Annotated in this window: 96 protein-coding genes, 1 tRNA gene and 2 pseudogenes (2 of these 99 running past the window's edge); 54 read left to right on the plus strand and 45 right to left on the minus strand. The window is 60.8% G+C overall.

Annotated elements, in window-relative coordinates:
* Positions 1 to 168 carry the 5' end (the start) of a SpvB/TcaC N-terminal domain-containing protein gene (locus JFU48_RS13735; protein ID WP_201136728.1) on the minus strand. It extends 4,365 nt beyond the left edge of the window, so the window shows 168 of its 4,533 coding nt (coding positions 1–168); the start codon lies at positions 166 to 168; the stop codon falls past the left edge of the window.
* A gap of 191 nt (positions 169 to 359) precedes the next feature.
* Positions 360 to 1,883, minus strand: a complete 1,524-nt coding sequence (locus tag JFU48_RS13740; protein WP_003227616.1) for a fumarate hydratase — start codon at positions 1,881 to 1,883, stop codon at positions 360 to 362.
* A gap of 521 nt (positions 1,884 to 2,404) precedes the next feature.
* On the opposite strand from JFU48_RS13740, the gene JFU48_RS13745 reads away from it, so the two are divergent.
* From JFU48_RS13745 to JFU48_RS13755, 3 genes are all read left to right on the plus strand, one after another.
* Entirely contained in the window at positions 2,405 to 3,511 is a 1,107-nt protein-coding gene (locus tag JFU48_RS13745) for a GGDEF domain-containing protein (RefSeq protein WP_003227615.1), read from the plus strand.
* Positions 3,504 to 4,439 carry an iron-sulfur-binding ferredoxin reductase gene (locus JFU48_RS13750; RefSeq protein ID WP_201136729.1) on the plus strand — a complete coding sequence of 312 codons (936 nt, stop codon included), beginning with the start codon at positions 3,504 to 3,506 and terminating at the stop codon, positions 4,437 to 4,439. Before JFU48_RS13745 ends, JFU48_RS13750 begins: the two co-directional genes overlap by 8 nt.
* A 199-nt stretch (positions 4,440 to 4,638) precedes the next feature.
* Positions 4,639 to 5,388: an enoyl-CoA hydratase-related protein gene (locus tag JFU48_RS13755; protein WP_201136730.1), complete on the plus strand. Its 750-nt coding sequence runs from the start codon at positions 4,639 to 4,641 to the stop codon at positions 5,386 to 5,388.
* A gap of 262 nt (positions 5,389 to 5,650) precedes the next feature.
* Here JFU48_RS13755 and pyk read toward each other — a convergent pair whose 3' ends face one another.
* Positions 5,651 to 7,102, minus strand: coding sequence for a pyruvate kinase (gene pyk / locus JFU48_RS13760; protein ID WP_003227610.1), 1,452 nt, complete (start codon positions 7,100 to 7,102; stop codon positions 5,651 to 5,653).
* A gap of 172 nt (positions 7,103 to 7,274) precedes the next feature.
* Between pyk and JFU48_RS13765 the strand changes: the two genes are divergently transcribed.
* A complete protein-coding gene (locus tag JFU48_RS13765; protein ID WP_003227608.1) occupies positions 7,275 to 7,661 on the plus strand; it encodes a tetratricopeptide repeat protein in 387 nt (128 codons plus the stop codon).
* 228 nt (positions 7,662 to 7,889) lie between these two features.
* A complete protein-coding gene (locus tag JFU48_RS13770; protein ID WP_045122830.1) occupies positions 7,890 to 8,249 on the plus strand; it encodes a PilZ domain-containing protein in 360 nt (119 codons plus the stop codon).
* Positions 8,250 to 8,396: 147 nt separating this feature from the next.
* Here the strand turns inward: JFU48_RS13770 and JFU48_RS13775 are convergent, their stop codons facing one another.
* Entirely contained in the window at positions 8,397 to 8,771 is a 375-nt protein-coding gene (locus JFU48_RS13775) for a DUF6124 family protein (protein ID WP_201136731.1), read from the minus strand.
* Positions 8,772 to 9,236: 465 nt separating this feature from the next.
* On the opposite strand from JFU48_RS13775, the gene JFU48_RS13780 reads away from it, so the two are divergent.
* Genes JFU48_RS13780 through JFU48_RS13795 form a run of 5 tightly spaced genes read left to right on the plus strand, consistent with a single transcriptional unit; the run spans position 9,237 to position 24,499 of the window.
* Positions 9,237 to 12,539, plus strand: coding sequence for a hypothetical protein (locus JFU48_RS13780; protein WP_201136732.1), 3,303 nt, complete (start codon positions 9,237 to 9,239; stop codon positions 12,537 to 12,539).
* A complete protein-coding gene (locus JFU48_RS13785; protein ID WP_201136733.1) occupies positions 12,532 to 16,137 on the plus strand; it encodes a Tc toxin subunit A in 3,606 nt (1,201 codons plus the stop codon). Before JFU48_RS13780 ends, JFU48_RS13785 begins: the two co-directional genes overlap by 8 nt.
* A 49-nt stretch (positions 16,138 to 16,186) precedes the next feature.
* Positions 16,187 to 18,067: a neuraminidase-like domain-containing protein gene (locus JFU48_RS30330; RefSeq protein WP_342216036.1), complete on the plus strand. Its 1,881-nt coding sequence runs from the start codon at positions 16,187 to 16,189 to the stop codon at positions 18,065 to 18,067.
* Positions 18,064 to 20,229, plus strand: coding sequence for a Tc toxin subunit A-related protein (locus JFU48_RS30335; protein ID WP_342216037.1), 2,166 nt, complete (start codon positions 18,064 to 18,066; stop codon positions 20,227 to 20,229). The genes JFU48_RS30330 and JFU48_RS30335 overlap by 4 nt, the downstream gene beginning before the upstream one ends.
* A complete protein-coding gene (locus JFU48_RS13795) occupies positions 20,222 to 24,499 on the plus strand; it encodes a hypothetical protein (RefSeq protein WP_242486639.1) in 4,278 nt (1,425 codons plus the stop codon). Before JFU48_RS30335 ends, JFU48_RS13795 begins: the two co-directional genes overlap by 8 nt.
* Positions 24,500 to 24,514: 15 nt before the next feature.
* Here the strand turns inward: JFU48_RS13795 and JFU48_RS13800 are convergent, their stop codons facing one another.
* From JFU48_RS13800 to JFU48_RS13825, 6 genes are read right to left on the minus strand one after another with little or no spacing between them, the layout of a single operon-like run.
* The gene (locus tag JFU48_RS13800) at positions 24,515 to 25,846 is read right to left on the minus strand and encodes a DUF58 domain-containing protein (protein ID WP_201136734.1); all 1,332 of its coding nucleotides are present in this window, start codon (positions 25,844 to 25,846) and stop codon (positions 24,515 to 24,517) included.
* The gene (locus JFU48_RS13805; RefSeq protein WP_003227594.1) at positions 25,843 to 26,844 is read right to left on the minus strand and encodes an AAA family ATPase; all 1,002 of its coding nucleotides are present in this window, start codon (positions 26,842 to 26,844) and stop codon (positions 25,843 to 25,845) included. The genes JFU48_RS13800 and JFU48_RS13805 overlap by 4 nt, the downstream gene beginning before the upstream one ends.
* Positions 26,841 to 27,968 carry a DUF4350 domain-containing protein gene (locus JFU48_RS13810; protein WP_446739775.1) on the minus strand — a complete coding sequence of 376 codons (1,128 nt, stop codon included), beginning with the start codon at positions 27,966 to 27,968 and terminating at the stop codon, positions 26,841 to 26,843. Before JFU48_RS13810 ends, JFU48_RS13805 begins: the two co-directional genes overlap by 4 nt.
* A 32-nt stretch (positions 27,969 to 28,000) precedes the next feature.
* Positions 28,001 to 29,545, minus strand: a complete 1,545-nt coding sequence (locus tag JFU48_RS13815) for a DUF4129 domain-containing protein (protein WP_201136736.1) — start codon at positions 29,543 to 29,545, stop codon at positions 28,001 to 28,003.
* Complete coding sequence (locus JFU48_RS13820) at positions 29,532 to 30,509, minus strand: stage II sporulation protein M (protein ID WP_201136737.1); 978 nt, start codon at positions 30,507 to 30,509, stop codon at positions 29,532 to 29,534. Before JFU48_RS13820 ends, JFU48_RS13815 begins: the two co-directional genes overlap by 14 nt.
* On the minus strand, positions 30,506 to 31,231 hold the full coding sequence (locus JFU48_RS13825) for an RDD family protein (protein ID WP_103486330.1): 726 nt from the start codon (positions 31,229 to 31,231) through the stop codon (positions 30,506 to 30,508). Before JFU48_RS13825 ends, JFU48_RS13820 begins: the two co-directional genes overlap by 4 nt.
* A gap of 181 nt (positions 31,232 to 31,412) precedes the next feature.
* Between JFU48_RS13825 and sbcB the strand changes: the two genes are divergently transcribed.
* Positions 31,413 to 32,843: an exodeoxyribonuclease I gene (gene sbcB / locus JFU48_RS13830; protein WP_103486329.1), complete on the plus strand. Its 1,431-nt coding sequence runs from the start codon at positions 31,413 to 31,415 to the stop codon at positions 32,841 to 32,843.
* Positions 32,844 to 32,946: 103 nt separating this feature from the next.
* Here the strand turns inward: sbcB and mvaT are convergent, their stop codons facing one another.
* Positions 32,947 to 33,324, minus strand: coding sequence for a histone-like nucleoid-structuring protein MvaT (mvaT, locus tag JFU48_RS13835; RefSeq protein ID WP_003227581.1), 378 nt, complete (start codon positions 33,322 to 33,324; stop codon positions 32,947 to 32,949).
* 135 nt (positions 33,325 to 33,459) lie between these two features.
* A complete protein-coding gene (locus JFU48_RS30190) occupies positions 33,460 to 33,594 on the minus strand; it encodes a hypothetical protein (RefSeq protein ID WP_274610448.1) in 135 nt (44 codons plus the stop codon).
* 68 nt (positions 33,595 to 33,662) lie between these two features.
* Between JFU48_RS30190 and purU the strand changes: the two genes are divergently transcribed.
* Both purU and JFU48_RS13845 read left to right on the plus strand, forming a co-directional pair.
* Complete coding sequence (gene purU, locus JFU48_RS13840) at positions 33,663 to 34,511, plus strand: formyltetrahydrofolate deformylase (protein ID WP_003227580.1); 849 nt, start codon at positions 33,663 to 33,665, stop codon at positions 34,509 to 34,511.
* A gap of 88 nt (positions 34,512 to 34,599) precedes the next feature.
* Positions 34,600 to 34,776 (plus strand): hypothetical protein, encoded by a 177-nt coding sequence (locus JFU48_RS13845; protein WP_177434683.1) that lies wholly within the window; start codon positions 34,600 to 34,602, stop codon positions 34,774 to 34,776.
* On the opposite strand, the gene JFU48_RS13850 is transcribed toward JFU48_RS13845, so the two are convergent.
* The 5 genes and pseudogenes from JFU48_RS13850 to JFU48_RS30555 form a co-directional block, all read right to left on the minus strand.
* Positions 34,760 to 35,758: a lysylphosphatidylglycerol synthase transmembrane domain-containing protein gene (locus tag JFU48_RS13850; protein ID WP_103486328.1), complete on the minus strand. Its 999-nt coding sequence runs from the start codon at positions 35,756 to 35,758 to the stop codon at positions 34,760 to 34,762. The two genes, JFU48_RS13845 and JFU48_RS13850, sit on opposite strands and share 17 nt — an antisense overlap.
* Positions 35,755 to 36,531: a DUF2334 domain-containing protein gene (locus JFU48_RS13855; protein WP_201136738.1), complete on the minus strand. Its 777-nt coding sequence runs from the start codon at positions 36,529 to 36,531 to the stop codon at positions 35,755 to 35,757. The genes JFU48_RS13850 and JFU48_RS13855 overlap by 4 nt, the downstream gene beginning before the upstream one ends.
* Entirely contained in the window at positions 36,524 to 37,615 is a 1,092-nt protein-coding gene (locus JFU48_RS13860; protein WP_201137085.1) for a glycosyltransferase family 4 protein, read from the minus strand. The genes JFU48_RS13855 and JFU48_RS13860 overlap by 8 nt, the downstream gene beginning before the upstream one ends.
* A 250-nt stretch (positions 37,616 to 37,865) precedes the next feature.
* Positions 37,866 to 38,630 (minus strand): methyl-accepting chemotaxis protein, encoded by a 765-nt coding sequence (locus JFU48_RS30550; protein ID WP_371043227.1) that lies wholly within the window; start codon positions 38,628 to 38,630, stop codon positions 37,866 to 37,868.
* A 93-nt stretch (positions 38,631 to 38,723) separates the two neighbouring features.
* A pseudogene (locus JFU48_RS30555) lies at positions 38,724 to 39,755 on the minus strand (HAMP domain-containing protein); the annotation flags it as partial.
* A gap of 186 nt (positions 39,756 to 39,941) precedes the next feature.
* Here JFU48_RS30555 and JFU48_RS13870 point away from each other — a divergent pair.
* Entirely contained in the window at positions 39,942 to 41,429 is a 1,488-nt protein-coding gene (locus JFU48_RS13870) for a helicase HerA-like domain-containing protein (RefSeq protein WP_003227567.1), read from the plus strand.
* A 127-nt stretch (positions 41,430 to 41,556) separates the two neighbouring features.
* On the opposite strand, the gene JFU48_RS13875 is transcribed toward JFU48_RS13870, so the two are convergent.
* Positions 41,557 to 42,012 (minus strand): DUF721 domain-containing protein, encoded by a 456-nt coding sequence (locus tag JFU48_RS13875; RefSeq protein WP_201136739.1) that lies wholly within the window; start codon positions 42,010 to 42,012, stop codon positions 41,557 to 41,559.
* A 307-nt stretch (positions 42,013 to 42,319) separates the two neighbouring features.
* Between JFU48_RS13875 and secA the strand changes: the two genes are divergently transcribed.
* From secA to JFU48_RS13895, 4 genes are all read left to right on the plus strand, one after another.
* Positions 42,320 to 45,055, plus strand: a complete 2,736-nt coding sequence (secA, locus tag JFU48_RS13880) for a preprotein translocase subunit SecA (RefSeq protein ID WP_201136740.1) — start codon at positions 42,320 to 42,322, stop codon at positions 45,053 to 45,055.
* A gap of 134 nt (positions 45,056 to 45,189) precedes the next feature.
* Complete coding sequence (argJ, locus tag JFU48_RS13885) at positions 45,190 to 46,407, plus strand: bifunctional glutamate N-acetyltransferase/amino-acid acetyltransferase ArgJ (protein WP_201136741.1); 1,218 nt, start codon at positions 45,190 to 45,192, stop codon at positions 46,405 to 46,407.
* Positions 46,408 to 46,693: 286 nt separating this feature from the next.
* Positions 46,694 to 47,326, plus strand: a complete 633-nt coding sequence (locus tag JFU48_RS13890) for a glutathione S-transferase family protein (protein ID WP_103520144.1) — start codon at positions 46,694 to 46,696, stop codon at positions 47,324 to 47,326.
* Positions 47,323 to 48,270: a Nudix family hydrolase gene (locus JFU48_RS13895; RefSeq protein WP_201136742.1), complete on the plus strand. Its 948-nt coding sequence runs from the start codon at positions 47,323 to 47,325 to the stop codon at positions 48,268 to 48,270. Before JFU48_RS13890 ends, JFU48_RS13895 begins: the two co-directional genes overlap by 4 nt.
* Positions 48,271 to 48,383: 113 nt before the next feature.
* Here the strand turns inward: JFU48_RS13895 and JFU48_RS13900 are convergent, their stop codons facing one another.
* The 3 genes from JFU48_RS13900 to JFU48_RS13910 are packed head-to-tail and all read right to left on the minus strand — an operon-like array spanning position 48,384 to position 51,971.
* Positions 48,384 to 48,968, minus strand: a complete 585-nt coding sequence (locus tag JFU48_RS13900) for a cob(I)yrinic acid a,c-diamide adenosyltransferase (protein WP_103485164.1) — start codon at positions 48,966 to 48,968, stop codon at positions 48,384 to 48,386.
* A gap of 3 nt (positions 48,969 to 48,971) precedes the next feature.
* Positions 48,972 to 51,008, minus strand: a complete 2,037-nt coding sequence (locus tag JFU48_RS13905; RefSeq protein ID WP_201136743.1) for a sensor histidine kinase — start codon at positions 51,006 to 51,008, stop codon at positions 48,972 to 48,974.
* A gap of 45 nt (positions 51,009 to 51,053) precedes the next feature.
* Positions 51,054 to 51,971: a putative 2-dehydropantoate 2-reductase gene (locus JFU48_RS13910; RefSeq protein ID WP_201136744.1), complete on the minus strand. Its 918-nt coding sequence runs from the start codon at positions 51,969 to 51,971 to the stop codon at positions 51,054 to 51,056.
* A gap of 140 nt (positions 51,972 to 52,111) precedes the next feature.
* On the opposite strand from JFU48_RS13910, the gene JFU48_RS13915 reads away from it, so the two are divergent.
* The 3 genes from JFU48_RS13915 (at position 52,112) to JFU48_RS13925 (ending at position 54,959) form a co-directional block, all read left to right on the plus strand.
* Positions 52,112 to 52,597: a YajQ family cyclic di-GMP-binding protein gene (locus JFU48_RS13915; RefSeq protein ID WP_003227548.1), complete on the plus strand. Its 486-nt coding sequence runs from the start codon at positions 52,112 to 52,114 to the stop codon at positions 52,595 to 52,597.
* 151 nt (positions 52,598 to 52,748) lie between these two features.
* Positions 52,749 to 53,588, plus strand: a complete 840-nt coding sequence (locus JFU48_RS13920) for a mechanosensitive ion channel family protein (RefSeq protein WP_003227546.1) — start codon at positions 52,749 to 52,751, stop codon at positions 53,586 to 53,588.
* Positions 53,589 to 53,753: 165 nt separating this feature from the next.
* Positions 53,754 to 54,959, plus strand: coding sequence for an ISL3 family transposase (locus JFU48_RS13925; RefSeq protein ID WP_201135813.1), 1,206 nt, complete (start codon positions 53,754 to 53,756; stop codon positions 54,957 to 54,959).
* A gap of 66 nt (positions 54,960 to 55,025) precedes the next feature.
* Here the strand turns inward: JFU48_RS13925 and JFU48_RS13930 are convergent, their stop codons facing one another.
* The gene (locus JFU48_RS13930) at positions 55,026 to 56,372 is read right to left on the minus strand and encodes an OprD family porin (RefSeq protein WP_201136745.1); all 1,347 of its coding nucleotides are present in this window, start codon (positions 56,370 to 56,372) and stop codon (positions 55,026 to 55,028) included.
* Positions 56,373 to 57,265: 893 nt separating this feature from the next.
* Here JFU48_RS13930 and JFU48_RS13935 point away from each other — a divergent pair.
* Together JFU48_RS13935 and JFU48_RS13940 are read left to right on the plus strand one after the other, a co-directional pair.
* Entirely contained in the window at positions 57,266 to 57,691 is a 426-nt protein-coding gene (locus JFU48_RS13935) for an HIT domain-containing protein (RefSeq protein ID WP_201136746.1), read from the plus strand.
* Positions 57,692 to 57,694: 3 nt separating this feature from the next.
* Positions 57,695 to 57,901, plus strand: coding sequence for a SlyX family protein (locus JFU48_RS13940; protein ID WP_201136747.1), 207 nt, complete (start codon positions 57,695 to 57,697; stop codon positions 57,899 to 57,901).
* Between the two features lie 72 nt (positions 57,902 to 57,973).
* Here the strand turns inward: JFU48_RS13940 and JFU48_RS30195 are convergent, their stop codons facing one another.
* A complete protein-coding gene (locus JFU48_RS30195) occupies positions 57,974 to 58,576 on the minus strand; it encodes a cold-shock protein (RefSeq protein ID WP_096795089.1) in 603 nt (200 codons plus the stop codon).
* A gap of 310 nt (positions 58,577 to 58,886) precedes the next feature.
* Here JFU48_RS30195 and JFU48_RS13950 point away from each other — a divergent pair, with 310 nt between their 5' ends.
* The 18 genes from JFU48_RS13950 to JFU48_RS14035 all read left to right on the plus strand — a co-directional run bounded on the left by JFU48_RS13950 (position 58,887) and on the right by JFU48_RS14035 (position 72,611).
* Positions 58,887 to 59,357 carry a Dps family protein gene (locus JFU48_RS13950; RefSeq protein WP_003227537.1) on the plus strand — a complete coding sequence of 157 codons (471 nt, stop codon included), beginning with the start codon at positions 58,887 to 58,889 and terminating at the stop codon, positions 59,355 to 59,357.
* A 188-nt stretch (positions 59,358 to 59,545) separates the two neighbouring features.
* Positions 59,546 to 59,881 carry a ribbon-helix-helix domain-containing protein gene (locus JFU48_RS13955; protein ID WP_103485161.1) on the plus strand — a complete coding sequence of 112 codons (336 nt, stop codon included), beginning with the start codon at positions 59,546 to 59,548 and terminating at the stop codon, positions 59,879 to 59,881.
* A 133-nt stretch (positions 59,882 to 60,014) separates the two neighbouring features.
* Complete coding sequence (locus JFU48_RS13960; RefSeq protein WP_003227532.1) at positions 60,015 to 60,236, plus strand: FmdB family zinc ribbon protein; 222 nt, start codon at positions 60,015 to 60,017, stop codon at positions 60,234 to 60,236.
* A 100-nt stretch (positions 60,237 to 60,336) separates the two neighbouring features.
* A complete protein-coding gene (gene aspS / locus JFU48_RS13965) occupies positions 60,337 to 62,112 on the plus strand; it encodes an aspartate--tRNA ligase (protein ID WP_003227530.1) in 1,776 nt (591 codons plus the stop codon).
* 127 nt (positions 62,113 to 62,239) lie between these two features.
* The gene (locus tag JFU48_RS13970; RefSeq protein ID WP_003227527.1) at positions 62,240 to 62,986 is read left to right on the plus strand and encodes a YebC/PmpR family DNA-binding transcriptional regulator; all 747 of its coding nucleotides are present in this window, start codon (positions 62,240 to 62,242) and stop codon (positions 62,984 to 62,986) included.
* A 158-nt stretch (positions 62,987 to 63,144) separates the two neighbouring features.
* On the plus strand, positions 63,145 to 63,672 hold the full coding sequence (gene ruvC / locus JFU48_RS13975) for a crossover junction endodeoxyribonuclease RuvC (RefSeq protein ID WP_003227525.1): 528 nt from the start codon (positions 63,145 to 63,147) through the stop codon (positions 63,670 to 63,672).
* Between the two features lie 114 nt (positions 63,673 to 63,786).
* On the plus strand, positions 63,787 to 64,395 hold the full coding sequence (gene ruvA, locus JFU48_RS13980) for a Holliday junction branch migration protein RuvA (protein ID WP_003227522.1): 609 nt from the start codon (positions 63,787 to 63,789) through the stop codon (positions 64,393 to 64,395).
* Positions 64,396 to 65,457 (plus strand): Holliday junction branch migration DNA helicase RuvB, encoded by a 1,062-nt coding sequence (ruvB, locus tag JFU48_RS13985; RefSeq protein ID WP_003227521.1) that lies wholly within the window; start codon positions 64,396 to 64,398, stop codon positions 65,455 to 65,457. It abuts the gene before it with no gap.
* Positions 65,458 to 65,584: 127 nt separating this feature from the next.
* Positions 65,585 to 66,052 (plus strand): tol-pal system-associated acyl-CoA thioesterase, encoded by a 468-nt coding sequence (gene ybgC, locus JFU48_RS13990; RefSeq protein ID WP_003227519.1) that lies wholly within the window; start codon positions 65,585 to 65,587, stop codon positions 66,050 to 66,052.
* Positions 66,042 to 66,737: a protein TolQ gene (gene tolQ, locus JFU48_RS13995; protein WP_003227517.1), complete on the plus strand. Its 696-nt coding sequence runs from the start codon at positions 66,042 to 66,044 to the stop codon at positions 66,735 to 66,737. Before ybgC ends, tolQ begins: the two co-directional genes overlap by 11 nt.
* Positions 66,738 to 66,760: 23 nt before the next feature.
* Positions 66,761 to 67,213: a protein TolR gene (gene tolR, locus JFU48_RS14000; RefSeq protein WP_177434691.1), complete on the plus strand. Its 453-nt coding sequence runs from the start codon at positions 66,761 to 66,763 to the stop codon at positions 67,211 to 67,213.
* Positions 67,213 to 68,277 (plus strand): cell envelope integrity protein TolA, encoded by a 1,065-nt coding sequence (gene tolA, locus JFU48_RS14005; RefSeq protein ID WP_098965272.1) that lies wholly within the window; start codon positions 67,213 to 67,215, stop codon positions 68,275 to 68,277. The genes tolR and tolA overlap by 1 nt, the downstream gene beginning before the upstream one ends.
* Before the next feature lie 17 nt (positions 68,278 to 68,294).
* Complete coding sequence (gene tolB, locus JFU48_RS14010; RefSeq protein ID WP_201137086.1) at positions 68,295 to 69,575, plus strand: Tol-Pal system beta propeller repeat protein TolB; 1,281 nt, start codon at positions 68,295 to 68,297, stop codon at positions 69,573 to 69,575.
* Between the two features lie 52 nt (positions 69,576 to 69,627).
* On the plus strand, positions 69,628 to 70,125 hold the full coding sequence (gene pal, locus JFU48_RS14015; RefSeq protein WP_003227510.1) for a peptidoglycan-associated lipoprotein Pal: 498 nt from the start codon (positions 69,628 to 69,630) through the stop codon (positions 70,123 to 70,125).
* 6 nt (positions 70,126 to 70,131) lie between these two features.
* On the plus strand, positions 70,132 to 70,965 hold the full coding sequence (gene ybgF, locus JFU48_RS14020) for a tol-pal system protein YbgF (RefSeq protein WP_003227506.1): 834 nt from the start codon (positions 70,132 to 70,134) through the stop codon (positions 70,963 to 70,965).
* A gap of 166 nt (positions 70,966 to 71,131) precedes the next feature.
* A complete protein-coding gene (gene queE / locus JFU48_RS14025) occupies positions 71,132 to 71,779 on the plus strand; it encodes a 7-carboxy-7-deazaguanine synthase QueE (protein WP_201136748.1) in 648 nt (215 codons plus the stop codon).
* 1 nt (position 71,780) lies between these two features.
* A complete protein-coding gene (queC, locus tag JFU48_RS14030; RefSeq protein ID WP_103522278.1) occupies positions 71,781 to 72,473 on the plus strand; it encodes a 7-cyano-7-deazaguanine synthase QueC in 693 nt (230 codons plus the stop codon).
* 62 nt (positions 72,474 to 72,535) lie between these two features.
* Positions 72,536 to 72,611 (plus strand) — tRNA-Lys (locus tag JFU48_RS14035).
* Between the two features lie 67 nt (positions 72,612 to 72,678).
* Here the strand turns inward: JFU48_RS14035 and JFU48_RS14040 are convergent.
* A complete protein-coding gene (locus JFU48_RS14040; protein WP_201136749.1) occupies positions 72,679 to 73,884 on the minus strand; it encodes an ISL3 family transposase in 1,206 nt (401 codons plus the stop codon).
* A gap of 315 nt (positions 73,885 to 74,199) precedes the next feature.
* Here JFU48_RS14040 and nadA point away from each other — a divergent pair, with 315 nt between their 5' ends.
* Entirely contained in the window at positions 74,200 to 75,258 is a 1,059-nt protein-coding gene (nadA, locus tag JFU48_RS14045) for a quinolinate synthase NadA (protein WP_025112797.1), read from the plus strand.
* Between the two features lie 136 nt (positions 75,259 to 75,394).
* Here nadA and JFU48_RS14050 read toward each other — a convergent pair whose 3' ends face one another.
* The 12 genes from JFU48_RS14050 to arcD (JFU48_RS14105) all read right to left on the minus strand — a co-directional run bounded on the left by JFU48_RS14050 (position 75,395) and on the right by arcD (JFU48_RS14105) (position 90,105).
* Positions 75,395 to 75,883, minus strand: a complete 489-nt coding sequence (locus JFU48_RS14050) for an RDD family protein (protein WP_201136750.1) — start codon at positions 75,881 to 75,883, stop codon at positions 75,395 to 75,397.
* Between the two features lie 97 nt (positions 75,884 to 75,980).
* Positions 75,981 to 76,193 carry a cold-shock protein gene (locus tag JFU48_RS14055; RefSeq protein ID WP_003237709.1) on the minus strand — a complete coding sequence of 71 codons (213 nt, stop codon included), beginning with the start codon at positions 76,191 to 76,193 and terminating at the stop codon, positions 75,981 to 75,983.
* A gap of 405 nt (positions 76,194 to 76,598) precedes the next feature.
* Complete coding sequence (gcvT, locus tag JFU48_RS14060) at positions 76,599 to 77,723, minus strand: glycine cleavage system aminomethyltransferase GcvT (protein ID WP_201136751.1); 1,125 nt, start codon at positions 77,721 to 77,723, stop codon at positions 76,599 to 76,601.
* Between the two features lie 51 nt (positions 77,724 to 77,774).
* The gene (locus JFU48_RS14065; RefSeq protein ID WP_201136752.1) at positions 77,775 to 79,151 is read right to left on the minus strand and encodes an L-serine ammonia-lyase; all 1,377 of its coding nucleotides are present in this window, start codon (positions 79,149 to 79,151) and stop codon (positions 77,775 to 77,777) included.
* A gap of 207 nt (positions 79,152 to 79,358) precedes the next feature.
* Entirely contained in the window at positions 79,359 to 82,211 is a 2,853-nt protein-coding gene (gene gcvP / locus JFU48_RS14070; protein ID WP_446739768.1) for an aminomethyl-transferring glycine dehydrogenase, read from the minus strand.
* Positions 82,212 to 82,222: 11 nt separating this feature from the next.
* Positions 82,223 to 82,606: a glycine cleavage system protein GcvH gene (gcvH, locus tag JFU48_RS14075; RefSeq protein WP_201136753.1), complete on the minus strand. Its 384-nt coding sequence runs from the start codon at positions 82,604 to 82,606 to the stop codon at positions 82,223 to 82,225.
* A gap of 436 nt (positions 82,607 to 83,042) precedes the next feature.
* Positions 83,043 to 84,551, minus strand: coding sequence for a sigma-54-dependent transcriptional regulator (locus JFU48_RS14080; protein ID WP_201136754.1), 1,509 nt, complete (start codon positions 84,549 to 84,551; stop codon positions 83,043 to 83,045).
* 211 nt (positions 84,552 to 84,762) lie between these two features.
* Complete coding sequence (locus JFU48_RS14085; protein ID WP_201136755.1) at positions 84,763 to 85,125, minus strand: DUF5064 family protein; 363 nt, start codon at positions 85,123 to 85,125, stop codon at positions 84,763 to 84,765.
* Positions 85,126 to 85,187: 62 nt separating this feature from the next.
* Positions 85,188 to 86,117, minus strand: coding sequence for a carbamate kinase (gene arcC / locus JFU48_RS14090; RefSeq protein WP_201136756.1), 930 nt, complete (start codon positions 86,115 to 86,117; stop codon positions 85,188 to 85,190).
* Between the two features lie 190 nt (positions 86,118 to 86,307).
* Positions 86,308 to 87,318 (minus strand): ornithine carbamoyltransferase, encoded by a 1,011-nt coding sequence (locus tag JFU48_RS14095; RefSeq protein ID WP_003227481.1) that lies wholly within the window; start codon positions 87,316 to 87,318, stop codon positions 86,308 to 86,310.
* 69 nt (positions 87,319 to 87,387) lie between these two features.
* A complete protein-coding gene (gene arcA, locus JFU48_RS14100; RefSeq protein ID WP_201136757.1) occupies positions 87,388 to 88,644 on the minus strand; it encodes an arginine deiminase in 1,257 nt (418 codons plus the stop codon).
* A 33-nt stretch (positions 88,645 to 88,677) separates the two neighbouring features.
* On the minus strand, positions 88,678 to 90,105 hold the full coding sequence (gene arcD / locus JFU48_RS14105) for an arginine-ornithine antiporter (protein ID WP_103521429.1): 1,428 nt from the start codon (positions 90,103 to 90,105) through the stop codon (positions 88,678 to 88,680).
* A 423-nt stretch (positions 90,106 to 90,528) separates the two neighbouring features.
* Between arcD (JFU48_RS14105) and arcD (JFU48_RS14110) the strand changes: the two genes are divergently transcribed.
* A complete protein-coding gene (gene arcD, locus JFU48_RS14110; protein WP_103521430.1) occupies positions 90,529 to 91,956 on the plus strand; it encodes an arginine-ornithine antiporter in 1,428 nt (475 codons plus the stop codon).
* Entirely contained in the window at positions 91,953 to 92,816 is an 864-nt protein-coding gene (locus JFU48_RS14115) for an AlkA N-terminal domain-containing protein (protein WP_201136758.1), read from the plus strand. Before arcD (JFU48_RS14110) ends, JFU48_RS14115 begins: the two co-directional genes overlap by 4 nt.
* A 111-nt stretch (positions 92,817 to 92,927) precedes the next feature.
* On the opposite strand, the gene JFU48_RS14120 is transcribed toward JFU48_RS14115, so the two are convergent.
* The 9 genes and pseudogenes from JFU48_RS14120 to gap form a co-directional block, all read right to left on the minus strand.
* Positions 92,928 to 94,274, minus strand: coding sequence for a CoA transferase (locus JFU48_RS14120; protein ID WP_201136759.1), 1,347 nt, complete (start codon positions 94,272 to 94,274; stop codon positions 92,928 to 92,930).
* A gap of 191 nt (positions 94,275 to 94,465) precedes the next feature.
* Complete coding sequence (locus JFU48_RS30560; RefSeq protein WP_400507418.1) at positions 94,466 to 95,221, minus strand: methyl-accepting chemotaxis protein; 756 nt, start codon at positions 95,219 to 95,221, stop codon at positions 94,466 to 94,468.
* Positions 95,222 to 95,323: 102 nt separating this feature from the next.
* Positions 95,324 to 96,679, minus strand: a pseudogene (locus tag JFU48_RS30565) (PDC sensor domain-containing protein); the annotation flags it as partial.
* Positions 96,680 to 96,957: 278 nt separating this feature from the next.
* A complete protein-coding gene (locus JFU48_RS14130; protein WP_201136761.1) occupies positions 96,958 to 97,389 on the minus strand; it encodes a YbaN family protein in 432 nt (143 codons plus the stop codon).
* 164 nt (positions 97,390 to 97,553) lie between these two features.
* Positions 97,554 to 98,150: a biliverdin-producing heme oxygenase gene (locus JFU48_RS14135; RefSeq protein WP_103521244.1), complete on the minus strand. Its 597-nt coding sequence runs from the start codon at positions 98,148 to 98,150 to the stop codon at positions 97,554 to 97,556.
* Between the two features lie 111 nt (positions 98,151 to 98,261).
* Positions 98,262 to 100,847, minus strand: a complete 2,586-nt coding sequence (locus JFU48_RS14140) for a TonB-dependent receptor (RefSeq protein ID WP_201136762.1) — start codon at positions 100,845 to 100,847, stop codon at positions 98,262 to 98,264.
* Between the two features lie 122 nt (positions 100,848 to 100,969).
* A complete protein-coding gene (locus JFU48_RS14145) occupies positions 100,970 to 101,935 on the minus strand; it encodes a FecR family protein (protein ID WP_103486268.1) in 966 nt (321 codons plus the stop codon).
* Between the two features lie 121 nt (positions 101,936 to 102,056).
* Positions 102,057 to 102,575 (minus strand): RNA polymerase sigma factor, encoded by a 519-nt coding sequence (locus tag JFU48_RS14150; RefSeq protein ID WP_041068631.1) that lies wholly within the window; start codon positions 102,573 to 102,575, stop codon positions 102,057 to 102,059.
* Positions 102,576 to 102,766: 191 nt separating this feature from the next.
* Complete coding sequence (gap, locus tag JFU48_RS14155) at positions 102,767 to 103,768, minus strand: type I glyceraldehyde-3-phosphate dehydrogenase (RefSeq protein ID WP_003227465.1); 1,002 nt, start codon at positions 103,766 to 103,768, stop codon at positions 102,767 to 102,769.
* 220 nt (positions 103,769 to 103,988) lie between these two features.
* Here gap and edd point away from each other — a divergent pair, with 220 nt between their 5' ends.
* The 10 genes from edd to JFU48_RS14205 form a co-directional block, all read left to right on the plus strand.
* Positions 103,989 to 105,815, plus strand: a complete 1,827-nt coding sequence (gene edd, locus JFU48_RS14160) for a phosphogluconate dehydratase (protein ID WP_201136763.1) — start codon at positions 103,989 to 103,991, stop codon at positions 105,813 to 105,815.
* Positions 105,812 to 106,771 carry a glucokinase gene (locus JFU48_RS14165; protein WP_201136764.1) on the plus strand — a complete coding sequence of 320 codons (960 nt, stop codon included), beginning with the start codon at positions 105,812 to 105,814 and terminating at the stop codon, positions 106,769 to 106,771. The genes edd and JFU48_RS14165 overlap by 4 nt, the downstream gene beginning before the upstream one ends.
* Positions 106,772 to 106,986: 215 nt before the next feature.
* Positions 106,987 to 107,718, plus strand: a complete 732-nt coding sequence (locus JFU48_RS14170) for a response regulator (RefSeq protein WP_003227460.1) — start codon at positions 106,987 to 106,989, stop codon at positions 107,716 to 107,718.
* Positions 107,708 to 109,177, plus strand: coding sequence for an ATP-binding protein (locus tag JFU48_RS14175; RefSeq protein ID WP_103521239.1), 1,470 nt, complete (start codon positions 107,708 to 107,710; stop codon positions 109,175 to 109,177). The genes JFU48_RS14170 and JFU48_RS14175 overlap by 11 nt, the downstream gene beginning before the upstream one ends.
* Positions 109,178 to 109,395: 218 nt before the next feature.
* Positions 109,396 to 110,655, plus strand: coding sequence for a D-mannose isomerase (locus tag JFU48_RS14180; RefSeq protein WP_201136765.1), 1,260 nt, complete (start codon positions 109,396 to 109,398; stop codon positions 110,653 to 110,655).
* A 118-nt stretch (positions 110,656 to 110,773) separates the two neighbouring features.
* Positions 110,774 to 112,075, plus strand: coding sequence for an ABC transporter substrate-binding protein (locus JFU48_RS14185; RefSeq protein WP_003227454.1), 1,302 nt, complete (start codon positions 110,774 to 110,776; stop codon positions 112,073 to 112,075).
* Between the two features lie 153 nt (positions 112,076 to 112,228).
* Positions 112,229 to 113,137, plus strand: a complete 909-nt coding sequence (locus JFU48_RS14190; protein ID WP_003227452.1) for a carbohydrate ABC transporter permease — start codon at positions 112,229 to 112,231, stop codon at positions 113,135 to 113,137.
* Positions 113,130 to 113,975 carry a carbohydrate ABC transporter permease gene (locus tag JFU48_RS14195; RefSeq protein WP_007969317.1) on the plus strand — a complete coding sequence of 282 codons (846 nt, stop codon included), beginning with the start codon at positions 113,130 to 113,132 and terminating at the stop codon, positions 113,973 to 113,975. The genes JFU48_RS14190 and JFU48_RS14195 overlap by 8 nt, the downstream gene beginning before the upstream one ends.
* A gap of 2 nt (positions 113,976 to 113,977) precedes the next feature.
* Positions 113,978 to 115,138, plus strand: a complete 1,161-nt coding sequence (locus JFU48_RS14200) for an ABC transporter ATP-binding protein (protein ID WP_201136766.1) — start codon at positions 113,978 to 113,980, stop codon at positions 115,136 to 115,138.
* Between the two features lie 196 nt (positions 115,139 to 115,334).
* Positions 115,335 to 115,343: the 5' end (the start) of a carbohydrate porin gene (locus tag JFU48_RS14205; RefSeq protein WP_201136767.1), read on the plus strand. Its footprint extends 1,341 nt past the window's final position; only the first 9 of its 1,350 coding nucleotides appear in the window; its start codon is at positions 115,335 to 115,337; its stop codon lies off the right edge, out of view.

Raw genomic sequence — 115,343 nt, forward strand, 5'->3', positions numbered from 1 at the left:
AGTCAGGGAGAGTTGCGGGTCCCAGCCACGTCCGACGGACAGGGGCAGCGGCAGTTCAAATGAAGCGGCGCCGGTCGCGCCGACCGCGCCCCAGCTTTTGCCGATCGTGGTGATCGATGCGCTGCTGGCGATGGACGGGGTGATGATGCTCAGCTCTTGATCGGCCATGGTCGGATCCATTGCACACGCGAGGCGCGTGGGTGGATAGACGCTAACAGCAAGCGGGGACGTCGTAACCTGTCAGATCTGACAGGTGCCAAATAGCCATTAATGTGCAGGGCGGCCGCACGGGCATGCGCGCACAAAAAAAGGCCGGCCCGTCATGCGACGGGCCGGCCTTTTTCACGGCTGCGAAGCGCTTACTGCACTTCTACCGCCAGGCTTTCGGCGATCTTCTGTTGCCAGATCGCCGGGCCGGTGATGTGCACCGACTCACCGTTGCTGTCCACCGCGACGGTGACCGGCATGTCCTTGACCTCGAACTCGTAGATCGCTTCCATACCCAGCTCGGCGAAGGCCAGCACCTTGGATTTCTTGATGGCCTGGGCCACCAGGTAAGCGGCGCCGCCCACGGCCATCAGGTACACGGCCTTGTTGTCCTTGATCGCTTCGATCGCGGTCGGGCCACGCTCGGACTTGCCGATCATGCCCAGCAGACCGGTCTGTTCGAGGATCTGCCGGGTGAACTTGTCCATCCGCGTCGCGGTAGTCGGACCTGCCGGGCCAACCACTTCGTCACCGACCGGATCAACCGGGCCGACGTAGTAGATGAAGCGACCTTTCAGATCCACCGGCAGGGTTTCACCCTTGTTCAGCATCTCGACCATGCGCTTGTGCGCCGCGTCGCGACCGGTGAGCATCTTGCCGTTGAGCAGGACGGTTTCGCCCGGCTTCCAGCTCTGCACTTCTTCCGGGGTCAGGGTGTCGAGGTTGACGCGACGGGCCGACGGGCCGGCTTCCCAGACGATTTCCGGGTAGGCGTCCAGCGATGGCGCTTCCAGCGAGGCCGGGCCGGTGCCGTCGAGCACGAAGTGCGCGTGACGGGTGGCGGCGCAGTTCGGGATCATGCACACCGGCAGGGAGGCGGCGTGGGTCGGGTAGTCCATGATCTTCACGTCGAGCACGGTGGTCAGGCCACCGAGGCCCTGGGCGCCGATGCCCAGTTGGTTGACCTTCTCGAACAGCTCCAGACGGATCTCTTCGATGCGGTTCTGCGGGCCACGGGCTTTCAGTTCGTGAATGTCGATGGACTCCATCAACACTTCCTTGGCCATCACTGCGGCTTTCTCGGCGGTGCCGCCGATACCGATGCCCAGCATGCCCGGTGGGCACCAGCCGGCGCCCATGGTCGGAACGGTTTTCAGCACCCAGTCAACGATAGAGTCGGACGGGTTGAGCATGGCCATTTTCGACTTGTTCTCGGAACCGCCGCCCTTGGCCGCCACGTCCACTTCCACGGTGTTGCCCGGGACGATGGAGTAGTGGATGACCGCCGGGGTGTTGTCCTTGGTGTTTTTGCGAGCGCCCGCCGGGTCGGCGAGGATCGAGGCACGCAGGACGTTTTCCGGCAGGTTGTAGGCGCGGCGCACGCCTTCGTTGATCATGTCGTCCAGGCTCATGGTCGCGCCATCCCAACGTACGTCCATGCCCACACGCACGAACACGGTGACGATGCCGGTGTCCTGGCAGATCGGCCGGTGGCCGGTGGCGCACATGCGCGAGTTGATCAGGATCTGCGCGATCGAATCACGGGCCGCTGGCGATTCTTCGCGCAGGTAGGCTTCGTGCATCGCCTGGATGAAGTCCACGGGGTGGTAGTAGGAAATGAATTGCAGGGCGTCGGCAACGCTCTGAATCAGGTCATCTTGCTTGATCACGGTCATGAGTCGCGCTCCTCTAAAAGACGGGAACATTCAATAAGGTGCTTGCAGCTTGGGTGTATCGGTCGGTTGCAAGCACCTTTCAAGGCACGCCGGGGCTGCTGGCGCGACGCTAAAAAGGCGCGGCAGTATACCGCGCCTCTTCGGGGCATACACGCGCCGGCAGTCATTCGTTGGTCGCATGGTTGGGCGAATATCGAACATCGGGTTTGCACTTCAATACCCACCCCCTCACCCCAGCCCTCTCCCCCAAGGGGGAGAGGGGGGAAGGGAGCCGATTTGTGGCGAATTCAAAACCTGAGTTCGGCATGATTTATCAGGTCGGCGTATCTCAAATAAACAATGCGGTCAGTTCCCTCTCCCTCGGGGAGAGGGCTAGGGTGAGGGGCTTTTGAGGCCACACTTTTGACGTCAATTTTCGAGCCCGAAAATCGGTGGTCATTTATCGACCGCCCCTCTAAAGTGGCATCCGGTCTGTAGAGTAGGACACTCGGTCAGCCTCCTATCGCACGGTGAGTCAACGATTGACCCATAACGCCATTCAACGCCTTTTGCTCAAGCGCTTTGCCCTCGCTGCCGCCACTTACGGATTGGCTTTGCTGCTGCTGTGGCTGGCGTTTTTTACCGGGCATTACCCGCAATCGTTGAACAGCGTGGCCATCGGCAGCGCGTTGGTGGTCATCTGCCAGGCCACGCTGTTTGCGCTGTTCTGGTCCGGGCGCAACCTGCGTTTTTCCGACCCGAGCATGACCGAAGCGCAAGTGTTGCTCGGGCTCGGCTGGCAGACCTGGCTGATCGCTCACCTGGATGAAGCACGCGGCGCGTTTCTGGTGTTCTACGTGCTGATCCTGCTGTTCGGTCTGTTCCATTTATCCCGGCGCGCGTTCATTCGCTGTGCGCTGCTGGTGTTCTTCAGTTTTTGTGCAATCACCCTTTGGGATGGCTATCACTTCCGTCTGCCGGATCCGGCCCTGGCGGCGTTGCAGGTGTGCATTCTGGCGATGGTCCTGGCGTGGCTGGTGATTTACGCACGCTTCGTTCAGGTTTCACGGCAACGCATGCGCCAGCGCCGGTTTGCCTTGCAGGCGCATCAGGACACCCTGCGCGGGATGATGCGCCAGCTCGAAGACCTGGTGGCCACCGACGAGCTGACCGGACTGTTCAATCGCCGGCATTTTCTGCGCCTGGCCTCACGTGAACTGGATGAGATGGAGCCGGGCGTGGTGCATGGTCTGGCGCTGATCGACCTCGATCACTTCAAGCGCATCAACGATCTGCACGGCCATGCCGCCGGCGATCAGGTGTTGCAGGCGTTCGCCGGCGTGGCGGGTGCCTGCCTGCGTGACGGCGACGTGCTGGCGCGTTACGGTGGTGAAGAATTCGTGGTGTTGCTGCCCGACTGCGATGCCGAACGCCTGACGGCCTGTTGTGAACGCCTGCGCATTGCTTTTACCGACGTTGAACTGGTGGGCCTGAACGTGCGTAACCTCAGTCTGTCGGCGGGCATGACCCTGCTGGAACTGGGCGATGATCTGGACGACGCCTTGCAGCGCGCCGATCAGGCGCTGTACCGGGCCAAGCGCGACGGGCGCAATCGCTGTGCGGCGGCGTGGGAGAACGTGGATGCCTGAACTTCGGGTCGGTGACCGGCAATGGTCGGTGGCGGCGGGCAGCAATCTGCTCGACGCCCTTAACCAGAACGGCGTCGCGGTGCCTTACAGCTGCCGCGCCGGCAGTTGCCATGCCTGCCTGGTGCAGTGCGTGAACGGCCTGCCCGCCGACAGCCGCCCGGATGCCCTGAGCGCCGAACAGCGTCAGGAGGGCTGGCGGCTGGCCTGTCAGTGTCAGGTCACGGAAGACTTGCAGGTGCACACCTTCGACCCGATCAGCGACGGGCGACCGGCGGTGGTCGAGGCGCTGGACTGGCTCAGCGACAACGTCCTGCGTTTGCGCCTGACCCCGCAACGTCCGCTGCGCTATGCCGCCGGGCAGCATCTGGTGTTGTGGATCAACCACATCGCCAGACCCTATTCGCTGGCGAGCCTGCCGCAGGAAGAGCGCTTTCTCGAATTTCACCTCGACTGTCGCCAGCCCGGCGAATTCAGCGATGCGGCGCGGCGCCTGCAGATCGGCGACCCGATCCGCCTCGGTGAACTGCGCGGCGGCGCGCTGCATTACGACCCGGACTGGCACACCCGACCGCTGTGGTTGCTGGCGGCCGGCACCGGGCTGGGGCCATTGTTCGGCGTGCTGCGCGAAGCCTTGCGTCAGGATCACCAAGGCGCCATCCGTGTCATTCACCTGGCCCATGACACGCGCGAGCACTATCTGGCCAAACCCCTGGCGGCGCTTGCCGCGCAGCGCGAAAACCTTAGCGTCGAGCTGTGGACGGCGGCCGACTCAGCCGCCGCTTTGGCGCAACTGCGCCTTGTTTCCCGGCAGACCCTGGCCTTAGTCTGCGGCTCAAGCGCCAGTGTCGACGCCTTTGCCAAACGTCTGTACCTGGCCGGACTGCCGCGCAATCAACTGCTGGCGGATGTGTTTCTGACCCGCGGTTGAGCGCTGACTTTCATAGGTTCGAAGATTTCTGTGGCAAGGCCGAACGCCTGTGGTGAGGGGATTTATCCCCGATGGCTGCGTAGCGGCCCCAGGATTTTGTGAGTGCTGGGCACTCAATCGGGGATAAATCCCCTCACCACAGAAGTTTTGCCTCACCACAAAAGAACTCTGTCAGCCTTTTAAATGTTGAGTAACGCTGATGACCGAAGCCATCCTGCTCGAACGCGAACGCGGTTTGCTCACCCTGCGCCTCAACCGCCCGGACAAGAAAAACGCCCTGACCCGCGCGATGTACAGTCGCCTCGCCGAGGCCTTGCAGCAGGCCGACAATGACCCTGAAATCAACGCCGTGCTGATCACCGGCAGCGCCGAGTGCTTCACTGCCGGCAACGACATCGCCGACTTCATCCAGCAACCGCCGAGCGACCTCGACAGCCCGGTGTTCCACTTCATGCTCGGCCTGCTCGAATGCCGCAAACCGGTGATCGCCGCGGTGGCTGGGGCAGCGGTGGGCATCGGCACCACGTTGTTGCTGCATTGCGATCTGGTTTATGTCAGCCGCGATGCACGGCTGCGTATGCCGTTCGTCAATCTGGGGCTGTGCCCGGAATTCGGCTCCAGCCTGATCCTGCCGCGGTTGCTCGGGCATGCCAAAGCGGCAGAGCTGTTGCTGCTCGGCGAGGGTTTCAGCGGTGAACAGGCGGCGCAGTGGGGCATTGCCACCGAGGCATTGGGCAGCGGCGAAGCGGCATTGAGCAAGGCGCGGGAAATGGCCTTGCGCTTCGATGAGCTGCCCGCAGAGGCGGTGCGCATCAGCAAGCAATTGCTCAAAGCGCCGGAGCGCGAGTTGATCCGTAAAGTGATCGAAGAGGAGGGCGTGTTGTTCACCCAACGCTTGCGCTCGCCGGAGGCATTGGCGGCGTTGACCGGGTTTATCAAACGCCATTGAGATTTTCGCTGACCGGCCTGGCCCCTTCGCGAGCAAGCCCGCTCCCACAATTGGAATGCATTTCCCTGTCAGAGCCCGTGTGCTTCCACAATTGGAATGCATTTCCCTGTCAGAGCCAGTGAGCTCCCACAATTGGAATGCATTCCCACTGTGGGAGCGGGCTTGCTCGCGAAGAGGCCGGGTCGGCCAATAAAACCTCAGGATCAGAATGCAAAAAGCCCCGGCATTCACATGCCGGGGCTTTGTTTTTTCAGCGAATCACTCAGACCTGTGGGTCGCCCACGTGCAGGATTTTCATGCCGTTGGTGCCGCCGGTGGTGTGGTAGCTGTCGCCCTTGGTCAGGATGACCCAGTCGCCTTTTTCTACAACGCCGCGCTTGACCAGCTCGTCGATTGCCTTCTGGCTGACTTCGTTCGGCGCCAGCGAGGCCGGGTCGAACGGCACGGTGTACACGCCACGGAACATCGCCGCGCGAGCCTGGGCTTCGCGGTGCGGGGTGAACGCGTAGATCGGCACCGAAGAACGGATGCGCGACATGATCAGCGGGGTGTAGCCGCTTTCAGTCAACGCGATGATCGCTTTCACGCCCGGGAAGTGGTTGGCGGTGTACATGGTCGCCAGGGCGATGCTTTCGTCGCAGCGCTCGAATTCCTTGCCGATACGGTGGCTGGAAGTCTTGCTGGTCGGGTGCTTTTCAGCGCCGACGCAGATGCGCGCCATCGCCTGAACGGCTTCCAGCGGGTACAGACCGGCAGCGGATTCGGCCGAGAGCATCACGGCGTCGGTGTAGTCGAGCACGGCGTTGGCCACGTCGGACACTTCGGCGCGGGTCGGCATCGGGTTCTGGATCATCGACTCCATCATCTGGGTCGCGACGATCACCGCTTTGTTGTGGCGGCGTGCGTGCAGAATGATTTTCTTCTGAATGCCCACCAGCTCGGCGTCGCCGATTTCCACACCGAGGTCACCACGGGCAACCATCACTGCGTCGGAAGCCTTGATCAGACCGTCGAGGGTTTCGTCATCGGCCACGGCTTCGGCGCGTTCGATCTTCGCCACCAGCCAGGCAGTGCCGCCGGCTTCGTCGCGCAGTTGACGGGCGTAGTTCATGTCGGCCGCGTCACGCGGGAAGGACACCGCGAGGTAGTCGACTTCCATTTCGGCGGCGAGCTTGATGTCGGCCTTGTCTTTTTCAGTCAGGGCCGGCGCGGTCAGGCCGCCACCGCGACGGTTGATGCCTTTGTGGTCGGACAGCGGGCCGCCGATGGTCACGACGCAGTGCAGTTCGGTAGCGGTGGCGGTTTCGACGCGCATGACCACGCGGCCGTCGTCGAGCAGCAGCTCGTCGCCCACGCCGCAGTCTTTCACCAGATCCGGGTAGTCGATGCCGACCACTTGCTGGTTGCCTTCGGTCAGCGGATGGCTGGTGGAGAAGGTGAACTTGTCACCGATCTTCAGCTCGATGCGCTTGTTGGCGAATTTGGCGATACGGATTTTCGGGCCTTGCAGGTCACCCAGCAGGGCGACGAAGCGGCCGTGCTTGGCGGCGAGGTCACGCACCAGCTTCGCGCGAGCCTTGTGCTCGTCGGGGGTGCCGTGGGAGAAGTTCAGACGGGCGACGTCCAGACCAGCCAGAATCAGCTGTTCGAGAACTTCCGGCGAGTTACTGGCCGGGCCAAGGGTAGCGACGATTTTGGTACGACGGACGGACATGCAAAGACTCCTGAGTTCAAGCGCCAGCGAAGGCTACTATGCTCCGAGGGTGTAGTCATTGTTCGAATGCACTACTTATCGTTTTCTTTATTGAACGTGGCAACTTTGGGACAAACGCGCCTGAAGATTTCCGACCAGGGGTCGATACAGAACTCAAGACAGGAGAACCCCCATGCGATTGTTGCCCATTGCCGCCCTTGCCCTCAGCGCCCTTGCCGCCACGGGATGTACCCGTTGGGCGATGAACCACCATCTGAACAACGCCTACAGCGCCTATGACCGGGGCAATTGCGAGCAGGTGATGCTCGAACTGTCCAAGGTCGAACGCGACAGCCGGGCGCGTCCTTATGTGTGGCCGGAAGTGTCGATGATGCGCGGCCAATGCCTGGAACGGCAAAAAATGTACATCGACGCGGCGCAGACCTACCAGTTCATCATCGCCTCGTACCCTACCAGCGAATACGCCTTCCGCGCCCGTGCGCGCCTGGAAACCCTGCAGAGCCTGGGCCATTATCCGACCCGCAGTTCGGCAGCGGTGGTACCGGCACAGCGTTTCTGAGGGTGGTTGTCATACAAAATCTGGCCTGTTGTACAAGCTGAGCTATAGTCCAGTGATCCGGTTCGGAGCCTGACTTTGAACCGGGGCAACACCTGCGACTGGTCGTTGTTGAGGCGATGGCGTATTGGCGACCATCCCACCGGAAGCGGGGAGAGCGCGGCTGCCATACAGGCGCGTTCCGAAGCAAAGGTGCGGCTCTGTGATGGAGCCTTGCATGGCGAACTGCGCATGTTTACCGACCGCCGAATCGAACGGCATCAGTTGCCGTACTTCCTCAGAGTGTTCAACAGCGTCACCGACAAACCCATCGGCTTTCTGGGCAACGTGTCTGAAGACGGGCTGATGCTCATCAGCCAGTTGCCGATGATGATCGGTGCCGAATTCCATCTGCGTCTGAAAATCCCCGCCAGCGATGGTTGCCAACAGGTGATCGACCTCAATGCGTGCTGCCTGTGGTGCCACGAAGACGCGACCCCCCTGCATTACGACGCCGGGTTCAGCCTGCAGCGCCCGCCCCCGGAATATGCGCAGCTGGTGCGGGCATTGAAGCAGTACTTCAGTTTTCAGCCTCTGCCGGCGTCTGCCTGACGTCTGCGGCGCTCTGTCTATTGCCTTCGCGGGCAAGCCCGCTCCCACAGTGTCCGGTGTTGATCACAGGAGGTGTACACACCGCCAATCCCTTTGGGAGCGGGCTTGCCCGCGAACGCGTCACCACAGACAACATCTGTCTATAGGCTAACCCAGAGCAATCGCCCGCTCACTGTCCAGCGTCTTCTCCGCCAGCAACAACCCCATCTCGCTCAACTGATAAATCGCCATCGCCAGATGCCGGGGTTTGTCTTCCAGGCTGTCCGCCAGATCCAGCAGCAGAATGCTCACCGACGAAAAGGTTTCGTAGGTCTGGATGGCGATGGCTTCGGGATTGAGGTCGGGGGCAACGCGGAACATCTGCATGCCGCGATCCACGGAATTGCGCGAGGGCGATTCAGGTTTGAGGTAGTGATCGAGGGCACGCTCGGCGGCTTCGTGGAGCTTTCGTGAATCGGGGGATTTGTAGGGCGAGGTATCGGCAGGATTTGTTTCGGGTGGATTTGGAGTTGGTTTGAACATGATTTCGTACTCGTCGTTAAGGCCATGACCTTGCTCGCGACTAAACGAGAGGGTGGCGGCTGTAAGCAGGTTAGTCGACCGGGAGTACGTAAACCGGCGCGCCCGAGGGCGCCCTGCGAACAGCCACCATCGAGTGCGGGGATAGGGAATACCCGACTTGATGACGCTTATACGCAACGTACTGAATCCCCGGACGACTAAACCCGACCACTGATTGGCAGCGGCACGGACTACGTTACGGGGCATCAGCAAAGCGCACAAGCCGGCGGATTCTGGCGGATCTGTAGGCAAAGGCGCAAGGCGTTGTAGCCTCTTGAACAGTCGGAGAAACACTACGAAATACACCACGACGAAACACTACCACTCGTCGGCACTGTCAGATTTTACAGGTGTGGCTTACGCCTCTACGGCGGTACAACGCGAAGCAAGATAAAGCCCATCAGACAGACCAGGAGTGCACCTGCCATGAGCGACGAGCCAGACGATCCCGTCATACAGTCATGGGCGGCCCCCACGTTCGCCGTTCCGCTGTCAGGAACCCTGCAAAAGCTGCCTCTAAGCGTCCGTTGCAACTTCCCGATCAATCGCAATGGCAAATGGAAGGCTCATATCTATAACCCGCAATTCAAGCGGGAACTCACCGGCACGCACAGGGGTTACTACTACGAGTTCACTGTTGATGACCTTGATCAGGGGCCGGACTGCGAAATACATACCCAGTTCGATGCGCAAGCTACGTGGTCGGAGTGGGCGTTCTCCGGGAAGTTTCGTGTTCTCAACCCCATAACCCTGAGCCCACCTCCGGCGCTAGTGGGGCCCGATCCCGTCATATCCGGGAGCGGCGCCTATCCTAACGCCGGCATTGAGCTATACCGGGTGCCTAACAATAGAACCTGGAGAGGAACTGCTTCGGAGAGCGGCAGTTGGTCGGTTCAAGTCGATAATCTTGAGGAAGGAACACACCAGTTCGGCGGCGTTCAGATTGTCAACTCACTGCGTTCTGACAATTCGGCGCTGGTTACGATTACTGTTGCCAAAAAAACAGTAATCACTTCACCAATAAAAGATGCGGTGCTGGTCAATGACCGTATGCCGATGATTTCCGGTGACGGGCATAACGGCACGGAAATACGGATCTATGAAGCTGGCAGCGGGGTGGTTTTATACGGCAGCGGCACGGTTGAAAACAATCGATTCAACGTGAAACTGAACGTAGCACTTCCATTTCGCAGAATTGTTCTGGTGGCCGAGGCAAGGACTTCCAGTCAATTTCTGCGATGGTCGAATGAGGTGCCGATCACCGTCGTAGAGTTTGGTATTCCCGTTATTCTGGCTCCTGCCACAGACGCCTATGTAACTCGTACACCCTTGTTCGAAGGTGAAGGGGCAGTTGGGGCATCCGTGATCGTTTATCGCGACGGAACCACGGAAGTCGTTGGCAGGGCATCGGTAGGCTTGGATAAAAAGTGGAGCACCTACGCTTCCCAACAACTGCCACCGGGTCGTTACACAATTGCGGCGGAGCAAACGTATCAAAATCAGGCGTCCGGGCGCAGTGACGCGCGAACATTCAAAGTCCGCCCGCCCGAACTGACGGCTGTCAACGTCACCTACCCATCCCTCACCACCGTCGAGTTCTCAGGTACCGGTTTCACCGGCGCCACGGTCGAGATCACGATCGTGAGTGGCCCGCAAGGTGCAACAGCGCCACCTGACGTGGTCGTGAGCGCAGGCACCTGGAAAACCACTTCACAGAACTGGCCCATCGGTACCTACGAGCTGACGGCTGTGCAAAAAGTCTGGGACAACGTTGGAGGCTATATCCTGTCGCAGGCGTATCGGTTCACCGCTTCCTCGAAGCTGCTGCCGCCCACTGACATTACCCATACCGTGAACGAATACAGACCGACCTTCTACGGAAAGGGCATAGCGGGGGCATCGGTCCTGGTGAAGGATAAAGCTGACGGCACGGCGCTGGCTCCGGCAGCGTTGGTCACCGCTCAGGGCTGGTCGACCACGGCCAATGCGCCCTGGACGCCAGGTTCGACGCGCACGGTGCTGTTTGTGCAGACACTGGGTAACGCCGAGTCGGAGCCGGTGGAATACACGGTCAAGATCGATCGTTACCCGGCACCGTTCGACCTGGGCTTCAGCGTTGTCGACTACATCCCGATCCTCACCGGCAAGGGCATCAACGGGGCGACGGTGGTGGTGACGGACAAGGTGACCGGTGCGCAACTGGCGCCGCCGGCAACGGTAACATCGCAGAACTGGACGACGCGGCCTGCAAGCCCCTGGGAGCCGAACACGACCAAGGTCGTGCTCGTGGTTCAGAAGAACGGCAGCCTGGAATCCGACCCGGTGGAGATGACCATCAGCGTGCCGTTAGTGGCGCCGCAGATCAGCGTCATCGAGGACGACGGGCTGTCGCCGAAAATCTCCGGCAGATGCTGGCCCGGCGCAGTACTGAGGCTGACCTACAGCGATGACACCACCGTGCATGAGCCCGATGGCGCCAGTGGCAACTGGGCCTTCAAACGCCCGGTCGGGTTTGCGCCGGACAAGGAGCATACCGTCACGGTGATCCAGACCGTCGCCGGCAATGCTTCGCCGGCGGCCTCGCAAACCTTCCGGGTCAGTCCGGAAAAACTGCTCATCACCGAACCTGCGGAAAACACCGAGGCCGGTCGCACCCTGCTCGTGCGTGGCGAACAGGGGTTCAATGGCGCCACCTTGCAATTGCGTGATGCCCAGTTCGGTTGGGCATTGGGCGCGCCGAAACAACTGACCAGTCAGGGTGCATGGTTCGTTGAACTGAGCGGGCTGGAATTTCGCACCTATCAGATCGATGCCACGCAAACCATCGGCGACCGGCCTTCAGCGCGCAGCGATGTGCGCACTTTCGACGTGGTGCTGCTGCCGCCCGTCATCGAGGTGCCGGCACCGGGTCAGGCCCTGCCGCGCACCGCCATGCTCTCGGGAACCGGCGATCCCTATGGCCAGGTGTCGGTCTGGCGTGAAGGGGTGCCGGAACCGCTGCTCGATAAAATACCGGTCAGTGCCGAGGGCCAATGGCAGGCCGAGGTGGTGCTGCCGGTCGGCACCTACACCCTCAAGGCCAGGCAATTCCTTGATAACAGGGAGTCGAAGGACAGCCCTTCGCTCACCTACCGCGTGGTGCCGGCCGCACCGTTTATCGAAAGCCCGGGACGGGACACGTTTGTCGGTCGCAGCGTGGTGGTGTCCGGGTTCGGCGATCCGGAGGACACAGTGACGGCGTCACTGACGAACAGCAAAGGCTCGGTACTGGGCAGCGCCCCAGTGCTTGAGGATCGCACCTGGACGCTGACGCTTGTGCTGAGTCAGGCGGCTGGACGGTACAACCTGCAAGCGGTCTCTTCGCGCGACGGCTACGAGTCGGACGCTTCCGTTGCGCACCCGGTATTACTTGGCACTTATCTGCCCGGGATTGATGAGCCGGCGGCAGGCGCCTGGGTTGCAGGACAGTTCGAATTGGCCGGCACCGGCCGCGCGGGAGTGGGTCAGGTGGTGAGTTGGTACGACCCCGGACAGATTCTCAGCGCCAACATCGCCGTCACCGCGCAAGGCTGGCGCAGCCAGGGTGGACAAGGCCTGCGCGCCGGTGGCCACTGGTGCCGCTTCCAGCAGACCGTCACCGACGGCGCGGATGGCTCGACCCTGTCCGACTGGGTCGAGAGCGGACGTTTTGACAAGATCGCAACCCCACCGGGAGCCGGCCATGAATGAGCCTGTGATTCGCCCTGTCGAACAATTGCTGTCGCAGGTGTTCGATGCCGAACAACGCAAGACCTACGCCGATCTTTCCATTTACCTTGAGAGCGGCGGTTCGATTTTTCCGCTGGTGGAGCGCGGCGTGCGCGGGCTGGTCCGGGACTATCAGCTGCAGCCCGAGGACGCCCAGGCGTTTCTGCGCAGAGCCAACGCCCTGGCGGTTTTCGTGCGGCGCCAGTTCATTGAACACACGTTGCGCGGTTCGGCCACCCAGCTCACGCGTCCTGACAGTGGGCTGTTGTCGATGGTGAACGGGCCGAGTTTCGAGCAACTGTTCAGCCCGGGATTCGGCGATTTGTGCCCGCCGCAGGCACTGGAATCGATCGCATCGCCGGTGGCCTATCTGATCGAGTTGCTGCGCTGGATCCGGGACTGGATCTTTGCCGAGGCTAAAGAGGGCAAGCTGGATTTGCATGATCGTCGCCAGGACCTGAAGCGTCTGCAGGTCGACTTCAGTGCGGTGCATCAGTCGATCTCGGCGCTGGACATCATCGTGCCGGTGCTGGAAACGTTCATCGAGGAAAACAAGGACAAGGACACGGATCTCGAAGACGCACTGATCACCGCCCGCTACCCCAACGGCCTGCCTTATTACCAGCATTGGGTCACGCTGGATTTCGCCGCCCGTCAGCAGGGGATGTCGGTGGGCAACTTTGCGCACATGGTGGATCTGGCCTATCCGTATTTTCTACAGCCCGAGGCCTGGGACAACGATGCCGGGCGGGCCCTGAGCCATGCCTCGCGGCTGGGGCCGTACCAGCGTGAGTTACTGACGCAAGCCCCCACCCCGGACGTGGAGAAGGAGAGAGAGGCGTATTACCTGCACAATTTTGGCGCGGGGAATTTGGATTGGCAGAACCTCAATCAAGTACCGTTTTTCGGTGAACGCACCCGCCTGAGCGCGCAAGACCTCGAAGCCTTGCTGTCGATTCGCGAGTTCGCCCCGACACGCTCGGCCCATGTCACCTACGCCGCAAGCGCGCCACTGGCGGGTGACGAGAGCCAGCTGAGCGGTTCGGTGTATCTCAATGCTGCCGAATCTCCAGCGCTGAGCATCAACTTCAACGGTGCAGCGCTTTCGCATCGTCTGACCGAGGACCCGGTCCGCATCGATCGCTACGAACGCATGAACCGCAAACTGCGTCTGGATCAATGGCTGGGCTTGCCGCCCGAACAGGTCGATGCCCTGCTGGTGGCGGCGATCAACGCAGAAAAACGCGGTAAGTCGCCACAATTCCCCTGGTGGATTTCCACCCACACGGTGCATGCCGTGGGCCTGTTCCAGTCACTGCGCGAGCGTTATGACTGCCCGGCCGAGGACTTTGCGGCGTTTATCGATGACCTGTCACTCTATGGCCGTGGCCCGGTGCTCTCGCTGTTCGACCGTACTTTCAACAGTCAGGGCAGCTACCGTCAGCCGTTGTTGCTGGACAAGGGATTGTTTACCGTGCTGCCGGGGCAAGGCGTGACCGACCTGACCGTCAGCCAGTTGTGCAGTGGCTTGAACATCGACCTGCAGACCTACGCTTATCTGGCGGTGGTCATTGCTCGGGCACATGGACTGGGTGACCAGCTCACACGTACCCCGGAGGTGATTTCGAGTTTTTACCGCCTGGTGAAATTGCCACGGCTGCTCGGTATTACGCCGGTCGAAGGGGGGCTGATGCTGACCCTGCTGGGCGGCGAGAACTGGCTCAATGGGCTGGCAGGCAAACCGCGCATCATCGAGCGCAGTGACAACGACAGTGTTCCGGACGCGCTCAACCTGATTTATGCGCTGCACTCTTGCGTGTCCTGGTGCAGGGAGCGCGACCTGCCGGTGCAATGGGTATTGCAACAGGTATCGCCGCTTCAGGCATTGGCGGTTGCCTCCGAGGCGGAGCGGAGCCTGTTCGAGCAGTTGCGCAATCTGCTGCCTTCGGCACTGTTCAGCAATGCCGGGTTGCAGGCGGCGGGGGTGCCCTTGCAGCCAGGCCTGGACTGGCTGCATTTTCTCGGTGACCTGGTCGACGCTTCCGGACTGATCGTCAATTCGTCGTTGCCCGAAGCGGACTACCTGAATTTTGCCCGGGAAAAACTCGATCAGGCCATCAAGGACGGGCTCGGTGAGGTCGACGCCGACACGCTTGCGAGTATTGGCGAGCGCATGCTGAACGTGTTGTTGCAGGCGCGGGAAGCACAAGTCTCGGTCGCCCGGGAATGCCTGACGGTGTACACCGGACTTGATGCCGAGCGGGCACTGCGGGTGCTGAGCTGGGCGCAGTCCTCGGTGTATCAGTTGTTGTCGCAGGTGCTCGAACGCGCCGAGCGCGAAGCACTGGAGGCACGTGCCTCGGAGCAGCCGGATCCGTTGCTGAGTCTGTTGGCCGATCTGCGACGGCGCAGTGCGGTGGTGAGCAAGCTGGACCTGAGCGCGCGCCTGCTCGAAGACTTTTTGCAATACGGGCACAAGGCCTGGATCGATCAGGACGACCGTCACCTGCTGTCGATGCGCACTCTGTATTACCTGAGCGTGCTGACCCGGGCGTTCGAGCTGAGCCAGCAGCCGGCGGACAAACTCCTCGACTATCTGCGCCAGGTTCATGCCTTGCCCGGCTCCATCAGCGTAGATGCGCTGCGACTGGCCCAGCAGGCGGCCGTGCAGCGCCTCGCGGCGTTCTTTGACTGGAGCGTGCAGGAAGTGCGTGAGTGCGTCAGCCGCGTGGGGGCGGACGACGCGATCCTGAAGACCCTCAGCCAACTCGACTTGCTGATGCGTATTCGCGTCCTGGCCGAACACAGCGGCATGGACGCCCTGACGATTTTCCTGCTGGGAACCCTGCCGGAAACGGTCGACAAGAGTGCTTATGCAATTGCCGCCGAGCGCGCCTTGCTGAGCATTTCGGAGACGCGCACCCCGTTGGTGTCTTTCGCTGACGAAGTGCCTGAACCCCTCGTCAGCATGACCTGCACCGTCGACAAGACCGAGGTGGTGGCCAACAAGCCGGCAGACAAAATCGTCCTGACCGTGACGCTCAAGGACGCTGCCGACAAGGCGTTGAAAGGGGTCTACGTGTATTGGCAGACCACTTTGGGCACGGTTGCGACTTCCGCTACCAATGCCGACGGCGTGCTGAAGGTCGATTACGTGCCGGGCAAGGTCATGGGGCGAGAGGTGCCGTTGTTCTGGCTGGATCTGATCGACGCCCAACAGGCGCCGCCGCTGCAGGTTCTCGACGATAGCGCGACCCTGGATTTCCCGCCTTCGATGATGGCTCAGGTGCCCGTGGACCCGGTGCCGGCAGGGCTGGAGGTCGAGCTGTATGCGAGCCTGCGCGACAACTACCAAAACCCCGGCCGCCATCGCCCGGTGCGCTGGAACGGCGAGAGCAAGGATCCTTCAGCGGTTCTGGTGTTCCGGCCAGTGCAGAGTCAGACCGATGCGCAGGGCGTTACGCGGGTCTTTGTCTCCAGCCCGACCGGCGGAGAATTCACGATTACAGCCCTGAGCGATGCCAGCAACAGGATGGTCGAGTTCGACGCCATCACGTTCCTCGCGCCAACCACCCGATGAAGCCGTTCGTTGAGGGCGCGTGGATGCCCGTCCTCAGGAGAAACCGACCATGACTCAGCGCAACCTGGCTGAACTGCTGGAAAAACGTCGTACCGCGTTGGTGGAGTACTGCATCGGTCACGTCGCCAAGAGCAAATACGCCTTCGTGAAAACGCCGCAAGACCTGTTCGAGTTGTTGCGCCTGGACCCACTCGACAACTATCCGGTGCAAAGCTCATGGGTGGCCGAGGCGACCAGTTGCGCCCAGCAATTCATCCATGCCGCCTACCGCAAGCTCGAGCCAGGCTACGCCGAGGTCGACTTCGAAAAGGAGCATCTGAAACTCTGGGAGCTGTACAGCAATTTCCCCGACTGGGCGGCGTTGTCGATGATTGCGGTGTACCCGGAAAACTACATCAATCCGTTTGTCCGGCAACGCAAGAGCGGGCTGTTCAAAACCCTCGAGAATGACCTGAACCAGACGCGCCTCAACGGCGACTCGGTGCAACGTGCCCTGCAGAATTATCTCAAGACGTTCGAGCAGACCTGCAACCTCGACGTGATCAGTGCGTGTCTGGACACCGACTCGGCCACGCGCGCGACCTACTATTTTATTGGCCGTCAGCGGGTGCAGCCGTTCCAGTATTTCTGGCGCAAGGCTGACATCGAACTGACGGCTGGCGGCACTGCGATCAATCCGGCCGCCTGGGGTGAATGGCAACCAGTGGACATTCCGGTGGCCGGCAAGGTGCTGGATCTGCGGCCGGTGTTTTGGGGCGGGCGGTTGTGCGTGGTGTGGGCGCAGTGGCGTGAGCGGGAAGAGGCGCAGGACGTGCCGTACAAGCTGGATATCAATCTGGCGTTCATGAATCAGAGCGGCGAATGGTCGGCGCCTCTGAGTCTGAAAAGCACCATTGAGGCCAATGACCTCGGCGAGGACACACGACTGATTGCGACCACGCTGGCGGATGCGCAGCACCCCAAGGGGCGTCTGGGGGTGTTGTTGATCAACGGCACCGGGGTGCTCAAGGTCCATGCGACACGCGATGTGCTGTTTCGCCCGCTGCCCGAGGACGACGGCAGCTGGCTCGATTACCTGGCGGAACACCGTTTCACCGATCAGTTGATCGTCCAGCATCCGCTGACCTCGAAGAGTCAGCCGACGGTGACGGTAAAGAGTCAGGACGACAAAGCACTGACGGCTTACTACGCCTTGCAGGTGGTGTTCAACGAGGTGGACAACCAGGATTTTCTGTGGGTCAGGGGCCTGTGCCGAGAGAAGACGCGAGCCGCCGGCAGCGACGTAGAGTTCAAGCTGACGTTCCACAGTGGCGCGGGTGAGGATCCCGACGAGGTTAAAGTCATAAAGTCCACCTCTGGCGGCTGGGCCACTGACTGGATGACGCTAAAGCGTTCGACCGGAGGCTTTGTCTCGTCATTCGATTTCACCCTGAGTAACACTGCACAAGGCACCAAGAGATTCACCGTGGAGTTCACCAGACTGCGCCGTTTCCCCGCGCCGACACTGGTAAAAAATTCGCTGGATGCGGCGCAGTTCATCGCCTTCAGACAAGAAGGCATGCTGCAACTCGCGCGTCTGAATTCCCTGTTCGGCCCGGAACTGGTCGAGCGCAGCCAGATCTCCGTGGATGCCGTGCTCGAGTGGGACAGCCAGTTTCTCGCGGAGCCGCCACCGGCCGACGGTACGATCAGCGAGCCCAACGGGGCCTTCGACGGCGCCAACGGTCTGTTCTTCTGGGAGCTGTTCTTCCATCTGCCGCATCTGGTGGCGACGCGCTTGCGGGCCGAGGATCGTTTTCTCGAAGCGCAGAACTGGCTGCATCACCTGTTCGATCCCCAGGCAAGAGCGAACACGAGCGAGCCGCAGAGACCCGACTACTGGCGCTGCCGCCCGTGGTCGCGGCGGGGAATGCCGGCTGCGAGGCCGTGAGGTTGACCGATCCGGATGCCATCGCCTACGCCAGCCCGCGGCACTATCAGATTCTGGTGTTCAGCGAGTACGTGAAAAACCTCGTCGCCTGGGGTGACTGGTATTACCGGCAACTCACCCGTGATGCGCTGGTGGCAGCCAAGCTGTGTTACGTGCAGGCCGAATTCCTCATGGGCAAGGCACCGTCTGCAACGGTCGTCACCCGTTGGGAGACGCAAAGCGTGGAAGCGTTGCTGGCAAAGAGCGCAACGCGTCCGGCACTGGAAAAGTTCGAGCAGGAGCTGGTGTTTTCTCTGGCCGATGTGCCACCGGCCGCCGATGCCCCGCCGCTGATGGGGCTGCTGGCGAACGAACCGTTCAAGTGTCCGATCAACGAGCAGTTGCTGGAGCTGTTCGACTTGCCAGTCCAGCGCCTGAACAACTTGCGTAACAACCTGACCCTGGACGGCAAACCGCTGGATGTGCCGCTGTTCAGTCCGCCGACCGATCCCGATCAATTGCTCCGTGACCTGGCCAGCGGCGGTGGTGCGCCACGCCCGATGGGCGGCCGTCTGGTGGTTGGCGCGTTTCGCTGGCGCGTCACCTATGAAGCGGCGTTGCGCGCGGTGCAGACCTTGCAGGAATACGGCAATCAGGTCTTGCGCCTGATCGAGCAACGCGACCGCGCCGAACTGGAAGAGATTCAGCAGGAATATCTGGGCGAACTGGAGGCGTACGCCCGCACGGTTCAGGAGCAGTCGCTCGAGCAGCAGCAGGCTCAGGTGACGGCGTTGAGCCAGAGTCGCAGCATGGCGCAGGAGCGCGCCGACCGGTTCCAGGCCTGGTTCGATGAGCACATTACCGACACCGAATATGAGGTCATGGAAAAACTGCAATCGGCCAAATGGCTGAATTTCGGCACGATGGCGATCAATAGTGGTGGTGCGGCGCTGGCCGTCGGGCCGTGCATATTCGGCGTCGCCTCCGGCGGCATGCGCTTCGACGCGATCGCCAATGCGCTGGTCTTCGGCCTGCAGATCAACGCCACGGGCATGCAGATAGACGCCGAAAAACAGGCACTGATCGAGAGCTATCGCCTGCGCCGCCGGGAATGGGAACTGCAGCGCGATCAGGCACGGGCGGAAGTGCGAGCCATCGATGAACAGCTCAACGCGCAGACGTTCGCGCTGGGCGCCGCCAGGGCCAGTCTCGAACAGACCCTGCGCCGCAACAGTCAAGCGCAGTCTCTGTACAACTTCCTGAAAAAACGCGCCAGCAACGCCGAGCTGTTCGGCTGGCTGCTGGGCCAGCTCAAGGCGTTGCACTATCAGGCCTACGATGCGGTGGTCAGCCTGTGCCTGAGTGCTCGCGCGGCGCTGAGCGCCGAAACCGGTGAATATGAGGTCGGCGATCCGTTGCCGCGGGTCTGGCAGGACAATCGCCATGGGCTGACGGCCGGCGAGCATCTGCGCGAGTACCTGCTGCGCATGGATCGCCAGTACCTGCAAAGCCATGAGCGGCGTCTGGAACGGGTCAAGACGGTGTCGCTGCGTCGCCTGTTCGATGATGCCAGCGATCCGCAGGCCGGGTTTGCTGACTGGGCTCAGGCGCTGGCCGACTTGATCGACAAGGGCACGCTGGAGTTCCAGCTGACGCAGTTGCTGTTCGACCGCGACCATCCGGGGGAATACTGCCGGCTGCTCAATCTGCTCGAAGTCGATATGGCGGTGCTGGTCGGGCCGTATGAGGATATCCAGGCCACCTTGTTGCAGATCGGCAGCAAGACCGCAACCAAGGCTTCGGCAGCGTCGGTGGCGTATCTGCATCAGCCCACAGGCAAAGTCGCTCCGGCCGATGTGCAGTTCAATCTGCGCAGCGGCCAGCAGATCGGCCTGTCGGTGGGCCTGGCCGACAACGGCATGACGGCGATCAGACCGGACGAAGGTCTGCTCAACCCCTTCGAGAACACCGGAGCGGTGTCGCGCTGGCAGTTGAACTTTCCGTGGCCGAAAAACCAGCCGCAGGCGTCGATGCTCAACTCGGTCACCGACATCATCGTGCGCGTGCGTTATACGGCGAAAGCCGGCGAGCCGACTTTCACTCTGGCGGTCAAGGATCTGGTCACCCGGACCATGGCTTCGCGTCAGCCACGTAACGGCAAAGGAGCAGGCAATCATGGTTGATCGGGACATGGTTGATCGGGACATCGAGGCCAATCAAAGCCTGATACTCAACGGTGACTTCAACGAAGGTTTCAGTAGCTGGACAAAGGGCGGCAACACGGCGGAGGTGGTGATCGCGGGGGAGCTTTACGACGGCACGATGATCAAGTTCCTTGCCGCCGCCAATCGGGGCACGGCTACGCAGGAGGTCACCTTGCCTGTCGAGCAAGGCTCCGGCGCCCGTTATGTGTTGAGTTTCCTGTGTGAAACGCGCCACGCCAATCCGGGCACGCTGAGCATCACCACGCTGGAGGGCGCGCCACTGGCTGAAATTCCCCTGCCGCCGGGCAACCCGGAGCGACTGGCTCGTATCGACAGCGGACAGCCTCTGGACTTCGTGCCAGTCAGTTACAACATTCCGCTCGATCTGCCGCTGCCGCGCCAGCAGAAGATTCGCGTCACCGTGATCTCGCCGGTGAACGAAAACCCTGAGGAGTATTACCGTAAGGTCTGCATCACCCGCATTCATCTGGGGATACACCTGGCACCGTTGGTGCCGCACAGATTTGTGCTGGATCGTGAGCACCTGTCAGCGAACGCGCCGCTGTATCTGTGCCTGGGCGCCGACGGCAGCTTCCAGCATCAGTTCGAATGCGTGCCCGCACCCGACAGCCCGTGGCAGTACACCCCGGTCGCCCTGATCAGCGACGACAATCCGCAAGGCGCCGTGCGCGCAACACCGGACTGGGGCGTCGCGCAGCCACTCGAATCGTTGTGGACGCTGTATTGCCCGCTGCTCGAAGGTCAGGAGCCCTTTGTGTTCACGGCCAGTCTGGTCAACCAGTACAGCGCCGAACCGTACCCGATCGAGGTTTCGCTGGGGCATCACCGCCTGGTGTTCAGCGATGTGCTGGAGGCCGCGTATTACCCGGTGCTGGAACTCGCGCAATCGGTGCGCCTCGGGGTTCGGGTGGCCTCGTTTTACACCGGCCAGTATCTGGCCGGGCGCACCGTGACCTGGACGAGCGAAGGGCAGGAGATTGTCGGGACGGCATCCACCGATGCCGAGGGCTGGGCGTACCTCGATTATCGGCCCAAAGCCGCAGGCACGTTCGCCATCGAGGCGTCGGTGGCCAGTCCCTACTATGCCGCCGGGGTTGAAACCACGAACCTGGAGGTCCAGGTCTTGGCGACCGATCCATGGGCAGACCTGCTGGCAGTGGTCGAGGACAATGCCTTGCCCTGGGCGCAGAAGACCGGTTATCCCAACCGGGGTTCGACGTATCCATTGAAGGTGCGGGTGCCGCCAGTGTTGCGCGCGACGACGCTGGCGCTGCATTGGCAAGGCACTTCTGCCGGACAGTTGGGCGTGCAGGTGCAGCCGCAGCTGGAGCAACCGGTGGCGGTCGGCGCAACGGACTTGAACTGGGTCCTGACCTGCGACGATCAGCTCGATGGTCGCTTCGAGTTGCAACTGCGCTGTTCGAAACTGCTGTTGCCCTCGGACTGGAAGCCGATGTCGCTGGCGCGCAATGTGGTGCGCATCGGCGCCGTGCAGGAAGCGAATAAATTTCCGGTGGTGGATGAGGACGAAAGCGTCCTGCTGCGGGTGCAAGTGGTGCATGTGCTTACCAGCGGTGATGGTGATCCGGTCAACCATGCGCTGGTGGACTGGGACACGCCCGAGGGCACGATCTCGACGGTGAGTGGCAGTGGCGGCTGGGCCAGCGTGCTCTATCAGCCGAGCCGAGCCGGTGAGCACGTGGTGACCGCCCGTGTGCGTGCGCATGCCGAGGCTGTCGTGACGCAGCGAGCGTTCGCAGTGAGGGCACTGGCGAGCAATCCGTGGAAGCGCGAGGTGCGGATTCTGTTCGACGACGTCGAGGTGGATCTGGTCGAGTTGGGGCTGCTGTGCTGGAAGGGCACAGCGCACACCTTGAAACTTGTGCCGAACCCCGGCAGTCCGCTCATCGATTATTCCATCACCCTGGACTGGCGGGGCGAGGATCCGCACATCGGGCTGTCGGTCAGCGACCTCGGCGTTCCCAGAATCCTGACCGACGCAGGCCTTGAGTGGACGTTCAGTTCACAGCAGGGCAGCAGTCTCAGCAGCCTGTTCGCGTTGCAGTTGTCGGTGAATTACATTTCGGTACCACGGGAATTGTTCGGACGCCTGATTGCCACTGATCTGGCGCAAGAACTGTCGGTGATGCTCGATCAGGTACCCGGCACGCCGGGCGAGTCGATGTTCTATCCGTGTCTTGGCGCGCGGCACGTTCTCAGATTCCTGCCCAACCCGTTGAGTCCGTTGGTGGGACTTGAGGCCTTTCTGGAGTGGCAGGGCACGCCACCCGCAGACCTGAATGCCGTTGTCGAGCCGGCGCTTGAGCTGGCGCAGACCCTCGCCGATGGCGGCACCGGGTGGACGCTGGATTTCGCCGCCAGTGCCGCTGCGGGGCAATTTTCACTGCAGCTGCGCCTGCCTGGATTGGCCCGGGCAACGCCAGTGAATGCAATGCAGCTGGATCACAATAAAGTGAGGATTGAAGGCTGGCGCGAAACCCCGGTCGATCCGGTGATCAATCAGGATGCCGCCTGGCAATGGGTGCAAGTGGTGTCAGCGTTTACCGGCGAGCCAGTGACAGGCGTCGCGGTGCGCTGGCACGCCGCCAATACAGATCAGGTCGTCGATACCGATGCGTTCGGCTGGTCGGGTTTTGCCCTGGCACCCACCTCCGCAGGTCAGCACCAGGTCGTGGCACAGCTGCTCAGCCGTTTCGATAATTACCAGGAGCAGCGCGAACTCAGGGTCACGGCGCTGGCGAGTGATCCCTGGCAAGGTGTCAGCGTGCGCTTCGATGGCCATCTCGAGCAGACCTGGGGCGCGCGCACCTACTTCCCGCGGCGTTCGGGCAATCACGTGCTCGAGTTGTTGATCAAGGAGGACAGTCCGCTGTTGCAGCAGGAGCTGACGCTGGGGCTGACCGGCACCGGGCCTGCGCAACTGGGGCTGACATTCGAGCCCGCACTGGGTGTCCCCCGTCAGCCATCGGCACTTGGTTTTCGCTACACGCTGCGATGCGCCGATCTCATGGATGGAGGGTTCGCCCTGCGCCTGAGCGCCGCGCGTCTGGCCAGCCTGTCACCGGCCAATGCGATGTCGCTGGGCACCGGCGAGCAAGTGCTCAAACTGCTCGCCAGCAGCATCGTTCAGCAAGTGCTGGAGTGGGGACAGACACTCGTCGAAGAGGTCCGGGTCGTCTCATCCATCACCGGTCAAGGCATCGCCGGAGTCGTGGTGACCTGGCGCAATACAGAGCTGGGAACGTTGACCAGTCTGACTGACTTTTACGGCATGGCGAGGGTGCAGTTCAAACCGCAGATTCCAGGTGCCTCCATGCTGACGGCTACGGTGGGGGATACGTTGCATTCAGAGTCGATTGCCTTGGCGTATACGCTCGAGGAACCGCGGAAAATCAGTGAGCTCATCATGCTGGAATCTGCGGTTTATCCCGGTGCGCAAGTGCTCGCCCAAGCGACGATTGTCTCGGCGATTGGAGGGCAGCCGCTCAGCGGCGTTGAGGTCATGTGGACGTTTGCGGAGGTTGCCCTTCCTTCGACAGTCACCGATGCCGCAGGCCGGGCGATCGTACGGTTCAATCTTGATACCTCCGGCATCCGGGCCTTGGCCGCGACAGTGCGGGGCGGCGAGGGCGGGTGGGACTACGCGCTGCTGGCGCTGGCTGTTGAAAACGGCCCGATCATCCAAAGGTTTTCGGCTGATCGCACAGTGGTCTATCCCCGGCAACAGTTTTCAGCGCAGGTCACGGTGGTCAGATCTGACGATGGGCGCGGTTGGGGCGGGCTCGGCGTCGTTTGGGATTTTGCCGGTGGCCGGAAGTCTTCCGTCACAGGGCCTGATGGCGGATCCACCGCCAGTAACTTCCTGGCGAATGAGCCAGGCGTCTTCCCGCTGACAAGTTCCATTGTCGATTACCCCTACTCGAGATCAATCGATATCGAGGTGGTCGGGCCGGACTCGGCGCGCATCAGCGACATGAAAAAATTAAGCGCGGGCGTTTTCCAGGTGCTTATTACCGATGGACGCCAAGTGCCATTGGCACGCAAAACAGTGTTCTGGCGTCTGGACAACTCGCAACTCGGGTCGACGATCACGGGCGAGGATGGCAGAACCTCCATCGACATTCAGTTCCAGACGGGCACCAGGGTGTACGCGGGCATTGAAATAGGGATGAGCAGTCAACTGTACGAATTAGCGCTGGATTTCTGAGGACTCATCGTTTGATCAGATAACGCCGGCACGCTTCCAGCTCAGATAGCGGTTCACCAGCCCCGTGCTCAACTCGCCGGGGCGCACATCCAGTACCTGCACGCCGTGAGCGGCCAGGCGCTCATGCAGTTCGGCCCGGGCATTGAGGTAGTCCACGGTGCCGCAGTAGGCCAGGGCTTCGGGCAGCGTCTGAACCGGGGAATTGCGCACGCGGTCGAGGGTTTCCTCGCGCAGACTGACCACCAGCACTTGATGCTGCTGGCCCAGACGTTTGACGCTGGCGAGCAGATCTTCGTCGTCCTCGTCACGCAGGTTGGTCAGCAGAATGATCAGCGCCCGGCGCTTCTGGCGGGCCAACAGATGATGGGTCGCCGTTGAATAGTCAGCAGGACGCTGACTGCTGTCGAGATCGTAGACGGCATTGAGCAGGACCTTGAGCTGACTGGAACCCTTGATCGGCGCCAGATAACGCGGTTGATCGACGGCGAACGTGCACAACCCCACCGCATCGCCCTGGCGCAGTGCCACGTGGCTGAGCAGCAGGCAAGCGTTGAGCGCATGGTCGAAATGCGCCAGCTCGTCATCCTGGCTGCGCATGCGTCGGCCGCAGTCGAGCAGGAACATGATCTGCTGGTCGCGCTCGTCTTCGTACTCGCGCGCAATCGGCGTGCGCTGGCGGGCGGTGGCTTTCCAGTCGATCTGGCGCAGGCTGTCGCCTTCGCGGAATTCACGCAGCTGATGAAATTCCTGGCCCTGGCCACGACGCTGGCGTTGACGTACGCCGAGCTGGCTCAGCCAGTTGTCCACCGCCAGCAATTGCCCGCCGTAGAGCTTTGCAAAGTCCGGGTAGACGCGGATATCACTGCTCACTTCCAGCAGGCGTTGGCCTGTCCACAAGCCGAAGGGGCTGGGCAGATTGATTTCGCAATGCCCGAAGGTGAAGTGACCGCGCTTGAGCGGACGCAAGCGGTAGCCGACCTCGCTGAATTGTCCGGGTTGCAGCTCGACCGGGAGCGGCAGGTTTTCGAAACTCAGACCCTGTGGCACGTGGTCGAACATCATCACGGCGACCGGCTCAGTGAAATCGTGACTGACCTGCAGCCGTACTTCACTCCAGCGACCCAGTGCCAGATTGCCGGGCATCTGGCGTTTGATCCGCGGCGAGGGCAAGCGTCTGAGGCGTAACGCATCGATGATCGCCAGCACCAGCAGAGCGAGGAGCAAACCCCAGTTGATCGCCGAAAGGCTGGCGGGGGTCGGGATGTCAAGCGCCTGCACGGTGCCCAGCAGCGTGCCGCCGGCCAGCAGAACAGCGAGCCAGATCAGCAGCAGGCGTGACGGTTTCACAGGCGCGGCGCCGGCACTTGGTCGAGCAATTGCTGCAGCACCTGATCGACCGGCAGACCTTCGATGTCCAGCTCCGGCGCCACCCGTACGCGATGGCGCAGCACTGCCAGCGCGCAGCCCTTGATGTCATCGGGAATCACGAACTCGCCGCCGCGCAGCAACGCCCGGGCGCGGGCGCAACGCACCAGCGCAATCGAGGCACGCGGCCCGGCACCGAGGGTCAGGCCTGGCCAGGAGCGGGTGCTGCGCGCCAGGCGCACCGCGTAATCCAGCACTTGATCGTCGATCGGCAAGTCGCTGGCGATGCGTTGCAGGGCCTGCACGTCCTTGGCCTGCAACACGGTGCGCAGCGGCTGCACGTCGAGCATGTCGGCGCGGGTCGAGCGGCTGACCTGGCGCACCATGTTCAGCTCCTGCTCGGCTTCCGGGTAATCCATACGCACCTTGAGCATGAAGCGGTCGAGTTCGGCTTCCGGCAATGGATAAGTGCCTTCCTGCTCGATCGGGTTCTGCGTGGCGAGCACCATGAACGGCTGGGCGATCGGCAGCGCCCGGCCTTCGAGGGTGACCTGGCGCTCCTGCATCGCTTCGAGCAACGCCGCCTGGGTTTTTGCCGGGGCGCGGTTGATCTCGTCGGCCAGCAGCAGGTTGGTGAACAGCGGCCCCTTGCGCAGCTTGAACTGCTCGGTGTGCAGGTCGTACACCGCGTGGCCGGTGACGTCGCTGGGCATCAGGTCCGGGGTGAACTGGATGCGCGCGAACTCGCCGCCGAAACAACGCGCCAGCGCCCGCACCAGCAAGGTCTTGCCCAGCCCCGGAACGCCCTCAAGCAGCACGTGGCCGCCGGCGATCAGCGCGGTCAGCACATCGTCGATCACGCTGTTCTGGCCGATCAGGGCCTTCTGCAATTCGCCGCGCACCGCTTGCGCCAACTGGCTGGCACGCTGGCGTTGCTGGGCGGCGTGGCTGGCGCTGCCGGGCTCGATCTGTTCACTCATAGCGTGTTCCTCAAGGTTTGCAGGTGGGCCACCTGGCGACTGAAATCAGCGCTGCTTATGCGCTGTTTCGACACCGGGCTCAGGGCCTGGCTGATGGCGCGGGTCGGCTGACGGGTCAGGCGCGACAGCACCAGCCATTGCTCGGCCACGTTCAATTGGTCGAAACCGGGATACCGGCGGCGGGCGCGGCGCAGCACGTCCTGTTGCAGGGCTTGCAACAGCGTGTGCTGACCGTTGTGGCGCAGGATGAAATCGGCACTGGCGCGCAGGTGTTCCTGCAACTGGCGACGGCCACGCTGAGCGCGTGCCTGCAAAGGCCCGTGGCGCACGCCGAGATGCCACAGGGCCAGACCGATCAGCGCCAGCAGGGCGACGATGGCTTGCGGGAAGTAACGCCAGAGCAAGCTCGGCAGCCCCTCGTGTAGCGTGTTGAAAATCAGCGTGACGTCGGTGTCGGCGCTCAGGTACCAGAGCAGCCAGGCGTTGTCGTGTTTGCTGATGGCCGGGGTCTTCCACAGCTCGGCATCGGTGACCACGGTGACCGAGCCGAGGCCGTACGCCAGTTGCATCATGTGCGTGGCCTTGGCGCTGTTGGCCCAGGCCTGGGCGAGATTCTTCGGGTCTTCCAGATGGAACGCGGTGTCGAAACCGGCGTAGGCCGGCGCGTCCTCGTCTTCCAGATAAAGTTTGGTCAGGTTCGGGTACGGATCATCGGCCAGTTCCGCCGGCGGCTCCTTGAGATCCTTGCTCAGGGACTGGTGCAACTGCACCCGATCCAGCAACAGGTCAGCGCTTTGTCTGGCCTGCTCATCCCACAAGGCTTCGGCGACGAACACCAGCCGCCCACCGGCACGGGCCCAGTTCAACACCTGATCGACCTGCCGCGGGGTCATGCGCGAACGTTCGCCGAACAACAGCAGGGTGTGCCGACGCGGATCGATGTCGGGCAGCACCGCCAGCGTTTCGGCGTGGCCGACGTTGAGGCCGCGCTCGCGCAAAAACATTTCTGCCGCCAGATAAGGATTGGCCTGCGCCTGGGGCGAGGGGCCGTGATCGATCACTTCCTGATAGGGCCGCGCCTTGAGGTACAGATAAACGCTCAACGCCGCGAGCAGGACGACCATCAGCCCGCCGAGCAGCCACGCGTTGCGCCGGTTCAAGCGCGCGCTCCCTGCTCGAACAAGGCGCGCCAGCCGTCACACAGTTCCTGTTGCAGATGTGCCGCCGGCACGCGGTGCCCGTAGGCCATGTTCTGCCAGTGCAGCGTCAGGGTGCGACTGAACGCCAGCAGTTCAGGGCGCTGCAATTGCTCGACCCGCAGCAGCACCTGATGCTCGGTGTCGGCAGGTTTCAAGGTCAGGGCAAAATCCTGGAGCAGACGGCTGAGCAAGCCGCGATAGAGCAGGCCCAACGCCGCGCGCGGCTGGGTCTGCCAGAGTTGTTCGGCGCTGGCAGCGATGTCGTCGGGCAAGGATTGCGGGGTCAGGTCCAGACCAAATGCTTGTTGCGGCGCAGGTGGCCTGACACGGGCGGGCAACTTCGTCCGGCGACTGACGAAGGTGCGCAGGAACTCGCGGTAACGCCAGATCAGCCAGCCGACGGCCGTGAGCAATGCGCCCCACAGCAGCACTTCGATCAACACCGCCAAGGCATTGAAGCGTTGACCGTCGAGCCAGCCGAGCAGGGTTTTCAGCCATTGCGGTGGCTCGCCGGGTTTGCCCTCGGCCGGGGTGGCCGGGTCGTCGCCAAAGCGGTAGCGGGTCACGCTTTCCTTGTTCTTGAACGGCGGTTGTTCGAGCAGCGCCTTGATGCTGTCGTGCGCAGCCTGACTGGTCAGCGGTTGGTGCAGCAGGCGTGGCGCCTCCGGGGCGTTGGCCGGGGCATCCGCCCACACCGGTTGCACCGCCGACAGCCACAGACAGACCGCCAGCAGCAGACCCAGAGCGCTGCTGTTCAGGCGCTGGCGCAAACGACGGAATACCAACTCGATGTCCCACGCTTCCAGTGCGGTGCGCCGGTTCAGATACAGGCTGAAACCGCAGGCGACATAAATCGGTTCCCAGACCACCAGCACCAGCGCGTAGAAGGCGTTGGTCAGGTGTTCCAGCCAACGCCAATGATGATCGGCGTCGAGGATCAGCGATTGCCAGTCCCAGTCGGTTTCAATCTGCTGTGGCAGCAGCATGTAGAACAGCACCATCAGGCCGATCCACAGCGCGGTCTCCAGATGCATGCCGATGATCGTCAGCCACTGCGCGGCGCCGGCATTGCGTTGCAGCAACACCTGTAAGCGTTGCTGGCGGGCGGTGCCGTCGAGGCCTTCGAGTTGCACCACCGGCAGCAGAAAACTTCGACTCAGGCTCAGGCGGCGCCAGGTCAGGCTGGCCAGCAGTTGTGGTTTGAGCAGTCGCGGAAATTCGCGCAGGGCCTGTTTCAGAGTGGGCGTTTCGCCGAACAGGGCCTTGGACAGGATGTACAGCGGCAGGCGTTCGTAGGCCGGTTTCAACCACCAGAAAATCAACACTGCCAGCGACGGCGAATCCCATAGCAGCAGACTGAGCACGACGAACAGCGGCAGGGTGACGATGGCCCAACTGGTCATCAGCAGCCGACGATGCTGCTGGCTCATGAGCACGCCCAGGTCCATGGCTTCCCAGGTGCTGCGCGGGCGGATCGCTACAGTGGCATCACTCAGGCGCATGGCGGGTCCTTCCGGCGAACAGCAGATAGGCCGCCACGGCGATCCACAACGCGGCACCGACCGCATATTTGATCGGCGGTGTGACCCCGGTTCGCGACGACCAGTACGCTTCGATGAACGCCGCGATCAGCAGGAACAGCATGACCCCGCACACCAGCAGCACGCTTGTGCGCGCGGCGGTTTTCAGTGCTTCACCGCGCGTCAGGCGTCCGGGCGCGATCAACGCCCAGCCGAGTTTCAGGCCGGCGGCACCCGCCAGGGCAATGGCGCTCAGCTCGAAAGCCCCGTGGCCGATCACGAACGACCAGAACGTCTGCCCGAAACCGATTTCAGTCAGATGCCCGGCCACCGCACCGATGATCAAGCCGTTATAGAGCAGGAAAAACGCGCTGCCCACGCCCATCAGCAAACCGCTGGCGAAGGTCTGGAAGGCGATGCCGATGTTGTGCATCACGTAGTAGCCGAACATCACCCAGTCTTCACTGGCCGCGCGTTCGGCCGAACGCCCGAGGTGCCCGGCCACCGGGTCGTACATGCTCTGCATCTCGCGCACCTGTTCGGCGGGGATCAGGTTGTAGACCCGTTCAGGAAAGGCATACACCAGCAAGGCAAAACCGATCAGGCTGCCGAAAAACACCAGGCCGGCGGCCAGCACAAAGGGCCATTCGGCGCGCACCAGCCGGGGGAAGTCAGCGAGGATGAAACCCAGCAGGTTGGCGCCGAAGCGACTGCGGTGCCGATAAAGCTGCTGATGGCCGCGCAACACCAGTTGTTGCAGCGAGTCGGTCAGAAAACTGCTGTAGCCGCGCTCCTGTGCCAGCGCCAGATGCTGGCACAGGCGTCGATAAGCCTTGGGGAAAGTGGCCACTTGCGAGGTGTCCTTGCCATGTTCGAGGCGTTCGAGCGCCAGCGTGAAGCGCTCCCATTCGGCCTTGTGGCGAGTTTCGAAAAGACTCTGCTTCATGTCGGCCCCAACAAGCCGCGGGCGATACCGTTGAGTTCGCTGACCGCTTTGGGCGCCGAGATGTGCAGCGGCTGGGCGAGCAGCGCGGCCAGCTCGTTGACCCGCGCTGGGGACAGTTCGCCCTGGCGTTCGGCGAAGGCGAGCAGGGCGCGTTGTTCGCTGAGGGTGAGCGGGACGGGCGAGCGACGCGGCTGGGCGTCGGGCAGTTGCGGGCGTGCGAGTGGGCGTTCGCTGTAGACCACCAGGGTGCCGGCGGCGATGTCGCCCAGGCGTTTGAAGGTCGGGTGCTGCAGGCAACTGATCGCCCCGAGGAAATAACCGAACGGCAGCAGGTCGACGAAACGCAACAGGTTGCGCAGCAGCGAGGCCGACCAGCCGATCGGTGTGCCGTCATCGTGAATCACCCGCAGGCCCATCCATTGCTTGCCCGGCGAACGGCCCTGACGCAGCACTTCGAACAGCACCATGTACCACCAACTGACGGCAAACAGCAGCAGCGAACCCAGGCCCATGCCGAGCTGACCGAGAAACGCCAGCAACAGGAACAGCACGCCGAGGATGGCTCCGCGAATGCCCAGGTCGATGCCGAAGGCGAGGCTGCGCACCATCAGCCCGGCCGGGCGCAACGGCAGGTCGATGCCCTCCGGGGTTTCCACTTGATAGCGGCTATCGAGTGGCGGGTTCAGCGGTGCTTTCCGTGGCGCTGCTGTGTTCTCGAGCATGGGCTACCTGATGGGGCCGGATCGGGAGGCGAGGTCTGTCCGATGCTAGCAGCCTCTTGGGGGAAAACGACATCACTATGTATTGCACATCGTGTGGCGCGCGCGAGTTGAATGACACAGCGCTGGCCGCGATGCGGGTTCAACGCCTAGACTTTGCCGATCTTCAGTTCAGGAACCGCCCGTGACTTCAATCTTCTGGTACGACTACGAAACCACCGGCATCAATCCGCGCAACGACCGTCCGCTGCAGGTCGCCGGGATTCGCACCGACCACGACCTCAATGAAATCGACGAACCGGTCAACCTCTACTGCCAGCCCAGCGAAGACATCCTGCCGCACCCGGCGGCCTGCGCGATCACCGGCATTACCCCGGGGCAACTCGCCGAGCACGGCCTGAGCGAAGCCGATTTCATGACCCGTGTGCATGCGCAACTGGCGGCGCCCGGCACTTGCGGCGCGGGTTACAACACCTTGCGTTTCGACGACGAGATGACCCGCTACAGCCTGTACCGCAACTTCTTCGACCCGTATGCCCGCGAGTGGCAGGGTGGCAACAGTCGCTGGGACCTGATCGATGTGGTGCGTGCCGCGTATGCGTTGCGCCCGGATGGCCTGGTCTGGCCGACCGATGACGAAGGCAAGGTCACCCTCAAACTCGAACGTCTGACGGCCGCCAACCATATCGACCACGGGCATGCGCACGAAGCGCTGTCGGACGTGCGCGCCACCATCGCGCTGGCGCGGTTGATCCGCGAGAAACAGCCGAAGTTGTATGACTGGCTGTTTCAACTGCGCAGCAAGCAGAAGGTCATGGATCAGATTCGTCTGTTGCAGCCGCTGGTGCATATCTCCGGACGCTTTTCGGCGGCGCGGCACTATGTCGGTGTAGTGCTGCCATTGGCCTGGCATCCGCGCAATCGCAATGCGCTGATCGTCTGTGACCTGCACCTTGATCCGCAAGGCTTGCTGGATCTGGACGCCGAAACCCTGCGCCAGCGCCTGTACACCCGCCGCGACGACCTCGCCGAGAGTGAACTGCCGGTGCCGCTGAAACTGATTCACATCAATCGCTGCCCGGTGGTGGCGCCGTTGTCGGTATTGCGCGCCGACGATCAGCAGCGCCTGGGCCTGGACATGGCGCTGTATCAGGCACGTGCGCTGCGGCTAAGTGACGCACAACAAGTATGGAAAGATAAAGTCGCGGCGATTTACGCCAGCGAAGACTTCACGCCGAGCGAAGATCCGGAACAGCAGTTGTACGATGGATTTATCGGTGATCGTGACCGGCGTCTATGTGAGCAAGTGAGGACGGCGGATCCGGCACAATTAGCGCAAGAACACTGGCCGTTCGATGATGAACGTCTGCCGGAATTACTCTTTCGATATCGCGCACGCAACTTTCCCGATACGTTGAATTCCGAGGAGCAAGAACGCTGGAGAATATTTTGTCAGCAGCGTTTGTCCGAGCCGCAAATGGGCGCGCCTAATACCCTGCAATCTTTTGCCGAGGCCGCGCAGCAATGGGCGCTTAGTGCTACGCCGATACAGAATCAAGTGCTCAATGAGTGGCAGAATTATGTCGAGGCATTGCGCAAACGTTTGAATCTTTGAAATCGAACATAGTGTGCCCATGAAATGCCGGGCATAAAAAAACGCCAGCGTATGCTGGCGTTTTTCATGGGCCGCAGAATCAGTCTGCGGCAGGCGTTGCGGCTTAGCCCAGCAGGGTAGCCCAGCCTTCAACCACGTCACCGCCCCACTTGGCTTTCCACTCTTTCAGAGTCTTGTGGTTGCCACCTTTGGTTTCGATGACTTCGCCGTTGTGCGGGTTTTTGTATTGTTTAACTTTGCGCGCGCGCTTGGTGCCGGTAGTTTTTACTGCGGCGCCACGGGTACCTTTGGTTTTCGATTCCGGATCCAGCAGGGCGATGATGTCGCGCAGGGACTTGGAGTATTCGCCCATCAGGGTGCGCAGTTTGCCTTCGAATTCCAGCTCGGCTTGCAGTTTGTCGTCTTGCGACAGGTTCTTCAAACGGGCTTGCAGCTCTTTGATTGCTTCTTCGGTGGCGCGATATTCGTTGATCAAGGACATGGTAACTACCTTATGCGGATGTGTTGAATGGCAGGGGACAGTGCCGCAATAATAGTCAGGCTGTTTCATCAAGTAAACATTTAACCGGATTTTTTATTTGAATTAGTTACGTGAAATAACCGGTAAATTGAATGGTCATTTAAATAATGTGATGCATTCATCACGATTATTCACAATTATCTGCTCGAACAGCGTCACGGCAGTGCCATCACATTGGCGCGCCGGACGATCGGACGCCTTGAATCGCGCCGTCTCCGGGGAATCGGTCATCAATACTGCAGTTTCCGCGCACAGTCGCTAGAATGGCCGCCTTTGCGAAGTTCTGGAGTTTTTCCCCCATGCGCACCTTTCGGTTGGTGATTTCCTGCCCTGACCGCGTTGGCATCGTTGCCAAAGTCAGTAACTTTCTGGCATCCCACAACGGTTGGATCACCGAAGCGAGCCACCACTCGGATAATCAGAACGGCTGGTTCTTCATGCGTCACGAGATCCGTGCCGACTCGCTGCCGTTCGGTATTGAAGTACTGCGCGAGAAGTTTGCGCCGATCGCCGAAGAGTTCTCGATGGACTGGCGCATTACCGATACCGAGCAGAAGAAACGCGTAGTGCTGATGGCCAGCCGCGAATCCCACTGCCTGGCCGACTTGCTGCACCGCTGGCACAGCGACGAGCTCGATTGCGAAATCTCCTGCGTGATTTCCAACCACAATGACCTGCGCAGCATGGTCGAGTGGCACGGCATTCCTTATTACCATGTCCCGGTCAATCCGCAGGACAAGGAGCCGGCCTTCGCCGAGGTGTCGCGTCTGGTCAAGCAGCACGACGCCGAAGTGGTGGTGCTGGCGCGCTACATGCAGATCCTGCCGCCGGCCCTGTGCCGCGAATACGCACACAAGGTGATCAACATTCACCACAGCTTCCTGCCGTCGTTCGTCGGTGCCAAGCCGTACCATCAGGCGTCGCTGCGCGGCGTGAAGCTGATCGGCGCGACCTGCCACTACGTGACCGAAGAGCTGGATGCCGGCCCGATCATCGAGCAGGACGTGGTACGCGTCAGCCACAGTGACAGCATCGAAGACATGGTGCGTTTCGGCCGTGACGTCGAGAAGATGGTGTTGGCCCGTGGTCTGCGCTATCACCTCGAAGACCGCGTGCTGGTGCACGGCAACAAGACCGTGGTATTCTGATCGGTCTGAAAGTCTGCGGTTGAAAAATCAAGGGTCTGGGCGTTCAATCGCCCAGACCCTTTTTCATTTCATCCCTGAGGAACTGCCCATGAGCGATCCACTGGACAAAGCCACTTCCAAAGCGCCGGCCACCGTGGGTGAGGGGTGTCTGAGCAGATATGATCCCGAAGACATGACGCCGGAGGACGGGACAGAGTTTCCCGGGGCTGCCGAGTTATGGGAGCAAATGAAAGAACAGCTGGACGAACCTAAGAAGCCTGTCTGACCTTCATCAATTTCTTGAGCAACGGTCGTCCCAGCATCAGCACAAACACCGGGCCACCCACCAGCAGATAGAAATAGAACGTCACTGCCCGCCAGATCAGGATTGCCGCCGCCGCTGTGGATTTGCCGACCATGGGCGCCAGCAGTGCCGCCGAGGTCAATTCCGCCGCGCCTGCGCCACCCGGCAACAGCGTGAACTGGCCCGCACCCAGCGAGAGCATCTGCACCAGAAAGCTCCAGGCCCACTGCAAGTCCGCACCCAGCCCGCGCAGCGCCAGATACAGCACGCTGTAACGCAGCAGCCAATGCACGCACGTCAACGCAAACACTTTGCTCAAGGTCTGCCACGGCAATTTCAGGGTATCGGTGAACGCTGCAAGAAAGTGCAAGAGCTTGCGCGCCCAGCGTCGGCGGGTGCTGTGTTCGACGTTCATGCGGGCCAACAGGCGCCCGCTCAGGCGAATCAGCGCGCGATGATAGCGCGCCAACAGCGCGCAACCGATCAGACCGCCGAATAACGACACGGCACTGACCATCAGCAGCCATTCCATACGGTCGCTCAGGTGCTGGAACAGCGCGTAGATCAGAATCGCGCTCAAGGCGCAGAGAAAGAACAGCAGATCGCTCAACTGATCCATCGCAAACACCGCGCTGCCCCGCGCCGGGCGCACGCCGCAACGGGCCAGCAGGGCCATGATGGTCAGCGGACCGCCGCTGCCACCGGGGGTGGCGCAATAGGCAAACTCGGCGGCCATCACCACCCCGAGACTCTTCAGCGGTGAGACGCGATCTCGTTGATCGCCCAATAACAGCCGCAAGCGCAGGGTGTTGATACCCCAGCAGAGCAGGATCATGCCGAACAGCACCAGCAGCCATGGCAGCGGAAAGCTTTGCAGGCGCGACCAGATTTCATTGCCACCGAGCAGCAGCGGAATCAGCAGCGCCGCGAGCAGGCCGATCAACAACAGAATGCCGCGGCTCATGCGGCGTGCCCGAGTTGCCCGCGCTGTTGCGCCAGCCAGTCAATCTTGGTCATCGGCACGCGTCCTTCGGCGAGCAGGCGTTTGAGGGTTTGCAGCCAGTAGTTTCGCGAGTAACGGTAGCGCATATCCACCGGGTGCAGGCCGAGACGAATCACCGGGGCCTGACGCCAGCGCTGCTCGCGTTGATCACTGAGGACTTTCGACAGGCCACGACGCCAGGCACTGCGGGCGCTCCACACCAGACCGGGAGCATCGATCGAGGTGAAATCCGGCAGGCAATAAAGATGCTGCGGATCGCTGGTGTAGTGCAACGGCAACTCGCGCAAGGCCTGGCGCGTACCCTCGCTCATCAGCCAGGCCGGGGCGACGAAACCGTGTAATGGCCAGTCGTAGCGCTGGAACAACTCGATACCGGCACGCAGTCGCGCAAGTGCGGCTTCGCGGGACAGGTGATAGAACTCGCCTTCGTGGGTGTAGATCCGGCGCATGAACCAGTCGCGGGGCGTGGCCGGTGCCGGCTCGCGGTCGTCATGGTAAAAACCGTGCAAGGCCAGTTCATCGCCACCGGCCACCCGCTCGCCGAGCCTGCGACAGAACGCCGGATGCGCTTCAAGAGCATCGCGCCCATGGAAATTCGGTACAACCAGCCAGGTCATCGGCACGCCGCCCAGCGCATCGACGGCTTCGACGAACGGCTGATAATCCGCCCACGTCGACGGTGCTACGTCGTGCAGCACCAGCAACACGGCGCGGCGGTTCAGGGGATCAGCCATTGGCCACCCGAGGCCAGGAATGGCCGAGGACCGCGTGATAATGACCGAGCAGGCTGTCGACCACACTGTCCCAGGAATAATGCCGTTCGACGTGTTGCCGCGCCTGCTGGCCGAGGTTCACGCAGCCGCGACTGAACAGTTCGCGCACGGCATTGGCCATGGCTTGTGGGTTGTTCGGTGCACACAGCAAGCCGCAGTCCTCGTTGACGATTTCCTCGAACGCCCCGGCCGCCACTGCGACCACCGGAATTCCGCAGGCCATGGCTTCGAGGATCACCAGACCGAAGGTTTCCTGATCGCCGGCATGCAGCAGGGCGTCGGCGCTGGCCATTAATCGCGCCACGGTGGCGGCCGGGCAGAACCCGTCGATCACGCTGACATTGTCCGGGACCACGGCGGGCATCGATGAGCCGACCAGCAACAGGTGATAGCGCGGGCCGAGGCGTCGCATGCATTTGAGCAGCACCGGCAGGTTCTTCTCTTTGGAGCCGCGCCCGGCAAAGATCAGCAGACGGGTGTCTTCGGCAATCCCCAGTTCGGCGCGCAGACCGTTGTCGCGGGCGTCGGGGTGAAAGGTTTGCAGATCCACCCCCAGTGGCTGCACGAAGACATTGCGCACCCCCAGCCCGGTGAGTTTGTCGGCCATGACCTGGCTCGGCGCCAGCACCCGGTCGAAATTGCCGTAGAGTTTGGTGACATACGCCTCGACATTCGGCGTGACCCAATGGCCCATGCGGTTGCTGACCAACAGCGGCAGATCCGAGTGATAAAAGCCGATCACCGGCACATCCAGTTGGCGCCGTGCATCCAGCGCTGCCCAGGCAGTCAGGTACGGGTCGCCGACTTCGATCAGATCGGGCTGCAAATCCTGCAGGACATTGCGCCACGGCGCCAGACGCAGCGGGAAGCGATAGCCTTTGCCAAACGGCAGTGCAGGCGCGGGCACTGTGTAGACGCCATCGTGTTCACTAAAGTGCGCGCCGGGGATCAGCAGGCTGTGGCGAATGCCCGGTTTGACGCCCAGCCGACGATGCTTGGCGTCCAGATAGGTGCGTACGCCGCCGCTGGCCGGGGCGTAGAACATGGTGATGTCGGCGATGTGCACAATGACGAACCCTCCGCTGTGTTGCTCTCCCTTGGTTGACCTTTATCCAGAATAGATGTTCGGTCGGGATTGCGCGGGGGGAGTGTCAGGGAGGGGTTGTGGTGTTTGACAGGACGCCTTCGCGAGCAAGCCCGCTCCCACAGTGGTTTTTGGTGGAACTCACAATGTGTGAACACCGAAGATCCAATGTGGGAGCGGGCTTGCTCGCGAAGAGGTCAGTGGCAGCGCCTTAAATTCTGAAGCTACCGACCAACTGCTTCAGCCGCGAAGCCTGCTGTTCCAGATCCGAGCACGCGCGCAACGTCGCCTGCAGGTTCTCGACGCCTTCCTGGTTCAGCGTGTTGATCTCGGTGATGTCGACGTTGATCGACTCGACCACTGCGGTCTGCTCCTCGGTCGCGGTCGCTACCGACTGGTTCATCCCGTCGATCTCGCCGATGCGCTGGGTCACGCTGTTGAGGCGTTCGCCGGCGAGGTTGGCGATTTCCACGCTGTCCTGGCTGTGGCGCTGACTGTCGCTCATGGTGCTCACCGATTCACGGGCGCCGACCTGCAGCTCCTCGATCATGGTCTGCACCTGCTGCGCCGATTCCTGGGTGCGGTGCGCCAGGTTGCGCACTTCGTCGGCGACCACGGCAAAGCCGCGTCCGGCCTCACCGGCACGCGCCGCTTCGATCGCGGCGTTGAGCGCCAGCAGGTTGGTCTGCTGGGAGATGCTGGTGATCACTTCCAGAATCTGCCCGATGTTCACGGTTTTGCTGTTCAGCGACTCGATGTTGCTGCTGGAGGCGCTGAGCATGCTCGACAGTTGATTCATCGCCTTGATGCTGCGATCCACCACTTGCTGGCCGTCTTCGGCGAGGCCGCGAGCGTCACTGGCCTGGTTCGAAGCTTGCGCGGCGTTGCGGGCGATTTCCTGGGCGGCGGCGCCCAGTTGATTGATCGCGGCGGCGACGCTGCTGGTGCGCGAGGCTTGCTGATCGGAGTTGTACATCGACGAGTTGGACGCCGCGACCACGCGCAACGCGACCTCGTTGACCTGGCCGGTGGCCGACGACACTTCGCGGATCGAGCCGTGAATACGCTCGACGAAACGGTTGAATGCGGTACCCAGCACACCGAATTCATCGTTATTGACGATGGTCAGGCGCTTGGTCAGGTCGCCTTCACCGTCAGCGATGTCTTCCATGGCGCGGGTCATGACGTGCAGTGGCTGGATCAGCAGGCGAATCAGCATGCCCAGCAGCGCGATGATGATCACCACCGCAATCACCGTGGCAATCACCGCCGAGGTGCGGAACTCACTGAGCATCGAGAAGGCTTTGTCCTTATCCACCGACAAACCGATGTACCAGTTGACCGACGGCAGGCCTTTGATCGGGGTGAAACTGACGATGCGCGTCTTGCCATCAACGGTGATTTCACTGAAGTCGCTGCTGATGCGCGGGGTGTCCTGCGGATAGGCTTCTTTCAGCGACTTCATCACCAGCGCCTTGTCCGGGTGCACCAGGATCTTGCCGTCGGCGCTGACCAGGAACGCGTAGCCCATGCCGGAGAAGTCCCGGGCGGTGAGGGTGTCGACCAGGGTTTGCAGGCTCAGGTCACCGCCCACCACGCCAACGCTCTGGCCGGCCTTTTTCGAGGCGGTGGCGATGGAGATGATCAACTGCCCGGTGGCGGCGTCGATGTACGGTTCGGTCAGGGTCGACGCACTGCTGCTCTCGGCCCCTTTGTACCAAGGGCGCACCCGTGGATCGAAACCGTCCGGCATCTTCACGTCCGGGCGGATGGTGAAGTGACCCGTGGCATCGCCCAGGTAAGTGGCCATGAATGTCGAGGTCAGGGATTTCTGTTCCAGCAGGCTGGCGACGTTGGCGGGTTCCGGATTGATGGCGATGTTCTGGGCGGCGTTCTCGACCAGCAGAATGCGTCCGTTGAGCCAGGTCTGGATGTTATCGGCAGTAACTTCGCCCATCTCGTTGAGATAGTTGTTCAGGTCAGCGCGAATCGCGTTGCGTTGCAGCCAGTCGTTGTACAGCGTGAACGAGGCGAAAGCGGCGATGACGATGAGGGCGGCGGCAAGCAAAATTTTATGGCTGAAGCGCAGGTTTTTGTTCATGGCTTGGGGTTCCGCTAAGGTCTTAATGTCCTGGGCGTGCTTTTATAAAGGCGCGCAATATGGGCAAGGGTGAAACAAACTGATATTTCCGACTCTCCTTAGGGAAATGTCCGACCGACTTTTCAGTCAGGTTCTCGCCTTTATCTATCGGCCATACCGGATTAAAGATTAACCATAGGTGACAAAATGCCTGACACATCGCAACTCGTTATCGGCGCCGATCTGGCGGGGCAACCGATTGCTCAGGCCATGCGCCTGGCGAACCGCCACGGGCTGATCGCCGGTGCGACCGGGACCGGCAAGACCGTGACTTTGCAGCGTCTTGCCGAAGCGTTCAGTGATGCCGGCGTCGCGGTGTTCGCCGCGGACATCAAGGGCGACCTGTGTGGCCTGGGCGCTGCCGGCAATCCGCAGGGCAAGGTCGCCGAGCGCATCGCCGGAATGCCCTGGCTCGACTACAAGCCGCAGGCCTATCCGGTGACGCTGTGGGACATTCACGGCGAATCCGGTCATCCGTTGCGCACCACGTTGAGTGAAATGGGCCCGTTGCTGATCGGCAGCCTGCTGGAGCTGACCGACAGCCAGCAGGCCGCGCTGTACGCGGCCTTTAAAGTAGCGGACCGCGAAGGCCTGTTGCTGCTGGACCTGAAAGACCTCAAGGCGCTGCTCAATCACCTCAAGGACAATCCGCAGCTGCTGGGCGAAGACGCCGCGCTGATGACCACCGGTTCCAGTCAGGCGCTGTTGCGTCGGCTGGCGACTCTGGAGCAGCAGGGCGCTGAAGCCTTGTTCGGCGAACCGGCGCTGCAACTGGAAGACATTCTGCAACCGGCCGCCGATGGCCGTGGGCGCATTCATTTGCTCGATGCCAGCCGCCTGGTCCACGAAGCGCCGAAGGTCTACGCGACGTTCCTGCTGTGGCTGCTGGCCGAGCTGTTCGAGCAGTTGCCGGAGCGCGGCGATGCCGACAAACCGCTGCTGGCGCTGTTCTTCGATGAGGCGCACCTGTTGTTCGGCGATACGCCCAAGGCGTTGCAGGACCGGCTTGAGCAAGTGGTGCGATTGATCCGCTCCAAGGGCGTCGGGGTGTATTTCGTTACTCAGTCGCCGAGTGATTTGCCGGACAGCGTGCTGGCGCAACTCGGTCTGCGGATCCAGCATGGCTTGCGCGCGTTCACCGCCAAGGAACAGAAATCCCTGCGTGCGGTGGCGGATGGTTTTCGGCCAAATCCGGCGTTCGACACCTTGTCGGTGCTGACGGAGCTCGGCATCGGCGAAGCGTTGGTCGGTACGCTTGCCGAGAAGGGCACACCGGAAATGGTCCAGCGGGTGTTGGTGGCACCGCCGCAATCGCGGATCGGGCCGCTGAGCGAAACCGAGCGCACGATGCTGATCGCCGGTTCGCCGTTCAAGGGCCGTTATGACAAGCCGATCGATCGTGAGTCGGCGTACGAAATCCTGATGGGCCGCAAGGATCTGGCGCCGCCGGCAGAAACACCGGCCGGCAAGCCGGCAGCCGAGGAACCGAGCCTGGCCGATCGTGCCGGGGAGTTTCTGGGGACGGCGGCGGGGCAAGCGCTGAAGTCGGCGATGCGCCAGGCGGCCAATAATCTGGGTAAACAACTGGTGCGCGGCTTGATGGGCTCGTTGCTCGGTGGCAGCAAACGGCGTTGATCCAAGCTGTGGGAGCGGGCTTGCTCGCGAAAGCGGTCTGCCAGTTAACAATAATGTTGACTGGAAGGACGCCTTCGCGAGCAAGCCCGCTCCCACATTGGATAAGTGGCAGTTTTCTGGATTGAGATCAGGATTTGTCTTTGGCGTGTGCCGCCAGGCGCTCAAGTGCCGCACGCAGAGCGGGATCGCTGATCCCGTCCGCCGTTGACTGAATGGTCTGCGCGGCATCCGTCGACAGATCCATCGAGTGTCCGCTTGCCCGGCGCTGGACCAGCGGCGGTTGCACGCGGAACTGGATGCGCGTCAGGTTGGCGAATTCTTCGAACAGTTGCAGTTGGCGTTGCAGGCGTTTTTGCTGGTAGCGCAGGCGCGTCGCCCAGTGCCCGTCAGTCACCACCAGCGTCAATTGGCCTTCGCGCCACTTGGCCACGTGGCAATGTTCGCGGGCGGCAGGTTGCAGCTGGCTTTCGAGCAGGCGCTGCAGATGCCCCAGGCGTTGGGCATGGCCGAGCAGAGCCTTGAGGGGTTTGGCTTCGCGAAGCAGAGCGGCGGGTGCCCTGGCTGTAAGGGGGCGAAATGCCATGTTCGAACACCTGAAGTAACAGAAGCGCCATGGTAGCAGAAAGCAACGGAACCACTCGCCCATTGCTTTTGTCCCTGCTTTACCCATTAAATCAACGACTAACTTCGTCCCTTGATGGGTTGAAGTTGAGCAAAACGCCCTTATTTTAAGTGAGCCCCGTCAAAGCGCAGTGCCAGCATCGTGGAATATCGCCACTTTCCTCACCACCGTTTCCGGGTAGAATGCTCGTTCGCATGCGGCCATGAGGGCTGCACGGGCGACTCACGGGGCCGCCCTCCATCCCTTTAGTGTGGAAGATCCTGCCGATATGTTTGCGCCTTTGTTAAAGAAACTTTTTGGAAGCAAGAACGAGCGTGAAGTCAAACGCATGCTCAAGACGGTGCAGCTCGTCAATGCCTTCGAAGAGCAAATGGTGGCCCTTTCGGACGATCAATTGCGCGCCAAGACCAATGAGTTCAAGGCCCGTATCGCCAAAGGGGAATCCCTCGACAAGCTGTTGCCTGAAGCCTTCGCGGTCGCCCGTGAAGCGGGCAAGCGCGTCATGGGCATGCGCCACTTCGACGTCCAGTTGATCGGCGGCATGACCTTGCATGAAGGCATGATTGCCGAAATGCGTACCGGTGAGGGTAAAACCCTCGTGGCAACCCTGGGCGTTTACCTCAACGCGCTGTCCGGCAAGGGCGTGCACGTTGTGACCGTGAACGACTACCTGGCCCGCCGTGACGCCAACTGGATGCGTCCGCTCTACGAATTCCTCGGCCTGACCGTCGGCGTCGTGACGCCGTTCCAGCCGCCGGAAGAAAAGCGCGCCGCCTACGCTGCCGACATCACCTACGGTACCAACAACGAATTCGGGTTCGACTACCTGCGCGACAACATGGCGTTTAGCATGGAAGAGAAATTCCAGCGCGAACTCAATTTTGCCGTGATCGACGAAGTCGACTCCATCCTCATCGACGAAGCCCGTACCCCGCTGATCATTTCCGGTCAGGCCGAGGACAGTTCCAAGCTGTACATGGAGATCAACAAACTGATCCCGCAGCTGGAACTGCATGTGGAAGAAGTCGAAGGCCAGGTCACCAAGGCCGGTCACTACACCATCGACGAGAAGACCCGTCAGGTCGAACTCAACGAAGCCGGTCACCAGTTCATCGAAGAAATGCTCACCGGCGTCGGCCTGCTGGCCGAAGGCGAGAGCCTGTACTCGGCGCATAACCTGGGCCTGCTGACCCACGTCTACTCGGGTCTGCGTGCGCACAAGCTGTTCCATCGCAACGTCGAATACATCGTGCAGGACGGCCAGGTCGTACTGGTCGACGAACACACCGGTCGTACCATGCCGGGTCGTCGTCTGTCCGAAGGCCTGCACCAGGCCATCGAAGCCAAGGAAGGTCTGAACATTCAGGCCGAGAGCCAGACCCTGGCCTCGACCACGTTCCAGAACTACTTCCGTCTGTACACCAAGCTGTCCGGCATGACCGGTACCGCCGACACCGAAGCGTTCGAATTCCACCAGATCTATGGCCTGCAGGTCATGGTCATTCCGCCGAACAAGCCGTTGGCGCGTAAAGACTACAACGACCTGGTGTTCCTGACCGCCGAAGAGAAATACGCGGCGATCATCAACGACATCAAGGAAGGCATGGCCCAGGGCCGTCCGATCCTGGTGGGTACCGCGACCATCGAAACTTCCGAGCACGTGTCCAACCTGCTCAACAAGGAAGGCATCGAGCACAAGGTACTGAACGCCAAGTTCCACGAAAAAGAAGCCGAGATCATCGCGCAAGCCGGTCGTCCGGGCGCCCTGACCATCGCCACCAACATGGCCGGTCGTGGTACCGACATCCTGCTGGGCGGTAACTGGGAAGTGGAAGTCGCGGCGCTGGAAAACCCGAGCCCCGAGCAGATCGCCCAGATCAAGGCCGACTGGCAGAAGCGTCACCAGCAAGTGCTGGAGTCCGGCGGCCTGCAGGTCATCGCCTCCGAGCGTCATGAATCCCGTCGTATCGACAACCAGCTGCGTGGCCGTGCCGGTCGTCAGGGCGACGCCGGTTCCAGCCGCTTCTACCTGTCGCTGGAAGACAGCCTGATGCGCATCTTCGCCTCTGACCGGGTGAAGAACTTCATGAAAGCCCTGGGCATGCAGCCGGGCGAAGCGATCGAGCACCGCATGGTGACCAACGCGATCGAGAAGGCGCAGCGCAAGGTTGAAGGTCGCAACTTCGACATTCGCAAACAACTGCTCGAGTTCGACGACGTCAACAACGAGCAGCGTAAAGTGATCTATCACATGCGCAACACGTTGCTGGCCGCCGACAACATCGGTGAAACCATCGCCGACTTCCGTCAGGACGTGCTCAACGCCACTGTCAGCGCACACATTCCGCCGCAATCGCTGCCAGAGCAGTGGGACGTGGCCGGTCTGGAAGCGACGATTGCCAGCGATTTCGGGGTGAAGCTGCCGATCCAGCAATGGCTCGACGAAGACGATCACCTGTACGAAGAGACGCTGCGCGAGAAGCTGATGGTCGAGCTGATGGCCGCGTACAACGAGAAAGAAGATCAGGCCGGTGCCGAAGCACTGCGCTCGTTCGAGAAGCAGATCGTCCTGCGCGTCCTCGACGACCTGTGGAAAGACCACCTGTCGACCATGGATCACCTGCGTCACGGCATCCACCTGCGTGGCTACGCCCAGAAGAACCCGAAGCAGGAATACAAGCGCGAGTCGTTCACGCTGTTCTCCGAGCTGCTGGATTCGATCAAGCGCGACTCGATCCGTGTGCTGTCGCACGTTCAGGTCCGCCGCGAAGATCCGGAAGCCGAAGAGCAACGCCTGCGTCAGGAAGCCGAAGCACTGGCCGCGCGCATGCAGTTCGAACACGCCGAGGCCCCTGGTCTGGATCAACCGGAAGTGTTGGGTGAAGAGGTCGATGTGGCCCTCGCCACCGCTCCGGTTCGCAACGAGCAGAAGCTGGGCCGCAACGAACTGTGCTACTGCGGTTCGGGCAAGAAATTCAAGCATTGCCACGGGCAGATCCAGTAAACCCCGTTTCAATCGCTGAAATACCCGCGCCGCGACCGGCTCCTGCCGTCGCGGCGTTTTGCCATTTAATCCGCCGCCTTCTTGTCGAAAACAGCAGGAAGCGGTGCTGACATCATTGAGTAAGGAGCGCATTCATGGCTGTTGGTCTTGGTCCTTTGCCAACGTTGCACCCGGTTGCCGGTTTTGAACTCGGTATTGCCTCGGCCGGCATCAAGCGCCCTGGGCGCAAGGATGTGGTAGTGATGCGCTGCGCCGAAGGTTCGACCGTGGCCGGTGTGTTCACGTTGAACGCCTTTTGCGCCGCGCCGGTGATCCTGGCGAAAAAACGTGTGCAGAACGACGTGCGTTACTTGCTGACCAACACCGGTAACGCCAACGCCGGTACCGGTGAGCCGGGCCTGGCGGCTGCCGAGCGCACCACCGCCAGACTCGCCGAGCTGACCGGTGTCGATGCCAGCCAGATCCTGCCGTACTCCACCGGCGTGATCGGCGAGCCACTGCCGGTCGAGAAGATCGAAGGCGCACTGCAGGCCGCACTGGATGACCTGTCGGAAAACAACTGGGCAGCGGCCGCCACCGGCATCATGACCACCGACACCCTGCCCAAGGGTGCCAGCCGCCAGTTCCAGCATGACGGCGTGACCATCACCGTCACCGGCATCAGCAAAGGTGCAGGCATGATCCGCCCGAACATGGCGACCATGCTCGGCTACATCGCTACCGACGCCAAAGTCTCCCGCGATGTGCTGCACAGCCTGATGCTCGACGGTGCGAACAAGTCGTTCAACCGCATCACCATCGACGGCGACACTTCGACCAACGACTGCTGCATGCTGATTGCCACCGGCAAGGCTGCACTGCCGGAAATCACCCGCGCCGAAGGCGAGCTGTTCAACAAGCTGAAGCAGGCGGTGTTCGAAGTGTGCATGGACGTGGCCCAGGCCATCGTGCGTGACGGCGAGGGCGCGACCAAGTTCGTCACCGTTGAAGTCAACGGCGGCGGCAATCATCAGGAATGCCTGGACGTCGGTTACACCGTGGCCCACTCGCCGCTGATCAAGACCGCGCTGTTCGCCTCCGACCCGAACTGGGGCCGTATTCTGGCCGCTGTCGGCCGTGCCGGTGTGCCGAACCTCGACGTGAGCAAGATCGACGTGTTCCTCGGCGATGTGTGTATTGCCAGCCGTGGCGCGCGCGCAAGCACCTACACTGAGGCGCAAGGCTCGGCGGTGATGCAGCAGGAAGAGATCACCATCCGTATCGACCTGGGTCGCGGCGATTGCAGCGAAACCATCTGGACCACCGACCTGTCGCATGAGTACGTGAAGATCAACGCCGAGTACCGCACCTGATCGAAGACCGGGTCGCTTCTTTCGCGAGCAGGCTCGCTCCTGCAGTAGATTAGTGAACGACTCGGATCCCCTGTAGGAGTGAGCCTGCTCGCGATGGCGTTGTGTCTGGCAATATCAATGTTGAATGTGCCGGCCTCTTCGCGAGCAAGCCCGCTCCCACAGGGGCTTCGGTGTACACGACATTTGTGAACGACCGAAACTACTGTGGGAGCGGGCTTGCCCGCGAACGCGTCGGTCCAGTCACTACAAGTCTTGAAGCTTTCCACTGACGAAAAGGCGCCACACCATGTCCCTGCACCTGATCATCGGCGACAAACTGCTGTCCTCCTGGTCCCTGCGCGCCGCCCTGGCGCTGGAACTGACCGGCGCTCCCTACACCGAAGAACTGATCAAGCTCGGCAAGCCCGACACCCGCGAGCGGCTGCTCAAGCATTCGCCGACCGCCAAGGTGCCGCTGCTGCAAACCTCTCGCGGCACCATTGCCGACTCTCTGGCGATCGCCGAATACCTGGCCGAGCAGTTTCCGTCCGAGCAGCTCTGGCCGAGCGATGTTTATGCCCGTGCCCAGGCGCGGTCCGCCTGCGCGCAGATGCACAGCGGCTTTTTCGCCATGCGCAATCATATGCCGTTCAACCTGAGCCACGACGCCCCGCTCGATCCGGTGCCGCCGGAAGTGAAGGTCGATATCGAGCGCATGCTCGCGCTGTGGGCCGAATGCCGCGCGGCGGCCACTGAGCCTGGGCCGTATCTGTTTGGCCGAGTGAGTCTGGCTGACGCGTTCTTCGCACCGATTGCCGTGCGTCTGCGTACCTACCAGGTGCAGTTGCCGGCGGTTGATCAAGCCTATGTTGAAACCGTCTACCAATGGCCCGCCTTCAAGGCGTGGCAAAAGGCTGGACTGGAGGAGTTGAATCCGTGAAACGCGTACACGTCGCGGCTGCCGTCATTCGTGACGACAGCGGCAAAATCCTCATCGCCCGCCGTGCCGACACCCAGCATCAGGGCGGCCTGTGGGAATTTCCCGGCGGCAAGGTCGAGGCTGACGAATCCGTCGAAAGCGCCCTGGCCCGCGAGCTGCAGGAAGAGCTGGGCATTGTTGTCGGCGCGGCTCGTCCACTGATCAAGGTTCGCCACGATTACCCGGACAAACAGGTGTTGCTGGATGTCTGGGAGGTCTCCCGGTTTACCGGTGAGCCGCACGGTGCCGAGGGCCAGCCACTGGCCTGGGTAACCGCCAAGGATCTGCTGAACTATGAGTTTCCGGCGGCCAATCAGCCGATCGTTGCCGCTGCGCGCCTTCCCGCTGAATACCTGATCACCCCGGAAGATCTGGAAGCCCCGGCCTTGCTGCGCGGGATCCAGAAGGCGATTGCCGGCGGGATCAAGCTGATCCAGTTGCGCGCGCCGAACGGCTATGACCCCAAATACCGCGATCTGGCGGTGGATGCCGTCGGCCTCTGCGCCGGCAAGGCGCAGTTGATGATCAAGGGGCCGTTCGAATGGCTCGGCGATTTCCCGTCCGCCGGTTGGCACATCACCGCCGCGCAATTGCGCAAATACGCCGCAGCGGGCCGGCCGTTACCGGCAGAGCGCTGGTTGGCGGCGTCCTGCCATAACGCTGAAGAGCTGGCGCTGGCCGAGCAGATGGGCGTGGATTTCGTCACGCTGTCGCCGGTTCAGCCAACCTTGACCCACCCGGATGCGCAGCCGTTGGGCTGGGAGCAGGCTTCGACGTTGATCGAGGGCTTTGGCAAGCCGGTGTTCTTGCTTGGCGGCGTTGGCCCGGCGGAGCGCGAGAAGGCTTGGAGTGTTGGGGCTCAGGGTGTGGCGGGGATTCGGGCGTTCTGGCCTGATTCTGTTTAAAGGCTACCGGCCTCATCGCGAGCAGGCTCACTCCTACAGTTGACCGCGTTCCAACTGAAGTAACGCGGTCAACTGTGGGAGCGGGCTTGCTCGCGAAGGCGTCCGTTCAGGCGCTAGATTTCTGAAGGCTTCACCGCCGGTTGCCACAAAATCTCCGCCACCCCCTGCCGCCGCGCAATCAACCGCGCTGCCACAAACAACAGATCCGACAACCGATTGATATACGCCAGACCAACCCCGGCCAACGGCTCGATCGCGTTCAAATGCTGACAACGCCGCTCGGCACTGCGCGCCAGACTACGGCACACATGGGCCTGGGCAATCAGCAGCGAACCGCCGGGCAGAATGAAATTCTCCAGCGGCCCCAATTCCTCGTTCCACACATCAATTGCCGCTTCCAGGCGCTCGATTTCCGCCGCGTTCAGCGCCTGATATTCCGGCATTGCCAGCTCACCCCCCAAGTCGAACAAGCGGTGCTGGCAAGGCGCGAGCACGTCGATCAGCTCATTCAATCCCGGAAACGCCTCGCGCTCGGCGATCAGCCCGGCCAGCAGCACGCCGACCTGACTGTTCAGCGTATCGACCTCGCCAATCGCTTCGATGCGCGGGTGATCCTTGGGCACGCGGCGGCCATCGCCGAGGCCGGTTTCGCCGGTATCGCCAGTGCGGGTGTAGATCTTCGACAAGCGAAAGCCCATGGGTTACCTCTGTAGTTGATTGGTTTCGGCGGCAATGGCTGCCGGTTGTGCCAGCGGCAGGCGCAGGGTGAAACAGGTGCCCTGACCGGGCGCCGATTGCACTTCCATCTGGCCCTTGTGGTTGTTGGTGATGATGAAGTACGACACCGACAGCCCAAGGCCGGTGCCCTGGCCGATTTCCTTGGTGGTAAAGAATGGCTCGAAGGTGCGCTTGCGCACGCTCTCGCTCATGCCGATGCCGTTGTCCTCGACCTGGATCTCGGCCCATGGCGGGTTCGGTTTGGTGCGCAAAATGATCCGCCCCGGCTCGCTGTCGTCTTCGCGCTGGTGAATGGCTTGCGCGGCGTTTTTCAGCAGGTTGAGCAGCACTTGTTCCAGTTCGTTGGCGGTGCCCGGAACCGGGCCGAGCGCCGGGTCGAACTGGCGGATGATCGCCTGGCCCTTGAAGTCGAAACCGATCGCCAGATCGAAGTCGTTGCCAGCAATTTCCACCGCTTGGTCGATCAGCGCCGGTAGGTCGCATGGGGCCATTTGCCGGGTGCTGCGCCGGCTGAAACTGAGCATGTGGGTGACGATTTTTGCCGCGCGGGCACCGGCCTGCTGGATGCCGTCGAGCAATTTCGGTACTTCGCGGCTTTGCAGGTAACGGTTGACCGTGTCCAGTTCGATGCCGAGCTGTTCGGCGGTTTCGAGGTTCTTCGGCAGATCCGCCGACAGCCGCCGGCGAATGTTCTGCACGTTGTGCAGGATCGCGCCCAGCGGGTTGTTGATCTCATGGGCCATGCCGGCGGCGAGGCCGCCGACCGAGAGCATTTTTTCCGACTGCACCATCATTTCTTCCAGCGACAGGCGCTGGGTGATGTCGTCGATACGGATCACCACACCGCGCCCGGCACCGCCCATCAGCGGGTAAAAGGTCAGGGCGTAGTGCTTGGGTTCGTCATCCTTGAACCAGGTCACCCGCTCGATCTTCGCCACGGTGTGTTCTTCGACCGTTTGCTTCAGTTGTGGCAGAAACGGCTTGAGCGGTTCGAAGGCGAGGAAGATCGGTTGGTTCAGCGCCTCATCCAGGCGCGTCCCGGAGAGGGCGCTGGCCTCCTGGTTCCATTGGGTCACGTAGAGCTGCTCATCGAGAGCGATCAGCGCCGAGGGCATGGAGTCGATGATGCTGTTGAGGTAGTTCTGGAAACCGGTGAGCTTCTTCTCGATCTTGCTGCGCACCTGGACTTCCAGCTCCAGCTTGCGGTTGGTGTGGCGGGTTTCCTCAGCCAGACCTTGAGCCTGATCGTAAGCTGCCTGCGAGTCATCGCGGGCGCGCTTGAGCTGCTGCTCGCGGGCTTCGATGCGCGAGAGCATGGTGTTGAACGCTTCGGCGAGGCTGCCGATCTCGTCGTGGTTACCGCGCGAGGCGCGCAGGGCGTAGTTCTCTTCGCGAGTGACTTGCCGCGACAATTCTTCCAACTCATGGATCGGGCGAGTGATCAGGCGTTTGATCTGCCGCGCAATCACCAGCCACAGCAGCACACTGAAAATCAGGATGCCGAGACTGGCGGTCAGGGTACCGGTGTAGAACGCCATCGGCAGTTCACTGCTGGCGACCAGCAGCAGATGCCCAGGCGCGGTGCCGGGGCGGGGCAGGGTGATCAATTGGTTGCTGCGAAACTCGGTGAGTTGCCAGGCTTCGACGTGTCGAAAGCGCTCCGGCAGATTGAGTTTTTCGCCACGCTGCACCTGGGCGATCCGGTCACCCTTGCCGTCGTACAAAGCCGCTGCGCGCAGCGGCGAATAACTGTCGAGTTCCTTGAGCAGGCGTTCGGCGCTTTGCGGCGACTCAAGGGCCTGCGACACCAGGCTCGGGTTGGACACCAGTCGGCCTATGGTCTGCAGGGCCTGTGGCGCCATGCTTTCCTGGGAGATGTAATAGGCGGCGCTGATAAAGGTCAGGTTGGCGACCAGCAGGACGGTGGTCAGCAACACCAGCAGGGCGGCCAGCAGTTTCTGGCCGACCGGCAGGTTTTCAAGGCGCTGGCGCAATGGCATCAGGTTTATCACGGCAAAGGAACAAGTGGGCAGCGTAGCCGCTGCTCAGTCGCTGGGCAATCCAAGGCTGTGCAGATGGCTGACCAGACGCTGCTGCAATTGATTGAGGTGTGGCAGGTGCAACTGGTGACGGGTGGCGACTTTGCAGGCGTGGCCCAGCAGGTAACTGATTTCGGTGCGGCGCTGGTTCGCCACGTCCTGATACATCGACGAGTAATTGGCTGCGGTGGCGTGGATCACCCGCTCGACTTCCTGTTGCAGATTGACCGCCGCGGCTGGTTGACCGCAGTGCTCCAGCAACTCGGCCAGCTCGTTGCACAGCGTGGCGACTTCGCATTGATGCTGCTCCAGCCCGCCGTTACGGCAATCGTGGAGCACGGTCAGCGGATTGATCGCGCAATTGAGCGCCAGTTTGCGCCACAGCCGGGTGAGGATGTCGGTGCTCCACTCGTGGGGGATTTTCGCCGCCTCAAGATCGTCCAGCCAGATTGGCGCTACCGGATGGCTGGCATCGCCCAGCCAGGTGAAACCGTGGCCGGCAAACACCACGCGCCAGTCGCCGTCGCGGAACGCGCCTTCGGTGCTGGAGGCGCTGATGCAGCGTGCCTGCGGTACCTGCGCTGCGACGGCGTCCTGACTGCCGAGGCCGTTCTGCAACAGGATCAGCTCGGCATCTGCGCTGAGGCGCGGGGCGAGGCGGGCGACCGCGCTCTCGGCGTCATAGGCCTTGCAGGCGACCAGCAGGCGGCGGATCGGTTCTGGGTCGTCCGCCGTTTGCGCGGGGACGGCATAGGTCGTGGCTGCGCCGTGTTCGACCAGCGTCAGACCACCGGCCGCCTGATAGCTGCGCAGGCGCTCGGCATCCCGCACGATCAGCCGCACCGGCAGCCCGGCCCGGGCCAGACGCGTGGCCCACAGGGTGCCGAGGCTGCCGGCGCCGAGAACGTGCCAGGGGGTGGACATCAGTTTTTCACTCGGTAAGGTACTGGCATGCAAGGCTCGCCGTATCGGTGGGAAAAGACCCGTTATAATGAGCCGGATTTTAACCGCAAGCCAAGCGCGCTCCATCCTGATCGAGCGCGCCTTTTTATTGGAGAGACTACATGCCGTCGTTCGACGTGGTATCCGAACTGGACAAACACGAGCTGACCAACGCGGTCGAGAACGCCGTGAAGGAACTCGATCGTCGCTATGACCTGAAAGGCAAAGGCAGCTTCGAGTTCAAGGAAAAGGACCTGACCGTCAACCTGACCGCTGAAGCCGGGTTCCAGCTGGAAGCGATGATCGAGATCCTGAAGCTGGCCCTGACCAAGCGCAAGATCGATGTGCAGTGCCTTGAAGTAAAAGACGCTTACGCCTCGGGCAAGCTGATGAAGCAGGACGCGATCCTCAAGGAAGGCATCGACAAGGAGCTGGCGAAGAAGATCGTCGCTCACATCAAGGATGCCAAGCTCAAGGTACAGGCCGCCATTCAGGGCGAGCAGGTGCGTGTGACCGGCAAGAAGCGCGATGACCTGCAGGAAGCCATCGCGGCCCTGCGCGCCAAGGAATTCGGTATGCCACTGCAGTTCAACAACTTCCGCGACTAAGTCCGGTCAGATGGCTGTGGGAGCGGGCTTGCTCGCGAAAGCGGTGTGTCAGGCAACTCATTGTTGAATGACACAGCGCTTTCGCGAGCAAGCCCGCTCCCACTTTTAATTTGTGTACAGCCCCGGGTAGCCGGACATCAGGAGAGGGAAGATGGATTTGAATGCAGAGGTAGACAACCTGGTCAAGGCGTCCCAGGCGTGGATTCCGATGATCATGGAATACGGCAGCCGCGTGCTGCTGGCGGTGATTACCCTGGCCATTGGCTGGTGGCTGATCAACAAGGTCACGCAAAAACTCGGCGGTCTGCTGGCCCTGCGCAATGCCGACCTGGCGCTGCAAGGCTTCATCAGCAGCCTGGCGAACATCATCCTCAAGGTGTTGCTGATTGTCAGCGTGGCCTCGATGATCGGAGTCGAAACCACCTCGTTCGTCGCCGCGATTGGTGCTGCGGGTCTGGCGATCGGCCTGGCATTGCAGGGCAGTCTGGCGAACTTCGCCGGCGGCGTGTTGATTCTGTTGTTCCGTCCGTTCCGTATCGGTGACTGGATCGAAGCGCAAGGCGTGGCGGGTACGGTCGACAGCATCCAGATTTTCCACACCGTGCTGCGTACCGGTGACAACAAGACCATCATCGTCCCGAATGGCAATCTGTCGAACGGCATCATCACCAACACCAACCGTCAACCAACCCGCAAAGTGGTGTTTGACGTGGGTGTGGATTACGAAGCGGATCTGCAAAAGGCGCGTCAGGTGCTGCTGGATCTGGCCAAGGACGATCGCATTCTGCAGGACCCTGCGCCGCAGGCGGTCATTTCGACTCTGGGTGACAGTTCCATCACTGTTTCTCTGCGTGTGTGGGTTAAAACTGCAGACTACTGGGATGTGATGTTCATGTTTAATGAACAGTCGCGTGATCGTTTGAAGACGGCAGGGATTGATATTCCGTTTCCACAGCGGGTGATTCGTGTGGTTCAGGAATCCGCAGTGTAATGATAGGTTGCTAATTAAATGCCTGACTTGTTGGTCAGGCATTTATTACAAGTGACAGGCAATAAAAAAGGTTCTTCACGGAATCCCGGGAAACACAGAAACAAGAACGCCGATTTGATTGATGATGTTCGTGCGAGCAAACACATCTAACAAACCGGCGTTCTTATGCGCGATATTAATACTTTCCTTCCTTTTTGGGAGGGCTTTTCTGTTGTCACGATCAAGCCTGATGGCGACGCGCTTCAGATCGACCTGATTCCCCACGCCACCCGATTCCCTTCCTGTAGCGGCTGCCAAAAAACCTGTTCAACCACGCATGAGTATTGCGAGCGAACCGTCCGCGATTTACCGATTCTCGGCCGTGCGGTGCGCCTCAGCGTGTTGCTCAGGCGTGTTGTCTGTCGTGACTGTGGTAAACGTATGGAGGCCGTCAGTTGGCTGGACCGCTATGCCCGCATGACGCGGCGTTTGGCCGAGGCGGTCATTCAGGCCTGCGAACGCCTCCCCACACTGCATGTGGCTCAACTGTTCGGGTTGCATTGGGACACCGTTCGGTTGCTGGAGCGTCGAGCCTTGCAAGCGGCGTTGAGCGTTTTGCCAAAGGCGCAACCGCGACGTCTGGTGATGGACGAATTCGCCCTGTTCAAAGGTCATCGTTACGCCAGCGTGGTGCTGGATGCGGATACACGCCGCGTGCTGTGGATCGGTGAAGGCCGCAGCCGAGCAGCGGTCAGGCCTTTCTTCGAAGAATTGGGGCCAGAGGGTTGCGCTCGCATCGAAGCGGTGGCGATGGACATGAACACCGCTTTTGACCTGGAGGTTCGTCAGCACTGTCCCAACGCGCGAGTGGTCTACGACCTCTTCCATGTGGTGGCCAAATATGGCCGAGAGGTGATTGATCGGGTTCGCGTCGACGAGGCTAACCGGTTGCGTCACGACAAGCCGGCCCGCAAGGTTATCAAGCAGGCGCGATGGCTGTTGCTGCGCAATCCGCAGAACTTGAAAACGCCGGAACAACAGGTCCGCCTGGAGGATCTGCTGGCGGCCAACCAAGCGTTGATGACGGTCTATTTGATGAAGGCTGAACTCAAAACACTCTGGACTCCGAGTACTGCCTGGGGTTGGCGAGCGGCCTGGAAGCAATGGCTGCGCCATGCGCATGAAAGCGAAATTCCAGCTCTGATCCAGTTCGCCACACGGCTAAAGGGTTACTGGCGGGGCATCGTGAGCCGGGTTCGCTGGCCGATGCACACCGGTCAGTTGGAAGGAATAAACAATCGAATAAAGGTCATCAAGCGGATGGCGTACGGTTACCGGGATAGCGAATTCTTTTTCATGAAGATCAAGAGCGTCTTTCCCGGTAATCCGTGAAGAACCATAAAAAAGGCCCATCCGAAGATGGGCCTTTTTTTATGCTTCCAAACTAACCACTGACGATTACAAGATGTTTAGTGGGTATTCGGTGATCAGGCGGAACTCGTTGATATTGCCTTCAGCCTGGTCGGAGTTGCCACGGTGCCATGCCTGACGGATACGGAAGGACAGATCTTTGGCCGGGCCGGTCTGAACTACGTACTTGGCTTCAAGGTTGGTTTCGTGATGTTTGCCATCTTCACCGTAACCGTACGAACGGTATGGGCTGTCAATCGCCATTTTGTCGCCGTCGATATCCCAGCCTTTAACATAGCGAGCCATGAAGCTCAGACCCGGTACGCCGTACTCGGCCATTTTCAGGTCGTAACGAACTTGTGCAGACTTCTCGTTCGGACCGTTGAAGTCGGAGTACTGGACGGAGTTGGCCAGGAAGATCGAATCGCCACCGCGGTTGTTGTCACCCACACCGACGTAGTCGAATGGCGTGTCACCGTGAACCTTCTGGAAGGCCAGGGTAACGGTATGAGCTTTCAGGAACGAGAGCGCAGTCGCCAGGGAGAACGTGGTGTTGTTGATGTCGCCGGCATTGGACTTACCAGTGTCGGTGGTGCGGTAGATGTTGAAGTCGGTGTTCAGCGAAGTATCACCACTGATCGGGGTGGTGAGGTTCACGTTGGAGTAGTACTGGTTCCAGATGTCCTTGAACTTCGAACCGTAGAGCGAGACGCTCAGGTTGTCGGTAATGCCGTACTTACCACCGGCGAAGTCCATGGTTTTACCAGTGACAGGGTTATCGGTTGTACTTGCGTATTGGGAATGCAACTCGCCATTGCTGTTCATCTCGTCCTGGCTGGAGGCCGAGTAGAAGTGACCTGCTTCCAGGTCCAGATTCTGGACTTCGCTGCTCTGCAGTTGGAAGCCGGTAGCGGTCTGAGGAATCAGACGCGAGCCGCCGACAGCGAATACTGGAGAGGTGCTTGGCTGGAACTCACCGAATTTCAGCTCGGTTTTGGAGATGCGGGCTTTGATTGCTGCACCGGCTTTGCCCATGTTGTTCTGGACGCGACCCTGGGAGTCGACGCTGGTGTTGCCCGAACCGACAGTGCCGTCGCCGCCATCCAGCTTGATGCCCAGGTAACCAAATGCATCAACACCAACACCGACAGTACCTTGGGTGTAGCCAGAGCTGATGTTGCCCAGGAAACCCTGTGTCCAGTCGATCTGATCATTGGAGCCGGCTTTCTTGTCGCGGTTGAAGTAGTAGTTCTTCAACGTTTCGGTGACTTTTGCGTCTTCAACGAAACCTTTGGCTTCTGCCTGGTCACTAACAAACGGGGCGGCCGTAGCCAATTGAGTGCTGGCTGCTGCTGCAACAGCCAGTGCGATTGTGCTCCACTTCATCACGCGCATCGTGATTTGCTCCTTTGGTTTTAGAAGAGTACTGCCGTCCCACCTGTTTTATTATCTGGGCGGCTCTTTCTTTTTGTGTCGGCGCAAACTTATATCACGCCGACAATGTTGGCGATACTTGCTCATACAACCTTTCATGATCTTTACGACGACGTCGCAAACAGCTGGGTTGATGTCGCAAATTCACGTTACCCATGCAGCCGGGCTGACAACTTTATCGCTGTTTCTGGGCCTTTTTGCATCGGTAAAAAAGAGTCCCTGGCAAAACACTTGAATCTCCATTGGGGCAACCCTGCCACCGTATTGGTTGGTCTCCAGCTGCCACTTCCGGTGGCGCGCTTATAGACCATGTGTGTACTGATGCAACAAGCGTGCACAAAGTGCAGGGTTGCCACGTTTATTTTTCTGAACACCTGCCTGTAGCCGTAAAAACCGCATAAAAACGGGGGTTCAAGCCCTTTTGTATCAGGGGCTTGACGCATACCTTTGCATCGTGTTGTCACGTTCGCATGGCGGCGTGACAACCAAAAACGTTACCGGTTCACCCCGTCAGTGAGTATTTGGCGGATGCCCGACGCACTCAGCGTAGACGCACTGTGCGGTTTTGGTGCAAAAAATTTACAGGCTGTACCGGATTCATACAGCTTGCGGTGAGTCTGTCACCGGATGGCCAAGGCTGTTTCAGCTAGTTGCTCGCGTTCGAGGCCGGTTCAGGCTCCGGGATGGTGCACAATCTTTGTAGGTGTCTCTTGTCAGGGCTGTGGTGGCCTGGTCGAGTGCACTCATCGTGAAGCCCGGCGCATTCGCAGGTATGCTGCCTGCCTGTCGCTTGGTGCGTTGCCTGTCTGGGTGGCCGCTAAGCTGAATATGTAGATCAGCCGGGAGTGCACGCAGTGTTTGCTTTAGATTCACGACTTCAACAGGACACCCTGACCATCGGCGACTTCCCGCTCTGCCGACTGCTGCTGTCCAATGATGCCAATTACCCGTGGTTCATCCTGGTGCCTCGTCGCGACGATATCAGTGAGTTGTTTCAGTTGGATGTCGCCGACCAGCAGCAGTTGTGGCAGGAAACCACCGCGCTGGCCGAGTTGCTCAAGGACCTGTTCGATGCCGACAAGCTGAACGTCGCTACCCTGGGCAACGTTGTCAGCCAGCTGCATATGCATGTGATCGTGCGCAAGCGTGACGATGCGGCATGGCCAGCGCCGGTCTGGGGCAAACACCCGGCCAAACCCTATGGCGCCGAGGAGGTTGCGGCCATCCGTGAACGGCTGCGCCTGGTGCTGACTGGGCACTTCACGTTTCTGGAGGATTGAGCGATGAGCCTTGAAGAGCGCGTTACCGATATGGAAAGCCGCCTGGCCTTTCAGGATGACACCATTCAGGCGTTGAACGACGAACTGGTGGCGCAGCAGCGCGTGATCGAGCGCCTGCAACTGCAAATGGCTGCGGTACTCAAGCGTCAGGAAGAAATGGTTGGGCAGTTCGATGCTTTCGAGGAAGAGGCCCCACCGCCACACTACTGATGTCGACGCTTTTGTAACGGCGTAAAAAAACCGCGATCAGCCAGGCTGCTCGCGGTTTTTTCTTGCCTTGGATCAGCGACGCGGCAGGGCGGCGATCACATCCTCGGCTTGCAGGCCTTTATCCCGGTTCATCACCGAGAACTCAACGCGCTGGCCTTCGACCAGTACGCGGTGGCCTTCGCCACGGATTGCACGAAAGTGCACGAAAATATCATCGCCGGAATCCCGGGAGATAAAGCCGAAACCCTTGGACGTGTTGAACCACTTGACGGTACCGGTATCGCGGTTGCTCATGTCATAGCTGACAGGTGCGGCAGTCGGTGAAGATTTGTAGAAGCTCACGGCCAGGTGCACAACCACGGCAACCAGGGCGATCACCAGGCTGAACAGCACGGCCGGTTGACCGGCGATGACAGGCATCGGTGCGATCAGGGTCAGGGTTTGCAGGACGACAGTCAGCACGAGAAGAGCGCTGACCAGATTTTGCAGATGCTGGCGCGGGCCTTTGTTCCAGTAAGGGATCACTGGAGCGATGACCAGGTTCAGCAGGCCGAAAAAGGCCAGGTAAAGTGCATCGGGTTGTTGCAGGTAAGGAACGGCTTCGGATTTCAGGCTAGGTATGAACGACAGCAGCAAGGCCGCTGCGCCCATTAGCAGGTGGACGATTTTCAACATTTTGATTGGCTCACGTTATGACGGCTCACAAGGAAGAGCTGAAGGCGCACGGTTCGCTTCGGAACAATAAAGAGGCGTTGGACACGTGCCCGGCATCAGCCTATGCACGACACCCCTGAAAAATGGGGCGTAGCGACACACTGCCTATTTAACAGCAAAGCCTGCAGCTACTCAAATTACCCCGGCCAGCGGCACCGGCCCGGTCGATTTGTCGCACGGCGAGCGAAGATTGCCGGCTGCGAGGTGGCGCCTGCCTTGCTAGAGTGGGTCTGCACCTGTTGGATGAATTCAATCGCCTTAGGGGGTAAACATGGCAATCGATATCGGTATCAGTGAAGAAGACCGCAAGTCCATCGTCGAGGGGCTGTCGCGGCTGCTGTCGGACACCTACGTGCTGTATCTGAAAACCCATAACTTCCACTGGAACGTCACCGGTCCCATGTTCAGGACCCTGCATCTGATGTTCGAAGAGCAATACAACGAGTTGGCGCTGGCCGTGGACCTGATCGCCGAGCGCATTCGGGCTCTGGGGTTTCCGGCACCGGGCGCCTACGCGACCTACGCGCGTCTTTCCTCTATCAAGGAAGAAGTCGGCGTGCCAAGCGCCGAGGACATGATCAAGCAGTTGGTCGAGGGTCAGGAAGCGGTGACGCGCACCGCTCGCGGCATTTTCCCGCTTCTGGACAAAGTCAGTGACGAGCCGACGGCCGACCTGCTGACCCAGCGTATGCAGGTGCATGAGAAGACCGCGTGGATGCTGCGTGCGTTGCTCGAGACCTGATAGTCCGGTGCGCGGATGTCCCGGAGTGGTAGATGTCCGCGCGCTGTTTCAAATCTTACCGAACATGTCGGCTTATCCTACGCAGCTGGGCAACTAGTCGTCTGGCGCTGACTTTGCGTCTGCGTTTTTATGAAGACACAGGATGTTGTCTTTATAAAAAGCAGCGATGGCAAAGGAGTGTCAGCGATATGGTAGGTGGAGACAGGCGAAGCGAACATGTCGGTTCGCAGCAGGAAATGAAGGTCGACCCGTTTGTCAGCGATTTCGACTTCGAGCTGATCCGGCCGCTGGCAAGGTCAGTGCGCTTGAACGGGTTTGCCACGTGCTTGAGGCTCGAGCAGGTTTACTGGAACATTCTCGGTGAGATGGCCGGGCACAATGGCTGTTCGGTCAGTACGTTGCTGTCCCACGTTGACCGTCAGGTGCACCTGCGCCACGGCGGGGTGAAAAACTTCAGCGGTCTGGTGCGGGTGGTGTGTGTGATGAATGGTCTGCGGGATACCCCGACGGCCGTCATGCCCTGAACGGCCAATACTTGAAATGACGTGGCGGGCTGTGCAGTCTTACGGCTGCACAGCCCGCATTTAATGGATATAATCCCGCTCTTTCGCCGCAAAGCCCTGCGCGCGGTGGCAATCTGATCGCCGAGACACCTCCATGCCGATGTACGATTATCAATGTGCTTCCTGTGGTCATCAGTTGGAAGCCATTCAAAAGATCAGCGAGGCACCGCTGGTCGACTGCCCTGCCTGTCAGGCGCCAGAGCTCAAGAAACAGCTGTCCATGCCGGGTTTTCGCCTCAGCGGCAGCGGTTGGTACGAAACCGATTTCAAGACCGGAGCCAAGAAGAATCTGGCCGGTGGCGACAAATCTGACTAGGGTTCAGGCCCAGGTCGAACGACACGCGTGAGATTTCGCAGTGCTTGAGTGCGACGGGATCTCCACCGAATTTCGAATTACGAGAAGCGAAACCACTACCATGATGCGCAGCCATTATTGCGGCCAACTGAACGAAAGCCTGGAAGGCCAGGAAATTACCCTTTGCGGATGGGTTCACCGTCGTCGCGACCACGGCGGGGTGATTTTCCTCGATATCCGTGATCGTGATGGTCTGGCTCAGGTGGTGTTCGATCCGGATCGCGCCGAGAGCTTCGCCGCCGCCGATCGCGTGCGCAGCGAATACGTCGTGAAGATCACCGGCAAGGTGCGTCTGCGTCCGGCCGGTGCGACCAACGCCAACATGGCGTCGGGCATGATCGAAGTGCTGGGCTACGAGCTGGAAGTGCTGAACGAGTCGGAAACCCCGCCGTTCCCGCTCAACGAATACTCCGACGTCGGCGAAGAAACCCGCCTGCGCTACCGCTTCCTGGACCTGCGTCGTCCGGAAATGGCCGAGAAGCTGCGTCTGCGTTCGCGCATGACCACCAGCATCCGTCGCTTCCTCGACGAGAACGGCTTCCTCGACGTCGAAACACCGATCCTGACCCGTGCTACCCCGGAAGGCGCCCGCGACTACCTGGTGCCGAGCCGTACTCACGCCGGTTCGTTCTTCGCGCTGCCGCAATCGCCTCAGCTGTTCAAGCAACTGCTGATGGTTGCCGGTTTCGACCGTTACTACCAGATCGCCAAGTGCTTCCGCGACGAAGACCTGCGTGCCGACCGTCAGCCTGAGTTCACTCAGATCGACATCGAGACCAGCTTCCTCGACGAAAAAGACATCATGGGCCTGACCGAAGGCATGATCCGCAACCTGTTCAAGGAAGTGCTGGATCTGGAATTCGGCGAATTCCCGCACATGACCTTCGAAGAAGCCATGCGCCGTTACGGTTCCGACAAGCCGGACCTGCGTAACCCGCTGGAACTGGTCGACGTCGCCGATCAACTCAAAGAAGTCGAATTCAAGGTCTTCAGCGGCCCGGCCAACGATCCGAAATGCCGTATCGCTGCACTGCGCGTTCCAGGCGGGGCGAGCATGCCGCGCAAGCAGATCGACGACTACACCAAGTTCGTCGGCATCTACGGTGCCAAGGGCCTGGCGTACATCAAGGTCAACGAGCGCGCTGCCGGTGTTGAAGGTCTGCAATCGCCGATCGTGAAAAACATCCCTGAAGCCAACCTGAACGTGATCCTCGATCGCGTCGGCGCGGTTGACGGCGACATCGTGTTCTTCGGCGCCGACAAGGCCAAGATCGTCAGCGAAGCCCTGGGCGCGCTGCGTATCAAGCTCGGCCACGACCTCGACCTGCTGACCTGCAAGTGGGCGCCAATGTGGGTCGTCGACTTCCCGATGTTCGAAGAAAACGACGACGGCAGCTTCTCTGCACTGCACCACCCGTTCACCGCACCGAAGTGCTCCCCTGAAGAGCTGGAAGCCAATCCGGCCGGCGCTCTGTCCCGCGCCTACGACATGGTGCTCAACGGTACCGAGCTGGGTGGCGGTTCGATCCGTATCCACCGCAAGGAAATGCAGCAAGCGGTGTTCCGCCTGCTGGGTATCAATGAAGCGGAACAGGAAGAGAAGTTCGGCTTCCTGCTCGACGCGCTGAAGTACGGTGCACCGCCGCACGGTGGTCTGGCCTTCGGTCTGGACCGTCTGGTGATGCTGATGACCGGCGCCCAGTCGATCCGTGAAGTGATCGCCTTCCCGAAAACCCAGAGTGCTGCGGACGTCATGACGCAAGCGCCGGGTGTGGTGGATGCCAAGGCGCTGCGCGAGCTGCACATTCGTTTGCGCGAAACGCCAAAGGCTGAGTAAGACGGGCCTGAAGGCGCATCTTCGGATGCGCCTTTTTTCTATCTATAGAGAGCAGGTCGAGATTTTTTGTTTGCTGGCCGCTGCATGAGCAGGGCGGGCAACGTTTCAAGAGAATTCGGAGCGAGTTATGGCAGGTCATTCCAAGTGGGCGAACATCAAGCACCGCAAAGAACGTCAGGATGCCAAGAGAGGCAAGATCTTCACCAAGTGGATCCGTGAGCTGACCGTTGCGGCCCGTCAGGGCGGCGGTGATCCGGGTTCCAATCCGCGTCTGCGCCTGGCCCTGGACAAGGCGCTGGGTGCAAACATGAGCCGTGACATCATCGACCGCGCCGTTGCGCGTGGCGCCGGTGCGACCGAAGCGGACAACGTTGAAGAACTGACCTATGAAGGTTACGGCCCGGGCGGCGTGGCGGTGATGGTCGAGTGCATGACCGATAACCGCAACCGTACCGCAGCTGCCGTGCGCCATGCGTTCAGCAAATGCGGCGGCAACCTCGGTACCGACGGTTCGGTTGCGTATCTGTTCGAGCGCAAGGGGCAAATCAGCTTTGCCCCGGGCGTCGATGAAGACGCGCTGACCGAAGCGGCGCTGGAAGCCGATGCCGACGACGTGGTCAGCCATGAAGACGGCTCGATCGACGTGTTCACCTCGTTCACCAGCTTCTATGCCGTGCGTAACGCGCTGGAAGCGGCCGGGTTCAAGGGTGACGACGCAGAAATCGTCATGCAGCCGACCACCAGTGCCGAACTGGATTTGGAAGGCGCGGAGAAGGTGCTCAAGCTGATCGACATGCTCGAGGATCTGGATGACGTGCAGAACGTCTACTCCAACGCGGACATTCCGGAAGATGTGGCCGCTCAGCTCGGTTAAGAGCGACTAGGCTTCAATGTGGGAGCGGGCTTGCTCGCGAATGCGGCGAATCAGCAAGCATCAATGCTGAATGACACGCCGCATTCGCGAGCAAGCCCGCTCCCACATTGGTTATTCGCTGTTTTGATTTTCGTGTTTCTACCGAATCCGCAGGCGTTATGACTTTAATTCTGGGTATCGACCCCGGCTCGCGCATCACCGGTTACGGGGTTGTTCGCGATACCGGCCGCGGCGGCTGCATCTACGTGGCCTCCGGCTGCATCCGTACCGGCGCCGGCGAGCTGCATGAGCGGCTGCAAATCGTTTATCGCGGCGTGCGTGAAATCATTCAGACCTATGGCCCGGTGACCATGGGCATCGAAAAAGTGTTTATGGCGAAAAACGCCGATTCGGCCCTCAAGCTCGGCCAGGCTCGCGGTGCGGCAATCGTTGCCGGTGCCGAGGAAAGCCTGGAGATTGCCGAGTACACCGCAACCCAGGTCAAGCAAGCCGTGGTCGGCACCGGCGCCGCCAATAAAGAACAGGTGCAGATGATGGTCATGCACATGCTCAAGCTGACCAGCAAACCGCAGATCGATGCCTCGGATGCCCTGGCCATCGCGATTTGTCACGCGCACACCCGTTCCAGCCTGCTGCCGCATGGCCTGGGAACCGCACGCAGTCGTGGCGGGCGCCTGCGTCTCTGATAGCATCAGCAATCATTTTTGCGGAATGCGGATTTCGCGCCTGGGTCGTCGGCCCGATTCCCGCCTTCCATCTGTCGCCAGCCCACGGCTGGCCAACGCTCAAGGATCTGAAACGTGATTGGACGCTTGCGCGGCACCTTGGCTGAGAAACAGCCGCCGCACCTGATTCTGGATGTAAACGGCCTCGGGTATGAGCTGGAAGTGCCCATGACCACCCTTTATCGTCTGCCGTCGGTCGGTGAACCGCTGACGCTGCACACCCATTTGGTCGTACGCGAAGACGCGCAGTTACTCTATGGTTTCGCCGGCAAGCGTGAGCGAGACTTTTTTCGTGAGTTGATCCGTCTCAATGGTGTCGGACCGAAACTGGCCCTGGCCTTGATGTCGAGCCTGGAAGTCGATGAACTGATCCGCTGCGTGCAATCCCAGGACACTTCGGCGCTGACCAAGGTGCCGGGGGTTGGCAAGAAAACTGCCGAGCGTCTGCTGGTCGAATTGAAGGATCGCTTCAAGGCCTGGGAAACCTCACCGGCCATGTTCGCCCTGGTGCCGAATCAGCCGGACGGCCCGGCGCCGGTCAATACCGCTGAAAACGATGCGGTCAGTGCGCTGATTTCCCTGGGCTACAAACCGCAGGAAGCAAGCAAGGCGATTACCGCCATCAAGGACAAGAATTTGAGCAGTGAAGACCTGATCCGCCGCGCCCTGAAGGGAATGATTTAAGTGATTGAAGCTGATCGTCTGATCGCCGCCGCGCACAGTCCGCGCGAGCGCGAAGAAGTCCAGGACCGGGCCATTCGCCCGGTCAGCCTGGCCGACTACATTGGCCAGCCGACTGTCCGCGAGCAGATGGAGCTGTTCATCCAGGCGGCGCGTGGTCGCAGTGAATCGCTGGATCACACGTTGATCTTCGGCCCGCCGGGGCTGGGCAAGACCACGCTGGCCAACATCATCGCCCAGGAAATGGGCGTGTCGATCAAGAGCACGTCCGGCCCGGTGCTTGAGCGTCCGGGCGATCTGGCGGCACTGCTGACCAATCTTGAGCCGCACGACGTGTTGTTCATCGACGAAATCCATCGTCTGTCGCCCATCGTTGAAGAAGTGCTGTACCCGGCGATGGAAGACTTCCAGCTCGACATCATGATCGGCGAAGGGCCGGCGGCGCGCTCGATCAAGCTGGATCTGCCACCGTTCACTCTGGTGGGCGCCACTACTCGTGCCGGCATGCTGACCAACCCGTTGCGTGACCGCTTCGGTATCGTCCAGCGTCTGGAGTTCTACAGCACGGCGGATCTGGCGACGATTGTCAGTCGGTCTGCGGCTATTCTCGGTCTGCCACTGGATCCGGAGGGTTCTTTCGAAATTGCTCGTCGTGCCCGTGGTACGCCGCGAATCGCCAACCGCCTGCTGCGTCGGGTGCGCGATTTTGCCGAAGTGCGCGCCAAGGGCCATATCACCAAGTCGGTGGCCGATCTGGCGTTGAACCTGCTGGACGTCGACGAACATGGCTTCGACCATCAGGACCGGCGCTTGCTGCTGACCATGATCGAGAAGTTCGATGGCGGTCCGGTGGGCATCGACAGCCTCGCGGCGGCGATCAGTGAAGAGCGTCATACCATTGAAGACGTGCTGGAGCCGTACCTGATCCAGCAGGGCTACATCATGCGTACGCCACGGGGCAGGGTGGTGACACGGCATGCGTATCTGCATTTCGGTTTAAACATTCCGTCACGAATGGGCGAAATGCCCGTGGCAGACGAGTTTCTCGATGCCTTGGACGATTGATACACATTTATTGGCGATTTATTCAGCGTTTGTACTGTCACAGGACGGTACTTTTGCGGTAAAGCCTTAAACACTGAAAAAACAGTTGCCTGGCCGGATTGGCAACCCGAGGAGTAAGCACTAGAGTATGCGCGCGCAAAACGGGCTTGAGCCGTTCGCACATCGTTGTCGCGTTTATTACGAGGACACCGATGCCGGCGGCATCGTGTATTACGTTAATTACCTCAAGTTTATGGAACGGGCTCGAACCGAGCGGCTCCGGACGCTGGGCTTTGCCCAGTCGGAACTGGCAGGGGAGGACCTGTTGTTTGTCGTGCATTCCAGCGAAGCGCGCTACCACGCGCCGGCGCGACTGGACGACGAACTGCTGGTAAGCGCTGATGTAATCGAATTGAACCGTGCCAGCCTGCGCTTTAAACAGCAGGTCAGGCGGGCCACGGATAATGCGCTGCTCTGTGAAGGGCAGTTTCTGGTGGCCTGTGTGCGCACCGACAGTTTGAAACCCCGGGCCATGCCCGAATCCTTGCGTGCGGCCTTTGCCGACGCGGGCGGCACGGGTACACACTCAAAGCAGGAGATAAAGCGTGGAAGCTAACGTCGTCGACCATTCCTCCATGTGGAGCCTGGTCAGCAATGCCAGCATCGTGGTGCAGTTGGTAATGTTGACCCTGGTGGCCGCATCGGTGACCTCATGGATCATGATCTTTCAGCGCAGCAATCTGTTGCGCGCCGGTCGACGCGCCCTGGAGAGCTTCGAAGAGCGCTTCTGGTCGGGTATCGATCTGTCCAAGCTGTACCGTCAGGCCGGCAGCAACCCGGATCCGGATTCGGGCGTGGAGCAGATCTTCCGTGCCGGTTTCAAGGAGTTCTCCCGTCTGCGTCAGCAGCCAGGCGTCGATCCGGAAGCAGTGATGGAAGGTGTGGCCCGTGCCATGCGCGTCGCCATCTCCCGTGAAGAAGAGAAGCTGGAGCAGAGCCTGCCGTTCCTCGCCACTGTCGGTTCGGTCAGCCCGTACATCGGTCTGTTCGGTACCGTGTGGGGCATCATGAACTCCTTCCGTGGTCTGGCTCAGGCCCAACAAGCGACCCTGGCCACCGTGGCGCCGGGTATCGCCGAAGCCCTGATCGCCACCGCGATCGGCCTGTTCGCCGCGATCCCGGCCGTTATCGCTTACAACCGTTTCTCTGCCCGCAGCGAAACCTTGCTGAGCCGCTACTACACCTTCGCCGATGAGTTCCAGGCGATCCTGCACCGCAAAGTGCACACCAGCGAAGAATAAGCAGGTATTTCCCGATGGCTTTAATCGCTCGAGCCCGAAACAAGCGCAAGCCGGTCGCCGAGATGAACGTGGTGCCATACATCGACGTGATGCTGGTGCTGCTGGTTATCTTCATGGTGACCGCGCCGATGCTCAATCAGGGCGTGAAAGTGGATCTGCCCAAGGTTTCCAGCGAAGCCTTGCCGCAGGACAACAACACTCAGGTGCTGACCATTTCGATCAAGGCTGACAAGACCTACTACTGGAACCTTGGCAGCGAAGTCGACACTGAAAAGCAGCAGGACAGGGCAATGACGCTGCCGCAGATGACTGACGCGGTGACCAAGATCATTCGTGCCGGCACCGAAGGTGGCAAGCGTACCCAGGTCTTTATTCGTGGCGACAAGTCGGTCGACTACGGCTCCGTCATGGGTGCCATGGGCGGGTTGCAGAAAGCCGGGGTCGGTAATGTTGGTTTGATTACCGAGGCCCCCTGATGCAGCAACAGCGAGAGCCGTCCGCCTCGGAAAGCTACTTCTGGCCTAGTGTTCTGGCGATTGTCCTGCACGTGCTGGTGTTCGGCATGCTGTTCGTCAGTTTCGCCTTCACACCAGAGTTGCCGCCGGCCAAGCCGATTGTCCAGGCGACCCTGTACCAGCTGAAATCGAAAAGTCAGGCAACCACCCAGACCAATCAGAAGATTGCGGGTGAGGCGAAGAAATCCGCCGCGCGCCAGACCGAAGTCGAGCAGATGGAGCAGAAAAAGGTCGAGCAGGAAGCGGTGAAGGCTGCGGAACAAAAGAAAGAAGAAGCGGCTCAAAAGGCCGAGGAAGCCAAGAAGGCCGATCAGGCGAAGAAAGCGGACGAGGCGAAAAAGGCTGATGAAGCCAAGAAAGCCGACGATGCGAAGAAAGCCGAGGCCAAGAAGGCAGAAGAGAAACAATTGGCTGATATAGCCAAGAAGAAAGCCGAAGAAGAGGCTAAAGAAGAGGCCAAGAAAGAGGCCGCTGAAGAAGCCAAGAAGAAGATCGTCGAAGACGCGAAGAAGAAAGCCGCCGAAGACGCCAAGAAAAAAGCTGAAGCTGAAGAGGCGAAGAAGAAAGTCGCCGACGAAGCGAAGAAGAAAGCTGCTGCCGATGCTGCGAAGAAGAAATCGCAGGAAGCGGCACGTAAATCCGCCGAAGAGAAAAAGGCTCAGGCCCTCGCAGATTTGCTTTCCGACACGCCGCAGCGTCAGCAGGCCTTGGCCGATGAACAGGGTGACGAAGTCGCGGGCAGTTTCGATGACCTGATTCGTGCTCGCGCAGCGGAAGGTTGGGCGCGTCCTCCTTCGGCACGCAAAGGCATGACGGTCGTGTTGCAAATCGGCATGTTGCCGGACGGTACGGTGACTTCGGTCAGTGTGGCCAAGTCCAGTGGCGACGGTCCGTTCGATGCTTCGGCAGTCGCGGCGGTCAAGAATATTGGACGTTTGACGGAAATGCAGGGAATGAAGCCGAGCGATTTCGCTCCGTATCGTTCATTCAAGATGACATTCACACCTGAGGATCTAGCCTTGTGAGAAACCTTCTTCGAGGAATGCTGGTCGTGATCTGCTGCATGGCAGGGATCGCGATGGCGGATGAAAAGAACATTCTGGTCACCAGCGGCAGCGATCGGGCGACTCCGATCGCCGTCGTACCGTTCGGTATGCAGGGCGGTGCCGTGCTGCCGGACGACATGGCAGAAATCATTGGTAACGATTTGCGGAACTCGGGCTACTACTCGCCGATTCCAAAGCAAAACATGATCAGCCAGCCAAGCCAGCCGAGCGAAATCATCTTCCGTGACTGGAAGGCGGTGGGTGCTCAATACATGATGGTCGGCAGCATTGCTCCAGCGGGCGGTCGTCTGCAGGTGCAGTGGGCACTGTTCAACGTGGCCACCGAGCAGAAAGTGGCTGACGGCAGTGTGTCCGGTACCACCGAGCAACTGCGTGACATGGCGCACTTCATCTCGGATCAGTCGTTCGAAAAACTCACCGGTATCAAAGGTGCGTTTTCGACTCGTCTGCTGTACGTGACAGCCGAGCGTTTCTCCGAGAAGAACACTCGCTACACCCTGCAGCGTTCGGACTACGACGGCGCCCGTGCGGTAACTCTGTTGCAATCGCGCGAGCCGATCCTGTCGCCGCGTTTCGCACCGGATGGCAAGCGCATCGCCTACGTGTCGTTCGAGCAGAAGCGTCCACGGATCTTCATGCAGAACATCGACACCGGTCGCCGTGAGCAGATCACCAACTTCGAAGGCCTGAACGGCGCACCAGCCTGGTCGCCTGATGGCACTCGTCTGGCGTTCGTTCTGTCCAAGGACGGTAACCCGGATATCTACGTGATGAACCTTGGTTCACGCCAGATCACGCGCGTCACCGCAGGTCCTGGTATCAACACCGAACCGTTCTGGGGCAAGGATGGCTCGACCATCTACTTCACCTCCGACCGTGGCGGCAAGCCGCAAATCTACAAAACCAGCGTCGGTGGCGGTGGTGCGGAACGTGTGACCTTTATCGGTAACTACAACGCTGCACCTAAATTGTCGGCTGATGAAAAGACCCTGGTCATGATTCACCGTCAGGACGGCTTCACCAATTTCCGGGTTGCGGCTCAGGATTTGCAGCGCGGTAGCGTAAAAATCCTCACAGACACCAACCTTGATGAGTCAGCTACTGTTGCGCCCAACGGCACCATGGTAATCTACGCCACCGCCCAGCAGGGCCGGGGAGTCTTGATGCTCGTGTCTATCAATGGACGCGTGAGGCTCCCGCTTCCTACCGCACAAGGCGAAGTCAGAGAACCTTCCTGGTCCCCTTTCCTGAACTGACGCGGCGCTACACGTTTTACTTAACACATTGGGGTTCATTAGGAGTTTCACGATGGAAATGCTGAAGTTTGGTAAGTTTGCTGCGCTGGCTCTGGCCATGGCTGTAGCTGTAGGTTGCTCTTCCAAAGGCGGCGACAACGCCGGTGAAGGCGCTGTTGATCCAAACGCTGGTTACGGCGCAAACACTGGTGCTGTTGACGGCTCCCTGAGCGAAGAAGCTGCTCTGCGCGCAATCACCACCTTCTACTTCGAATACGACAGCTCGGACCTGAAGCCAGAAGCCATGCGCGCTCTGGACGTTCACGCCAAAGACCTGAAAGCAAACGGCGCTCGCGTTGTTCTGGAAGGCAACACCGACGAACGTGGTACTCGTGAGTACAACATGGCACTGGGCGAGCGTCGTGCGAAAGCCGTTCAGCGCTACCTGGTACTGCAAGGTGTTTCCCCAGCTCAACTGGAACTGGTTTCCTACGGTAAAGAGCGTCCAGTTGCTACTGGCCACGACGAGCAGTCCTGGGCTCAAAACCGTCGCGTCGAACTGCGTAAGTAATTCGATATGCGAACGTGCCGTCGTGCTGTAACTATTCTGGCTCTCAGCCTCGCGCCGCTTGCGGCGTGGGCTGTTCCTGTGGTCGATGACAACTCCGGTTATAACAATAGCGGGAGCAGTTATCCGCCTGCGGGTTACGGTACGAACGGCGCCTATGCCGGGGGAGCGGCTTCGGCCCCTGCCTCGGCACAGGGCATGCTGTTCAACCAACTGCAACAGATGCAGGATCAGATATCGCGCCAGCAAGGCGTGATCGAAGAACTGCAGAATCAGGTTGCGCGCATGAAGCAGGAATCCCTGGAGCGATACCAGGATCTTGATCGGCGCATAGGATCCGGTGCTGCACCTGCCGCGACTCCTGAGAATTCTTCTGCCGGTGGCGATGCAAGTGCTGCTGCCGGTGCTGCCGCTGGCGCCGGGGCTGCTGCCGCCCAGGCACCTGCTGCGAGTAGCGAACCGGGTGATCCGGCCAAGGAAAAGCTGTATTACGATGCCGCTTTCGACCTGATCAAAGCCAAGGATTTCGACAAGGCCAGCCAGGCTTTCTCGGCATTCCTGCGCAAATACCCGAACAGCCAGTACGCGGGCAACGCCCAATACTGGTTGGGTGAAGTGAACCTGGCCAAGGGCGATCTGCAAGGTGCAGGTCAGGCTTTTGCCAAGGTTTCGCAGCTCTATCCCAAGCACGCCAAAGTGCCGGATTCGCTGTACAAGCTGGCTGACGTAGAGCGCCGCCTCGGTCACACCGACAAGGTCAAAGGCATTCTGCAGCAGGTGGTTTCCCAATACCCGGGTACCTCTGCGGCTCAGTTGGCCCAACGCGATCTGCAACGCATGTAAGTGTGTTTGACCCGTTTGGAAGAAACCCGCGCTTGTCGCGGGTTTTTTCGTTAGAATTCACGCCCTTTTTCTGAAACACGCTTCTGGTGATCTACGCGTTGGCGGGGTTGCTTGAAGTGCCTGACGGAGGCGGACAGCCTGTTTAGCTGTTACGCCCGTGGCGACTATGCAAGACACATTGAGAATTACCGAAGTTTTCTACTCGTTGCAGGGGGAAACACGGACTGCCGGGCTGCCCACGGTTTTTGTGCGCCTGACCGGTTGCCCGTTGCGTTGCCAATACTGCGACAGTGCCTATGCGTTCAGCGGCGGTACGATCCGCACCCTCGACGACATCCTCGAGCAAGTGGCCGGATATAGTCCGCGCTATGTCTGTGTGACCGGCGGTGAGCCGCTCGCACAGCCGAACGCCATCCCTTTGCTTAAACAGTTGTGCGATGCCGGTTACGAAGTGTCACTGGAAACCAGTGGTGCGCTCGACATCTCGGCGGTAGATTCGCGCGTCAGTCGCGTAGTCGACTTGAAGACGCCGGACTCTAAAGAGGCGCATCGCAACCGCTACGAAAATATCGAACTGCTGACGCCCAACGATCAGGTGAAGTTTGTCATCTGCTCGCGGGACGACTATGACTGGGCGGTCTCGAAGCTGATCCAGTACGGTCTCGATCGACGTGCGGGAGAAGTGCTGTTTTCCCCAAGTCATCATGACCTCAATGCCAGGGATCTGGCGGACTGGGTGGTGGCAGACAACCTGCCGGTGCGGCTGCAATTGCAGCTGCATAAATATCTATGGAATGACGAGCCGGGGCGCTGATATGACTGAACAACTGAACACTAATGAAAAACGTGCGGTAATCCTGCTGTCGGGTGGTCTGGATTCGGCGACGGTCGTGGCGATGGCCCGGGCTGAAGGCTACGCCTGCTACACCATGAGCTTCGATTACGGTCAGCGCTCTCACGCTGAATTGCACGCCGCCGCACGTGTTGCCCGCGATCTGGGTGTGGTCGAGCACAAAGTGATCGGTCTGAATCTGAACGGCATGGGCGGCTCGGCGCTGACCGACACCAGCATCGACATTCCGGAAGAGCTGGGCGAGGGCATTCCGGTGACCTACGTGCCAGCGCGCAACACGGTGTTCCTGTCGCTGGCGCTGGGCTGGGCTGAAGTGCTCGGTGCGCGTGACATCTTTATCGGCGTCAACGCGGTGGACTATTCCGGTTACCCGGATTGCCGTCCCGAGTTCATCGAGTCGTTCGAGCGCATGGCCAACCTGGCGACCAAGGCGGGCGTGGAAGGCAACGGTTTCCGCATCCAGGCCCCGCTGCAGAACCTGAGCAAGGCGCAGATCGTCCAGGCGGGCGTGAAGCTCGGTGTGGATTATGGCCTGACCGTTTCCTGCTATCAGGCGGACGATGAAGGCCGCGCGTGCGGCAAATGCGACAGCTGCCGCCTGCGTGCAGAAGGCTTCGCAGCGGCCGGTGTAAGCGATCCAACACCTTATTTTTGATTTTTTTCAAAAAGGTGTTGAATAGTCCTTAAAAATCAGTATTATACGCGCCACCACACAGCGGGTCGTTAGCTCAGTTGGTAGAGCAGTTGGCTTTTAACCAATTGGTCGTAGGTTCGAATCCCACACGACCCACCATATTTGGCGGTTTAGAAAATCCGGAAGGCCCACGAAAGTGAGGATTTCCGGGTTTTTTTTTGGTTCTTCACGGATTACCGGGAAAGACGCTCTTGATCTTCATGAAAAAGAATTCGCTATCCCGGTAACCGTACGCCATCCGCTTGATGACCTTTATTCGATTGTTTATTCCTTCCAACTGACCGGTGTGCATCGGCCAGCGAACCCGGCTCACGATGCCCCGCCAGTAACCCTTTAGCCGTGTGGCGAACTGGATCAGAGCTGGAATTTCGCTTTCATGCGCATGGCGCAGCCATTGCTTCCAGGCCGCTCGCCAACCCCAGGCAGTACTCGGAGTCCAGAGTGTTTTGAGTTCAGCCTTCATCAAATAGACCGTCATCAACGCTTGGTTGGCCGCCAGCAGATCCTCCAGGCGGACCTGTTGTTCCGGCGTTTTCAAGTTCTGCGGATTGCGCAGCAACAGCCATCGCGCCTGCTTGATAACCTTGCGGGCCGGCTTGTCGTGACGCAACCGGTTAGCCTCGTCGACGCGAACCCGATCAATCACCTCTCGGCCATATTTGGCCACCACATGGAAGAGGTCGTAGACCACTCGCGCGTTGGGACAGTGCTGACGAACCTCCAGGTCAAAAGCGGTGTTCATGTCCATCGCCACCGCTTCGATGCGAGCGCAACCCTCTGGCCCCAATTCTTCGAAGAAAGGCCTGACCGCTGCTCGGCTGCGGCCTTCACCGATCCACAGCACGCGACGTGTATCCGCATCCAGCACCACGCTGGCGTAACGATGACCTTTGAACAGGGCGAACTCGTCCATCACCAGACCTCGCGGTTGTGCCTTTGGCAAAACGCTCAACGCCGCTTGCAAAGCTCGACGCTCCAGCAACCGAACGGTGTCCCAATGCAGCCCAAACAGTTGAGCCACATGCAGTGTGGGGAGGCGTTCGCAGGCCTGAATGACCGCCTCGGCCAAACGCCGCGTCATGCGGGCATAGCGGTCCAGCCAACTGACGGCCTCCATACGTTTACCACAGTCACGACAGACAACACGCCTGAGCAACACGCTGAGGCGCACCGCACGGCCGAGAATCGGTAAATCGCGGACGGTTCGCTCGCAATACTCATGCGTGGTTGAACAGGTTTTTTGGCAGCCGCTACAGGAAGGGAATCGGGTGGCGTGGGGAATCAGGTCGATCTGAAGCGCGTCGCCATCAGGCTTGATCGTGACAACAGAAAAGCCCTCCCAAAAAGGAAGGAAAGTATTAATATCGCGCATAAGAACGCCGGTTTGTTAGATGTGTTTGCTCGCACGAACATCATCAATCAAATCGGCGTTCTTGTTTCTGTGTTTCCCGGGATTCCGTGAAGAACCTTTTTTTTGCCTGCGATTCGGGCACCGCTCCTTTCATCATCGCCTGCGCTGACACAGGTCAGAATCATCTTTTGTATCAACGGGATATTCTGTAGCCTTGCGCAGCTTCAACGCTGTCCGTGCCTGATAAAAACTCACTCTCCCGGCGGTACCCTCAAGCGGTCCGGAGCCGGGTGTATACTCGACTTTCGCGCGAAAGCGCCTGCAGGTCTTGCGAACATGACGCAGATTTCCGAACGCCTTCTGGTTCAAGCCCACCTCGATGCCAAACAGCCCAAACCGCTGAGTGCCGAGGAAGAGGCCTACTACCGTTCCGCCATCGCCGCTGAGCTCAAGGCTCAGGACGCGGTGCTGGTTGCCCACTTCTATTGCGATCCGGTGATTCAGGCCCTGGCCGAAGAAACCGGTGGCTGTGTGTCCGACTCCCTCGAAATGGCGCGCTTCGGCAACGCTCACCCGGCCAAGACCGTGGTGGTCGCCGGCGTGAAGTTCATGGGCGAGACTGCAAAGATCCTCAACCCGGAAAAACGCGTGCTGATGCCGACCCTGGACGCGACCTGCTCGCTGGACCTGGGGTGCCCGGTGGACGAGTTCTCGGCGTTCTGCGATCAGCATCCGGAGCGCACGGTGGTGGTGTACGCCAACACCTCGGCCGCCGTCAAAGCCCGGGCTGACTGGGTAGTGACGTCGAGCTGTGCGCTGGAGATCGTCGAAAGCCTGATGGACAACGGCGAGACCATCATCTGGGGCCCGGACAAGCACCTGGGCACTTACATTCAGCGCAAGACCGGCGCCGACATGCTGCTGTGGGACGGTGCCTGCATCGTCCACGAGGAATTCAAGTCCAAGCAGCTCGAAGACATGAAAGCGCTGTACCCGGACGCCGCGATTCTGGTGCACCCCGAGTCGCCGACCTCGGTGATCGAACTGGCCGACGCCGTAGGTTCCACCAGTCAGTTGATCGCTGCCGCGCAAAGCCTGCCGAACAAGACCCTGATCGTCGCCACCGACCGTGGCATCTTCTACAAGATGCAGCAGTTGTGCCCGGACAAGGTCTTCATCGAGGCGCCAACCGCCGGTAACGGCGCAGCGTGCCGCAGTTGCGCACATTGCCCGTGGATGGCCATGAACACCCTTGAGCGCACGCTCAAGAGCCTGAAGGAAGGGACGAACGAGATCTTTGTCGATCCGGCGTTGATTCCGCAGGCGATCCGTCCGTTGAAGCGCATGCTGGATTTCACTCAGGCGGCGCGGATGAAGCTGGCGGGTAACGCTTAAGCTCGTTGAGGCAACACGCAAAACCTGTGGGAGCGGGCTTGCTCGCGAAGGCGGTGTATCAGTCGATGCAAAAGGTGACTGATACACCGCCTTCGCGAGCAAGCCCGCTCCCACATTGGTATCTGGTGTCTGGAATTTATTTGCTCTTCTTCGGAATCCGCACCACGCGGGTATCGGAATAGATGTCGTGCCAGGTGCGTTTCTGCTTGTCGTACAGCGACCAGAAGAATCCAAGCCCTGCGCACAGCCACGAAGCGATCGACACCATAAACCGCAGCAGCGCCTGCCACAGGCTGATCGCGCTGCCATCGGCGTTCTGCACACGTATGCCCCACACCTGCATGCCCAGTGTCTGTCCGCCGTGAGTCCAGAACTTGGCGAAGAACGCAAACAGCACCAATAGCAGTACCGTGGAATACAGCGGATCGCCATCCATTTTCCCGGCGTCGGTCAGTACGCGCAGGCGTTCTTCACCGATGATCGCTGCCTGGATCAACTTGTAAACGAATCCGGTAACGATCATCAGGGCGGTGCACAGCAGGAAGTCATAGAACATCGCTGCCAGGCGGCGGCCGAGGCCAACAGCAGGAAAGTCGCCCTGGGGAGTGAGCAGGTTTTTCGACATGGCAGCCTCTGGACGCAAAATGAAGCGCCATTTTACGGATTCGCGCGCACAAAAAAGCCCCTGATATCAATATCAGGGGCTTTTTCGTTACAGAAGATTAGCCTTCTGCTTGTACTTCATCAGCCTGCATGCCTTTCTGGCCTTGCACAGCAACGAAGGTCACTTTCTGGCCTTCTTTCAGGCTCTTGAAGCCGTTGCCCTGAATGGCGCGGAAATGCACGAACAGATCCGGACCGCTTTCTGGAGTGATAAAACCAAAACCTTTCTCGTCGTTAAACCACTTGACGGTACCGCTCTGACGTGTCGACATTTCTTATATCCTTTGACGCATAAATTGATGACAGTCTCTTTCTCATGAAAGAGTACTGGGGCTGGTTGCAGGAGAGTAAGAAGACGTCGAGCGGGATGTAGCTAACTTTGTAGGCTACTGCCCAGGTCACGATTCCAAGCTGACCCATGCAAACACAGTGAACAAACTCTACGCCAACTACGGGAGAAAAAACAAGCCCCGCGAAGGCCCCGGTTTTCCTGCCCCTGCAGGCAGTTAATCAATCCACTAGTGCAGGCTTAGACGATTAGCTTGTTCAATTGTTTTCGAACGTTATAAGCAAAGTTCATATTCGAATCGGATGTTAGAAAATGCACTTTTTTGTGGCGATTGCGTTACACATTAGTGCACGCATAACGCAATCGCGTTACTTATAGAAACAGTCAATCAATCACGATAGTAGCGTTGTGGAACAAATGGCATTTTGCTTACAAGCATTTGCACCTTTTTCCCACGAACGATGGCCCAGACGGGTGTGTCGAGAGTGACATAAGCGCTGTCGAGGTAACCCATCGCCAACGGGCCACCCAGGGTCGGACCGAAGCCGCCGCTGCACACACCGCCGATGATTTCGCCAGCTTCGTTGACGATTTCTGCGCCCTCACGCACCGGGGTACGTTCCTGCGGCAGCAGGCCGACGCGTTTGCGCGCGACGCCGTTCTGCTGCTGAGCGAAAACTGTCTCTGCCCCAGGGAAACCACCGGCGCGCGCGCCATCGGCACGGCGTGGCTTGGAGATCGCCCACAACAGGCTGGCTTCGATCGGGGTGGTGTCGGTGTTCATGTCGTGGCCGTACAGGCACAGGCCGGCTTCCAGGCGCAGCGAGTCGCGGGCGCCGAGGCCGATGGCCTGGACTTCCGGTTCGGCCAGCAGGGCGCGGGCGAGTTTTTCCGCATCGGCGGCGGGCACCGAGATTTCGAAACCGTCTTCACCGGTGTAACCCGAGCGGCTGACGAAGCAATCCACGCCCAGCAGTTGCACGCGATTGAACTGCATGAAGGTCATCTTCGCCACCTCTGGCGCAAGACGCGCCAGCACGGTGACCGCCGCCGGGCCTTGCAACGCCAGCAGCGCGCGCGCTTCGAACAGCTCCGTAATGGTGCACTGACCGCCGATGTGTTGTTGCAGATGCGCCAGATCCTGATCCTTGCACGCGGCGTTGACCACCAGGAACAGTTCGTCGTTGCCCAGATTGGCGACCATCAAATCATCGAGAATGCCGCCGCTCTCGTTGGTGAACATCGCATAGCGCTGCATGCCCACTGGCAGGTCGATGATGTCCACCGGTACCAGGGTTTCCAGGGCCTTGGCGGCATTGGCGCCGGTCAGGCGGATCTGGCCCATGTGCGAGACATCGAACAGCCCGGCCTGTTCACGGGTGTGTTGGTGTTCCTTCATCACGCCCAGCGGATATTGCACCGGCATGTCGTAGCCGGCGAACGGCACCATGCGGGCGCCGAGTTCGAGGTGCAGAGCGTGCAGCGGGGTTTTCGACAGTTGTTCGGTGGACATGCGCAACTCCTTGATTCACACCAGCCCTCTCCCGGAGGGAGAGGGGGCTAATTAGCATTCGATAATGTTGACTGCCAGACCGCCGCGGGCGGTCTCTTTGTATTTGCTTTTCATGTCGGCGCCGGTCTGGCGCATGGTGCGGATGACTTTGTCGAGCGAGACGAAGTGTTGTCCGTCGCCGCGCATGGCCATGCGCACCGCGTTGATCGCTTTCACCGAGCCCATGGCGTTGCGCTCGATGCACGGCACCTGCACCAGCCCGCCAATCGGGTCGCAGGTCAGGCCGAGGTTGTGTTCCATGCCGATTTCCGCGGCGTTTTCGACTTGCTGCACGCTGCCGCCGAGCACTTCGCACAACGCGCCGGCCGCCATCGAGCAGGCCACGCCGACCTCGCCCTGACAGCCGACTTCGGCGCCGGAGATCGAGGCGTTTTCCTTGTACAGAATGCCGATGGCGGCGGCGGTCAGCAGAAAGCGCACCACGCCGTCATCGTTCGCACCGGGGATAAAGCGCATGTAGTAATGCAACACCGCCGGGATGATGCCCGCCGCACCGTTGGTGGGTGCGGTGACCACGCGGCCGCCGTTGGCGTTTTCTTCGTTGACGGCGAGGGCGTAGAGGTTGACCCAGTCGAGCACGGACAGCGGATCGCGCAGCGCCGATTCCGGGTTCTTGCACAGTTGCCGGTGCAATGCCGCCGCCCGGCGTTTGACCTTCAGCCCGCCCGGCAGAATGCCTTCGTTGCGACAGCCAGCGGCGACGCAGTCCTGCATCACTTGCCAGATTTTCAGCAGACCGGCGCGGGTTTCCGCTTCAGGGCGCCAGGCACTTTCATTGGTCAGCATCACCTGGCTGATCGACAGCCCGTAGGTGGCGCAGTGACCGAGCAAATCCTTGGCACTTTTGAACGGGAAGGTCAGCGGGGTGGCGTCTTCAACGATGCGGTCGGCCCCGGCCGCGTCTTCATCGACCACAAAACCACCGCCCACCGAGTAGTACTCGCGGCTGCGGATCTGAATACCTGCCGCATCGAAGGCACGAAAGATCATGCCGTTGGGGTGATAGGCCAGCGGCTTGCGAATCATCGCCAGGTGTTCTTTCTCGTTGAACGTGATGCTGTGTTCGCCGAGCAGATTCAGCCGGCCATTGCCGCGAATATCCTGCAGACGCGCGGCGACAGTTTCGGTATCGACGGTGTCCGGGTGTTCGCCCTCAAGGCCGAGCAGCACGGCTTTGTCGCTGCCGTGCCCCTTGCCGGTGGCGCCAAGCGAGCCGTACAGCTCGACTTTGACGGAGGTCGTTGCAGGCAGCAGGTCGTCGCGGCGCAGGCCTTCGGCGAAGCGCGCAGCGGCTCGCATCGGGCCGACGGTGTGGGAGCTGGAAGGGCCGATGCCAATCTTGAACAGGTCGAACACGCTTAACGACATGAGTGGTTCTCCGGTTTCTTGTTATAGGAATTGGCGCAAGCTCGAGGCTGGACACAAATCCCCTGTGGGAGCGGGCTTGCTCGCGAATGCGGTGTGTCAGGCAACATTGATGGCGATTGATACACCGCATTCGCGAGCAAGCCCGCTCCCACATTGGGATCTATGGTTTTGCTGAAATCGGGGCAGGTAAACCTGCCCCGCATCCGTTTAAGCGTAGCTTTCGATCGACGGGCAGGCGCAGACCAGGTTGCGGTCGCCGAACACGTTGTCGACGCGACCGACCGGCGGCCAGTATTTGCCTTCGACCAACGACGCCACCGGATACACCGCTTGCTCGCGGCTGTACGGGTGGGTCCACTCGCCGACCAGCTCCGCCGCGGTGTGCGGAGCGTTTTTCAGCGGGTTGTCGTCCTTGTCCAGCGTGCCGTTTTCCACCGCGCGGATTTCCTCGCGGATGCGGATCATGGCGTCGCAGAAGCGGTCCAGTTCTTCCTTGGATTCGCTTTCGGTCGGCTCGATCATCAGCGTACCGGCCACCGGGAACGACATGGTCGGCGCATGGAAACCGAAGTCGATCAGGCGCTTGGCAACGTCATCGACGCTGATGCCGCTGCTGTCTTTCAGTGGGCGCAGGTCGAGGATGCATTCGTGCGCCACCAGACCGTTGCTGCCGGTGTACAGCACTGGGTAGTGCTCTTCGATGCGACGGGAAATGTAGTTGGCATTGAGGATCGCCAGTTGCGAAGCACGCTTCAGACCGGCGCCGCCCATCATGCGAATGTACATCCAGGTGATCGGCAGAATGCTCGCGCTGCCGAACGGCGCTGCACAGACCGCGCCTTCCTTGCGTGCCATCTGGCCGTGACCCGGCAGGAACGGGGTCAGGTGCGACTTGACACCAATCGGGCCGACGCCCGGGCCGCCACCGCCGTGCGGGATGCAGAAAGTCTTGTGCAGGTTCAGGTGGCTGACATCGCCGCCGAACTTGCCCGGCGCGCAGAGGCCGACCATCGCGTTCATGTTGGCGCCGTCGATGTACACCTGGCCGCCGTTGTCGTGAATGATTCCGCAGATTTCGCGGATGCCTTCTTCGAACACGCCGTGGGTCGACGGGTAGGTGATCATCAGCGCCGCGAGGTGTTCGCGGTGCTCGATGGCCTTTGCGCGCAGGTCTTCGATGTCGACGTTGCCACGCGCATCGCACGCGGTCACCACCACGCGCATGCCGGCCATGTTGGCGGTGGCCGGGTTGGTGCCGTGGGCCGACGACGGGATCAGGCAGATGTCGCGGCGCTCGTCGCCACGGCTCTGGTGGTAAGCGCGAATCGCCAGCAGGCCTGCGTATTCACCCTGCGAACCGGCGTTCGGTTGCAGCGAGATCGCGTCGTAACCGGTGGCGGCGCAGAGCATCGCTTCCAGTTCGTCGGTCAGTTGCTGATAACCGGCGCTCTGTGCGGCTGGGGCGAACGGGTGCAGGGCGCCGAATTCGGCCCAGGTCACCGGGATCATTTCGCTGGCGGCGTTGAGTTTCATGGTGCACGAGCCCAGCGGGATCATGGTGCGATCCAGTGCAAGGTCCTTGTCCGCCAGTTTGCGCAGGTAGCGCATCAGCTCGGTTTCCGAGTGATAACGGTTGAACACCGGGTGGCTGAGGATCGGCGACTGACGCACCAGCGCCGCCGGGATGGTGCTTTGCACCGAAGCGGCCAGCACAGCGAAGTCCGGCAGGGCCTTGCCGTCGGCGAACAGGCTCCACAGCGTTTCGATGTCAGCCTGAGTGGTGGTTTCGTCCACCGACAGGCCCAGACGCTCGGCATCGATGACCCGCAGGTTGATCTGCGCGGCGTGTGCCTTGTCGTGCAGGGCGGCGGTGTGTGCACCGGTGGCGAGGGTCAGGGTGTCGAAGAAGCTTGTCTGCTCGACTTTCGCGCCCAGTGCGCTCAGGCCCTTGGCCAGAATCGCGGTCAGGTGATGCACGCGGTTGGCGATCTGCGTCAGGCCTTTCGGGCCGTGGTACACGGCGTACATGCTGGCGATGTTGGCCAGCAGCACTTGTGCGGTGCAGATGTTCGAGGTGGCCTTCTCGCGGCGGATATGTTGCTCGCGGGTCTGCATCGCCAGACGCAGGGCCGGTTTGCCGAAACGGTCAACCGACACGCCGACCAGACGGCCCGGCATGTCGCGCTTGAACGCATCCTTGGTAGAAAAATAGGCCGCGTGCGGGCCACCGAAGCCCAGCGGCACGCCGAAGCGTTGCGCGGAACCGATGGCGACGTCGGCGCCGAACTCGCCCGGAGCGGTCAGCAAAGTCAGAGCCAGCAGATCAGCGGCCACGGCCACCAGCGCGTTGGCGGCGTGGAAACGCTCGGTCAGTTCGCGGTAGTCGAACAGGTCACCGTTGCTCGCCGGGTATTGCAGCAGCGCGCCGAAGAACGGCGTGACGTCGCTCAGTTCACGCTCATCGCCGACCACCACGTCGATGCCCAGCGGCTCGGCACGGGTGCGCAGCACGTCGAGGGTTTGCGGGTGGCTGTGGATCGAGGCGAAGAACTGATGGCTGCCCTTGTTCTTGCTCAGGCGTTTGCAGAAGGTCATGGCTTCGGCAGCGGCCGTGGCTTCGTCGAGCAAGGAAGCGTTGGCGATCGGCAGGCCGGTGAGGTCGCTGATCAGGGTCTGGAAGTTCAGCAGCGCTTCGAGACGGCCCTGGGAAATTTCCGGCTGGTACGGGGTGTAAGCGGTGTACCAGGCTGGGTTCTCCAGGAGGTTGCGCAGGATCGGCGACGGCGTGTGGCAGTTGTAGTAGCCCTGGCCGATGTAGGTCTTGAACAGTTGGTTTTTGCCGGCAATCGATTTGATCATCGCCAGTGCATCGGCCTCGCTCAGGCCGTCGTCCATGCCGAGCACGCTGGTGCCCTTGATGCTTTCCGGGATGACGCTGGCGCTCAGCGCTTCGAGCGAGTCGAAGCCGAGGCTGTTGAGCATGGCCTGCTCGTCACCGGCGCGCGGGCCGATGTGACGGGCGATGAATTCGTTGGCAGTGCCGAGGTTTACTTGGGTCATGTCGTTACTCCTCAGGCTTCGGCTTGGGCTTTGATCAGACGGTCGTAGGCGTCTTGATCGAGCAGTTTCGCCACAGCCGAGGCATCGCTTGGCTGGAAGCGGAAGAACCAGCCTTCGCCCAGCGGATCTTCGTTGACCAGTTCCGGGCTGCCGTCCAGTGCCGGGTTCACTTCCACAACTTCACCGTCGAGGGGCATGTACACGCCGCTGGCGGCTTTCACCGATTCCACGGTGGCGGCTTCGGCGCCTTTTTCGTAAGCCTGCAGCTCAGGCAGTTGCACGAACACCACGTCGCCCAGGGCGTTCTGCGCGAAAGCGGTGATGCCGACAGTAACGCTGCCGTCAGCTTCGGTGCTCAGCCATTCGTGATCTTCAGTAAAACGCAACTCGCTCATGGAAACTCCTAAGGGGGCCAGACTCGTCTGGTGGACGCGGTGGAAGGCTCGGGCAGGAAAGCCCTGATTTTATGAACGGTTACTTAGCAAGAACGCGGCCATCTTGGATTTATCTATATAAATCAATTGGTTGGCTGATTTTTGAGGAGGCAGGAATCGAATGGCTGTAGCGAAATCGCTACAGCTTGGGGCAGGGAGAAAAGCTGAAGCGGATCAAAGCCTTGCACAGCGGCGATTGGAGGAGGGTGTAGTGATATCGTTCCGCTGTAGCGCTTTCAGTACAGATGGAGGTCGTTTTTCAACGAATTTCGAATCCACCACAGATCATTGTAGGAGTGAGCCTGCTCGCGATAGCAGTGTGTCAGACGCCGCAAATGTTGAATGTCAGACCGCATTCGCGAGCAAGCCCGCTCCCACATTTTTGACCGCGTACGGCTTACGGTTTGTTGGGAATGCCGTATTTGCGCAGTCGATGGGCAATCGCCGTGTGCGAGGTTTGCAGGCGGCTGGCCAGTTGGCGGGTCGAGGGGTAGCTGACGTAGAGCTTTTCCAGCAGCGCTTTCTCGAAGGATTCGACGGCTTGTTCAAGGCTGTCGACGTCGCTGTCGGTCTGCCGCGCCACCGAGGTGCCGGCGATGTCGAGGTCGCCGATGTCCACCAGACTGCTTTCGCAGATGGCGGCGGCGCGGAAGATCACGTTCTGCAACTGCCGCACGTTGCCCGGCCAGCGGTTGCCGAGCAGCGCCGGATAGGTGCCGGGGGCGAGGCGGCAGACCGGGCGCTGAATTTGCGCACAGGCCTGCTGCATGAAATAACGCGCCAGCAGCAGAATGTCCTGACCGCGTTCACGCAGCGGCGGCACTTCGACGTTGAGCACGTTGAGACGGTAGAACAGGTCTTCGCGGAACAGGCCTTCGCTGACCATTTTTTCCAGGTCGCGGTGGGTCGCGCTGAGGATCCGCACGTTGACCTTCACTTCACGATCGCCGCCCACTCGACGGAAGCTACCGTCGTTCAAAAAGCGCAGCAGTTTGGCCTGCAAGTACGGCGACATCTCGCCGATCTCGTCGAGAAACACCGTGCCCTGGTTGGCCAGTTCCATCAGCCCCGGTTTGCCGCCACGTTGCGCGCCGGTAAAGGCGCCGGGGGCGTAGCCGAACAGTTCGCTCTCGGCGAGGTTTTCCGGCAGCGCCGCGCAGTTCAGGGCGAGGAACGGCGCACTGTGTCGTGCACTGATGGCGTGGCAGGCGCGGGCCACCAGTTCTTTGCCGGTGCCGGTTTCGCCTTGAATCAACAGCGGCGCATCAAGCGCTGCGACTCTTTGCGCGCGCGCCTTGAGGGTGCGGATCGCTGGGGATTCGCCGAGCAACGCATCGAAACCTTCGGCATGGTCATGGTGCAACGCCGAGAGCTGTTCGCCGATGCGGTTTGGCTGATACAGGGTCAGCAGCGCGCCGGCGTCGGTGATCGGTGTGGCGTCGAGCAGCAGGGTCTGGCCGTTGACGGTGATCTCGCGCAGCGGCAGGCGGAAGCCTTGTTCGAGCAGGGTTTCCAGCAGACCGGGATCGTTGAACAGTTCCGAGACACTTTCCCCCGCCGGTTCACGCCCGTACAGCGCGATCAGTGCCGGGTTGGCCAGCAGCACCTTGCCGGCGCTATCAAGGGCAAGTACCGGATCGGTCATCGCCGCGAGCAGCGCATCGAGCTGCAGGTGCCGACGCTGGCCGGGGAGGATGTCGACCACCGTCACCGCTTCGACACCGCGCACGCGAAACAACGCATCTTTCAATTCTTCGAGCACTTGCGGGCTCAAGGTCGGGGCGTCGATGTAGACGTTGGGCGGGATCATCTCCACCGCATCCAGATTGAGATTGCGTCCACCGAGGATAGCCAGGACTTCCTGGGTGATGCCGACGCGGTCGATGAAGCTGACGTGGATACGCATGGGGCGGTTCAGTGTTCTGCAGTGCGGAGGGTGGCAAGTATGCCTTGGGGCGGGGCAATGGTGAAATCTGCAACGATTGTCAGCGCTACACAGCTACCTTGTGGGAGCGGGCTTGCTCGCGAAGGCGCCAGGTCAGACTGCATAAGTGGTGACTGACCCGGCGCCTTCGCGAGCAAGCCCGCTCCCACAGGGGAAATGTGCTGTGTTCGGGTTATTCGAGGTGTTCCGGTTTGACCGGATCGCCGGACTTCATATTCAGCTGCGCCCGTACATCTTCAAACATCAGGTCGTAATGCTTGTGCGTGGCGCCCAGGCTGCTGTGGGTCTTGGGAATCCCGTATTTCTCGGCGATTCTCGTTATGTCCCTGGCGAAGTTGTAGGCCTGGTCCTTGGGCAGGAAGAAGGTTTCTTTCATGTCCTTGCCCTGAATGCTGCCGTGCAGGGTGAACTGCATCCCTTTGCCTTCTTTGGGATCGGTGAACACTTCATAGTCGATGCACAGGTCGTAACTGACATCATCGTCGTTCAACGCGTGCCGCTCGATGTGCAAATGACCCGGTTCGAATATGGCCATGGGTTTCTCCTTTCAAGGCATGGGAGAAGGGCAGACCCTCGGTCTGCCCTCGGAGTTTCTAGTTATCGATAGCTGATGCCCGGCTTCGCCGTGCTGACGCGCGTACCGGCGGTGCCCTGGACGATCGCTTCGATGTCCGCGAGCGAACCGATCACCGCGACCTTGCCAGTATGGCGCGCGAATTCGCAGGCTGCCTGCACCTTCGGCCCCATGGAGCCGGCGGCGAAACCCAGGCGTTCCAGTTCGTCCGGGTGCGCTTCGGCGATGGCTTTCTGTGTCGGCTTGCCGTAGTCGATGAACGCCGCGTTGACGTCGGTGGCGATGACCAGCAAGTCGGCTTCCAGTTGCTCGGCGAGCAGCGACGAGCACAGGTCCTTGTCGATCACCGCCTCGATGCCCTTGAGGTTGCGGTGCTCGTCGTACATGGTCGGAATCCCGCCGCCGCCAGCGCAGATGACGATGCTGCCCTTGTCCAGCAGCCACTTGATCGGACGGATTTCGAAGATGCGTTTTGGCCGTGGACTGGCCACCACGCGGCGGAATTTGTCACCGTCGGCGGCAATCGCCCAGCCTTTTTCCGCGGCGAGTTTTTCCGCTTCGGCCTTGTCGTAGACCGGGCCGATCGGTTTGGTCGGGTTCTGGAAGGCCGGGTCCTTGGCGTCGACTTCAACCTGGGTCAGCAGGGTGGCGAACGGCACTTCGAAGTCCAGCAGGTTGCCCAGTTCCTGTTCGATGATGTAGCCGATCATGCCTTCGGTTTCGGCACCGAGCACGTCCAGCGGGTAAGGGGTGACGGAGGTATAGGCCGCCGCCTGCAACGACAGCAGGCCGACTTGCGGGCCATTGCCGTGGGCGATGACCAGTTGGTTGCCGGGATGGATCTTGGCGATTTGCTCGGTGGCGATGCGGATGTTGGCGCGCTGGTTGTCAGCGGTCATCGGCTCGCCACGACGGAGCAGGGCGTTACCGCCCAGAGCTACGACGATACGCATGGTGCAATCCTTTTCAGCAGAGAAATGGCTAACGACTCGGTCTCCCTGTCGGAACCGGAATCCCCTGTGGGAGGGGGCTTGCTCCCGAAGGCGGTGTGTCAGGCTCCTTTGATGTCGCCTGACACGGCCTCTTCGCGAGCAAGCCCGCTCCCACATTTGGATTTGGTTCCGTCAGTGAGAGCTATTTCAGTTACAGATCAGCCAGGGTCGAGACCAGAATCGCCTTGATCGTGTGCATGCGGTTTTCCGCTTGCTCGAAGGCGATGCAGGCTGGCGACTCGAACACGTCGTCGGTGACTTCGATGCCGTTGGCCAGGTGCGGGTACTGCTCGGCGATCTGTTTGCCGACTTTGGTATCGCTGTTGTGGAACGCCGGCAGGCAGTGCATGAACTTGGTGCGTGGGTTGCCGGTGGCTTTCATCAGCTCTTTGTTGACCTGGTACGGCAGCAATTGCTGGATACGCTCGGCCCATGCCTCGACCGGTTCGCCCATCGACACCCAGACGTCGGTGTGGATGAAGTCGACGCCTTTGACCGCGGCTTTCGGATCTTCGGTCAGGGTGATGCGGGCGCCGGATTCTTCCGCGTATTTCTTGCAGCGATCGACCAGATCGTCATGCGGCCACAGGGCTTTCGGCGCGCAGATGCGCACGTCCATGCCGAGCTTGGCGCCGACCAGCAGCAGCGAGTTGCCCATGTTGTTGCGCGCGTCGCCGAGGTAGGCGTAGCTGATTTCATGGATCGGCTTGTCGGCGTGCTCACGCATGGTCAGCACGTCGGCGATCATTTGTGTTGGGTGATATTCATCGGTCAGGCCGTTGAACACCGGCACCCCGGCGAACTTCGCCAGCTCTTCGACGATTTCCTGTTTGAAGCCACGGTATTCGATGGCGTCGTACATGCGACCCAGCACGCGGGCCGTGTCTTTCATGCTTTCCTTGTGACCGATCTGCGAGGAATTCGGGTCGATGTAGGTGACGTTGGCACCCTGGTCGTAGGCCGCCACTTCGAATGCGCAACGGGTGCGGGTCGAGGTTTTTTCGAAGATCAGGGCGATGTTATTGCCCTTCAGGTGTTGCTGCTCGGTGCCGGTGTATTTCGCGCGTTTGAGGTCGCGGGACAGATCGAGCAGGTAACGCAGCTCACGTGGGGTGTGGTGTTCGAGGCTGAGCAGGTTACGGTTGTGGATGTTAAAAGCCATGATGGATCTCCTTCGGTGTCGGTTATCCCCCTGGCCGCGCTTTGTAAGTCGCGGCCAGGGCTCAGAGGTTTAGTAATCGATTGGGTCGCGGATGATCGGGCAGGTCATGCAGTGGCCGCCGCCACGGCCACGGCCGAGCTCGCCGGCGCTGATGGTGATGACCTCGACGCCGGCTTTGCGCAGCAGGGTGTTGGTGTAGGTGTTGCGGTCGTAGCCGATGACCACGCCCGGTTCCACGGCCACCACGTTGTTGCCGTCGTCCCATTGCTCGCGTTCGGCGGCGAAGCTGTTGCCGCCGGTTTCCACCACGCGCAGTTTCGGCAGGTTGAGGGCTTTGGCCACGGTGTCGAGGAAGTTGGTTTCTTCGCGGCGAATGTCGATGCCGCCCTGTTTGCTTTCGTCAGGCCGCAGGGTGAACGCGACGATCTGGTTGACCACTTCCGGGAAAATCGTCACCAGGTCGCGGTCGCAGAAGCTGAACACGGTGTCCAGGTGCATCGCTGCACGGGACTTCGGCAGGCCGGCGACGATGACTTTTTCCACCGCTTTGTTCTTGAACAGGTTCAGCGCCAGTTGGCCGATGGCCTGGCGAGAAGAGCGCTCGCCCATGCCGATCAACACCACGCCGTTGCCGATTGGCATCACGTCGCCGCCCTCGAGGGTCGAGCTGCCGTGATCCTTGTCCGGGTCGCCGTACCAGATCTCGAAATCGGCGTTGGTGAACTGCGGGTGGAATTTGTAGATGGCGGTGGCCAGCAGGGTTTCCTGGCGACGTGCCGGCCAGTACATCGGGTTCAGCGTCACGCCACCGTAGATCCAGCAGGTGGTGTCGCGGGTGAACTGGGTGTTCGGCAGCGGCGGCAGGATAAAGCTTGAGTGGCCGAGGAAGTCGCGGAACATCTGGATAGTCTTGCCACCGAAGCTGTCCGGCAGATCCTCGGCGGACACGCCGCCAATCAGGAATTCGGCGATGTGCCGTGGCTCAAGGCTTTTCAGCCAGGACTTCACTTCGCTGATCAGGCCCAGGCCTACCGAGTCGGCGGTGACCTTGCGATCAAGAATCCAGTCCAGCGCTTCGGGGTTGGCGACGATATCGGTCAGCAGGTTGTGCATTTCCAGCACGTCGATCCCGCGTTCACGCATCTTGGTCACGAAGTCGAAGTGGTCGCGTTTGGCCTGGGCCACCCACAACACGTCATCGAACAGCAGTTCATCGCAGTTGTTCGGGGTCAGGCGCTGGTGGGCCAGACCTGGGGAGCAAACCATGACTTTGCGCAGTTTGCCGGCTTCGGAATGGACGCCGTACTTAACTTTTTCCGTGGTCATTTCAGATCCTCCAGATAACCAATCAATCAGGTGTTACAGAGTCAGGAAGCCGTCGTAGAGGCCGTAGGCTGCCACCAGGGCACCAATGACCACCGCGGCGAAAATCAGCTTCTCGACGTTGGTGAAAACAGCTTGTTTGAGTTCGAGCTTGGCCTTGGCGAACAGGATTGCGCCGGGTGCGTAGAGCAGGGCCGAGAGCAGCAGATACTTGACCCCGCCGGCATACAGCAGCCACACCGCGTAGATCAGCGCGATGCCGCCGATGATCAGATCCTTGCGCCGCTCGGCTGCGAAGCCTTCGTAGGTTTCGCCGCGCACCGCCAGCAGCAGGGCATAGGCCGCCGACCACAGATACGGCACCAGAATCATCGAGGTGGCGAGGTAGATCAGCGACAGGTAAGTGCTGGCCGAAAACAGGGTGATGATCAGGAAAATCTGCACCATCGCGTTGGTCAGCCACAGGGCGTTGACCGGTACGTGGTTTGCGTTTTCCTTGCGCAGGAACTCCGGCATGGTGTGGTCTTTGGCGGCGGCGAACATGATTTCCGCACACAGCAGCACCCACGACAGCAGTGCGCCCAGCAGCGAGATGATCAGACCGACGCTGATCAGCACCGCGCCCCAATGACCGACCACGTGCTCAAGCACGGCGGCCATCGACGGGTTCTGCAGTTTGGCCAGTTCCGGCTGGGTCATGATGCCCAGCGACAGCACGTTGACCAGCACCAGGAACAGCAGCACGGTGATGAAACCGATGACGGTGGCCTTGCCGACGTCGGAGCGTTTTTCCGCCCGCGCCGAGAAAATGCTCGCACCCTCGATGCCGATGAACACCCACACGGTGACCAGCATCATGTTGCGCACCTGGTTCATCACGCTGCCCAGATCCGGGTTTTTCACACCCCAGATGTCGGCGGTGAAGATGTCCAGTTTGAAGGCGAAGATCGCGATCAGGACGAACAGCAGCAACGGCACGACCTTGGCGACCGTGGTCACCAGGTTGATGAACGCCGCCTCCTTGATCCCGCGCAGCACCAGAAAGTGCACGGCCCACAGCAGCACCGAGGCGCCAATGACGGCGGCAACCGTGTTGCCTTCGCCGAAAATTGGAAAGAAATACCCGAGGGTGCTGAACAGCAGAACGAAGTAACCGACGTTGCCCAGCCAGGCACTGATCCAGTAACCCCAGGCGGACGAGAAACCCATGTAGTCGCCGAAACCGGCCTTGGCGTAGGCGTAGACACCGCCGTCCAGATCAGGCTTGCGATTGGCGAGGGTTTGAAAGACAAAAGCGAGGGTGAGCATGCCGACAGCGGTGATGGCCCAACCAATCAGTACCGCGCCGACGTCGGCGCTGGCGGCCATGTTTTGTGGCAAGGAGAATATCCCGCCACCGATCATTGAACCGACTACCAAGGCAACCAGTGCACCTAGTCGTAGTTTTCCGGGAGCTTCAGACATTGCATGACTCCATTGCAGGAGAGAAGAGTTCACAGCGTAGATCTGTTGTCTGTTCAATCAGCTGACATAGATCAGTGCATGGCCACATTCCATTGTTAATGAATGACTTATGAAACAACTGGAGGCATAACGCTATCGCCTGGAAAGCCCGTCCTAGAGGCTTTTGCCTGATGTGGTTGGGAATTGCTCTTATTACTTTCGAATTAACACGCTAGTTCTTTTTCAGCTTTTGGCAAATTTTCGCCATCTGTTTTCAGTACAGAATTGATTTATTAGGATTCGCGCACAAAACTGTCTTAGCGTGTTAGGCGTTAGCTTCAGTCGCTATATATAACTGGGTATTTCTCGGTATTACCTGATAAACGTCGTGTGGTATTAGGCGTTTAGTTAATAGTTGTTACAAATGAATTAAGGGAGACAAGAATGTCGCAACCGACGCAAAAGCTGCGACTGGGTGCGTTGATCGCCCTGGTGGTGGGTTCGATGATTGGTGGCGGGATTTTTTCCTTGCCGCAGAACATGGCCGCCCGCGCCGATGCCGGAGCGATCCTGATCGGCTGGGGCATCACGGCTATCGGCATGCTGACCCTGGCGTTCGTGTTCCAGACCCTGGCCAACCGCAAGCCCGAGCTGGATTCCGGGGTCTATGCCTACGCCAAGGCCGGGTTTGGCGATTACATGGGGTTTTCGTCGGCGTGGGGTTACTGGATCAGCGCCTGGCTGGGCAACGTCGGCTATTTCGTGTTGCTGTTCAGCACGCTCGGTTACTTCTTTCCGGTATTCGGCCAAGGCAATACGCCGGTTGCCATCGGCTGTGCGTCGGTGCTGTTGTGGGCCGTGCATTTTCTGGTGATGCGCGGGATCAAGGAGGCGGCGTTCATCAATCAGGTGACCACGGTCGCCAAGATCGTGCCGCTGATCATGTTCATCGTCATCGCGGCGGTGGCGTTCAAGGCCGATATCTTCACCCGCGACATCTGGGGCCGCAGCAACCCGAGCTTTGGCGGGGTGATGGATCAGGTGCGCAACATGATGCTGGTGACGGTGTTCGTGTTCATCGGCATCGAGGGCGCCAGCGTCTATTCGGCGCGGGCGGAGAAACGCACCGATGTCGGGCGCGCCACGGTGATCGGTTTCCTCGGAGTGCTGGCGCTGCTGGTGCTGGTCAACGTGCTGTCGCTGGGGATCATGAGCCAGCCCGAATTGGCCAGGTTGCAAAACCCGTCGCTGGCGGCGGTGCTGGAACACATCGTCGGGCCGTGGGGCGCGCTGCTGATCAGCCTCGGTCTGGCGGTGTCGCTGCTCGGCGCATTGCTGTCATGGGCGCTGCTCTGCGCCGAAATCCTCTTCGCCACGGCCCGGGACAAGACCATGCCGGCGTTCCTGAAAAAGGAAAACGCCAACCATGTGCCGGTCAATGCGTTGTGGCTGACCAACGTGATGATTCAGCTATTCCTGCTGATCACACTGTTTTCTGCCGGCACCTACACCAGCCTGATCTACCTCGCTTCGTCGATGATTCTGGTGCCGTATCTGTGGTCGGCGGCGTATGCGGTGTTGCTCAGCGGGCGCGGCGAAACCTACGAACATGCTTCGGCCGAACGCACCAAGGACTTGCTGATTGGCGGCATCGCCCTGTGCTACGCGGTGTGGCTGTTGTATGCCGGCGGGGTGAAATACCTGCTGCTGTCGGCGCTGCTGTATGCACCGGGGGTGGTGCTGTTTGCCAAGGCCAAGCAGGAGCAGGGCGAGCCGCTGTTCACTCATGTCGAGAAGGGCATTTTTACTTGTGTGGTGATTGGCGCGGGGCTGGCGGCCTATGGCTTGTACAGCGGATTGTTAGCGTTGTGAGGTTGAGGCTTGCGTATCAGCCGCCGTATGACTGGGAGGCTATGCTCGGTTTTCTTGCAGCGCGGGCGGTGGTCGGGATGGAGACCGTGGCTGATGGTGTGTATTCGCGCAGCATCGGTTTGAACGGTGTGCATGGCACGGTTTCGGTTTGGCCTGGCACGGGCGATGCGCTGGAGGTCGAACTGGATTTTCCTGATCCGGCGCTGCTGCCGCAGATTGTTGCAAGGTTGCGCCGGCTGTTTGATCTGGACGCAGATCTGGCAGTGATGCAAGGGCATCTGGCGAAAGATCCATTGCTGGCACGATTGATCGCCGAGCGCCCGGGGCTGCGGGTACCGGGGGCGTGGGACGGTCTGGAGCTGGCGTTTCGCGCGGTGCTCGGCCAGCAGATTACCGTGGTGGCAGCGATTCGCCTGGCGGGCAAACTTGTGGCGCAATATGGTGCGCCGTTACGCTCGGCGCTGCCGGTTTTGAGTCATGTTTTCCCTCAGGCGAGTGTGTTGGCGACGGCAGATCTGGCGGCGCTGGGCATGCCGAAAAGTCGCGGGCGAACGTTATCGGGTGTGGCGCAGGCGCTGCTCGATGATCCGCTGTTGTTCGCGCCGGGACGCGAGGGCGGGGTGGCGCGGCTGTTGGCGTTGCACGGAATTGGCGAGTGGACGGCGCAGTACATCGCACTGCGGCAGTTGCGCGATATGGATGGCTTTCCTCATGGCGATGTCGGGTTGCTGCGGGCGCTGGAAGTGCTGGAAGGTGTGCGGCCGACAGCGCGGGAATTGGCTGATCGTGCTGAAGTCTGGCGACCCTTTCGGGGGTATGCGGCGCAGGTGTTGTGGACGTCTTTGAGTCGGGCGGATTGAGCCTGAACCAGTGTTGTCGGTGCAGCCGTCTTCGCGGGCAAGCCCGCTCCCACAGGGGAACACATTTCACCTGTGGGAGCGGGCTTGCTCGCGAAAGGGCCCGAATGGTCATCACCATTGCGGGCGATGTGAACCCAATTCGGTGGCCGGCAATGCCCATTGCAGCGGGGTCCCGCTGATCTTCAGCGGTGCCAGCAAGCGGTGCGCCGGCCCCCACGGTGTCTGTTCCAGCGACAGGCTTTGATCCTGCTCATCTTCGGCGCGTAACGGATCGCTCGACCCCGGCCCCTGTTCGATCAACAGCTTGGCCGTACGCGCCAGCGACAGGCGCGCAGAGCCACCCTGACCGGTCCTTAAACGTTCGGTCAAAAGTCGGATCGCACTCGCCGCCATCAAATACCCGGTCCCGTGATCCAGCGCCTGCACCGGCAACGGCGTCGGTTTGTCAGCCTGTTTCCAGCGCTGCCCGGCTTCGGCGATGCCGCTGCTCATCTGCACCAGGCTGTCGAAGCCGCGCCGGTTGTGCCACGGGCCGCTCCAGCCATAGGCGTTGAGGCTGACGTCGATCAGCCCCGGCGCCAGTTGTCGGCGGCGTTCGGCGCCGAAGCCGAGATGTTCCAGGGCATCGGCGCGGTAGCCGTGCAGGAGGATGTCGGCGTCTTTCAACAGGTTTTCGAACAATGCACGATCGGCCGGTTGCTGCAGATCCAGTCGCGCACAACGTTTGCCCAGGGTGACTTCCGGCACCACGCCCGGCTCGTTCCAGCTCGGCGGGTCGATGCGCAGCACATTGGCGCCGAGGCCGGCGAGAAAACGGCTTGCGGTGGGGCCAGCGAGCACGCGGGTCAGGTCCAGCACTTTGAGCCCGGCCAATGGTTGCGCGACTGAGCCTGCCCAGGGTTGCGCGATCTGTTGGTGATCGGCACTGAAATGCACCAGCGGCTCAGCATTTACTGCCAGCCCCTGCGGGTGTTGCTGCCACTGCGCCCAGCTGCGCATTTCGGCGGCGCAGCCCTTGGCGTCGACTATCGCTTGCTCCAGATCGGCGCCGCTCCATTGCGCGACTTTTGCCGCCATCGCTGCACGATCGGCGCAGGCCCCGAGCACGCTTTCGGCAGCGGTGCGGTGATGCGGGGCGTTGGTGTGCAGGCGGATCCAGCCGTCGCGGGTCGCGTAGTCGCCGGCGATCGGGTCCCACAGCGGCGGTAACTCCCAGCCCATGGGGCGGATGGAAGAAGCGAACCAGAACGAGGCCAGACGCCGGTCTACTTCCACGGCGGGCAAGTGCCCGGTCCGTTGCCGGAGCAGTTCGCTGACGGCCTGACCGGCAGCGGCGATGCTCGCGCAGGCCAGATCGGTGACGGCGAACGCCGAGGGCAGGGCGCCACGGTCAGTGTACGGAATCGGCGTGTGGGGCAAGCCGAGTGCGGCTTGAATGGACGTGAGTAAATCAGTCATCGAAGGCCCTCCGGGAGAGAGGGCGATGATAGTGCAAAAGATCATCGAGTCAGATTAAACAACCGAACGACGAACACTTAACCCTGTGGGAGCGGGCTTGCTCGCGAATGCGGTGTATCAGCAACATCTAAAGTGACTGACACACCCTATTCGCGAGCAAGCCCGCTCCCACAAGGGGACTGTGGTGGATTTCAGACGCGGAACTGATCCATCAATTTCATCTGTTGACTGGCCAACGCATTCAACTGACTGCTGATCGCCGCCGATTCAGTGGCCTGTTCGGTCAGCGTCTCAGTCACGGTACGAATCGCCGAGACGTTGCGGTTGACCTCTTCGGCCACGGCGCTCTGCTGTTCGGCGGCGCTGGCGATCTGCAGGTTCATGTCGCTGATCACCGTGACCGCATCGCTGATCTTGCCCAGCGCATCCACCGCCTGACGGATCTGCCCGGCGTTGTTGTGCGCCTGGGTCTGGCTCGAATGCATGGTCGCGACCACGCCGCGGGTGCCGGTCTGGATGCGTTCGATGACGATGCGGATTTCTTCCACCGAATCCTGAGTGCGCTTGGCGAGGTTGCGCACTTCATCGGCTACCACCGCGAAACCACGACCGCTTTCCCCGGCGCGGGCGGCTTCGATGGCGGCGTTGAGCGCCAGCAGGTTGGTCTGTTCGGCGATGCTGCGGATGACTTCCAGCACCGAACCGATCTGCTCGCTGTTGACCGCCAGTGCTTCGACTTCGGTTACCGCTTTGCTGACTTCATCGGCCAGTTGATTGATGTCGCGGGTGCTGCGCTCGATGATCGACATGCCGTCCTTGGCCGACTGGTCGGCGCCCTTGGCGGCGTTGGCCGCGTTCGACGCGCTGTTGGCGACGTCATGCGCGGTGGCGCTCATTTCGTTGGACGCGGTGGCGACCTGATCGATTTCGCGGAACTGCACCTGCATGCCTTCGCTGGTCTGGCGGGCGATTTCCGAAGACTGATCAGCAGTGCCACGCGCTTCGGTGATGCTCTGTTTGATCTGGGCGATGGTCGGTTGCAGCTTGTCGAGGAAGCGGTTGAACCAGTTCACCAGTTCGCCCAGTTCATCTTTCTTGCTGTAGTTCAAGCGCTGGGTCAGGTCGCCTTCACCGCTGGCGATGTTCTTCAGCATTTCAGCAACGCTGTTGATCGGCCGGGTTACGCCCGACGCGGTGAGCCAGATCAGCAGCAGGCCAATCAGACCGGCGACTACCGCCACCAGCAACGCGGTGATCACCCCGGTTTTCTGCGCATCGTCGAGCACCGCTTGCAGCTTGACCGAATCGGCCAGCAGCACCTGTTTCGGCAGGTCGATGACCACGCCCCAGGCCCGCGAGTTACCAATCGGATCGACCGGGTACACGGCGCGAATCAGGTCGCCCTGTTCGAGAATTTTCGGCGTGCCGCTGCTGACCAGTTGCAGGACATCCTTGCCTTCGGCACCGAGCGTTTCGCTGATTTGTTTGCCGACTTTCTTCGCATCGGAACTGTCCGCACCGAGCACGCCGCTGCCGGAGACGATCAGCATGTGCCCGGCGCCGTTGAACAGGTCGCGCTGCGAGTCGAGCGCCGCCGCTTGCAGGGCGTCGAGGGCGATGTCGACGCCGACCACGCCGATGGCCTTGCCGTCGACGATCAACGGCACGGAAATGGTGGTCATCAACATTTCCTTGTTGCCCACGGTGTCGGCATACGGGTCGAGCAGGCAGGTACGCTTGTTGTCGCGAGGGCAGGTGTACCAGCTGTTATATGGCGTGCCGCTGACGCTGAGGGTGGTCTTGGTCATGTCTTCTTCGACCATGATCGTGTTCAGCGCCGAGCCGGCGGCGCGGCTCCAGTAGGTCGCAAAACGCCCGGCTTCGTTGGACTGGCGCGCCGCATCGTTGACGAATTCGCTGTCCTTGCCATCGAGGCCGTTGGGTTCGAAAGCGAGCCAGATGCCGAGCACCTTGTCGTTGCGCTCGAACGCGGTTTTCAGGCTCTGATTCAACTCTTCACGCAGGGCCCCGGCCTCCAGCGAACGCTTGGCGGCCATCACGCGCATGTCCTTGATCTGGTCGGCCAGGGCGGTGATCACCGTCAGGCTTTCGCCAAAGGTCTTCTGTACTCGCACCGCCTGCTCGGCCGCCTTGGCCTGCAACAGGTTCTGCACACTCGCGGTGAGCATCTTGCTGCTGGAGTCGCTGACCACTTCGTCGTTCTGGTTGGTCTGGTAAATGTTTATGCCGACGATCAGCGCAACCACACCGAGCAGGCACAGACCGGAGAGCAGGACGATTTTCAGGCGAATGGAGAGAGAGTCGAACATGGGGCGATCTCGTGAATGAATGAGCAGGTGGCCACGGGATGAACTACCCGGTTCGCCAAATCCATTCAGCGCCATGCATTGCTCATCGGCGCGCAGCGAGGGCGCATGAGGCGCTTGCCGACGAACGGTCAGCGCTAAACGTTTGCGCAGGGGATTGTCCTGAAAAGGCGATTAATTACAGGGAAGTTTCAGCCTGATGAACGCCGGAGTGCTGCGGGTGATGAGGCTTTGTGGTGAGGGGATTCATCCCCGATGGACTGCGCAGCAGGCCCAAAACCTGACCACCATTTTTAACTGAAACTCTGCGGAGCCTGATTAGTGGCTGCTGCGCAGCCAATCGGGGATGAATCCCCTCACCACAAAAGCTCATTTGCCAAAAATAGCGGGCGGTCAGGCGGGGGCGGGAGGGCTTCCGGGCGTGACCAGATCCACAGATTGCCCAGACTCATCCCGGCAATCGCCAGATACACCGGCCAGCCGTGATCGAGCATCACCAGCATCAGCGTCGCGCACAGCAGCATGCTGACGGTGGCGCTGACCTTGGCCTTGCGCGCGATGATCTTGCCGTTGCGCCAGTTGCTCAGGATCGGCCCGAACAGCCGATGGTTTTCCAGCCAGGCACTCAGGCGCGGCGAGCTGCGAGTCGCGGCCCAGGCGGCGAGCAGGATGAACTCGGTGGTCGGCAGGCCGGGCACGACGATGGCGATCAGGCCAATGCCGAGGCTGACATAGGCCAGCAGGCCGAACAGCAGGCGGGCGAGTTTTGACGAGGCGGGTTGCGGCATGGGCTCGGGATTGCTGTGAGGCGAAACGGGGGATTCTACAGGCTAGCGCTGTTCCCATGTGGGAGCGGGCTTGCTCGCGAATGCGGTGTGTCAGTGACATATCAGGTGACTGACACAGCGCATTCGCGAGCAAGCCCGCTCCTACAAGGGGAATTTGCGGTGTATCAGGCCGGTTCGGCTTCGGTCGCGTAAGCCTGTTCCAGCAGCACGGTGAAGCGGTTGAACGCGTCGATCGCGCCTTGCTCGACTTCGGCTTCTTCCTCGGCAGTGAACTGCAGCGAGTCGAGGGTGCGCACGAAGCTTTTCCAGCCTTCGGCACGACCCCCTTCCGGCTCGCCCAGGTGACGGGCGCCGAAGGTTTCGCTGAGGTCCAGCGCCACCGCGCGTTTGATCAGGAACGCGGCGCCGAGCTTCGAACCTTCGGAGACGAAGATCCAGCCGAGGGCGCGAGCCTTGCTCGGGTTTTTCAGCGCACCGGCCACCGGTGCCGGGATGTCGGTGTCCAGATCCGCCAGGTCAGCCTTGGCCGCTTCGGCGCGGCATCGGGCTGGCAGATCCGGGACGATGGCAGCCAGTTCGGCGTCGTTGTACAGGTCTACCAGCTCCGACTGGAACAGGTACTGCGCGACCACGAAACGCGCGAAGTTGGCGCGGGTCTCGAACGGCGCGTGGGCCTTGACCAGGGCGTCGAGCTTGCTGTGCGGCTCGTGGGTGATCTGGTTCAGGCGTTGTGAACGCAGGGCTTTTTCCGATGTGGTCATGGGGTGTCCTTGATAAAAGAGGCGCTTGATAACGAGACGAACGGGCAGGTGCCAAACCGTAAAAAAAGCCCTGCGATGCGCTGAACAATGCGCGTCGCAGGGCCGTCCGGATCAGATGTCCCAGACCAGATTGATCGCGAAGTTGCGGCCCGGTTGGGTCAGACGATCGAGGTTGGCCGGTTGCGTTACAGAGGCTTCGCCGACGCTGTCGTAACCGCGCACGTCATCCCACAGCCAGTACTTCTTGTCGGTCAGGTTGTAGATGCCGCCGCTGACGGTGACGTCGTCGGTGACTTTGTAGTAGCCGGCCAGATCGAGAATGCCGAAGCCCGGGGTCTTGAACTGGCTGCTGACGCCATCCGGCGACTTGAAGTTGCTGTCGTCGACGCGATCCTTTTTCTTCACCACGGTCCAGCTCAGCAGGCCGCCGTAGTTGTCCTGGTCGTAACCCAGGCCGAACACGCCGGTCAGCGGATTGACGCTGTTGAGCGGTTCGCCGTTGTCGTTGTTGCGACCGTAGGCGTAAGCGATCGAGCCCTGGGTGTAGAGGCCTTGCGGCGCACCGAACGCATCGAGGTTCAGACGACCTTTGACTTCGGCGCCCTTGATGGTCGCGTGCTTGATGTTGCTCGACTGGAAGGTCAGCTCGTCGTAGCCGGGGGTGACGGCGTCTTCGTTGATGAAATCGCGGTACTTGTTATAGAACACCGCCACGTCGAACGAGCCTTGCTCGAAGTTGCCGCGCAGACCGGTTTCATAGCTTTTGCTTTTTTCCGGTTCCAGGTTCGGGTTCGGCGCCACGTTGTAGCCGGTGGTGCTGTTTTCGAAGCGCCCGTACAGCGCTTTTGCGGTCGGCGTGCGGAACCCTTCGGCGTATTGGCCGTACCAGGTGTAATTGTCGGTCAGGGCGTAGGTCAGGCCGAACTTGGGCGAGACTTTGTGCCAGGTCTTGTTCTCGTCGCTGACCGTGCCGTTGCCATCGGCGGCCACGGTGTTGAGGAATTCCTGAGTGATGTGCGGCTTGAGCTGGGTGTAGTCGTAGCGCAGGCCCGGCAGGAAGGTCCACTTGTTCCAGCTGATCTGATCCTGGGCGAACAGGCTGTAGGTGTTGATGGTCGGGTCCGGGAAGTCGCTGGATTTTTTCAGCACATCCGCCGCGCTGGTGGCGCCGATGGCGGTGCAGCCACGACCGACCGCCAGGCACTTGCCGTCGCCGCTGCGCGAACCGGTGACTTTCTGTTGTTTGATCGTGGTGCCGTAGGTCAGCACGTGATCGGTGTCACCGATGGCAAACGCCTTGTCCAGTTGCGCATCGAACACCCACTGTTTTTCCTCGTAGACCGTGTCGCGGGTGCGCAGCACTTTACGGGTCATCGGGTAGTAGAACTCTTCGGTGCTCTGGTCGGTCTTGGCGATCTGGTGATTGAGGCTCCACTTCACGTTATCGGCCAGCAGGCTGTCGAGGGCGAAGCTGTGCTCCAGGCCGAAACGCTCGCGGGTGATGGTGTCGTTGCCGGTACGCCACTGGTACATGCCGCCGGGCAGCACACTGTTGGGAATGGTCGGCGCGCCATTGAAGTACGGGCCGCCGTAGGCGCTTTTCTGATCGGTGTCGCGATCGTCCTTGAATTTCTCGTAGGTCAGGCCCAGGCGCGAACCTTCGTTGTAGTTCCAGCCGATCTTCGCCAGCACGTTGGTGGCTTTGACGTCTTCCGGGTTGGCGGCAGTGCGCTCAAGGCCAGTGCCGTTGTTGCTGCCGTAGGAGTCGGTTTCGTGACCGTCGCGCTGGCTGAAGTGCAGCAAGCCGTCGAACTGCTCGGCACGGCCGGCGACGGTGGCGGATTTCAGCCAGCTCTCATCGGCGGAGCTGTAACCGGTTTTGAGGCGAGCGCCGACGTCTTTGCCGGGCTTGATGATGTCGTCCGGGTCGAGGGTGTAGTAGCTGACGGCGCCGCCGATGGCGTTGCTGCCGTACAGCACCGAGGCCGGGCCACGGAGGATTTCCACGCGTTTGACGATTTCCGGGTCGACGTAATTGCGCTGGGTCTTGGCGTACGGGCCATTGAAGAAACCGTCCGGCACTTCGACGCCGTCAACCTGCGTCAGGATGCGGTCGCCGTCGATGCCACGGATGTTGTAGCCGCTGATACCGCCACGCTGGCCGGCGCCGCCGACCGACACGCCCGGCTCGTAGCGCACCAGATCCTTGATGGTGTTGACGTTGTTGCGATCCAGATCCTGGCGGGTCTGCACGGTGACGGTGGCCGGCACGCTGCTGACCGATTGTTCCTGGCGGGTGGCGCTGATGGTCACCTGATCCAGATTGAGTGCGCCGCTGGTGCTGCGCTTCTCCAGCACCACGTTGTTGTTGCTCAGCTTGCGGAAGCTCAGGTTGGTCCCCACCAACAGGCGCTCCAGGGCTTTTTCCGGCGGCAGCGAACCGCGCACACCCGGCGACGATACGCCCTGACCCAATTCTGCCGGCAAGCCGACCTGCCAACCGGTGACAGTGGTGAAGGCATTGAGCGCCGACACCAGCGGTTGCTGGCCGATCGAGAACGAATAATCACCCATGTTGCGCGCCGGTTGTTCGGTGGCAGCCATCAGCGGTGCAGTGCCGGCCATGAGAATGGCGGCCGTCAGCAACGACAATACGCGGGAAGGGGAAGCAGTCTGGCGGGTAAGGCGAGAGGACATCGATAGCGCTCCGTGTCGCACGAATCTTTATAGGTGCTGATCCGCCTCCGAAGATGCGAATCAATTGCATTGGCTATAACGAGACGAACGGGCTTTCGCTATCGAGTAAAAATAATTCTCATTTAGTTCAGGATCACCAGCGCGGGGAATTCCTGCAGGCGCGCCGAGGTGATGTGGGCGAGGGAGCGCACCACGTCCAGCGGCTGGTCGAGGCGGTAGTTGCCGGTGACGTTGACGTCGGCCAACTGTTCGTTGGTGTTGATGATCCAGCCCGGGTAGTAGCGGCGCAGTTCGGCCAGCACCTGATTCAACGGGCAGTTCTCGAACACCAGTCGGCCCTGGACCCAGGCCAGGTCGGTCGCGGCATCGAGCTTGCCCGGACGATCGAAACCGTTGGGGCCGATGCGGATGCTTTCGCCTGCGCTCAAACGCACTCGCGCATCGTTGTGCGTGGCGCGCAGATCGACATCGCCGCGTTGCACATTGACCTGCGCCACGCCGTCCAGATAGCGCACGGCGAACGCGGTGTCGCGCACGCTGGCCTGCACCGGGCCGGCATCGATTTCCAGCGGTTGAGCACGGTTGGCAGCCACCTCGAAAAACGCTTCACCCTGATACAGTCGCGCCACGCGCTGGCGCTCATTGATGGTGCTGGAGAATGCCGAGTTGGTGTTGAGCAGCACCTTGGAACCGTCCTCCAGTTGCAGGCGCTGACGCTCGCCGACCACGGTCAGATGATCGGCCTGAAGGCGCATCGGCAGGTTGCTGAAACTGAACAGACCGAGCACCAGCACCGCAGCCGTCGCCAACGGTTTCCAGTGCGGACGCAGACGTTTGAGCAACGTGACTTTCGCCGGCTTCGCCGCGAGACTCTGCGCACACTGCACCACTTGCGGCCCGTCCCAGATCGCCTGAGCCTTGGCGAATGCCTCGGCATTCAACGGATCGGCCGCCAGCCATGCGTGAAATTGCCGGGTCTGCTCTTCGTCCGCACTGCCGAGCACGATGAGCCAGTCCAGAGCCTGGTCCATTGCACGGGCGGCGTCCTGCGCCGTTGCAGGCGAAGGCGGGCGGTGGGTGTCCGTCACGGTGTGTCCTCGGCAGTGTCTGTGCACGGCTGTTTTTTTAGTGAAGCGTAAAAGTCGGGCAAGGGTAACAAAGCCCGATGATCAGTGCAGTCGAAGCTGCTGACTGAAATCGCCTGCAACCTCAGGCGCCATTCAAGCGCTCGGCGACACCGATGCAGATCGACATGATCAGCTTGAGTTCCTTCTGCACGGTGCTGAGGGACACATTCAGCTCGTCGGCGATTTCCTGGTAGCTGTGCCCGTGCAGGCGGCTGAGGATGAAAATCTGCTGCTGACGCGGGCTGAGTTGACTGAGGCTCACGTTCAGGCGCTCCAGCAATTGTTCGGCGTGGGCGGCGTCTTCGGCGCTGCTGGCGGGGGCGGCGACGCTGTGCACCACGTCCTGCGGCACGTCATCGACCATGGTCCGCGAATGGATCTTGCGCGCACGCAGGTGATCCAGCGCCAGATTGCGCGCGGTCTGAAACACGAAGGGTTCAAGGTGATCGATGGCGCGCTCGCTCAACGCCCGCGTGACGCGCAGGTAGGTTTCCTGCAACAGGTCTTCGGCGGTGCTGTGGTTGTTGACCATGCGCTCGATCGTGCGCAGCAGGGATGTGCGCTGAGAGAGAAAGACATGATTGAAGCGCGATTGACTCACGGGGGAACCTGATCCATTTCGAGCGAATGATAATGCTTATCATCCAGTCGAGTGGTCAAGTGTTGATTTCAGACTGAAATCAAAAACCTGTGGGAGCGGGCTTGCTCGCGAATGCGGTGGGTCAGTCGATACATCAATTGCCTGACACGACGCCTTCGCGAGCAAGCCCGCTCCCACATGGGGGAAGGGGATTACTCCGCGTTGCAGAGCGCCAGGCAGTTATCCAGCATGCGGTTGGAGAAGCCCCACTCGTTGTCGTACCACGCCAGCACCTTCAGCAGTTTGCCGCTGACTTTGGTGTGGTTGGCGTCGAAGATCGACGACAACGGGTTGTGGTTGAAGTCGCTGGAAACCAGCGGCAACGTGTTGTAACCGAGAATTTTCGAGTGTTGGCTGGCAGCCTTCATCAGTGCGTTGACTTCCTCGGCCGTGGCTTCCTTCTTCAACTGCACCGTCAGGTCCACCAGCGACACATTGATCACCGGCACCCGCACGGCCATGCCGGTCAGTTTGCCCGCCAGTTCCGGCAGCACCAGGCCTACCGCTTCGGCGGCGCCGGTCTTGCTCGGGATCATGTTCTGCGTGGCCGAACGCGCGCGGTACGGGTCGGTGTGGTAGACGTCGGTCAGGTTCTGGTCGTTGGTGTAGGCGTGAATGGTGGTCATCAGACCGCTTTCAATCCCCAGCTCGCGGTGCAGCACCTGCGCCACCGGCGCCAGGCAGTTGGTGGTGCACGAAGCGTTGGAGATGATCTGGTGCGACTGGCGCAGAATGTCGTGGTTGACGCCGTAAACCACGGTGGCGTCGGCGCCCTTGGCCGGGGCCGAGATGATGACTTTGCGTGCGCCGGCAGTAAGATGCGCAGCCGCTTTGGCGCGGTCGGTGAACAGACCGGTGCATTCGAACACCACATCAATTTTTTCCGCGGCCCACGGCAGGTCGGCCGGGTTGCGAATCGCGCTGACCGAAATACGGTCGCCATTGACCGTCAGGCTCTCATTGTCATGGGCCACTTCGGCGTCGAATGTGCCGTGAACGGTGTCGTATTTGAGCAGATGGGCATTGATCGAGCTGTCGCCCAGATCATTGATGGCGACGATCTGCAAATCCTGTCGATAGCCTTGGGTATACAGTGCGCGCAGGACATTACGGCCGATGCGGCCAAAACCATTGATTGCGATTCGAAGAGTCATTGAACAGCGCCGCCGTCGTTTTGTTGTTGGAATTACAAGATTATTCGCATAAAAATAGAAAACAAGCCTTTTTAGTGGCAATATTTTGTTTTATCTACAACGAGTGACCTGAATCAACTGGTCCGAATGGTCAAAAAAACCGTCTGTCATTCCAACAACAACGGCGTTTGATCAGCATAGACAATCAGGTCGCCACATCCGTTAGCCTGGAGTTCTACACATGCATCCCCGCGTTCTTGAGGTCACCGAACGGCTTATCGCCCGCAGCCGCGCCACGCGTCAGGCTTACCTTGCACTGATTCGCGGCGCCGCGACTGACGGGCCGATGCGCGGCAAGCTGCAATGCGCCAACTTCGCCCACGGCGTGGCCGGGTGTGGCAGCGAAGACAAGCACAGCTTGCGGATGATGAACTCGGCGAACATCGCCATCGTTTCTTCGTATAACGACATGCTCTCGGCGCACCAGCCGTACGAAGTCTTTCCCCAGCAGATCAAAAACGCCTTGCGCGAAATCGGTTCGGTCGGCCAGTTCGCCGGCGGTACGCCAGCGATGTGCGATGGCGTGACCCAGGGCGAGCCGGGCATGGAGCTGAGCCTGCCGAGCCGCGAAGTGATCGCCATGTCCACGGCGGTGGCGCTGTCGCACAACATGTTCGACGGCGCGCTGATGCTCGGCATCTGCGACAAGATTGTGCCGGGCCTGATGATGGGCTCCCTGCGTTTCGGCCATCTGCCGACGATTTTCGTTCCGGGCGGGCCGATGGTCTCGGGGATTTCCAACAAGGAAAAAGCCGACGTGCGGCAGAAGTACGCCGAAGGCAAGGCAACCCGCGAAGAGCTGCTGGAATCGGAGATGAAGTCCTACCACAGCCCGGGCACCTGCACGTTCTATGGCACCGCCAACACCAACCAGTTGCTGATGGAAGTCATGGGCCTGCACTTGCCGGGCGCGTCGTTCGTCAACCCGAACACACCGCTGCGTGATGCCCTGACCCGCGAAGCAGCGCATCAGGTCACGCGTCTGACCAAACAGAACGGCAACTTCATGCCGATCGGCGAAATCGTCGACGAGAAGGCGCTGGTCAACTCGATCGTCGCGCTGCACGCCACCGGCGGCTCGACCAACCACACCCTGCACATGCCGGCCATCGCCATGGCCGCTGGCATCCAGCTGACCTGGCAGGACATGGCCGACCTCTCCGAAGTCGTGCCGACCCTGAGCCACGTCTACCCGAACGGCAAGGCCGACATCAACCACTTCCAGGCCGCTGGCGGTATGTCGTTCCTGATCCGTGAGCTGCTTGAGGCGGGCCTGCTGCACGAAGACGTCAACACCGTGCTCGGCCACGGTCTGAGCCGCTACACCAAAGAGCCGTTCCTCGATAACGGTGAGTTGGTGTGGCGCGAAGGCCCGATCGAAAGCCTCGACGAAAGCATCCTGCGCCCGGTTGCCCGTGCATTCTCGCCGGAGGGCGGTCTGCGGGTGATGGAAGGCAACCTTGGTCGCGGGGTGATGAAAGTCTCCGCCGTGGCGTTGGAAAACCAGATCGTCGAAGCACCGGCCATGGTGTTCCAGGATCAGCAGGACTTGGCCGATGCGTTCAAGGCCGGTCTGCTGGAGAAGGATTTTGTCGCGGTCATGCGCTTCCAGGGCCCGCGCTCCAACGGCATGCCGGAACTGCACAAGATGACGCCGTTCCTCGGCGTGCTGCAGGATCGCGGCTTCAAAGTCGCGCTGGTCACCGACGGGCGCATGTCCGGCGCGTCGGGGAAAATCCCGGCGGCGATTCACGTCAGCCCCGAAGCTTATGTCGGTGGTGCTTTGGCGCGGGTGCAAGAGGGCGATATCATCCGCGTCGATGGCGTCAAAGGCACTTTGGAACTCAAGGTCGACGCCGCCGAATTTGCAGCGCGTGAACCTGCCAAAGGCCTGTTGGGCAACAACATCGGCAGCGGTCGCGAACTGTTTGGCTTCATGCGTTTGGCCTTCAGCTCGGCGGAGCAGGGCGCCAGCGCCTTCACTTCTGCCCTGGAGACGCTTAATTGAAACTGGCTTTGGTCGGTGATATCGGAGGCACCAACGCGCGGTTCGCGTTGTGGAAAAACCAGCAACTGGAATCGGTTCAGGTGCTGGCGACAGCCGACCACGCCAGCCCGGAAGAGGCGATCAGCCTCTACCTGAGCGGCCTCGGTCTGGCGCCGGGTTCGATCGGTTCGGTGTGCCTGTCGGTGGCAGGGCCGGTGAGTGGTGATGAATTCAAGTTCACCAACAACCACTGGCGCCTGAGCCGCACGGCATTCTGCAAAACCTTGCAGGTCGAACAACTGCTGCTGATCAACGACTTCTCGGCGATGGCGCTGGGCATGACCCGTTTGCAGCCCGGCGAATTCCGCGTGGTCTGCGAAGGCACGCCGGAGCCGTTGCGCCCAGCGGTGGTGATCGGTCCAGGCACTGGCCTGGGCGTGGGCACCTTGCTCGATCTGGGCGAAGGGCGGTTTGCCGCGTTGCCGGGGGAGGGCGGTCATGTTGACCTGCCGCTGAGCAGCCCGCGTGAAACCCAGCTGTGGCAGCACATCCACAACGAGATCGGTCATGTCAGCGCTGAGACCGCACTGAGCGGCGGCGGTTTGCCGCGAGTCTACCGTGCGATCTGCGCAGTGGACGGACATGAACCGAAGCTTGATACGCCGGAAGCAATCACCGCAGCCGGTCTGGCCGGTGACCCGATTGCCCTGGAAGTGCTGGAGCAGTTCTGCTGCTGGCTCGGCCGTGTGGCGGGCAACAACGTGCTGACCACCGGTGGTCGTGGCGGCGTGTTCATCGTAGGCGGGGTGATTCCGCGCTTTGCCGACTTCTTCGTCAACAGCGGTTTCGCCCGCAGCTTCGCCGACAAGGGCTGCATGAGCGATTACTTCAAGGGCATCCCGGTGTGGCTGGTGACGGCGCCGTATTCCGGGCTGGTGGGTGCCGGTGTGGCACTGGAGCAAGCAATCCCTGCCTGAAATGCAATCAAACTGTAGGAGTGAGCCTTTGTGGCGAGGGGATTTATCCCCGATGGCCTGCGAAGCAGGCCCTGCTTTTCCAGGGTCGCTGCGCAACCCATCGGGGATAAATCCCCTCGCCACAGGTTTTGTTCCTACAGGTGTTTTGTGGTGTTTGTAAAATCAGTGCTTAAGGCATAATCCGCCCCAATTCCAACAACAAGGATGCCTTCGAAGTGAGCTCAGTCAACAAGTCGATATTGTTGGTCGATGACGACCAGGAAATACGCGAGTTGCTGGAAACCTACCTGACCCGCGCCGGGTTCCAGGTGCGGGCCACAGCCGATGGCGCCAGTTTTCGCCAGGCACTCAACGAGGCGCCCAGCGATCTGGTGATCCTCGATGTGATGCTGCCCGACGAAGACGGTTTCAGCCTGTGCCGCTGGGTGCGCCAGCATCCGCGTCAGGCGCAGGTGCCGATCATCATGCTGACCGCCAGTTCCGACGAAGCCGACCGCGTGATCGGGCTGGAGCTCGGCGCTGATGACTACCTCGGCAAACCCTTCAGTCCCCGCGAGCTGCAAGCCCGAATCAAGGCGCTGTTGCGACGTGCCCAGTTCGGTCAGGAGCGCAGCGGCAGCGACGTGCTGGCGTTCGACGAGTGGCGGCTGGACATGGTCAGCCATCGACTGTTCCACACCGACGGCGAAGAAGTGATTCTCTCCGGTGCCGACTTCGCGCTGCTGAAGTTGTTTCTCGATCATCCGCAGGAAATCCTCGACCGCGACACCATCGGCAACGCCACCCGTGGCCGCGACCTGATGCCGCTCGACCGGATTGTCGACATGGCCGTCAGCCGCTTGCGCCAACGTCTGCGCGACACGGAAAAACCGCCACGACTGATCCGCACCGTGCGCGGCAGCGGCTACCAACTGGCAGCCAATGTGGTTGCCGGCAATGGTCACTGAGTCGCTGCGCCGGCTCGCCAGCAAAGTCCCGGTGCCGCGTTCGCTGCTCGGGCGGATGCTGCTATTGACCCTGTTGGCGGTGCTGTTCGCGCAGACGTTGTCGAGCGTGATCTGGGTCTCGCAACTGCGCGCGACCCAGCTCGAAGGCCTGGTCACCAGCGCCCGCAGCCTCGCCCATTCGATGACCGCCAGCGTCAGTTATTTTCGCTCGCTGCCGGTGGCGTACCGGCCGCTGGTACTCGACCAGTTGCGCAGCATGGGTGGCACCCGTTTTGTGGTGACGCTCAACGACAAGCCGCTGGGTATGGACGTGCTGCCGATCACCCCGCGCAAGGCGGCGGTGATCGAGGCAGTGGACGAAGTGCTGCGTCAGTCGCTGGGCCATGACACTGATATCTCGGTGACCTTCGTCAGCCCCGAGGATCTGCGGATCTTCAATGCCGGGCTGAAACTCGATGAGCTGCCGCGCTCGTGGGCGCATTACGCGTTGACCCTGGAACCGGTGAATCCGCCGGTGCTGGTGACGCAGATTCAGATGGCGCCGGGCGAATGGCTGTACATCGCGTCGTTGTTGCCCGAACCCTACACCAGCCTCGAAGAACAAGGCCTGCCGGCGCAGCAGGTGTGGTTCATCGTCCTTACCAGCGGCTTTTTACTGCTGTTCATCGGCCTGCTGGTGCACTGGCAGAGCCGGCCGCTCAAGCGTCTGGCCCGGGCGGCGCGAGATCTGTCGCTGGGTGCCGATGTCGAGCCGGTGGCCGAGGGCGGCGGCAGCGAAGTGGTGGAAGTGGGCCGTGCGTTCAATACCATGCGCGAACGCATCAGCCGTTACCTGACCGAACGCAGCCAGTTGTTCAGCGCGATTTCCCATGACCTGCGCACGCCGATCACTCGTCTGCGCCTGCGCGTCGAACTGCTCGAAGACGAGAAGCTGCAAGCCAAGTTCGGCCGCGATCTGGATGAACTTGAGTTGCTGGTCAAAGGCGCGCTGCAATGCGTGAAAGACACCGACATCCACGAGAACATCGAGCCGGTGGATCTCAATCATGTGCTCGATTGTCTGGTGGAGCCGTATCTGGCGCCCAACGGCAATGGCCGCGTGACCCAGCAAGGCAAGGCGCTGGCGGCGTATCCGGGCAAGCCTTTGGCGTTGAAGCGCTGCATCGGTAACCTGATCGACAATGCGTTGAAGTACGGGCAGAACGCGCATCTGCACATCGATGACGATGAGCGCGCGTTTGTCCTGCACGTCGACGATGAAGGCCCGGGTGTCCCGGAGCAGCGCTTGGAGCAGGTGTTCGAGCCGCACTTTCGCTTGGCCGGGCAGCAGCAGGGTTATGGGCTGGGCCTGGGCATTGCGCGCAACATCGCTCACAGCCATGGCGGTGAAGTGACGTTGCAGAATCTGCGTGAGGGTGGGTTGCGGGTGACGTTGCAGTTGCCGCGCAGTGTTGACTGATACCACCCCTGTGGCGAGGGAGCTTGCTCCCGCTGGACTGCGCAGCAGGCCGTCTTTTGGGTGCCGCTTCGCGCCACAGCGGGAGCAAGCTCCCTCGCCACAGGTTTCACTTCTGATCTATGTCACGAGCTGGTGACAAAACCCGCCCCCTTCGTTACAAGCCCACCGCGGCCCGTTGTTTAGACTCCCCGCAGTCATAACAACAAAAAAGGCCACCCATGGATCTTTTCCACCCAGGCTTCAGCAGTTGGCTGAACGCCCCTGCTCACCAGCAATGGCTCGGCGACGAAGGCCTGCGTCTGCTGGCATTCGCCAAGGCTTCCAGACTGCCCGAAGGTTTCGGCAACCTCGACGAGCGCGGCCGTTTGCCGGCGAGCGCGCAGGCCGAAACCATGAACACCGCGCGCATGACCCACAGTTTCGCCATGGCCCATATTCAGGGGCTGCCGGGGTTTGCCGAACTGGTCGATCACGGCATCGCGGCCCTGCGCGGGCCGCTGCGGGATGCGCTGCACGGTGGCTGGTTTGCGGTCGCCGAACATCGCGACGGCAATACCGGCAAGAACGCCTATCTGCATGCTTTCGTTGCGCTCGCAGCCAGTTCTGCGGTGGTTGCGCAACGTCCCGGCGCCCAGGCGCTGCTGGATGATGCGATCGATATCATCGACACCTATTTCTGGAGCGAAGAAGAGGGCGCGATGCGCGAATTCTTCAATCGCGACTGGCGCGAAGAAGAAGCCTATCGCGGCGCCAACAGCAACATGCACGCCACCGAAGCATTCCTCGCGCTGGCCGATGTCACCGAAGACCCGCGCTGGCTGGTGCGTGCGCAACGCATCGTCGAGCGAGTGATTCACGGTCACGCCGCCGCCAATGGCTACATGGTCATCGAACACTTCGACCGCGACTGGCAACCGCTGCGCGAATACAACCGCGACAATCCGGCCGACGGCTTCCGCCCTTACGGCACCACGCCGGGCCACGGTTTCGAGTGGGCGCGGCTGTTGCTGCACCTCGAAGCGGCGCGGGTCCAGGCCGGGATGCTCACGCCGGGCTGGCTGGCGACCGATGCGCAAAAACTCTTCGAACAGAACTGCCGAAACGGCTGGGACGTCGATGGCGCCCCGGGGATCGTCTACACCCTCGACTGGGACAACAGAGCAGTGGTCCGCCATCGCTTGCACTGGACCCATGCCGAGGCCAGCGCCGCCGCCAGTGCCTTGCTCAAACGCACTGGCGATCAGCAATACGAAATCTGGTACCGCCAGTTCTGGGAATTCTGCGAGATGTATTTCATCGATCGCTGCGACGGCAGCTGGCATCACGAACTCGATCCGCAGAACCGCCCGAGTGCCGATATCTGGGCCGGCAAGCCGGATCTGTATCACGCCTGGCAAGCAGTGCTGATTCCTCGTCTACCCTTGTCACCGAGTATGGCAACGGCTCTGGCGCAATTATCTCGGTCCGTTCCTGTGTAACCATGTGGTGACATTTGCGCGTCCCTTCGTTACCTGCGGGGGGAAACGCCCTGTTTAAACTCCTGTGCAGCGCAAGCACCAGACTTGCATGCATAACAACAAGAAAGGTACATCTCAGATGAATGCGATTTCTCGCCTCGCTACTGTCATTTCTGTCGCCTCCCTGTTCCCGCTCGCAATTCTGCCCCTCAGTGTGTCCGCTGCCGAATCCAAAGGTTCGGTGGAAGTCGTGCACTGGTGGACGTCCGGTGGCGAAAAAGCCGCTGTCGATGTGCTCAAGGCCCAAGTCGAAAAAGACGGCTTTACCTGGAAAGACGGCGCTGTCGCCGGCGGTGGCGGTGCCACGGCCATGACCGTACTGAAAAGTCGTGCGGTTGCCGGCAACCCGCCGGGCGTCGCCCAGATCAAAGGCCCGGACATTCAGGAATGGGCCTCCACCGGTCTGCTCGACACCGACGTCCTGAAAGACGTGGCCAAAGAAGAGAAGTGGGACAGCCTGCTCGACAAGAAAGTCTCCGATACCGTGAAGTACGACGGTGATTACGTGGCCGTGCCGGTGAACATTCACCGTGTGAACTGGCTGTGGATCAACCCGGAAGTCTTCAAGAAAGCCGGCATCACCAAAAACCCGACCACCCTCGAAGAATTCTACGCCGCTGGCGACAAGCTCAAGGCTGCGGGCTTCATCCCGCTCGCCCACGGCGGTCAGCCTTGGCAGGACAGCACCGTGTTCGAAGCCGTGGTGCTCTCGGTCATGGGCGTTGATGGTTACAAGAAAGCCCTGGTCGATCTGGACAACAAAGCGCTGACCGGCCCCGAGATGGTCAAGGCGCTGACCGAGCTGAAGAAAGTCGCGACCTACATGGACGTCGACGGCAAAGGCCAGGACTGGAACCTGGAAGCGGCCAAAGTCATCAACGGCAAGGCCGGCATGCAGATCATGGGTGACTGGGCCAAGTCCGAGTGGACTGCTGCCAAGAAAGTCGCCGGCAAGGATTACGAGTGCGTAGCCTTCCCGGGTACCGACAAGGCGTTCACCTACAACATCGACTCCCTGGCGGTGTTCAAGCAGAAAGACAAAGGCACTGCGGCCGGTCAGCAGGACATCGCCAAAGTGGTGCTGGGTGAAAACTTCCAGAAAGTCTTCAGCATCAACAAAGGCTCGATCCCGGTGCGTAACGACATGTTGAACAACATGGACAAGCTCGGTTTCGACTCCTGCGCGCAGACCGCTGCCAAGGACTTCCTGGCAGACGCCAAGACGGGCGGCCTGCAGCCGAGCATGGCGCACAACATGGCGACCACGCTGGCGGTGCAGGGCGCGTTCTTTGATGTGGTGACCAACTACATCAACGACCCGAAAGCCGATCCGGCCGATGCGGCCAAGAAGCTCGGCGCGGCGGTTCAGTCGGCCAAATAAGCATCAGCACCGCAGCCCCTGTGGGAGCGAGCTTGCTCGCGAAAGCGGAGTGTCAGGCAATCGCAATATCAACTGACAGGACGCCTTCGCGAGCAAGCTCGCTCCCACAAGGGGAAAGCGTGTGAATTTTCTACCCTCGTACTGGATTTCCCCATGAGTTCTGTTGCTGTGTTCAGCAAAGCCTCGCCGTTCGATGCACTGCAGCGCTGGCTACCGAAACTGGTGCTGGCGCCGAGCATGTTCATCGTGCTGGTGGGCTTCTATGGCTACATCCTGTGGACGTTCGTGCTGTCGTTCACCACCTCGACGTTTCTGCCCAACTACAAGTGGGCCGGTCTGGCGCAATACGCCCGGCTGTTCGACAACGACCGCTGGTGGGTCGCGAGCAAGAACCTCGCGGTGTTCGGTGGCATGTTCATTGGCATCACCCTGGTGATCGGCGTGCTGCTGGCGGTGTTCCTCGACCAGCGCATCCGTCGCGAAGGCTTTATCCGTACCATTTACCTGTACCCGATGGCGCTCTCGATGATCGTCACCGGTACCGCGTGGAAATGGCTGCTCAACCCGGGCATGGGCCTGGACAAATTGTTGCGTGACTGGGGCTGGGAAGGCTTCCGTCTGGATTGGCTGATCGACCCGGATCGTGTGGTCTACTGCCTGGTGATCGCTGCTGTGTGGCAAGCCTCGGGCTTCATCATGGCAATGTTCCTCGCCGGCCTGCGTGGCGTTGATCAGTCGATCATCCGTGCCGCACAGATCGATGGCGCGAGCATGCCGACCATCTACTGGAAAGTGGTGCTGCCAAGCCTGCGTCCGGTGTTCTTCAGTGCGGTAATGATTCTGGCGCACATCGCGATCAAGAGCTTCGACCTGGTCGCGGCGATGACGGCCGGTGGCCCGGGTTATTCCTCCGACCTGCCGGCGATGTTCATGTATTCCTTCACCTTCAGTCGCGGCCAGATGGGCATGGGCTCGGCCAGTGCGATTCTGATGCTCGGTGCGATTCTCGCGATCATCGTGCCTTACCTGTACTCCGAGCTGAGGACCAAGCGTCATGACTAGTCTCGCTGCCAAACCTGCCTTCAGCCTGAGTCGCGTCGCGATCTACGCGGTGCTGATCCTCGCGGTCCTGCTGTACCTGATTCCGCTGGTGGTGATGCTGTTGACCAGTTTCAAGACCCCGGAAGACATCAGCACCGGCAACCTGCTCAGTTGGCCGACCGTGGTCAGCGGCATCGGCTGGGTCAAGGCCTGGGCCACGGTTGACGGTTACTTCTGGAACTCGATCAAGATCACCGTGCCGGCCGTGGTCATTTCCACTGCCATCGGCGCGTTGAACGGCTACGTGCTGTCGTTCTGGCGCTTCCGCGGTTCGCAGCTGTTCTTCGGTCTGCTGCTGTTCGGCTGCTTCCTGCCGTTCCAGACCGTGCTGCTGCCAGCCTCGTTCACGCTCGGCAAGATGGGCCTGGCGAGCACCACCACCGGCCTGGTGTTCGTGCACGTGGTCTACGGTCTGGCGTTCACCACGCTGTTCTTCCGTAACTATTACGTGAGTATTCCCGATGCGCTGATCAAGGCTGCACGGCTGGATGGCGCGGGTTTCTTCACGATTTTCCGGCAGATCATTCTGCCGATGTCGACCCCGATCATCATGGTTTGCCTGATCTGGCAGTTCACCCAGATCTGGAACGACTTCCTGTTCGGTGTGGTGTTCTCCAGCGGTGATTCGCAACCGATCACGGTGGCGCTGAACAACCTGGTCAACACCAGCACCGGGGCCAAGGAATACAACGTGGATATGGCAGCGGCGATGATCGCCGGCCTGCCGACCCTGCTGGTCTATGTGGTCGCAGGCAAGTATTTCGTGCGCGGGCTGACGGCCGGCGCAGTCAAGGGGTAATCATGGCAACGCTCGAACTTCGCAACGTCAACAAGACCTACGGTGCCGGCCTGCCGGACACCCTGAAGAACATCGAACTGTCGATCAAGGACGGTGAGTTCCTGATCCTGGTCGGCCCGTCGGGCTGCGGCAAGTCGACCCTGATGAACTGCATCGCCGGCCTCGAGACCATCACCGGCGGCGCGATCATGATCGGCGACCAGGACGTCAGCGGCATGAGCCCGAAGGATCGCGACATCGCCATGGTGTTCCAGTCCTACGCGCTGTACCCGACCATGAGCGTGCGCGAGAACATCGAGTTCGGTCTGAAGATCCGCAAGATGCCGCAGTCGGCAATCGACGAAGAAGTCGCACGCGTGGCCAAGCTGCTGCAGATCGAACACCTGCTCAACCGCAAGCCGGGCCAGCTCTCCGGTGGCCAGCAGCAACGTGTGGCGATGGGCCGTGCACTGGCGCGGCGGCCGAAGATCTATCTGTTCGACGAGCCGCTGTCCAACCTCGACGCCAAGCTGCGCGTCGAGATGCGCACCGAAATGAAACTGATGCACCAGCGCCTGAAAACCACCACGGTCTACGTGACCCACGACCAGATCGAAGCGATGACCCTGGGCGACAAAGTGGCGGTGATGAAGGACGGGATCATCCAGCAGTTCGGCACGCCGAAAGAGATCTACAACGATCCGGCCAACCTGTTCGTGGCGAGCTTCATCGGTTCGCCACCGATGAACTTCATCCCGCTGCGCCTGCAACGCAAGGACGGTCGTTTGCTGGCACTGCTCGACAGCGGCCAGGCCCGTTGCGAGTTGCCGATGAGCATGCAGGACGCCGGTCTTGAGGGTCGCGAAGTGATCCTCGGCCTGCGCCCGGAACAGATCGTTCTGGCGAGCGGCGAGGGCAATGGCCTGCCGAGCATCAAGGCCGAAGTGCAGGTCACCGAACCGACCGGTCCGGACACCCTGGTGTTCGTCAACCTGAATGAAACCAAGGTCTGCTGCCGCCTGGCACCGGACGTGGCACCGCAGGTGGGCGAGACCCTGACACTGCAATTCGATCCGTCGAAAGTGTTGTTGTTCGATGCCAAGACTGGCGAGCGTCTGGGCGTTGCGGGCCAGGCGCAGACCGAAGCGCGGTCGGCGAACGTGGCACAATTCAAGGGTCGCTGAAGAACAAAAATGTGGGAGCGGGCTTGCTCGCGAAAACGGAGTGTCAGGCAGCACACATGGCGACTGACATGACGCCTTCGCGAGCAAGCCCGCTCCCACAGGGGAAAAGTGGTGTTCGGCCTGTCGTTCGCCGCACTTTTTATGTAAACCACGTTGGAAAAAAACAGTTAATAACAATAAAGACGAGGATGTAGGGATGAAAAAG

The organism is Pseudomonas sp. TH49, assembly GCF_016650625.1.
GTDB lineage: Bacteria > Pseudomonadota > Gammaproteobacteria > Pseudomonadales > Pseudomonadaceae > Aquipseudomonas > Aquipseudomonas fluorescens_H.

Excerpts from the sequence above, each read along its gene's own strand:
- JFU48_RS13740 (WP_003227616.1), bottom strand. The coding sequence starts at position 1,883 with ATGACCGTGATCAAGCAAGATGACCTGATTCAGAGCGTTGCCGACGCC.
- JFU48_RS13750 (WP_201136729.1), top strand. The coding sequence starts at position 3,504 with ATGCCTGAACTTCGGGTCGGTGACCGGCAATGGTCGGTGGCGGCGGGC.
- JFU48_RS13755 (WP_201136730.1), top strand. The coding sequence starts at position 4,639 with ATGACCGAAGCCATCCTGCTCGAACGCGAACGCGGTTTGCTCACCCTG.
- pyk (WP_003227610.1), bottom strand. The coding sequence starts at position 7,102 with ATGTCCGTCCGTCGTACCAAAATCGTCGCTACCCTTGGCCCGGCCAGT.
- JFU48_RS13765 (WP_003227608.1), top strand. The coding sequence starts at position 7,275 with ATGCGATTGTTGCCCATTGCCGCCCTTGCCCTCAGCGCCCTTGCCGCC.
- JFU48_RS13770 (WP_045122830.1), top strand. The coding sequence starts at position 7,890 with ATGTTTACCGACCGCCGAATCGAACGGCATCAGTTGCCGTACTTCCTC.
- JFU48_RS13775 (WP_201136731.1), bottom strand. The coding sequence starts at position 8,771 with ATGTTCAAACCAACTCCAAATCCACCCGAAACAAATCCTGCCGATACC.
- JFU48_RS13780 (WP_201136732.1), top strand. The coding sequence starts at position 9,237 with ATGAGCGACGAGCCAGACGATCCCGTCATACAGTCATGGGCGGCCCCC.
- JFU48_RS13785 (WP_201136733.1), top strand. The coding sequence starts at position 12,532 with ATGAATGAGCCTGTGATTCGCCCTGTCGAACAATTGCTGTCGCAGGTG.
- JFU48_RS30330 (WP_342216036.1), top strand. The coding sequence starts at position 16,187 with ATGACTCAGCGCAACCTGGCTGAACTGCTGGAAAAACGTCGTACCGCG.
- JFU48_RS13795 (WP_242486639.1), top strand. The coding sequence starts at position 20,222 with ATGGTTGATCGGGACATGGTTGATCGGGACATCGAGGCCAATCAAAGC.
- JFU48_RS13805 (WP_003227594.1), bottom strand. The coding sequence starts at position 26,844 with ATGAGTGAACAGATCGAGCCCGGCAGCGCCAGCCACGCCGCCCAGCAA.
- JFU48_RS13810 (WP_446739775.1), bottom strand. The coding sequence starts at position 27,968 with ATGGTCGTCCTGCTCGCGGCGTTGAGCGTTTATCTGTACCTCAAGGCG.
- JFU48_RS13815 (WP_201136736.1), bottom strand. The coding sequence starts at position 29,545 with ATGCGCCTGAGTGATGCCACTGTAGCGATCCGCCCGCGCAGCACCTGG.
- JFU48_RS13820 (WP_201136737.1), bottom strand. The coding sequence starts at position 30,509 with ATGAAGCAGAGTCTTTTCGAAACTCGCCACAAGGCCGAATGGGAGCGC.
- JFU48_RS13825 (WP_103486330.1), bottom strand. The coding sequence starts at position 31,231 with ATGCTCGAGAACACAGCAGCGCCACGGAAAGCACCGCTGAACCCGCCA.
- mvaT (WP_003227581.1), bottom strand. The coding sequence starts at position 33,324 with ATGTCCTTGATCAACGAATATCGCGCCACCGAAGAAGCAATCAAAGAG.
- JFU48_RS30190 (WP_274610448.1), bottom strand. The coding sequence starts at position 33,594 with ATGACCGATTCCCCGGAGACGGCGCGATTCAAGGCGTCCGATCGTCCG.
- purU (WP_003227580.1), top strand. The coding sequence starts at position 33,663 with ATGCGCACCTTTCGGTTGGTGATTTCCTGCCCTGACCGCGTTGGCATC.
- JFU48_RS13845 (WP_177434683.1), top strand. The coding sequence starts at position 34,600 with ATGAGCGATCCACTGGACAAAGCCACTTCCAAAGCGCCGGCCACCGTG.
- JFU48_RS13850 (WP_103486328.1), bottom strand. The coding sequence starts at position 35,758 with ATGAGCCGCGGCATTCTGTTGTTGATCGGCCTGCTCGCGGCGCTGCTG.
- JFU48_RS13855 (WP_201136738.1), bottom strand. The coding sequence starts at position 36,531 with ATGGCTGATCCCCTGAACCGCCGCGCCGTGTTGCTGGTGCTGCACGAC.
- JFU48_RS13860 (WP_201137085.1), bottom strand. The coding sequence starts at position 37,615 with ATGTTCTACGCCCCGGCCAGCGGCGGCGTACGCACCTATCTGGACGCC.
- JFU48_RS30550 (WP_371043227.1), bottom strand. The coding sequence starts at position 38,630 with ATGTACAACTCCGATCAGCAAGCCTCGCGCACCAGCAGCGTCGCCGCC.
- JFU48_RS13870 (WP_003227567.1), top strand. The coding sequence starts at position 39,942 with ATGCCTGACACATCGCAACTCGTTATCGGCGCCGATCTGGCGGGGCAA.
- JFU48_RS13875 (WP_201136739.1), bottom strand. The coding sequence starts at position 42,012 with ATGGCATTTCGCCCCCTTACAGCCAGGGCACCCGCCGCTCTGCTTCGC.
- secA (WP_201136740.1), top strand. The coding sequence starts at position 42,320 with ATGTTTGCGCCTTTGTTAAAGAAACTTTTTGGAAGCAAGAACGAGCGT.
- argJ (WP_201136741.1), top strand. The coding sequence starts at position 45,190 with ATGGCTGTTGGTCTTGGTCCTTTGCCAACGTTGCACCCGGTTGCCGGT.
- JFU48_RS13890 (WP_103520144.1), top strand. The coding sequence starts at position 46,694 with ATGTCCCTGCACCTGATCATCGGCGACAAACTGCTGTCCTCCTGGTCC.
- JFU48_RS13900 (WP_103485164.1), bottom strand. The coding sequence starts at position 48,968 with ATGGGCTTTCGCTTGTCGAAGATCTACACCCGCACTGGCGATACCGGC.
- JFU48_RS13905 (WP_201136743.1), bottom strand. The coding sequence starts at position 51,008 with ATGCCATTGCGCCAGCGCCTTGAAAACCTGCCGGTCGGCCAGAAACTG.
- JFU48_RS13910 (WP_201136744.1), bottom strand. The coding sequence starts at position 51,971 with ATGTCCACCCCCTGGCACGTTCTCGGCGCCGGCAGCCTCGGCACCCTG.
- JFU48_RS13915 (WP_003227548.1), top strand. The coding sequence starts at position 52,112 with ATGCCGTCGTTCGACGTGGTATCCGAACTGGACAAACACGAGCTGACC.
- JFU48_RS13920 (WP_003227546.1), top strand. The coding sequence starts at position 52,749 with ATGGATTTGAATGCAGAGGTAGACAACCTGGTCAAGGCGTCCCAGGCG.
- JFU48_RS13925 (WP_201135813.1), top strand. The coding sequence starts at position 53,754 with ATGCGCGATATTAATACTTTCCTTCCTTTTTGGGAGGGCTTTTCTGTT.
- JFU48_RS13930 (WP_201136745.1), bottom strand. The coding sequence starts at position 56,372 with ATGCGCGTGATGAAGTGGAGCACAATCGCACTGGCTGTTGCAGCAGCA.
- JFU48_RS13940 (WP_201136747.1), top strand. The coding sequence starts at position 57,695 with ATGAGCCTTGAAGAGCGCGTTACCGATATGGAAAGCCGCCTGGCCTTT.
- JFU48_RS30195 (WP_096795089.1), bottom strand. The coding sequence starts at position 58,576 with ATGTTGAAAATCGTCCACCTGCTAATGGGCGCAGCGGCCTTGCTGCTG.
- JFU48_RS13950 (WP_003227537.1), top strand. The coding sequence starts at position 58,887 with ATGGCAATCGATATCGGTATCAGTGAAGAAGACCGCAAGTCCATCGTC.
- JFU48_RS13955 (WP_103485161.1), top strand. The coding sequence starts at position 59,546 with ATGGTAGGTGGAGACAGGCGAAGCGAACATGTCGGTTCGCAGCAGGAA.
- JFU48_RS13960 (WP_003227532.1), top strand. The coding sequence starts at position 60,015 with ATGCCGATGTACGATTATCAATGTGCTTCCTGTGGTCATCAGTTGGAA.
- aspS (WP_003227530.1), top strand. The coding sequence starts at position 60,337 with ATGATGCGCAGCCATTATTGCGGCCAACTGAACGAAAGCCTGGAAGGC.
- JFU48_RS13970 (WP_003227527.1), top strand. The coding sequence starts at position 62,240 with ATGGCAGGTCATTCCAAGTGGGCGAACATCAAGCACCGCAAAGAACGT.
- ruvC (WP_003227525.1), top strand. The coding sequence starts at position 63,145 with ATGACTTTAATTCTGGGTATCGACCCCGGCTCGCGCATCACCGGTTAC.
- ybgC (WP_003227519.1), top strand. The coding sequence starts at position 65,585 with ATGCGCGCGCAAAACGGGCTTGAGCCGTTCGCACATCGTTGTCGCGTT.
- tolA (WP_098965272.1), top strand. The coding sequence starts at position 67,213 with ATGCAGCAACAGCGAGAGCCGTCCGCCTCGGAAAGCTACTTCTGGCCT.
- tolB (WP_201137086.1), top strand. The coding sequence starts at position 68,295 with ATGCTGGTCGTGATCTGCTGCATGGCAGGGATCGCGATGGCGGATGAA.
- pal (WP_003227510.1), top strand. The coding sequence starts at position 69,628 with ATGGAAATGCTGAAGTTTGGTAAGTTTGCTGCGCTGGCTCTGGCCATG.
- ybgF (WP_003227506.1), top strand. The coding sequence starts at position 70,132 with ATGCGAACGTGCCGTCGTGCTGTAACTATTCTGGCTCTCAGCCTCGCG.
- queE (WP_201136748.1), top strand. The coding sequence starts at position 71,132 with ATGCAAGACACATTGAGAATTACCGAAGTTTTCTACTCGTTGCAGGGG.
- queC (WP_103522278.1), top strand. The coding sequence starts at position 71,781 with ATGACTGAACAACTGAACACTAATGAAAAACGTGCGGTAATCCTGCTG.
- JFU48_RS14040 (WP_201136749.1), bottom strand. The coding sequence starts at position 73,884 with ATGCGCGATATTAATACTTTCCTTCCTTTTTGGGAGGGCTTTTCTGTT.
- nadA (WP_025112797.1), top strand. The coding sequence starts at position 74,200 with ATGACGCAGATTTCCGAACGCCTTCTGGTTCAAGCCCACCTCGATGCC.
- JFU48_RS14050 (WP_201136750.1), bottom strand. The coding sequence starts at position 75,883 with ATGTCGAAAAACCTGCTCACTCCCCAGGGCGACTTTCCTGCTGTTGGC.
- JFU48_RS14055 (WP_003237709.1), bottom strand. The coding sequence starts at position 76,193 with ATGTCGACACGTCAGAGCGGTACCGTCAAGTGGTTTAACGACGAGAAA.
- gcvT (WP_201136751.1), bottom strand. The coding sequence starts at position 77,723 with ATGTCCACCGAACAACTGTCGAAAACCCCGCTGCACGCTCTGCACCTC.
- JFU48_RS14065 (WP_201136752.1), bottom strand. The coding sequence starts at position 79,151 with ATGTCGTTAAGCGTGTTCGACCTGTTCAAGATTGGCATCGGCCCTTCC.
- gcvP (WP_446739768.1), bottom strand. The coding sequence starts at position 82,211 with ATGACCCAAGTAAACCTCGGCACTGCCAACGAATTCATCGCCCGTCAC.
- gcvH (WP_201136753.1), bottom strand. The coding sequence starts at position 82,606 with ATGAGCGAGTTGCGTTTTACTGAAGATCACGAATGGCTGAGCACCGAA.
- JFU48_RS14080 (WP_201136754.1), bottom strand. The coding sequence starts at position 84,551 with ATGCGTATCCACGTCAGCTTCATCGACCGCGTCGGCATCACCCAGGAA.
- JFU48_RS14085 (WP_201136755.1), bottom strand. The coding sequence starts at position 85,125 with ATGGCCATATTCGAACCGGGTCATTTGCACATCGAGCGGCACGCGTTG.
- arcC (WP_201136756.1), bottom strand. The coding sequence starts at position 86,117 with ATGCGTATCGTCGTAGCTCTGGGCGGTAACGCCCTGCTCCGTCGTGGC.
- JFU48_RS14095 (WP_003227481.1), bottom strand. The coding sequence starts at position 87,318 with ATGGCTTTTAACATCCACAACCGTAACCTGCTCAGCCTCGAACACCAC.
- arcA (WP_201136757.1), bottom strand. The coding sequence starts at position 88,644 with ATGACCACGGAAAAAGTTAAGTACGGCGTCCATTCCGAAGCCGGCAAA.
- arcD (WP_103521429.1), bottom strand. The coding sequence starts at position 90,105 with ATGTCTGAAGCTCCCGGAAAACTACGACTAGGTGCACTGGTTGCCTTG.
- arcD (WP_103521430.1), top strand. The coding sequence starts at position 90,529 with ATGTCGCAACCGACGCAAAAGCTGCGACTGGGTGCGTTGATCGCCCTG.
- JFU48_RS14120 (WP_201136759.1), bottom strand. The coding sequence starts at position 94,274 with ATGACTGATTTACTCACGTCCATTCAAGCCGCACTCGGCTTGCCCCAC.
- JFU48_RS30560 (WP_400507418.1), bottom strand. The coding sequence starts at position 95,221 with ATGCAGGTGCAGTTCCGCGAAATCGATCAGGTCGCCACCGCGTCCAAC.
- JFU48_RS14130 (WP_201136761.1), bottom strand. The coding sequence starts at position 97,389 with ATGCCGCAACCCGCCTCGTCAAAACTCGCCCGCCTGCTGTTCGGCCTG.
- JFU48_RS14135 (WP_103521244.1), bottom strand. The coding sequence starts at position 98,150 with ATGACCACATCGGAAAAAGCCCTGCGTTCACAACGCCTGAACCAGATC.
- JFU48_RS14140 (WP_201136762.1), bottom strand. The coding sequence starts at position 100,847 with ATGTCCTCTCGCCTTACCCGCCAGACTGCTTCCCCTTCCCGCGTATTG.
- gap (WP_003227465.1), bottom strand. The coding sequence starts at position 103,768 with ATGACTCTTCGAATCGCAATCAATGGTTTTGGCCGCATCGGCCGTAAT.
- edd (WP_201136763.1), top strand. The coding sequence starts at position 103,989 with ATGCATCCCCGCGTTCTTGAGGTCACCGAACGGCTTATCGCCCGCAGC.
- JFU48_RS14175 (WP_103521239.1), top strand. The coding sequence starts at position 107,708 with ATGGTCACTGAGTCGCTGCGCCGGCTCGCCAGCAAAGTCCCGGTGCCG.
- JFU48_RS14180 (WP_201136765.1), top strand. The coding sequence starts at position 109,396 with ATGGATCTTTTCCACCCAGGCTTCAGCAGTTGGCTGAACGCCCCTGCT.
- JFU48_RS14185 (WP_003227454.1), top strand. The coding sequence starts at position 110,774 with ATGAATGCGATTTCTCGCCTCGCTACTGTCATTTCTGTCGCCTCCCTG.
- JFU48_RS14190 (WP_003227452.1), top strand. The coding sequence starts at position 112,229 with ATGAGTTCTGTTGCTGTGTTCAGCAAAGCCTCGCCGTTCGATGCACTG.
- JFU48_RS14195 (WP_007969317.1), top strand. The coding sequence starts at position 113,130 with ATGACTAGTCTCGCTGCCAAACCTGCCTTCAGCCTGAGTCGCGTCGCG.
- JFU48_RS14200 (WP_201136766.1), top strand. The coding sequence starts at position 113,978 with ATGGCAACGCTCGAACTTCGCAACGTCAACAAGACCTACGGTGCCGGC.